At 62.4% G+C, this 115,343-nt stretch carries 98 protein-coding genes, 1 tRNA gene and 1 pseudogene (2 of these 100 cut by a window edge); 43 read left to right on the plus strand and 57 right to left on the minus strand.

The annotated features are described in order from the left end of the window. Nucleotides 1-644, plus strand: partial view of an acyltransferase family protein gene (locus AC0NID_RS03370; protein ID WP_473450800.1) — the 3' portion only. Its footprint begins 436 nt before the window's first position; the window shows 644 of its 1,080 coding nt (coding positions 437-1,080); its start codon lies off the left edge, out of view; it ends in the stop codon at nt 642-644. A gap of 422 nt (nt 645-1,066) precedes the next feature. Here the strand turns inward: AC0NID_RS03370 and AC0NID_RS03375 are convergent, their stop codons facing one another. From AC0NID_RS03375 to AC0NID_RS03400, 6 genes are all read right to left on the minus strand, one after another. Beyond that, entirely contained in the window at nt 1,067-3,451 is a 2,385-nt protein-coding gene (locus tag AC0NID_RS03375; protein ID WP_473450802.1) for a polysaccharide biosynthesis tyrosine autokinase, read from the minus strand. A gap of 268 nt (nt 3,452-3,719) precedes the next feature. After that, the gene (locus AC0NID_RS03380; RefSeq protein ID WP_473450804.1) at nt 3,720-4,616 is read right to left on the minus strand and encodes a UTP--glucose-1-phosphate uridylyltransferase; all 897 of its coding nucleotides are present in this window, start codon (nt 4,614-4,616) and stop codon (nt 3,720-3,722) included. A 56-nt stretch (nt 4,617-4,672) separates the two neighbouring features. Next, a complete protein-coding gene (locus AC0NID_RS03385) occupies nt 4,673-5,638 on the minus strand; it encodes a glycosyltransferase family 2 protein (RefSeq protein WP_473450806.1) in 966 nt (321 codons plus the stop codon). Then, on the minus strand, nt 5,628-6,578 hold the full coding sequence (locus AC0NID_RS03390; protein ID WP_473450808.1) for a glycosyltransferase family 2 protein: 951 nt from the start codon (nt 6,576-6,578) through the stop codon (nt 5,628-5,630). Before AC0NID_RS03390 ends, AC0NID_RS03385 begins: the two co-directional genes overlap by 11 nt. Beyond that, a complete protein-coding gene (locus AC0NID_RS03395; protein ID WP_473450810.1) occupies nt 6,578-7,573 on the minus strand; it encodes a glycosyltransferase family 2 protein in 996 nt (331 codons plus the stop codon). Before AC0NID_RS03395 ends, AC0NID_RS03390 begins: the two co-directional genes overlap by 1 nt. A 25-nt stretch (nt 7,574-7,598) precedes the next feature. Beyond that, on the minus strand, nt 7,599-8,771 hold the full coding sequence (locus tag AC0NID_RS03400) for a glycosyltransferase family protein (RefSeq protein WP_473450812.1): 1,173 nt from the start codon (nt 8,769-8,771) through the stop codon (nt 7,599-7,601). A gap of 201 nt (nt 8,772-8,972) precedes the next feature. Here AC0NID_RS03400 and AC0NID_RS03405 point away from each other — a divergent pair, with 201 nt between their 5' ends. Both AC0NID_RS03405 and AC0NID_RS03410 read left to right on the plus strand, forming a co-directional pair. After that, nucleotides 8,973-10,469: a lipopolysaccharide biosynthesis protein gene (locus tag AC0NID_RS03405; RefSeq protein ID WP_473450814.1), complete on the plus strand. Its 1,497-nt coding sequence runs from the start codon at nt 8,973-8,975 to the stop codon at nt 10,467-10,469. A gap of 38 nt (nt 10,470-10,507) precedes the next feature. Then, entirely contained in the window at nt 10,508-11,530 is a 1,023-nt protein-coding gene (locus tag AC0NID_RS03410) for a phosphoribosyltransferase (protein ID WP_473450816.1), read from the plus strand. 32 nt (nt 11,531-11,562) lie between these two features. Here the strand turns inward: AC0NID_RS03410 and AC0NID_RS03415 are convergent, their stop codons facing one another. The 8 genes from AC0NID_RS03415 to AC0NID_RS03450 form a co-directional block, all read right to left on the minus strand. Further along, nucleotides 11,563-12,642, minus strand: a complete 1,080-nt coding sequence (locus tag AC0NID_RS03415) for a glycosyltransferase (protein ID WP_473450818.1) — start codon at nt 12,640-12,642, stop codon at nt 11,563-11,565. Between the two features lie 78 nt (nt 12,643-12,720). Then, entirely contained in the window at nt 12,721-13,170 is a 450-nt protein-coding gene (locus tag AC0NID_RS03420) for a hypothetical protein (RefSeq protein WP_473450820.1), read from the minus strand. After that, the gene (locus AC0NID_RS03425; RefSeq protein WP_473450822.1) at nt 13,167-14,627 is read right to left on the minus strand and encodes a GMC oxidoreductase; all 1,461 of its coding nucleotides are present in this window, start codon (nt 14,625-14,627) and stop codon (nt 13,167-13,169) included. The genes AC0NID_RS03420 and AC0NID_RS03425 overlap by 4 nt, the downstream gene beginning before the upstream one ends. A 96-nt stretch (nt 14,628-14,723) precedes the next feature. Then, nucleotides 14,724-16,055: a UDP-glucose dehydrogenase family protein gene (locus AC0NID_RS03430; protein WP_473450824.1), complete on the minus strand. Its 1,332-nt coding sequence runs from the start codon at nt 16,053-16,055 to the stop codon at nt 14,724-14,726. Nucleotides 16,056-16,116: 61 nt separating this feature from the next. Beyond that, the gene (exoK, locus tag AC0NID_RS03435; RefSeq protein ID WP_473450826.1) at nt 16,117-17,001 is read right to left on the minus strand and encodes an endo-1,3-1,4-beta-glycanase ExoK; all 885 of its coding nucleotides are present in this window, start codon (nt 16,999-17,001) and stop codon (nt 16,117-16,119) included. Between the two features lie 144 nt (nt 17,002-17,145). Beyond that, nucleotides 17,146-17,547, minus strand: coding sequence for a hypothetical protein (locus AC0NID_RS03440; protein ID WP_473450828.1), 402 nt, complete (start codon nt 17,545-17,547; stop codon nt 17,146-17,148). Nucleotides 17,548-17,829: 282 nt separating this feature from the next. Further along, nucleotides 17,830-18,843: a glycosyltransferase family 2 protein gene (locus tag AC0NID_RS03445; RefSeq protein WP_473450830.1), complete on the minus strand. Its 1,014-nt coding sequence runs from the start codon at nt 18,841-18,843 to the stop codon at nt 17,830-17,832. 529 nt (nt 18,844-19,372) lie between these two features. Next, on the minus strand, nt 19,373-19,786 hold the full coding sequence (locus AC0NID_RS03450) for a hypothetical protein (RefSeq protein WP_473450832.1): 414 nt from the start codon (nt 19,784-19,786) through the stop codon (nt 19,373-19,375). Nucleotides 19,787-20,241: 455 nt separating this feature from the next. Here AC0NID_RS03450 and AC0NID_RS03455 point away from each other — a divergent pair, with 455 nt between their 5' ends. The 5 genes from AC0NID_RS03455 to exoK (AC0NID_RS03475) all read left to right on the plus strand — a co-directional run bounded on the left by AC0NID_RS03455 (nt 20,242) and on the right by exoK (AC0NID_RS03475) (nt 24,367). Then, nucleotides 20,242-20,916: a sugar transferase gene (locus AC0NID_RS03455; RefSeq protein WP_473450834.1), complete on the plus strand. Its 675-nt coding sequence runs from the start codon at nt 20,242-20,244 to the stop codon at nt 20,914-20,916. 161 nt (nt 20,917-21,077) lie between these two features. Further along, complete coding sequence (locus AC0NID_RS03460; protein ID WP_473450836.1) at nt 21,078-22,286, plus strand: polysaccharide biosynthesis/export family protein; 1,209 nt, start codon at nt 21,078-21,080, stop codon at nt 22,284-22,286. 273 nt (nt 22,287-22,559) lie between these two features. Beyond that, on the plus strand, nt 22,560-22,775 hold the full coding sequence (locus tag AC0NID_RS03465) for a hypothetical protein (protein WP_473451487.1): 216 nt from the start codon (nt 22,560-22,562) through the stop codon (nt 22,773-22,775). Then, the gene (locus AC0NID_RS03470; protein WP_473522213.1) at nt 22,768-23,514 is read left to right on the plus strand and encodes a class I SAM-dependent methyltransferase; all 747 of its coding nucleotides are present in this window, start codon (nt 22,768-22,770) and stop codon (nt 23,512-23,514) included. The genes AC0NID_RS03465 and AC0NID_RS03470 overlap by 8 nt, the downstream gene beginning before the upstream one ends. 34 nt (nt 23,515-23,548) lie before the next feature. Next, nucleotides 23,549-24,367 carry an endo-1,3-1,4-beta-glycanase ExoK gene (gene exoK / locus AC0NID_RS03475; protein WP_473450838.1) on the plus strand — a complete coding sequence of 273 codons (819 nt, stop codon included), beginning with the start codon at nt 23,549-23,551 and terminating at the stop codon, nt 24,365-24,367. Between the two features lie 151 nt (nt 24,368-24,518). Here the strand turns inward: exoK (AC0NID_RS03475) and AC0NID_RS03480 are convergent. Continuing rightward, nucleotides 24,519-24,628: pseudogene (locus tag AC0NID_RS03480) on the minus strand (IS5/IS1182 family transposase); the annotation flags it as partial. Between the two features lie 75 nt (nt 24,629-24,703). Here AC0NID_RS03480 and AC0NID_RS03485 point away from each other — a divergent pair. Then, nucleotides 24,704-25,189 carry a class I SAM-dependent methyltransferase gene (locus AC0NID_RS03485; RefSeq protein ID WP_473450840.1) on the plus strand — a complete coding sequence of 162 codons (486 nt, stop codon included), beginning with the start codon at nt 24,704-24,706 and terminating at the stop codon, nt 25,187-25,189. A gap of 213 nt (nt 25,190-25,402) precedes the next feature. On the opposite strand, the gene AC0NID_RS03490 is transcribed toward AC0NID_RS03485, so the two are convergent. Beyond that, a complete protein-coding gene (locus tag AC0NID_RS03490; RefSeq protein WP_473450842.1) occupies nt 25,403-26,668 on the minus strand; it encodes an O-antigen ligase family protein in 1,266 nt (421 codons plus the stop codon). Nucleotides 26,669-27,055: 387 nt separating this feature from the next. On the opposite strand from AC0NID_RS03490, the gene AC0NID_RS03495 reads away from it, so the two are divergent. The 5 genes from AC0NID_RS03495 (at nt 27,056) to AC0NID_RS03515 (ending at nt 33,768) form a co-directional block, all read left to right on the plus strand. Next, nucleotides 27,056-27,808: an SDR family oxidoreductase gene (locus tag AC0NID_RS03495; protein WP_473450844.1), complete on the plus strand. Its 753-nt coding sequence runs from the start codon at nt 27,056-27,058 to the stop codon at nt 27,806-27,808. Between the two features lie 46 nt (nt 27,809-27,854). After that, nucleotides 27,855-29,231, plus strand: a complete 1,377-nt coding sequence (locus AC0NID_RS03500; protein ID WP_473450846.1) for a glucoamylase family protein — start codon at nt 27,855-27,857, stop codon at nt 29,229-29,231. Nucleotides 29,232-29,349: 118 nt separating this feature from the next. Continuing rightward, nucleotides 29,350-30,000, plus strand: coding sequence for a bifunctional DNA primase/polymerase (locus AC0NID_RS03505; protein ID WP_473450848.1), 651 nt, complete (start codon nt 29,350-29,352; stop codon nt 29,998-30,000). A gap of 20 nt (nt 30,001-30,020) precedes the next feature. Then, nucleotides 30,021-32,153 carry a glycosyltransferase gene (locus AC0NID_RS03510; RefSeq protein WP_473450850.1) on the plus strand — a complete coding sequence of 711 codons (2,133 nt, stop codon included), beginning with the start codon at nt 30,021-30,023 and terminating at the stop codon, nt 32,151-32,153. A 40-nt stretch (nt 32,154-32,193) separates the two neighbouring features. Then, nucleotides 32,194-33,768, plus strand: a complete 1,575-nt coding sequence (locus tag AC0NID_RS03515; protein ID WP_473450852.1) for a glycosyltransferase — start codon at nt 32,194-32,196, stop codon at nt 33,766-33,768. Here the strand turns inward: AC0NID_RS03515 and AC0NID_RS03520 are convergent. Together AC0NID_RS03520 and AC0NID_RS03525 are read right to left on the minus strand one after the other, a co-directional pair. Further along, nucleotides 33,719-34,552, minus strand: a complete 834-nt coding sequence (locus AC0NID_RS03520) for a hypothetical protein (protein WP_473450854.1) — start codon at nt 34,550-34,552, stop codon at nt 33,719-33,721. The genes AC0NID_RS03515 and AC0NID_RS03520 overlap by 50 nt on opposite strands. A 356-nt stretch (nt 34,553-34,908) precedes the next feature. After that, nucleotides 34,909-36,345: an aldehyde dehydrogenase family protein gene (locus AC0NID_RS03525; RefSeq protein ID WP_473451490.1), complete on the minus strand. Its 1,437-nt coding sequence runs from the start codon at nt 36,343-36,345 to the stop codon at nt 34,909-34,911. Nucleotides 36,346-36,520: 175 nt separating this feature from the next. On the opposite strand from AC0NID_RS03525, the gene AC0NID_RS03530 reads away from it, so the two are divergent. After that, entirely contained in the window at nt 36,521-37,552 is a 1,032-nt protein-coding gene (locus AC0NID_RS03530) for a hydroxyacid dehydrogenase (protein ID WP_473450856.1), read from the plus strand. Nucleotides 37,553-37,581: 29 nt separating this feature from the next. Here AC0NID_RS03530 and AC0NID_RS03535 read toward each other — a convergent pair whose 3' ends face one another. The 11 genes from AC0NID_RS03535 to AC0NID_RS03585 form a co-directional block, all read right to left on the minus strand. Then, on the minus strand, nt 37,582-38,067 hold the full coding sequence (locus AC0NID_RS03535) for a hypothetical protein (protein ID WP_473450858.1): 486 nt from the start codon (nt 38,065-38,067) through the stop codon (nt 37,582-37,584). A gap of 168 nt (nt 38,068-38,235) precedes the next feature. Next, the gene (locus AC0NID_RS03540; protein ID WP_473450860.1) at nt 38,236-40,944 is read right to left on the minus strand and encodes a nitrate reductase; all 2,709 of its coding nucleotides are present in this window, start codon (nt 40,942-40,944) and stop codon (nt 38,236-38,238) included. 2 nt (nt 40,945-40,946) lie between these two features. Continuing rightward, nucleotides 40,947-41,276 carry a nitrite reductase small subunit NirD gene (gene nirD, locus AC0NID_RS03545; RefSeq protein WP_145718810.1) on the minus strand — a complete coding sequence of 110 codons (330 nt, stop codon included), beginning with the start codon at nt 41,274-41,276 and terminating at the stop codon, nt 40,947-40,949. A gap of 5 nt (nt 41,277-41,281) precedes the next feature. After that, nucleotides 41,282-43,735: a nitrite reductase large subunit NirB gene (gene nirB, locus AC0NID_RS03550; protein ID WP_473451492.1), complete on the minus strand. Its 2,454-nt coding sequence runs from the start codon at nt 43,733-43,735 to the stop codon at nt 41,282-41,284. 44 nt (nt 43,736-43,779) lie between these two features. Further along, entirely contained in the window at nt 43,780-45,531 is a 1,752-nt protein-coding gene (locus AC0NID_RS03555) for an ABC transporter ATP-binding protein (RefSeq protein ID WP_473450862.1), read from the minus strand. Nucleotides 45,532-45,542: 11 nt separating this feature from the next. Continuing rightward, on the minus strand, nt 45,543-46,628 hold the full coding sequence (locus tag AC0NID_RS03560; protein ID WP_473450864.1) for an ABC transporter permease: 1,086 nt from the start codon (nt 46,626-46,628) through the stop codon (nt 45,543-45,545). Nucleotides 46,629-46,702: 74 nt separating this feature from the next. Beyond that, complete coding sequence (locus AC0NID_RS03565; protein WP_473450866.1) at nt 46,703-48,103, minus strand: CmpA/NrtA family ABC transporter substrate-binding protein; 1,401 nt, start codon at nt 48,101-48,103, stop codon at nt 46,703-46,705. 354 nt (nt 48,104-48,457) lie between these two features. Beyond that, on the minus strand, nt 48,458-49,696 hold the full coding sequence (locus AC0NID_RS03570) for a CmpA/NrtA family ABC transporter substrate-binding protein (protein WP_473450870.1): 1,239 nt from the start codon (nt 49,694-49,696) through the stop codon (nt 48,458-48,460). 2 nt (nt 49,697-49,698) lie between these two features. After that, nucleotides 49,699-50,298, minus strand: a complete 600-nt coding sequence (locus AC0NID_RS03575) for an ANTAR domain-containing response regulator (RefSeq protein ID WP_473450872.1) — start codon at nt 50,296-50,298, stop codon at nt 49,699-49,701. Nucleotides 50,299-51,146: 848 nt separating this feature from the next. Beyond that, nucleotides 51,147-51,222, minus strand: a tRNA-Ala gene (locus AC0NID_RS03580). A gap of 172 nt (nt 51,223-51,394) precedes the next feature. Next, the gene (locus AC0NID_RS03585; RefSeq protein ID WP_473450874.1) at nt 51,395-51,784 is read right to left on the minus strand and encodes a TIGR02300 family protein; all 390 of its coding nucleotides are present in this window, start codon (nt 51,782-51,784) and stop codon (nt 51,395-51,397) included. 194 nt (nt 51,785-51,978) lie between these two features. Here AC0NID_RS03585 and aroA point away from each other — a divergent pair, with 194 nt between their 5' ends. From aroA to AC0NID_RS03605, 4 genes are all read left to right on the plus strand, one after another. Then, nucleotides 51,979-53,331: a 3-phosphoshikimate 1-carboxyvinyltransferase gene (aroA, locus tag AC0NID_RS03590; RefSeq protein WP_473450876.1), complete on the plus strand. Its 1,353-nt coding sequence runs from the start codon at nt 51,979-51,981 to the stop codon at nt 53,329-53,331. A gap of 274 nt (nt 53,332-53,605) precedes the next feature. After that, nucleotides 53,606-54,256, plus strand: a complete 651-nt coding sequence (gene cmk, locus AC0NID_RS03595) for a (d)CMP kinase (RefSeq protein ID WP_473450878.1) — start codon at nt 53,606-53,608, stop codon at nt 54,254-54,256. Nucleotides 54,257-54,458: 202 nt separating this feature from the next. Continuing rightward, nucleotides 54,459-56,156, plus strand: a complete 1,698-nt coding sequence (gene rpsA / locus AC0NID_RS03600; protein ID WP_473450880.1) for a 30S ribosomal protein S1 — start codon at nt 54,459-54,461, stop codon at nt 56,154-56,156. 293 nt (nt 56,157-56,449) lie between these two features. Beyond that, nucleotides 56,450-58,318, plus strand: coding sequence for a hypothetical protein (locus AC0NID_RS03605; RefSeq protein ID WP_473450882.1), 1,869 nt, complete (start codon nt 56,450-56,452; stop codon nt 58,316-58,318). Here AC0NID_RS03605 and AC0NID_RS03610 read toward each other — a convergent pair. The 3 genes from AC0NID_RS03610 to AC0NID_RS03620 all read right to left on the minus strand — a co-directional run bounded on the left by AC0NID_RS03610 (nt 58,303) and on the right by AC0NID_RS03620 (nt 61,610). After that, nucleotides 58,303-59,010: an SDR family NAD(P)-dependent oxidoreductase gene (locus tag AC0NID_RS03610; protein ID WP_473450884.1), complete on the minus strand. Its 708-nt coding sequence runs from the start codon at nt 59,008-59,010 to the stop codon at nt 58,303-58,305. The genes AC0NID_RS03605 and AC0NID_RS03610 overlap by 16 nt on opposite strands. Before the next feature lie 174 nt (nt 59,011-59,184). Continuing rightward, entirely contained in the window at nt 59,185-60,765 is a 1,581-nt protein-coding gene (locus AC0NID_RS03615) for a 5-guanidino-2-oxopentanoate decarboxylase (protein ID WP_473450886.1), read from the minus strand. After that, on the minus strand, nt 60,762-61,610 hold the full coding sequence (locus AC0NID_RS03620; protein ID WP_473451494.1) for a dimethylarginine dimethylaminohydrolase family protein: 849 nt from the start codon (nt 61,608-61,610) through the stop codon (nt 60,762-60,764). The genes AC0NID_RS03615 and AC0NID_RS03620 overlap by 4 nt, the downstream gene beginning before the upstream one ends. Before the next feature lie 216 nt (nt 61,611-61,826). Between AC0NID_RS03620 and AC0NID_RS03625 the strand changes: the two genes are divergently transcribed. The 7 genes from AC0NID_RS03625 (at nt 61,827) to AC0NID_RS03655 (ending at nt 68,156) form a co-directional block, all read left to right on the plus strand. Then, entirely contained in the window at nt 61,827-62,642 is an 816-nt protein-coding gene (locus AC0NID_RS03625) for an ABC transporter ATP-binding protein (RefSeq protein ID WP_473450887.1), read from the plus strand. A 53-nt stretch (nt 62,643-62,695) separates the two neighbouring features. After that, a complete protein-coding gene (locus tag AC0NID_RS03630; RefSeq protein ID WP_473450889.1) occupies nt 62,696-63,490 on the plus strand; it encodes a transporter substrate-binding domain-containing protein in 795 nt (264 codons plus the stop codon). A 190-nt stretch (nt 63,491-63,680) separates the two neighbouring features. Further along, on the plus strand, nt 63,681-64,346 hold the full coding sequence (locus tag AC0NID_RS03635; protein ID WP_208760171.1) for an ABC transporter permease: 666 nt from the start codon (nt 63,681-63,683) through the stop codon (nt 64,344-64,346). Continuing rightward, nucleotides 64,346-65,158, plus strand: coding sequence for an ABC transporter permease (locus AC0NID_RS03640; protein WP_473450891.1), 813 nt, complete (start codon nt 64,346-64,348; stop codon nt 65,156-65,158). Before AC0NID_RS03635 ends, AC0NID_RS03640 begins: the two co-directional genes overlap by 1 nt. Nucleotides 65,159-65,194: 36 nt before the next feature. After that, nucleotides 65,195-66,196, plus strand: coding sequence for an Ldh family oxidoreductase (locus AC0NID_RS03645; RefSeq protein WP_473450893.1), 1,002 nt, complete (start codon nt 65,195-65,197; stop codon nt 66,194-66,196). 417 nt (nt 66,197-66,613) lie between these two features. After that, complete coding sequence (locus tag AC0NID_RS03650) at nt 66,614-67,069, plus strand: DoxX family protein (protein WP_473450895.1); 456 nt, start codon at nt 66,614-66,616, stop codon at nt 67,067-67,069. A gap of 112 nt (nt 67,070-67,181) precedes the next feature. Next, a complete protein-coding gene (locus AC0NID_RS03655; RefSeq protein ID WP_473450897.1) occupies nt 67,182-68,156 on the plus strand; it encodes a complex I NDUFA9 subunit family protein in 975 nt (324 codons plus the stop codon). 21 nt (nt 68,157-68,177) lie between these two features. Here the strand turns inward: AC0NID_RS03655 and AC0NID_RS03660 are convergent, their stop codons facing one another. Then, nucleotides 68,178-69,548, minus strand: a complete 1,371-nt coding sequence (locus AC0NID_RS03660; RefSeq protein ID WP_473450899.1) for a cytochrome P450 — start codon at nt 69,546-69,548, stop codon at nt 68,178-68,180. Nucleotides 69,549-69,869: 321 nt separating this feature from the next. On the opposite strand from AC0NID_RS03660, the gene gyrB reads away from it, so the two are divergent. Continuing rightward, nucleotides 69,870-72,341, plus strand: a complete 2,472-nt coding sequence (gene gyrB, locus AC0NID_RS03665) for a DNA topoisomerase (ATP-hydrolyzing) subunit B (protein ID WP_473450901.1) — start codon at nt 69,870-69,872, stop codon at nt 72,339-72,341. A gap of 243 nt (nt 72,342-72,584) precedes the next feature. Further along, the gene (locus tag AC0NID_RS03670; RefSeq protein WP_473450902.1) at nt 72,585-73,502 is read left to right on the plus strand and encodes a hypothetical protein; all 918 of its coding nucleotides are present in this window, start codon (nt 72,585-72,587) and stop codon (nt 73,500-73,502) included. Between the two features lie 149 nt (nt 73,503-73,651). Here the strand turns inward: AC0NID_RS03670 and AC0NID_RS03675 are convergent, their stop codons facing one another. The 11 genes from AC0NID_RS03675 to AC0NID_RS03725 form a co-directional block, all read right to left on the minus strand. Further along, nucleotides 73,652-75,121, minus strand: coding sequence for a hypothetical protein (locus AC0NID_RS03675; RefSeq protein WP_473450904.1), 1,470 nt, complete (start codon nt 75,119-75,121; stop codon nt 73,652-73,654). 172 nt (nt 75,122-75,293) lie between these two features. Further along, nucleotides 75,294-76,691 (minus strand): NAD(P)(+) transhydrogenase (Re/Si-specific) subunit beta, encoded by a 1,398-nt coding sequence (locus AC0NID_RS03680; protein ID WP_473450906.1) that lies wholly within the window; start codon nt 76,689-76,691, stop codon nt 75,294-75,296. 6 nt (nt 76,692-76,697) lie between these two features. Then, nucleotides 76,698-77,123, minus strand: a complete 426-nt coding sequence (locus tag AC0NID_RS03685; protein WP_473450908.1) for an NAD(P) transhydrogenase subunit alpha part 2 — start codon at nt 77,121-77,123, stop codon at nt 76,698-76,700. After that, the gene (locus AC0NID_RS03690; protein ID WP_473450910.1) at nt 77,123-78,376 is read right to left on the minus strand and encodes a Re/Si-specific NAD(P)(+) transhydrogenase subunit alpha; all 1,254 of its coding nucleotides are present in this window, start codon (nt 78,374-78,376) and stop codon (nt 77,123-77,125) included. Before AC0NID_RS03690 ends, AC0NID_RS03685 begins: the two co-directional genes overlap by 1 nt. 85 nt (nt 78,377-78,461) lie before the next feature. Beyond that, a complete protein-coding gene (locus tag AC0NID_RS03695; protein WP_473450912.1) occupies nt 78,462-78,686 on the minus strand; it encodes an aa3-type cytochrome c oxidase subunit IV in 225 nt (74 codons plus the stop codon). A gap of 188 nt (nt 78,687-78,874) precedes the next feature. Then, nucleotides 78,875-79,024 carry a DUF3096 domain-containing protein gene (locus tag AC0NID_RS03700; protein ID WP_065006071.1) on the minus strand — a complete coding sequence of 50 codons (150 nt, stop codon included), beginning with the start codon at nt 79,022-79,024 and terminating at the stop codon, nt 78,875-78,877. Between the two features lie 127 nt (nt 79,025-79,151). Then, nucleotides 79,152-79,931: an N-acyl amino acid synthase FeeM domain-containing protein gene (locus AC0NID_RS03705; RefSeq protein WP_473450917.1), complete on the minus strand. Its 780-nt coding sequence runs from the start codon at nt 79,929-79,931 to the stop codon at nt 79,152-79,154. 149 nt (nt 79,932-80,080) lie between these two features. Next, nucleotides 80,081-82,393, minus strand: coding sequence for a putative bifunctional diguanylate cyclase/phosphodiesterase (locus tag AC0NID_RS03710; protein ID WP_473450919.1), 2,313 nt, complete (start codon nt 82,391-82,393; stop codon nt 80,081-80,083). Between the two features lie 135 nt (nt 82,394-82,528). After that, nucleotides 82,529-86,008: an indolepyruvate ferredoxin oxidoreductase family protein gene (locus AC0NID_RS03715; RefSeq protein WP_473450921.1), complete on the minus strand. Its 3,480-nt coding sequence runs from the start codon at nt 86,006-86,008 to the stop codon at nt 82,529-82,531. A 220-nt stretch (nt 86,009-86,228) separates the two neighbouring features. Continuing rightward, nucleotides 86,229-86,741, minus strand: a complete 513-nt coding sequence (locus AC0NID_RS03720) for a hypothetical protein (protein ID WP_473450923.1) — start codon at nt 86,739-86,741, stop codon at nt 86,229-86,231. A gap of 13 nt (nt 86,742-86,754) precedes the next feature. Then, nucleotides 86,755-87,366: a CGNR zinc finger domain-containing protein gene (locus AC0NID_RS03725; RefSeq protein WP_473450925.1), complete on the minus strand. Its 612-nt coding sequence runs from the start codon at nt 87,364-87,366 to the stop codon at nt 86,755-86,757. Nucleotides 87,367-87,464: 98 nt separating this feature from the next. Between AC0NID_RS03725 and AC0NID_RS03730 the strand changes: the two genes are divergently transcribed. The 4 genes from AC0NID_RS03730 (at nt 87,465) to AC0NID_RS03745 (ending at nt 92,084) form a co-directional block, all read left to right on the plus strand. Next, the gene (locus AC0NID_RS03730; protein ID WP_473450927.1) at nt 87,465-88,370 is read left to right on the plus strand and encodes a branched-chain amino acid ABC transporter permease; all 906 of its coding nucleotides are present in this window, start codon (nt 87,465-87,467) and stop codon (nt 88,368-88,370) included. 303 nt (nt 88,371-88,673) lie between these two features. Further along, nucleotides 88,674-89,258, plus strand: a complete 585-nt coding sequence (locus AC0NID_RS03735; RefSeq protein ID WP_473450929.1) for a TRAP transporter small permease subunit — start codon at nt 88,674-88,676, stop codon at nt 89,256-89,258. Then, the gene (locus AC0NID_RS03740) at nt 89,258-91,042 is read left to right on the plus strand and encodes a TRAP transporter large permease (RefSeq protein ID WP_473451496.1); all 1,785 of its coding nucleotides are present in this window, start codon (nt 89,258-89,260) and stop codon (nt 91,040-91,042) included. Before AC0NID_RS03735 ends, AC0NID_RS03740 begins: the two co-directional genes overlap by 1 nt. 19 nt (nt 91,043-91,061) lie before the next feature. Beyond that, nucleotides 91,062-92,084, plus strand: coding sequence for a zinc-dependent alcohol dehydrogenase family protein (locus AC0NID_RS03745; protein ID WP_473450931.1), 1,023 nt, complete (start codon nt 91,062-91,064; stop codon nt 92,082-92,084). 61 nt (nt 92,085-92,145) lie between these two features. Here AC0NID_RS03745 and AC0NID_RS03750 read toward each other — a convergent pair whose 3' ends face one another. Beyond that, entirely contained in the window at nt 92,146-93,255 is a 1,110-nt protein-coding gene (locus tag AC0NID_RS03750) for a TRAP transporter substrate-binding protein (RefSeq protein ID WP_473450933.1), read from the minus strand. A 253-nt stretch (nt 93,256-93,508) separates the two neighbouring features. On the opposite strand from AC0NID_RS03750, the gene AC0NID_RS03755 reads away from it, so the two are divergent. Next, complete coding sequence (locus AC0NID_RS03755; protein ID WP_473450935.1) at nt 93,509-94,282, plus strand: gamma-glutamyl-gamma-aminobutyrate hydrolase family protein; 774 nt, start codon at nt 93,509-93,511, stop codon at nt 94,280-94,282. A gap of 57 nt (nt 94,283-94,339) precedes the next feature. On the opposite strand, the gene AC0NID_RS03760 is transcribed toward AC0NID_RS03755, so the two are convergent. The 4 genes from AC0NID_RS03760 to AC0NID_RS03775 form a co-directional block, all read right to left on the minus strand. Continuing rightward, the gene (locus AC0NID_RS03760) at nt 94,340-95,323 is read right to left on the minus strand and encodes a 2-hydroxyacid dehydrogenase (RefSeq protein WP_473450937.1); all 984 of its coding nucleotides are present in this window, start codon (nt 95,321-95,323) and stop codon (nt 94,340-94,342) included. After that, entirely contained in the window at nt 95,320-96,342 is a 1,023-nt protein-coding gene (locus tag AC0NID_RS03765) for a LacI family DNA-binding transcriptional regulator (RefSeq protein WP_473451498.1), read from the minus strand. The genes AC0NID_RS03760 and AC0NID_RS03765 overlap by 4 nt, the downstream gene beginning before the upstream one ends. A 123-nt stretch (nt 96,343-96,465) precedes the next feature. Continuing rightward, a complete protein-coding gene (locus AC0NID_RS03770) occupies nt 96,466-97,350 on the minus strand; it encodes a DMT family transporter (protein WP_473450939.1) in 885 nt (294 codons plus the stop codon). Between the two features lie 155 nt (nt 97,351-97,505). Next, nucleotides 97,506-97,913, minus strand: a complete 408-nt coding sequence (locus tag AC0NID_RS03775) for a DUF2000 family protein (protein WP_473450941.1) — start codon at nt 97,911-97,913, stop codon at nt 97,506-97,508. A gap of 35 nt (nt 97,914-97,948) precedes the next feature. Between AC0NID_RS03775 and AC0NID_RS03780 the strand changes: the two genes are divergently transcribed. Then, complete coding sequence (locus AC0NID_RS03780; protein WP_473450943.1) at nt 97,949-98,827, plus strand: AraC family transcriptional regulator; 879 nt, start codon at nt 97,949-97,951, stop codon at nt 98,825-98,827. 16 nt (nt 98,828-98,843) lie between these two features. Here AC0NID_RS03780 and AC0NID_RS03785 read toward each other — a convergent pair whose 3' ends face one another. Both AC0NID_RS03785 and AC0NID_RS03790 read right to left on the minus strand, forming a co-directional pair. Then, nucleotides 98,844-99,314 (minus strand): MarR family winged helix-turn-helix transcriptional regulator, encoded by a 471-nt coding sequence (locus AC0NID_RS03785; RefSeq protein WP_473450945.1) that lies wholly within the window; start codon nt 99,312-99,314, stop codon nt 98,844-98,846. A gap of 180 nt (nt 99,315-99,494) precedes the next feature. Beyond that, the gene (locus AC0NID_RS03790) at nt 99,495-100,226 is read right to left on the minus strand and encodes an intradiol ring-cleavage dioxygenase (RefSeq protein ID WP_473450947.1); all 732 of its coding nucleotides are present in this window, start codon (nt 100,224-100,226) and stop codon (nt 99,495-99,497) included. Nucleotides 100,227-100,414: 188 nt separating this feature from the next. Between AC0NID_RS03790 and AC0NID_RS03795 the strand changes: the two genes are divergently transcribed. Together AC0NID_RS03795 and AC0NID_RS03800 are read left to right on the plus strand one after the other, a co-directional pair. After that, nucleotides 100,415-101,458, plus strand: coding sequence for a CobW family GTP-binding protein (locus AC0NID_RS03795; protein ID WP_473450949.1), 1,044 nt, complete (start codon nt 100,415-100,417; stop codon nt 101,456-101,458). Between the two features lie 257 nt (nt 101,459-101,715). After that, a complete protein-coding gene (locus tag AC0NID_RS03800; RefSeq protein WP_473450951.1) occupies nt 101,716-102,690 on the plus strand; it encodes a WD40 repeat domain-containing protein in 975 nt (324 codons plus the stop codon). 2 nt (nt 102,691-102,692) lie between these two features. On the opposite strand, the gene AC0NID_RS03805 is transcribed toward AC0NID_RS03800, so the two are convergent. Beyond that, on the minus strand, nt 102,693-103,148 hold the full coding sequence (locus AC0NID_RS03805; protein WP_473450953.1) for a hypothetical protein: 456 nt from the start codon (nt 103,146-103,148) through the stop codon (nt 102,693-102,695). 63 nt (nt 103,149-103,211) lie between these two features. On the opposite strand from AC0NID_RS03805, the gene AC0NID_RS03810 reads away from it, so the two are divergent. Continuing rightward, the gene (locus tag AC0NID_RS03810) at nt 103,212-103,643 is read left to right on the plus strand and encodes a MarR family winged helix-turn-helix transcriptional regulator (protein WP_473450955.1); all 432 of its coding nucleotides are present in this window, start codon (nt 103,212-103,214) and stop codon (nt 103,641-103,643) included. A gap of 18 nt (nt 103,644-103,661) precedes the next feature. On the opposite strand, the gene AC0NID_RS03815 is transcribed toward AC0NID_RS03810, so the two are convergent. After that, nucleotides 103,662-104,123 (minus strand): hypothetical protein, encoded by a 462-nt coding sequence (locus AC0NID_RS03815; protein WP_473450957.1) that lies wholly within the window; start codon nt 104,121-104,123, stop codon nt 103,662-103,664. Nucleotides 104,124-104,291: 168 nt separating this feature from the next. Here AC0NID_RS03815 and AC0NID_RS03820 point away from each other — a divergent pair, with 168 nt between their 5' ends. The 3 genes from AC0NID_RS03820 to AC0NID_RS03830 all read left to right on the plus strand — a co-directional run bounded on the left by AC0NID_RS03820 (nt 104,292) and on the right by AC0NID_RS03830 (nt 107,919). Further along, on the plus strand, nt 104,292-105,674 hold the full coding sequence (locus AC0NID_RS03820; RefSeq protein WP_473450959.1) for an aspartate aminotransferase family protein: 1,383 nt from the start codon (nt 104,292-104,294) through the stop codon (nt 105,672-105,674). Between the two features lie 13 nt (nt 105,675-105,687). Next, nucleotides 105,688-107,109 carry a glutamine synthetase family protein gene (locus AC0NID_RS03825; RefSeq protein ID WP_473450961.1) on the plus strand — a complete coding sequence of 474 codons (1,422 nt, stop codon included), beginning with the start codon at nt 105,688-105,690 and terminating at the stop codon, nt 107,107-107,109. A gap of 129 nt (nt 107,110-107,238) precedes the next feature. Next, the gene (locus tag AC0NID_RS03830) at nt 107,239-107,919 is read left to right on the plus strand and encodes a UdgX family uracil-DNA binding protein (RefSeq protein ID WP_474033416.1); all 681 of its coding nucleotides are present in this window, start codon (nt 107,239-107,241) and stop codon (nt 107,917-107,919) included. Between the two features lie 2 nt (nt 107,920-107,921). Here the strand turns inward: AC0NID_RS03830 and AC0NID_RS03835 are convergent, their stop codons facing one another. From AC0NID_RS03835 to AC0NID_RS03850, 4 genes are all read right to left on the minus strand, one after another. After that, nucleotides 107,922-109,187 (minus strand): glycerate kinase type-2 family protein, encoded by a 1,266-nt coding sequence (locus tag AC0NID_RS03835; RefSeq protein WP_473450963.1) that lies wholly within the window; start codon nt 109,185-109,187, stop codon nt 107,922-107,924. Next, a complete protein-coding gene (locus AC0NID_RS03840; protein ID WP_473450965.1) occupies nt 109,184-109,687 on the minus strand; it encodes a heme-degrading domain-containing protein in 504 nt (167 codons plus the stop codon). Before AC0NID_RS03840 ends, AC0NID_RS03835 begins: the two co-directional genes overlap by 4 nt. 75 nt (nt 109,688-109,762) lie before the next feature. Further along, complete coding sequence (guaD, locus tag AC0NID_RS03845; RefSeq protein WP_473450967.1) at nt 109,763-111,076, minus strand: guanine deaminase; 1,314 nt, start codon at nt 111,074-111,076, stop codon at nt 109,763-109,765. A 2-nt stretch (nt 111,077-111,078) separates the two neighbouring features. Then, nucleotides 111,079-112,296: a urate hydroxylase PuuD gene (locus AC0NID_RS03850; RefSeq protein WP_473450969.1), complete on the minus strand. Its 1,218-nt coding sequence runs from the start codon at nt 112,294-112,296 to the stop codon at nt 111,079-111,081. 138 nt (nt 112,297-112,434) lie between these two features. Here AC0NID_RS03850 and AC0NID_RS03855 point away from each other — a divergent pair, with 138 nt between their 5' ends. The 3 genes from AC0NID_RS03855 to AC0NID_RS03865 all read left to right on the plus strand — a co-directional run. Continuing rightward, on the plus strand, nt 112,435-113,355 hold the full coding sequence (locus AC0NID_RS03855; RefSeq protein WP_473450971.1) for a LysR family transcriptional regulator: 921 nt from the start codon (nt 112,435-112,437) through the stop codon (nt 113,353-113,355). Between the two features lie 115 nt (nt 113,356-113,470). Next, complete coding sequence (locus tag AC0NID_RS03860) at nt 113,471-114,430, plus strand: LLM class flavin-dependent oxidoreductase (RefSeq protein ID WP_473450973.1); 960 nt, start codon at nt 113,471-113,473, stop codon at nt 114,428-114,430. After that, a protein-coding gene (locus AC0NID_RS03865) for an LLM class flavin-dependent oxidoreductase (protein ID WP_473450975.1) crosses the window boundary here: on the plus strand, nt 114,427-115,343 show its 5' portion. 349 nt of this gene lie beyond the right edge of the window; only the first 917 of its 1,266 coding nucleotides appear in the window; its start codon is at nt 114,427-114,429; the stop codon falls past the right edge of the window. The genes AC0NID_RS03860 and AC0NID_RS03865 overlap by 4 nt, the downstream gene beginning before the upstream one ends.

Genomic DNA, 115,343 nt, shown 5'->3' on the forward strand with positions numbered 1-115,343 from the left:
AGATTGCCTTTTACGCCGTCGTCTGGACATTGCTGCGGCTGGGGCGCTTTCACATGATGGAGGTCGTGGCCATCGTGATCGGCATGGTCAGCACGCTTTTCTGGTGCCTGTATTATCCGCTCGACTGGTCCGACCTTGCCGAGGCGCGTTGGCTTGCCCTGCTGCTGGTGCATCACGGCTGCTTTTTTGCGGTCGGCGTCATGATCTGGCTGATGCGATTCAAGGCGGTGACACGCGCTCGCCTCGCCCTATGCGCCCTGTTTCTGGCAGGCTGCGTCCTGCAGATCGCCAGCTCGGTCGATGTTCACAGTGTGAAAGTCGAAGAGCAGATGCCATACGCGCCACCGATCATCTTCTTCCTCTTCGCCGTCGCCCTGATGGCGTGGTCGTTGCGGCTCGACCTGTCGTGGCGCGGCTGGCGCCGGATTGGTCTGATGACCTACCCCCTCTATCTGATCCATAATGTCGTCGGTGCGGCCATTCTCGGGGCACTGATGCGCGCGGGGGTGCCCTACCTGCTTTCGGCAGCCGTCGTAGCAGCAACCATGATCGCGGCGAGCTGGCTGATTGCGATTGAGGCCGAGCCACGAATCCGGCTCCTACTCGACCGTACGATCTTCCGCTATCGTCTCAAGGCCGCCTAACCGCGCCAGCGTGTCACCCGCTTGCGGGCTGCAGACTTCCTGCCGCGAAATCCGCGGCGCCAGGCATGCCGCCTTTCGCGCCGCGCAGCTGACTCGGTATCGCCGGCAAACGCGGTGGGCTGACGCGGAATCGATTTTCGGCCCGAACAAAGCGCTTGGGCGGGATACGTTCGGACTGAACTGCGCATCGCGCTCTGGCGCTTTGTTCTAGAGCGGCGGGTTGAAGCGTGCCGCGCTCCATCTTCTTGTTTTGTTTGAGCACCGGATTTTTCCCAGAACCGGCACACCCTCGGTCAAGCGTGGGGCATGCTGTTGAGTCCGATGCTCTCGCCGCGTCTCCGCGGCCGCGAGTCCACTTGGCTGTAAAAGGCTTCAAGCGTCTTTGGTGGTCCAACCAGACGCGCGGCGCGGCAATGCCGGTCTCAGGTGTTTGCCTTCGTCCGCGCTTCCGATTTTTCCAGATAGTAGGTCGAATATCTGTCGAAGAATTTTTCCGAGCCGCCGATCGATGCATACTTCGCCAGCTTCTTCAAATCGACCTTGTTCAGAACCACGCCGACGATCTTGTTGGCGATATAGGTTTCCGAACTCAGTATGGATTGCACCATCGCACGCGGCGTGCGCCCCCACTCGGTTACCAGCACGAAACCATCGACAAGCGGAGCAAAGGCCTTGGCATCGACCACGGGCCCGAGCGGCGGCAGATCGACGATGATGTATTCGAAGGTTTCCTTGGCGTTGTCGATGAAACGCCGCATTCCGGCCGAAGACAGAAGCTCGCTCGTGTGCGAGAAATGACCGCGCGGAACGGCCGGGATGATGGCCAGCTTCGTCTGCCGGTCGATCTTTCCGACGGACTGCCACGTCTGCCCGCTCACCACCGCTTCCATCAGGCCTTGCTCGGTCTCCATGCCAAGGCTGCGGCTGAGGCCGGGGTTGCGCAGGTCACCGTCCACCAGCAGCGTTTTGGAACCGTTGGCGGCTAGCAGTCCTGCCAGATTGGCCGCCACGGTCGACTTGCCCTCGCCGGGAAGGACCGAGACTATGCCAATGACACGGCTGCCTTGCCCTTCCATCACGACGTCGAACGCAATCTTGGTGCTGCGGAGCGTTTCGGAAAACATCGACGCCGGGGCGTCAATGCTCACACGCATGCGCGCGCGCTTTTCGGCGGCCGACGGTGATTGGGCGGTTCTGACATCCGCCTGGCCATCGTCGCGCTTGTCGTCCTTGCCGATCCTGCTGCCAATGATCGGCAGGTAGCCGAGGAACTTGAGGCCGACGCGATCGCGAACGTCCTCGCCTGTCCTGAAGAACCGTTCCCTGAATTCATTCAGACCACCAACCCCGGCCCCCAGCATCACGCCAAGCACAAGCGAAAGTCCCAGCACAATGGACGTGCGTGGGGTTGCGGCGGATTGCGGCAGCTTCGCGTCCGAGATGACGCGGATCTTGCCGACCGGGAACGATTGCTGCTGGGAGGCTTCCTCGTAGCGGCCAAGGAACGTCTGATAGAGGGTCGAGAGCGCCGTTGCCTTCTGCTCCAGTTCACGCAGCTGGACCTGCGTCTGGTTGTCGACGGAACTCTTGCCGGCCGCTAACGCGACATTTGCACGGAGCGCCGTCTCGCGCGCGAGGGCGACTTCGTATTCGTTGCGATAGCTTTCGGTCAGTTGCTTCAGCTCGCCGAATATCTGCGCCGATATGTCGGCCTTTTCCTTGGCAAGCGCGACCGCCTGGGGATGCTCGGCGCCGAAATTGGCTTCTACATCCTGCTGCCGCTTGGCGACAGCGAGATAGCGTGTCTTGAGCGTCGAAATGACCGAGTTGCTCGGCTGGTCGCTTGATATCGCGGCGTCCCTGAACGCGTTGTCCGAGCCGCTTTCGACGATCGACTTGTACTGCTGGTAGCGGGCGCTGGCGCGGGCGGTATCGGCCTGCGCTTCAATGAGCTGCTCATTGAGGTCGGACAGTTGTTTGTCGCTGATCAACTGGCCATTGTTATTGACGGCCAATCCATGTTCCGCCCTAAACTTCTCAACCGCGAGCGCCGCTGCCTGGGAACTTTCGCGAAGCTCGGTCAGCCGGCCTTGCAGCCAGACCGCCGCCCGCTCGGTCGCATCGAAACTCGCATCGAGTTGATCCGCGAGATAGGCGTCGGCGTAGGCCTTGGTGATCGCGGTCGCAAGTACGGGATCCGTCGCCTGATAGGCGATGGAGATCACATAGCTTCGACCGAGGCGCTCGGCTTGCACCTCGTTCTGCAATTTGAGGATTGCGTAATCGCGGCGTGACGAAGCCATCATTGCCTCGCGCGCCGCCTCATCAAGCTGGGTGACGTCGGTGACGCCTACGACCGGGTTGGGACGGAAATACCGGACCATGCCGCGAACGAAACCGGCAGCCTTCGACACGGCCGATGTGGGGGGATCCATGAAAGCGTCGTTCTGATCGAGCTTCTCCTTGTCGACAACCACCGCCGCCAGTCTGGCCGAGTGAAGAATTTCGATCTGGCTCAGAATGGCGGAATCGGTCTGCATGCTGACCGATGCCGCCGAGACCTCGTCGACGACCTTGTTCAACCCTTCGTCGATCAGGACGCGGCTCATCGCCATGTAGGTGGGAGGCGTGGTCTGCAAATAGAGCACACCCAGAAAAAGACCGATGGCGGCGCATGCCGCGACCACCTTTGCCTGCCTTGCTGCCATGCCGAGCAGGCGCTCGACATCGATGAAGTCTTCGGCGCTTACTGCGTCTGAACTCGGCAATGGCTTCCTCTTGTCGAGAGGAAAATTGGCATAATTCATCTTCGATCCAATTCTAGTTTGCGTCTGGAGCGGCGGCCCTTCAAGTCGAACTGTTCCGCCGCTCTATCTTTGTTCGAGCATCGGATTTTCCCAAAATCGGTCTCCCTTTTTGGGTCGATGCTCTCGTTTGCAGGCGCTAGAGCAAGATCAGGAGCACCAGCATATATGGGACGCAAGCTTCATGCCAGATACCGCGAGATCGGGGCGACCAACCGCATCGGCGTGTCTTGCGTCACCCTCATATGCTAATGCTCCCAAAAAATGGGCATTATGCGGCTTCTACCCGGCGCTCATGCGTCCGGACGAACTCCTGAAGCATGTCGAAGACGGCCTCCTTCATGTCGTCGCGGGACAGTGCGAAGGCGACATTGGCCTGGATGAACCCCTCCTTCGAGCCGCAGTCGAACATGCGGCCGTTAAAGGGCTGGGCGAAGAAAGCCTGGTTTTGCGCAAGGCGGACCATGGCGTCGGTCAGCTGGATTTCGTTGCCGGCACCGCGTTGCTGATTGCCGAGCAGCGAGAAGATCTCGGGCTGCAGGATGTAGCGGCCGTTGATGTAGTAGTTCGAGGGCGCATTGGCCGGAGCCGGCTTTTCGACCATGGCGGTCACCTCGAAGCCCGTGCCGACATCCGCGCCGCAGCCGACGATGCCGTATTTGCTGGTTTCGGTCGGCTCGCAGCGCTCGACGGCGATAACGTTTCCGCCGGTATGTGCATATAGGTCAGCGATTTCGGCGAGACATCCGCGCCCGCCGAAGGACACCATGTCCGGCAACAGCAATGCGAAGGGCTCATCGCCGATGACCTCCCGGGCGCACCATACCGCATGGCCGAGACCTTGCGGCGACTGCTGCCGGATGAAGCTCGTCGCACCGGCCACGGGAAGCAGGCTTTCGAGCGCCTGAAGTTGCGCCGTCTTGCCGCTCTGCTCCAAAGTCCCAATCAATTCGGGATGCAGGTCGAAATAATCCTCGATGACCGCCTTGTTGCGGCCCGTCACGAAGACAATGTGCTCGATGCCGGCTTCGAACGCCTCGTCCACCGCATACTGCACGACAGGCCTGTCGACGACCGGCAGCATTTCCTTCGGCATGGATTTGGTCGCCGGCAGGAATCGCGTCCCAAGCCCCGCCACCGGTATGACTGCCTTCCTGACTTTCTTCATTGCATATTCCTTCTGAGGGGATCGACTTCAATTATTGCGGGGCCTGCAAACCATTTTCATTCACCCGCACTCTTCACCTCCCCACCCACGGCAAACTGCGCCGCCACCCTTCGCAGCCGGACAGCGATCGGCATGCTCATATGCCGAACCGCCGCCGGATCGCTGAGCGCCGTCCACACCGCCTTGAGCGGGGACCGCGCCTTGATATGCTGGACCAGCGAGAGGAACGACGCCGCCTTGCGCAGGCTGCGCGTGCGCCTTGCGAAAGCGGCCTGCGCGGCCGCGTCCATCGAATGGGTTCTGGCGAAGACAAGATCGGCTTTGCGCATCGCCTCGACGTGGTGAAGTTCGAGCACGCGGGAAATGGAGCCGGTCCGGATATGGTAGACATAGCCGGTCGTCGGCTCGACCACGCATTTTCCGCCCTTGGCCAGAGCACTGGCCAGCAAGATATAGTCTTCGCCGATGATCAGGCCTTCGTCATAGCGTAGCCCGTTTTCGTTAAGGAATCGGCGTTGGAAGATCGGCTTGAGGTAGCCAAGGTTGAACCTGGATTCGAAGACCACATTGCCGGCGATATAGTCGGCCAGCGAGATTTCACTCAAGCCTTCCAGATAGTCGGCCGGGAACATCGTCTCTTCGGCAACGCCGTCCTCGCGAACGACCTGGAGATTGTCGACCGCGATCTCGGCGCCTGCCTTGTCCGCGCGGTCGATCATGGCGCATATCCGCCCCGGGTAGACCGCATCGTCGGAATCGAGCACCGCGACCCATCTGCCGCGGGCGAGTTCGAGGCCGGCATTCCTGGCGCCGCCGGGACCGCGGTTCTGCGCAAGGGCCACGACACGCACGACATCTTGCGGATAGGATTTCGCCAGATCGAGCGTCCGGTCGCGCGACTGGTCGTCGACGACGATGATTTCGACGCTGACATTGCGCTGGGCGATGGCGCTGGCGATCGCCCGCTCGATGGTCAGTTCCGCATTGTGAGCGGCAATGACAAAGGTGACGTCAGGCTGCACGCTTGCCCCCTTCCTGCGGCGAGGGCAGGCCGTATTGGCGGATTTCACGCACACCGACGAGACCGCTCACGACGCCGACATGCATGATGCCGCGAAGTACGCTGCGGTTCCTGCGCACAGGGTTGATGGCGACCGGGATTGCCAACGCGAAACAATAGAGCGCCTTTGCCGAGGCGAGGCCGACTTGCCGGACCAGCGCGAGACCATGCGCGTCGCGTGCCAGGAGGTGTCCGTGCGTCTGCCCGACACGGAACCGGCGGCGGCGGAGCCAGTCGAATGCGGCCCTGGCGCGCGGCACCACCTCGTCTACCCAGGCATGCGGCGAAAAGGCGATGCGGCCGCCGGCCTTCACCATATGGTCGAAGAACTCCGTGTCCTCGCCGCCGGTCTGGCCGCGCGCGAGGCTGAACCGCCGGCCGCGAAGGCTGCCGGCGGCCATCCTGAGCAGCACGTTGCAGGTGTAGCCGGTGCGGATCTCGCCGTGCACCCAGACGGGCAAGGTGGAGTGGAAATCGCCGCGGCGCATCCAGTCGGGCGCATCGGGCCGATAGCGCGCCCGCACCGGTCCGAGCACGGCGGCGGCGCCGCTCACCTCCGCTGTCGCAACCAGTTCGACAAGCCAGCCGGCGGTAGCCGTTTCGTCGTCGTCGATGAAGGCGACGAAATCCGACGTGCTGGCGTCGAGGCAGGCGTTGCGGGCGATCGAGATGTTGCGTGCCGGACAATGATGGTAGCTGATCGGCAGCTTCAGCGTCTCCGCCAACGTCGCCACCAGCAGTTCGGCCGTCGGGCCGTCATCATTGTCGGCGACGATGATGCGGACTTCGAATCCCGGAGGCACGTCCAGGGCGGCGATGGAGCGAAGCGTATCGGCAAGCTCTGGCCGCCGAAACGTGCAGACGCAGACGTCGATGCTGCGGTTTTCCTCGGCCATACCCATCACGCCACCCTGCGCTGTGACCGCGGTCCAAGCAATTGCAGCCAAAAGCCGACGGACCAGCCGAAATGCATGACCATCGCCGAAATCCCGGCAAGGGCACTGTCCGGATTACGCTGGCTGATGGCGGTCCAGACGCCATATCCGAGGCAGACCGACGCCCATATCAGGAGCGGCACGATCGCCAGCCAATGCACGAAGGAAAAGGCCGCGAGAGCGACGATGGGAACCACCAGAAGCGGCACCATCTGCCGGACCTTCGGTATCATGCGGTGCTTGAGAACGTTCTTTGCCCGGCCGCGGCCATAGCCGAGATACTGGAAATAGAGGCCGGCGAGCGATGAACGCGGGTAATATGTCATTTGCGTCTTACCGGTCATCCAGATCCGGTAACCGGACCGACGGAGCCGGTAGTCGAGTTCGGCATCCTCATTATGACTGAACGTCTCGTCATAGCCGCCCACTGCCTTGAAGGCCGAAATCCGCATCAACGCATGGTGGCCGTGATCGACCCACTCTCCCACTGAGAGATGCCGGTGCTTGGAGCCACCCGTGCCAAGCTTGGAATTCTGCGCAGCCGCCACTGCTTTCTGTACCATGCCGCTGCCGCTGGTCAGCATGGAGACGACGACCGAATCCGCGCCAGTGGCCAGCGCCTCCTCGATCAGCCGATCGCAATAGTCGGAGGGATAGCCGCCATGCGCGTCGATGCGAATGAGGTATTCGGCCCCTTCGCCGTAATTGGCGATCGCAAGATTGATCGCCGCGCTCTGGAGGCGCTTTTCGTTGTCAAGAAGGATGATCCGCGGATCCTCCAAGGCGATCTCCTCGACGATCGCCCTTGTGCCGTCAGTGCTGCCGCCATCGGCCACGACGATCCTGGCGCCAAGCCTCTCGGCCGCCGGTCGAAGCTCATGAACAAGCGCCCCGATGTGAGCCGCTTCATTCAGGCACGGAATCACGATCAGGCTGGACGGAAGCATTCCAGTTTGCGTCATCGATCCATGTCCATCCCTACCCATCCTATGCCAGAGCCTCGGCAGCATATGCGTCGGGCGCAGCCGTCAACCCGCGAAGCTTCTCGACGAGCGCCCGGCAATCGCTGCGGTCATGGCTCCAGGTTCGCGGATTGCGGGCAAGAACACGTGCCCGCAAATTCCCGAAACGATGCTCCTCCATGTCGCCCAAAGCGGCTTCAAGCGCTTCGGGCGTGGCTTGGGGCAAAAGAACGCCGATGCCCTGCCTGTCGAGGAACCTGCCGGTTTCGGTGCGGCCCATGGAAATCGGCACGGCGCCGAAGCGGCAGCCCTCATAGAGGCGGTTAGGCAGCAGCCATTCGGAATTCAACCCCTGCTCGAAAAAATCTATAGCCCAGGAAAAATGAACCTCCCGGTAGATCATAGCCATATCCTCGGGATTCCGATAGGGTCCGCCGAACGAGAGCCAGGGCTCGGATTCGACGAAAGCGTGAAATTCCGGAAATTCGGAAAGCGCCGGACGGCCCCTGAGGACGATTTCGAAGCGACCGTCGAGCCGGCGGGAAAATTCGGCCAGAAGCTCCAGGGAGCGGCGGCACCGGAGTGCGCCGAACCAGCCGATCCGCCAAGGCGGGGCGATGGGATTCTCTGCAGCGATGCGATCATCCAGCGAAACGGCTGCAGCCTCGAAGTATTTGTTTTCGAGCAATTCGACCGGCGCGGCGATCTGCCCGAACCGCTTGAAATAGTTGGCGATGAAGGCGGGCGAACTGGTCACAAGGAGTTTTATATCCCTGGCCAGATAGCGTTCCGCGCCGCGCATCGCCTTGCCCAGAAGGTCGTCGCGAAGCACCAGGCGGTGGATGTCGAGGCACTCGTAGACAATCGGCACCGTCGCCTGGAAGGCTGACCTGGCACGGCGGGCGAGCGCCAGCATTTCAAGATTGCGCGCCATGATGATATCGGGTCTTGGCATCGAACCTAGTTTCGAGCTGATTGAGATAGCCGACTTTGTGACCGCTGCCAGGCGCTGGGCGAATCGGCCGTCGCGCGTCGCGCCAAGATCGATCGGCCGCAAGCCCTCGACGTCGGCGATCGCGCTTGCCGTCCGGCGGAAGCCCGCCAGCGTGACCTGGGCGCCGCCTGCCTTGAGCATTATGATCCGCCGGCGCACTGCCGGGTCGGAGACGTCGTGTACCAAGTACAAGACATGCAGCATGAAAAATCGACCGCTGTTGGCCCGCCCACCAAGAAACCTAGTACAGCTTTTGCTGCATCGCAACATTTTTGGTGCTGCTCTGGTGCAGCATAACAAGGATCCACGTTTTTTGTTGCGCTGCAAAATTATTGCCGTAGTTTGATGATGGCATAGGGCGCGGCTCTGTCATAGGGACCGGTACAAAAATCAGGAAACCTGAATTTGCAAGCCAATGCATTCGATCCGCCTGAGGGATCTCTCCGCAGATCGGTCGGACGCGGCGCTCTCATCACGGCTTTGGCGCAATCGGTACGGGTTGCGACGCAGATCGCCTCCGTCATCGTGCTGTCGCGCCTGCTGTCGCCGCAGGACTTCGGCGTCGTGGCGATGTGTGCGCCGGTGCTTGCCTTCATCGCGCTGTTCCAGGATTTCGGCCTGACCCAGGCGACGATCCAGAAGAGCGGAATCCGCCATGAAGAGATCAACTACCTGTTCTGGGTCAATGTCTCGGTCAGCGTGTTACTGGCCTGCGTGCTTGCCGGCGCGGCACCGCTGGTCGCCGCCTTCTACGGCGAACCGCGGGTGACAGGCCTGGTGGCGGCGTTGGGGCTGCAGATCATAGCCTACGGGCTTGGCGCCCAGCATCTGGCACTGCTGACGCGCCGCATGCAATTCGCCCGCCTAGCCATCATCGATGTCGCAAGTGCCGTCGCCGGTCTCGTCGTATCGATCGCCTGGACGTTCATCGACCGTTCCTACTGGGCGCTTTTTGCCGGTACGCTGACAGCAGCCGTGCTGCCGACGCTTTGCTTCTGGGCGAGCTCGCGATGGCGTCCGGGGCTGCCGCGCAAGGTCGAGGGGATCAGCGCACTGATCAATTTCGGCGCAGGCATCACCGGGTTCAATTTCGCCAACTTCTTTGCCCGCAACCTCGACAATGTGCTGATCGGAAAATATTGGGGCGAAGCGCAGCTCGGGCTTTATGACCGGGCCTACAAACTGCTTCTGTTTCCGTTGAGCCAGATCACCAACCCGCTGACGAAGGTCATGGTGCCGGCTCTTTCCAGGCTGAAGGACGAGCCGGATCGTTACCGCAGCGCCTATCTTCGCGTCATGCCTCTGATCTTGCTGGTCGCACTTCCCGGCGTCGCCTTCGCCACCGCCATGTCCGACGTGCTGATACCGTTCGTGCTCGGCGAGCAGTGGCGGGAGAGTTCAGGCATCTTCCTGGCGCTCGGTTTTGCCGGATTGCTGCAGCCGCTCAACAACCCGGCAGGATGGCTTTTCATCAGTCAGGGCCGCTCGGGCGATTTCATGCGCTGGGGCATCGTAACAGCGCTGACGTCGGTGGTGGCGTTCATCGCCGGCCTGCCTTATGGCGCTTTGGGCGTGGCGATCGCCTATGCGATCAGCGAATATCTCAGAACACCCTTCCTGTGGCTGTATATCGGCAAGACCGGGCCGCTGCGGGCAAGCCATATCCTTCGTGCGGCAACGCCCTTCGTGCTTGGCGCGCATCTGGCGCTTGCCGCCATCTGGTACGCCAAGCCGCTGCTGCCGCAACAGCACGTCGTCGCCATGGCGATTGCGGTGGTGCTGTCCTACATGATCACCATTATAGTCGCGCTGGCGTTTGCTTCCGGCCGCGAGGCGTTGCGGGAGGCCCTGAGGCTTCTGCCGGCACGGCCGCCCACGGCAGCACCAAGCGAGGCGAAGTAACTTGCACGGACATTCATACGAGGACCAGGTCTGATCCCATGCACTACCGATCGATCTCCGACATGAACGACGCGATCGTCAGGAACCTTCACCGGCTGCCGCGCGACATCGACCTGGTGGTCGGCGTTCCCCGAAGCGGCATTCTCGCCGCCACGCTGTTCAGCCTGACAGCGAACATCCCTATGACGGATCTGGACAGTTTCCTCGCCGGAAAGATTTATACGTCGGGGGTTACCAAGCGCCGCGCCGCGCTCGACCGGCAGGCCTCCGACATGCGCAAGGTTCTGGTGCTCGACGACAGCGTCAGCGGCGGCGCCGCCATGCGCGAGGCGCGCAGCCGTGTAGAGGCTTCCGGCATCAAGGCGGACTTCACCTTTGCCGCGGTGTTCGGCCTATTGGCGCAGCACGAGGAAACCGATATCGTCCTGGAAGTCGTGCCGCATCCAAGGATGTTCCAGTGGAACTTCATGCACCACAAATTCCTGGCGCAATGCTGCGTCGACATTGACGGCGTGCTTTGCCTGGACCCGACCGAAGCCGAAAACGACGACGGTCCCGCTTATGAGAAATTCCTCAGCGAAGCGCTGCCCCTGTTTGGCCCGACCCGCAAAATCGGCTGGCTGGTCACCAGTCGGCTCGAGAAATACCGCGCGCTGACCGAAGCATGGCTCGCAAAGCACGGCATCGAATACGACAGACTGATCATGCTTGACATGCCGAGCAAGGCGGAACGGCAACGGCTTGGAGTGCATGGCAGTTTCAAGGCCGACTTCTACCGCAAATCCGATGCCATCCTGTTCATCGAAAGCGAGCACCAGCAGGCGCTCAAGATCGCCGAGCTTTCCGGCAAACCGGTGCTGTGCGTTGAAACGCATCTGATAAGTTACCCCGACGCGCTGTCGCTTCCCTCACTTGGACAGGCGGCCCGCAACCTTCCGGGCAGATTGCGGGAGATCAATTCGCCTGACGGGCGCAAGACGGCGATCAAGACCGTCGCGCGCACACTGCTTGGCGAACGCGGCTACGAAACGCTGAAGAGCCGGGTCAAACGACCGGCCTGAACCCGGCTTCGGAGAAGAGAACTTAACTTAAATTAGGCTGCCTGCCGCGACGGCTGTCGTACCGCCCTCTCGAGCATCGATAGGAAGGTCGCGAACTGACGCCCGGGATCGAGTTCGGGACGCTCGGAGAATGCACGCGCCGCCGCTGAAAGCCGCTCATATTCCTGCCTGTCGGTCCACAGGCGCCTGACCATGGCCACCCAATCGGCGAGCGGGGCGTCGTAGTCCAGCACCACGCCACCGGAGCCGACCGCCTCGGGCAGGCCGCCACGACGCGAGCCGACGACGGGAATGCCGCTGCAATGGGCTTCCGACGCCACCCGGCCCCAGGCCTCTTCCCACTTGCTGGGGGCGAGCAGGATTTTCGTGCGGCCATAGACCGTCTTCATGTCGCTCGTCCGGCTCTCCAGCTTGACGTTGCCAAGCGGCGCGATCGTCTGCTCGATCCGGGCCCGATGGTCGTCGTCGAGCTTCCAGCTTTCGACGAACAGGAACGGGATTTCGGAGCAGGCGGCGGCGATGCGCACTGCGAGTTCGAAGCCTTTTTCCTCATAAGGGTTGATCAGCGTGACAAACTCGCCTGTGGTCGGCGTGCTGTAGAGCGCGGGATTGATGGTCGGCGGTATAATTGTCGAATCGATATCGAATTTTGCCTTGTAGGTGCGCGCCGTGAACTCGGAATTGGCGATGTAGAGCGCCGAATGCAGCTCGCGCAGATCGCCGGCCAATTCGTGAAATTCGACATTCCTGAGATAGACGACCAGCGGCACGCCTTCGTCCTGCAGCGCCTTGCCGATCGGAACCGACTTGTGGCACTGGACCACGGCGACATCCGGCCTCAGCTTTTCGACGGCAAAAGCCGCCGCCTCCCAGGGGAACCAGGCCCGCACCACCGGATAGCCCGGATAGCTGTCGATGACCGCGCGCTGCCTCAGAAGCTTCATCTTGGCGCGCGCCTTGTAGCCGAAGACGCCCTGGCCGAACAGGGCGGCGAGCACCGACGCCTCATGGCCCTGCTCGAGCAACTGCTCGGCAAGATGATGAGTGCTGGACTGGACACCGCCGCTAAACTGGGGCGTGTAACCGTTGCCGCCTGCAAACAGCACTTTCATGGTTCGGCTCCTTGTCACATTCTCACGTTACGGGCGATGACGGATAGCTTGTTTACGGATGATGGCTTGCGCTCCGCCTTAGGCATCCTGTTGCATCTCGATATTAGCGAACGGATTGGTGCATGGCTGCCACCCGGTAAACCGGATCGGATCGGTTGGCGAACTTCGCCGGGCATAGTCGGTCAGCATATGGAACTCGGCAATGACCCAGCGGTCGAACTGCCTCAGATCCTCTTTCTTCTGTTCGGGCAGAAACCGGCGTGCAGCGCCCAGTTTCAGCGTCTCAAGCAGGGTGACCGCATCGCCCAGCTTTTCGTTTGGAAACATCCAGGGATTCCGCTTCTGGAATTCCAGAACGAACTGCTGCAGATGTTCGACGCGCATGTTCAGCCTGCCGAAATATCTTTCGAGCGTGACCCGCATCAGGTCCTCGTCGGAAAGCGAGGAAACGGCGGCGTAGGCGATGCCGGTCGAAGCAACTCCGCTAGCCATGATGGCCAGTGCCGCGCGCCGCGAAATCTTGATCATCCGGCCATTTCCTTTCCCGCTATCCGGCTCGCCGCCCGCAAGGAAAGGGCTGCCGCCGTCAGGCTCGGGTTGGCGCAGGAGCAGCTTGGATATGTGCTCGAGCCGACGACAACCAGATTCCTGAGCTGATGGTGGATCATGTCGCGGTCGACGACCGAATCCGCCGGACTTGAACCCATTCTCAAGGTGCCCTGGACATGCGACTCGGTCCGCCGGATGCCACGATCGAAAATCTCTTCTACCGGCAGCGGAGCCAGAAGCGCCGGCAATTTCTCCTTTGCCCGCGCCATGCCCTCGACAGCATAGTCGGATGCTCCCTTGAAACTGACGAAGGCGTTTTCATCCTCGTCGAGGATCACGAGATTTTCCGGGTCGAGCAGATCTTCTGTGACGATGATCAGGGGAAGCGTCTGACGGACACGCCCCTTTTCGGGGCGCATCCCGTGCTGCCAGCGGTTTTCGAAATAGACCAGCGCCGCCGCATGCTGCGATCGGTGGGCGCCGTCATAGAGGCCGAAATTCAGGCCGGTGGTGATGGTGCTTCCGTCGAAATTGTCGACACCGTCGAGATAGGCCTCGAAACTCCATCCGTAGGATTCGTGCAGGCCGCGCCCGACGAATTCGCCCGACAGGCCGGACCGCAACATGATCGCCGGGCTTTGGATGGCGTTGGCGCCCAGAACGAAGAGGTCGCCGCCGACCGAATATTCCTTGCCGCCATGCACGAAAGTGACCGAACGGACCGAGCCGCCGACATGGTCGAGCCGACGCACTTCAGCGCCAAGGCAGACCGAGACGTCGGGATGCTCGAAGACGTGCATCAAACCATTGTTGACGGTGAATTTCGCGTCGACCGGGCATAGGCCGCATCGCAAGTTGGCGCAGCACGAGGTCCGCTGCGCGGTCGGCACGCGCGCCCTGGCAGTCGGCATGACAAAATGCTGGTCAGGCTGCGCCGCTTTCATCATCCGGTCCGGCGTCGACATGTGATGCGGTGGTTGTGGAAACGGCCTGGAACGCGGCATCGTCGCGGCCATGTCGGGATCGCCTGAAATCGACATGACCTCCTCTGCGTCGCAGTAGAACGGTTCGAGCTCGTCATAGCTGATCGGCCAGTCGTTGCCGACGCCGTAGAGACTTTTCAACCTGAAGTCGTTCGGATGAAAGCGCGGCGTCTGTGCGAACCAGCAATTCGTTCCGCCACCCAATCCGATGGTGTAGTTCCACGGCTTGTCCGAGTTGGTCCTGTAGGTTGTTTCGTCTTTGATGTCGGTGTTGGCGTTCTGCTCGAGCTGCCATTCATGCGTGTTGTGCCGGCCCCATTCCAGAACCAGAACACGGGCCTTTCGCCGCTTGGCGAACGCGTGCAGGAAGAAGGCCGAGCCGAAACCGGAGCCGATGGCGACAAGATCGAAATGGTCGTTTGCGATCTGTTCCGGCCTGATGCCCAGCACCATCACATAACACCCTTTGTTGATACGAGCGCGTTCATCAAAGCCGTCGTGATCGTCCTTGGTGTCCGGGTCGGTTTTGCTAGGCTTTCCCGCATGGTCTCACGCCGCCAATCTGCCAATGCTGTGGTACTCGATGCCGTGGCGAGCGATGACCTTCGGGTCGTAGAGGTTTCGGCCGTCAAAGATGATCGGCGTGGTCAGCGCATCCTTCATCGCGTCGAAAGAAGGCGCGCGGAAGCTCTTCCACTCGGTGGCGATCAGGAGTGCGTCGGCGCCACGCAGCGCTGCCTCCTTGGTTCCGCACAAGAGCAGATCTTCGCGCTGCCCATAGATGGCCTGGCATTCCTGCATCGCCTCGGGATCGTAAGCCTGCACTTTGGCACCGGCGTTCCAGAGCGCTTCCATCAAGACGCGCGCCGGCGCCTCGCGCATGTCGTCGGTATCGGGCTTGAAGGCCAAGCCCCACAGCGCAAAGGTCTTGCCCTTGAGATTGCCCTTGAAATGGCGATTCACCTTGTCGAACAGGACCGACTTCTGCTCGTTGTTGCGCTCCTCGACCGCGCGCAGCAGCTTGGCGTCGAACTTGACGCCTTCCGCCGCCTTGATCAAGGCGCGCACATCCTTGGGGAAGCACGAGCCGCCATAGCCGAGGCCTGGATAGATGAAGTGATAGCCAATGCGGGGATCGCTGCCGATGCCCTTGCGGACCTCCTCGATGTCGGCACCCAACTCCTCGGCCAGATTGGCCATTTCGTTCATGAAGCTGATTTTGGTCGCCAGCATGCAATTGGCCGCGTATTTGGTGAATTCGGCGCTGCGCACATCCATCACGATCATCTTCTCATGATTGCGGTTGAACGGGGCGTAAAGTTCACGCATCACCGCCTCGGTGCTCTCGCTGCTGGTGCCGACAATGATGCGATCGGGCTTCATGCAGTCGGTCACCGCGGAGCCTTCCTTGAGGAATTCCGGATTGGAGGCAACATCGAAGGCCAGATCCTCGCGGCCCCGCGCCTTCAGCGTCGCGGCGATCCTGGCCTTCACCTTTTCGCAGGTGCCGACCGGCACGGTCGATTTGCCGACAACGATCTTGGGCGCGTCCATCTCCCGGCCGATGGCCTCGGCGACGGCCAGCACATATTTGAGATCGGCCGAACCGTCCTCTCCCGGAGGCGTGCCGACAGCGATCATCTGGATCTCGCCATGCCTGACCGCGGCGGCGGCGTCGGTGGTGAACTTGATGCGGCCGGCCGCGTGGTTCTCCCTGACAAGGCTTTCGAGCCCGGGTTCGAAAATCGGGATGAGGCCCTGATTGAGCCGCTCTACCTTTTTAACGTCGACGTCGACGCACACCACCTGGTGGCCGACTTCGGCAAGCACCGCCGCCTGCACGAGACCGACATAGCCAATTCCAAAGACCGTCAAATTCATTCGGTTTCATTCCTGTTCAAGGCTTCGGACCGCTTTCGGTCGAGCCGGTTCAAATTAGCTTTTACTTTATGCCGCATGCCAGCGATTCCGGGAACTGGCATGGCTCGCCGAGCGCAGTGAATGCGAGACGATCCACTTGCAGCGTGAGCTTGCGTCCCGGATCAGAAAACGGGCCGAGCCAGCCGTTCATCGTGTCGCTTCCCCAAAGGCTGAAGAATATCTTTTGCGCATGGCTGGGCAGTTTTGCCGGATCGGTGATTGTGTTCACGAGTTGGCCGTTGACGTACCAGCGCAGCCGGTCCTTGTCCCAGACGAAGGCGTAGTCGTTGAAAGCCTTGTCGGCGCCGCCCGCTACATCCACCAGTTTCTCGTTGTTGCCCTTGCCTGATATGTAGGCGTTGACCTGCACCTTGGAGGCGTCCTTGGTCAGCACCTCGAAATCGATTTCATCCCACGGCTGCTTGTCGGAGGGGCCGATGTAGGAGAAGAAGGCGGCGTTGAGGCCGGAGCCCGTATCGGTTTTCATCCGCGCCTCATAGGTGCCATAGCCGAAGCGATTCTTGGTCTGGATCTCGGCGCAGGCAAAGTCGCGATCCTTCAGCTTCCGCTTTTCAAAACCGAGCGTCAGCACACCGTCGGAAGGCTGAACCAGCTTTTTGGACCAGGTGCAGTTCTGATGACTGCCGTTCGTCCAGCCGTCGGAGACGTACCAGCGCGCTCGATCGAAGCTGGTGAAATCATCGACGAAGGATGGCGCAGTCGGGATATCCTGCGAACGGGAAGGAGTCGGGCCCGCGATCAGGCTGCCGAGTGCGACCAGCAGAGACGCGCTGCCCCAACATAGCTGCCTCAGGTTCCATTGCCTGATCGAGCGCGTGAACGGCCTGCCGCCGGTTGCCGGGGCGCCGGTTGCTGGGGTGGACGTGCTTTTCGGATCCGCGTTCATACCAAACTCACCTTTGTGCTGTGCGCCCCCAACCCAAAGTCGATGTTCGAACCGTGTCGAAACGACCTGATCTTGACCTTCTCCAGTTCCTCCTTGCGTTGCCTCTTGCCCAAGCGCCAAACCTGTTGCCTGCGGGTTTTGCGCTCAATCCGTGTCGGTGCCAGCCGGCTTGGCGCCATCGGCCTTGGCCGCCGTGCCGCGCGGCTCATTCTCGTCGAAGATTGCAGCCAGCGAATGACGGAGTTCCTTCATAAGCTCGTTGTGGCGCGAGAGCGTCGCGATGCGCCGCTCGTAATTCAAGATCGACTTCGTCAGTTCGCTGACCTCGGAGGAGGTGCTGGAGGAGGCCATCCCATTCTCCATAGCCTCGACGAGAAAGGCCGCGTTTGTGGCCTTTGTCCGGTAGCGATACTCAAGTCCGTTTTTCTCCGCCTCGACCTCGGCGGCAATCTGGTCAAGCAGCTTTGCCAGGCGGTCAAGGCGCGAAATGTCGGTCTGCCTGTCGCGAACCGGATCCCTTGATCTGAAGCCGAATATCGAGGCCATACGCTCAGAGTCCTGTAGTGGTCGGGGTCTTGTGGTGGCCGGACCTATGGCCGGCCCCCGCACCCGTGCGGGTCAAAAAGATCTTGTCGCATCGTCCGGCTCCTATGACAGGGAGACTATGGGCCAATTCTATCGGCAAACCAAAATTGCTGCACCGCAACATACATGCCATCCCCAGAGCCGGTAGGCAACCACCTAGTGTGGCGATTCGGAAATTCGCATCGTTTGGAGCGGGGTAAGGACCTGTTGACGTGACCGCCATGGTGCTGGCTGCGGGCAAGCTCAGGTCTCGCCGACCGGGCGGGTTGCGGCCATGAGAAAACGCAGCGGCGGCACTGGTTGCTTCGAAGCAAAGCCGACGCGGCGAAACAGCGCATCCAGCTTGTCGGCGGCCACGCCGCGAACGATGGGGATGAAGTTGGATTGGCTGGCTAGGGCGTAAGCCGCAGCCGATGTCAGTCCCTGCTCGTTCTTCATGTCGAGGAAGTTTCGCAACCGATACTTGTCGCGTACTTGCCGCTCGTGCCTTCTGAGCACGGCCTTCGAGCCCTCCGGCAGACTGTCGATCGCCAGCAGCGCCAGATCCGCGTCGGCAAGACGCTTGAGATCCTGCGTCTTGTGCCGGCCGCTCAACGAATCCGCCCGAACGATCGCGCCATAACCGCACGACCTGATAACCTTGAAGCGCGCCCCGCAGGCGACCGCGCGCGCGTAGAGTTCATAATCTTCGCCCAGACGCAGGTTTTCGTCGTAGCGCAGCCCGTGCCGGTCGAGAAAAGCGCGGCTGATCACCGGCTTGAGGAAGCCCAACTCACCTCTCTGCACACGGCGCCTGGATATGTTGCCTTCGATGAAACCCTCGAAATCGAGGAACTCCGGATCGGCCGAAAACCGCGGAGCGACGATTTTCGAGACATCGGTCACCGCATCGTCCCTGATCAGCATGATGTTGTCGGCAGCGAAATCCCAATCGGCGCTGGCGAACAATTCACGAAATCTGCCCGCTAGAAAAAAATCGTCGGCGTCCAGAATGCTGATGAACGGCGATCTGGACCTGGCGATCGCGGCATTGCGGGCGAAGGAAGGGCCGCGATTGACGTCGTGGCGGATGACGGAAAGCCTGCCGTTGCCGTCATCGGCCGCCCGGGCGACGTTCACAGTGTCGTCGGTGGACGCGTCATCAACCACCACGACTTCCGCCACCTCCGGCTCGCGCAATGCCGATGCAATGGCATTCGGGATTGTACGCGCTGCGTTGCAGGCAGCGATGATCACGCAGACCTGGGATTCTGTCATCAATTCGCCTCTCGACTGCTCACGTAGCTCCGAATTTCCTCGCCGCCTTCAATGTTCGAAGCAGCTCTGCCTAGCTCATCGACTGTCCAGACCGCTAATCGTCGGTATTCAAAAAAGCGTCAGCGGGCGCTTATGCTGCAAGTGCGAAGCAAAGCATCGCCAAAATCACTCGCGCCGTCCAGTCTTTCCTTTCGGTGACGTCACGGCGCAAATCGGCGGGCGGCGAATGCCAGCAGACGCGCTGCTTCGCAAGTCGTCCCTGCTCATTGTGGATGAAGCCGCCTGCGCACCCGAATCGCTGATCGCCAAGGCGGTCGATGGGCTGCGGAGCGATGACGGCTTGAATCGTCGCGCTGGCCGACGGCGATCGCTCCCGCCGACTCGGTCGGTCACGATGAAAACCGCCACGTCGTCAAGGTCGGCAAGCGTGGAGGAAAACCAGGGGCTGAAGGAAAATCGGAAACCGGCTTTTAGACCGCCGTCATGGGCGAGCAGTCCCAGGAATCCGGCTGGTTGCCCCAGCGCCAGGTCAGCGAAGGCTTCTCCTGGCACTGAACTTCTCGCCGTCTTCGCTCGAACCCAGCTTCCGCTCGACTTGGCGAATCCTATCAGCCGAAGTCTGGGCGTTTTTGACAACCATGGCAAAAACCAGCAAAAAATAGCCCAACTGGATGACAATGGCGCCGGCTACAACACGAAAAAACGTCGTGCCGAGCGAAGCGCCGCCCAGAAAAGACCAGGCGACCACGATCGCCAAAGCGAAAATCAAGCCGACAATGAATTTTGGTAGCGACATACCCGACGGCCCGTCAACCTGCTCGGGCAAAGTCGATTGACTGACCCACCCGAGCCTCCCTTCGCCCTGCGAGCTTGTTGAGTCCGCCCGCTTTTTGGCCGGTTGCTTCCGGCCTTTTCCACGCTGTCCATACTCTGACAGAAACAATTCGCAACTCTATTAGGACGTGCAATAGCCGGCAAGGCCAACCACGAATAATTTTGGGCGAGTTTGCGGGATCGACTCTGCCATGCTGCGATGCACACATCGGCATCACGACCAATCGCCCGATATGAGCCTTTCTCAGGTAAAAGCTCTAATATTAATTAGTATTTTACCTTAATTCCTCTCTATATTTCGTGAAATTAAAGCACGATAATGTTCCAGACAGCCGCGCAAAGAGCGATCCGCCCAAAATCAGCCTCAAAAAGGCACTAGATTTTTCAACATTGCCTCTAAACAGTCATAAACTGGCCATCAGGCCAAAATTTGTGCAGGCTCGGTTTATTATTTAGTCAATTCATGACATGATTATTTCAGGCGATCGAGAAATTGTGTGTTGCGATGCAGCATTTTTTTGATATCGTGCGGCAAACCATCCGTTCAACGTATGGAGTTTACGCATGAGGGACGTAGCCAAGCCGGCCAATGCGGATTTTTCGCAGGCCGGCATTGATTTTCCACCGATCGGCGGCCTGCTCAAACGCAGCTTCGACATCGCCGGTTCACTGATCGGCCTGGTTGCTCTCAGTCCGCTGTTTGTGATGGTCGCGCTGCTGGTCAAGTTTTCCGACGGCGGGCCGATTTTCTACGGTCACAGCCGGATCGGTCGGGGAGGACGGATTTTCCCGTGCCTCAAATTTCGCACCATGGTTCAGGATGGCGAACGGGTGCTGGCGGCATATCTTGCCGCCAACCCGGCCGCCAACGCCGAATGGATAGCGACCCGCAAGCTCAAGAACGACCCGCGCGTCACGCGCGTCGGAGCCGTGCTGAGGAAGCTCAGCCTCGATGAACTGCCGCAGATCATAAACATCCTTCAGGGCGACATGAGCCTTGTCGGTCCTCGCCCCGTCGTGCGCGACGAACTCGAGATTTACGGCAGTTCGGCCGTCTATTACCTGAAATCGCGCCCCGGCCTGACCGGGCTTTGGCAGGTCAGCGGCCGCAACGACGTTTCCTACGACAGCCGCGTCGCATTCGATCGCCACTATGTCGAGAACTGGTCGCTCTTTGAAGATATTCGTATTATCATCAAGACCGTGCCTGCCGTCTGGATGTCACGGGGCTGCTACTGACCGGTGGGGAGCCGGCCCTGTGTCGAGGGTTGGCTGTCCAAGCATTCTACAGCAGGCTTCATCGGGTGGGGTCAAGCGGAACGGAAAACGTCGAGTTGAAAACAGACATCTTCGAAATCTCCTGCGCCGGCATTGTTGGCAATAGAATGCGGATGCGGCTTATGACGGCCTGCCTTGCGCTGGCGTTCGCCGTTCCCCAACTCGCCGCCGCCGAGGAGTACCGTCTTGGATCGCAGGACAAGCTGACCATCCGGGTGGCCGAATGGCAGACCGTTGAAGGCACGTTCCGCGACTGGACGGCCGTCAACGGAGAATACACTGTCGGCCCGGCCGGAACATTGTCGGTGCCGTTCGTCGGCGAAATGCCGGCATCCGGCAAGACCACGTCCGAGGTCGCGGCGGCGATCGGCCAGGCGCTCCAGCGCAAGCTCGCTCTGGCGGACCGGCCGGAGGCCTCCGTCGAAATGGCGCAGTACAGGCCGTTCTACATTTCCGGGGAGGTCCAGACCCCCGGCCAGTATCCCTACGTGCCCGAGCTGACCGTCCTGAGGGCGATGAGCATCGCCGGCGGTGTCCGGCGGAGCCCCGAAGGACAGCGGTACGACCGCGACATGATCAATGCGAAGGGTGATTTTGACGTTCTCCAAGACCAAAGGGTCCGACTGATCGTCAGGCGCGCGCGCATCGAAGCGGAGATAGCGGACAAGCCGGCATTCGACGTGCCGAAGGAGGTGGCCGACGATCCGAAGCTGGAGAGCATCGTTGCCGACGAAATGGCGATCCTGACGGCCGATCAACAGAAGCTCAAACTGCGCCTTCAGGCGCTCGACGATTTGAAGAAGCTGTTGCAGAGCGAGATCGATTCGCTGCAGAAAAAGATGGTCAACCAGCAACGGCAGGTCGACCTTGCAAAGGAACAGCTCAGCGGCATCGGTTCGCTGGCGCAGAAAGGCCTTGTCGTCAACACGCGGGTTCTGAATTCGCAACAAACGATCGCCGACCTGGAAGGCAAGATCCTGGATTACGACACGGCCATCCTCACCGCCAAGCAGGCGATCAGCAAGGCCACCCAGGACGCCATCGATCTGGAAAACACCCAGAATGCCAGCCTTGCCGCCGACCGGCAACAGGTCGAATCCGATCTCAGTGAAACGATGCTCAAGATGAACATGCAAACGGGCCTGATGGCTGAAGTCTTGTCGGCGAATCCCGCGTCGCGCCGCTATCGCGACGGCGAAGAGCCACTAATGTCGTTCAGCCTGGTTCGGGTGGTCGACGGCAAGAGCAGCGAAATCAGCGCCAGCGAGGACACGCCCGTGCTGCCCGGAGACGTGATCAAGGTCAAGCTGGCGCCCGTGGCCGTCCAATAGGTCTTCGAGCGATCGGATACAACGTCAGCTGACGCTCAAGGGGAGCGTCATGCCAAGGCCGTCCGCATAGATGCACGCTCCTCGGCGAGGAGTGGCTATCCTTGGGGGAGCATAGTGAATATCTATCGTGCCAGAAGATATATTAAAGGCACAATCGTTACATTCGTTTGGAAAACTAGGGTATCGAAATATTCGATCGAGTTTCGTACTCGGAGTCTCGCCTCATTGTATGAACTGCCATGTGACACCTTGACCATGCGCGAGGCAATGGCCATGCTTGGCACCTCGCGACAAACTGTGTTGCAGCGTGTCAAGCGCGGCGAGCTTGAAGCCATGCACGTCACCAGAGGACAGCAAAAAGGCGTTCGGATCAAAGCGACAGACCGTCAGCCCAACCTCTTCGACCCCGCACCAAGAACCAGGAGGCATTATGACGTACGATCCAAGGATCAACCAAGGTCCTCCTTCGGGGATTCGAATGATGACTAGCGCCTTCTCTTCGGCGAACCGCAAGCTCGCCTTTGCCGTGACACCGGAAAGCTGGAGCTCCATGAAGCTCCATGACACCTTCGACGAGGTCGTCGGCGAGCTGATCAATCGGCCAGCCTGCAAGACGATTCTCGACATCGGTGCAGGCCGGCAGAGTTCCTATGTGCCCCTCATCCGCGACCGCGGCGCGAAATGCCTGATCGGAGTCGACGTCGACGAGGGGGAGCTTTCACTCAACCAGGCGTTGGACCGGGCGATCGTCGCCGACGCCTGCTCGCCGTTCGACCTGCCTGCCTCAAGCGTGGACCTGGCGTTGGCGAAATCTGTGGTCGAGCATTTGCCGAACATTCGGGAGTTCCTGCGGAACGTCAACCAGGTCCTGCGCCCGGGGGGGCACCTCGTGGTCTTCTTCCCGGGCAAGCATGCGCCCTTCGCGATCCTCAACCGCATACTGCCGGAGGGGGTGAAGGAGCGGATTCTCGCCAATCTCGTGCCGGGGCACGAGGGCATCGTCGGCTTCAAAACCTACTATGACAACACGGTCTATTCCGCCTTCACCGCAGCCCTCCTGTCGACGGGGTTCGTCAAGGAGGACGAAAGGGTGAGCTACTTCTCAAGCTCCTATTTCGCTTTCTTCCTGCCAGTCTATGCGCTCAGCCTGCTTCTCGACCTGACGCGGACGGCGTTCGGGATCAAGGAGCTTGCCTCCTACTACATATTCGTCGCGAGGAAGCAGTGAGTAGAGGCGTAGTCAAGCAGAAGTGGAGAGTACAGTGGCTATCAATTCGCGTACTTTGGCGGGAACCGCTCTCCCGGTGGTTTTCTTGGGGTTCGGTTCGTTTGCGGTCCTCGAACTGACGAGCATTTCTCTCTCCCATGCGCAGGAGCCTCAATCCTCCCGCTCGTTCGTGGAGAATTTCGACAAGCTCGACAGGTCACGCTGGTTTGTTTCAGACGGCTGGGTAGCCGGCGAATATCAGAATTGCACCTGGTCCAAGCGTCAGGTGAGCGTGACGGACGGCGTGCTCAAGCTAGGCTTCGCGAAGAGCGAATCTGGCGATAGGGCCTATGCCTGCGGCGAAATCCAGACCAAGCAACGATACGGCCACGGAACCTACGAGGTGCGCATGAAGGCAGCTGCCGGATCGGGTCTCGACCAGGGCTTCTTCACCTATATAGGCCCAGTCGACAAGCAGCCACATGACGAGATCGACTTCGAGGTGCTGGGGAAGGATCCATCGCAAGTGCAGCTCAATTACTATGTTGGTGGCAAAGGTGGTCACGAGAAGCTGGTCCCGGTTCCCGGCGGTGCGGACGCGGGCTTCAACGACTACGCCTTCGTTTGGGAAAAGGACCGCATTCGCTGGTACATAAACGGCGACCTTGTCCGCACCGCCGGCGATCCGGCCGGTCTGCCGAGCCATGCCTCGAAGATCTTCGTGAGCTTGTGGGGTAGCGACACGCTAACCTCCTGGTTGGGACGGTTCGCCGAACCGGACCAGCCACTCGCGCTGGAGATCGACCGCATCGCCTTCACCGTGCTTGGCGACGCTTGCCAGTTTCCAGAGTCGGTTGCCTGCTCCAGCGACTAATCGTCGAATGATTCCAGCAGTTTAGCGTTTTCTGGATGGGTGCCAGTTCGAATTGGATGTGATATGTTTTTCTTTTGCGCCGCAAAAGGAGGTCGTCATGCCGAAAGCACCCGAAATCGACACCTGTGTCTGCACTTTTGGCCGGGCAGAAAAGGCTGCCACGTTGGCGAAGACCCTGCCTCGTAATCTGGCCAGTTCGTCACTCTGATTTTCATCTTCCCGATGCGGTGACGGCCGATAGAATTTGTGTTTGTAGGGCATGGCACAGATCAAGCTGATTGCGATCCCGACTCTCTATCGCCAAACCGTTGACAAAGGATCGATGCACCGACGTTCATGCACAGCGAAAGGGGCGAAATCGTCAAGGGAGAAAGAGAATTTCACAATCTCAGATTTAGTCAGGATGAGGATCCAAGAGGAAGTCTGGAGAAGTGGTATCGAACAATTCGCCATGGTGCTGAACGTCAAGGCGAGGGAAATAAAACGCCTTTCGAAAAACGCGGACGTGCTCGAGTACGGTTGTTCCGATGCGGGTGGTCCCTGCATTCCCTGCACCTGCCCGATCTTTGCCGATCTCTGACGGGGATCGATATTTCGGAAGTAGCAGTAAACAAGGCGAACGAACGGGCGAGCACGCTTGGAAACATGACCGCTACATTCCTGGCGATGAATGCGGAAGCCATGTCCTTCGAGGACAACAGTTCGACCTGGTTTATGGACGCTGGATCATCCATCACTTTGGACGTGGATCGGTGCTTTTCCGAGGTGGTCCCTGTCTTGAAGCCGAACGGCAACGAGCCGATGGACACAATCCTCTCCTGAATGCCTACAGAAGGCGGACACCCCTTCATCCGCACCGCTGATGAACATCCATTGTTAGTTTCGGAATTCGCGTTGGCTCGCCGCTATTTCCGCGATGTCCAGGTGGAATATTTCGGCCTGTGCTCCGTAGGAAGCGCGCTGATGCCGCGAAGCATCTCGGAGACCATGCCCGAATAGTTCGCGAAGCTGCCCAAGATCACAGTCATTTTTTGCTTAGCCCCTTGCGGCTTTTGCTTCCTCGAAATTGTTGACCGTGGTCCACCGGGGAGGGGCGACAGGCACCCTCACCAGCTTGAAATAGCTGTAATACAGAAGGAAGGAGCCCGTGATGTAGGGATTAAATGTATCGATCTCGACGAAGGACCGTATGAACAGAAGCATCATCACGCCGGCGAGAATGACGGACTCGGCTTGCCATGTCCTGAATACCAATGCCGATATGTGGCCCCATAGCGTGCGCAGGATGATCAGCGAAATCAGCGTCGCCCCGACATAACCAAGCTCGACGAGGGCTTCGATGTAGGTGTTGTGGAAGTGGAAGCCGGCTCGGGTCGTGATGTAGAATTCGTTCCAAAGCCGCTCGGCCTCGGCGAAACCCTGCACCCAATAGGCCGCGTAGCCGACACCGAGGATCGGCGCTTGCTGGGCCGCATTCCAGCCCTGATCCCAGATATAGGTCCGTCCGGTGAGTGTGGAATCCTTTCCGAAAGCGCCAAGGACGAAATCCAGAAGTCCCCCGAAGGCAACCACGGTGACCACGACCAGCCCGCCTGCGCCAACCAGGAAAATCACCCGTCGATAGCGGAGCGAAAGCTTCTTGGTCATGGCAAGCAGAGACACCAGAGCAAGAACCGCCGGTACCGAAGTCGTCGAGGTGGCGGAATGCGCAACGAAAAGCATATAGGCCGACAGAATGACGACCGGCGCCGTCAGGAAAAGGCTTACCCGGCCGCGTCTGAGAAAGACAAGGAAGACAATGCAAAAATAGATGCCGAGCGATGCGACAAAGCCGATCTGGTTCTTGGAGCTGAATGCGCCGACGAAATTGTACGTCCCGTCGAGAATATCATAGGAATAGGCCCCGACCTTGAGCGAATAGAGCAGGACGAGGAAAATCCCGATCAGTGAGCCGATCGTTAACGTCCGTACACTGAGGGTGCGCGCTGCAATGTAAGCGCAGGCAATATGAGAGCAATATTGGATCGCCGTCCTCAACGTGATGCCGGGAGCATCCGACCAGAACACCGAGAGGCAGATGTAGATTGCAAACGCCAGCGGGAGCCAGGCGCTGGAGACGTGTCGCAACAGCCGCCGGTAGTCCACCAGGATGAGGGGAAGCCAGACCGCATAATAGGCCAGGATCAGGATTTGGCCGAAAACGGAGGAGTAGGAGAACGCCCAGATCGAAATGGCAACGGCGAACGCGCCGTAGACCGTGTTCTTCTCCGGGTCGACCAACAGAGATTTCGGAATCTTCATCTCGGTAGCGGATTCCCGTCCATCCAGTTCAATGCCGATTCGTCGCCGAGTGTGGGCGCCCTCATTGTGCAGTGCAATATAACCCATCCCCCGCAGCCTGTCACCCAAATGAGGCAAAAACACCTATACGGACACCCCGAAGACGGTGGTAAAAGACCATGAAAGCATGACAGGCGGTGCGGCAAGAACCAACGACTCCTGCCATCCCCTGGCCGGAACCCTCGCTGCGTGTGTCACCGGGAGACTTGGTCTCCCGTCGCCTGCCCGCTGGCCCACGATGAACCTGTTCAGAGTTCCAATCGCGGCTTGAACTTGTCTTCCGTTGACTTCACATTCGCCGCCGGCGGCGCCGCCCACCGCTTGTCTAGATAGCAACAGGGAAACCATATGCCGATGAGTTTTGCGGGACGGTTTGCAGGACGGTCGGCCGTGATCACCGGCGGAGCCTCAGGCATCGGCCTGGCCGTCGCGCAAAGGATCGTCGAAGAGGGCGGGCGCGTTTGCATCTGGGATCGCGATCCCGCCCAGATCGAACAGGCCAAGGCCGTCATTGCCGGCCTGGACGGCGTGACCGTCGATGTCGCCGATGCGGCAGCGGTCGAACACGCCGCCCTTGGCACGGTCGAAGCGCTTGGCGCGGTCGATATCCTGGTCACCAGCGCGGCCATCACCGGACCGAACATGACGACCTGGGACTATTCGGTGGAGGATTGGCGGCGGGTCATCGACATCAACATCAATGGCGTCTTCTACTGCAACAAGGTGCTGGTTCCGCACATGATCGAGCGCAATTACGGCAGGATCGTCAACATCGCCTCGATTGCCGGCAAGGAGGGAAATCCCAACGCGTCGGCCTACAGCACTTCCAAGGCGGCGGTGATCGGCATGACAAAGTCGCTGGGCAAGGAACTGGCCAAGACCAAGGTGACGGTGAACTGCGTCACGCCGGCAGCCGTGCGCACCGCGATCTTCCAGCAGATGAGCCGGGAGCACATCGATTTCATGCTGTCGAAAATTCCGATGGCGCGGTTTGGCGAGGTCGAGGAGGTGGCGGCGCTGATCTCGTGGATCGTTTCCGAGGAATGCTCCTTCACCACCGCGGCCGTCTTCGACGTTTCCGGCGGCCGGGCGACCTATTGAAGCAAGTCGGCGCGATCCGCCGCAGTCGGACGGGAGTTCACTTCGTTTGCTCAGCGCCGAACCGCCACTGTCCGACGAAGACCTGCTCGACCGCTTCCAGCGCGCGGCCTTCGGCTATTTCCTTCAAACCGTGAACCCGCAGAACGGGCTGGTCGCCGACACGTCGCGGCCAAATTGGCCGGCAAGTATCGCGGTCGTCGGCTTCGCCCTGTCCTGCTATCCAATCGGGGTCGAGCGTGGCTGGATGACACGAGACTCGGCCGCGAAGCTGACGCTTGCCGCACTGCGCTTCTTCTGGAACAGCCGGCAAGGCTATGGCGACGACGCCACCGGCCACAGGGGGTTCTACTACCACTTCCTCGATATGCAGACCGGCCAGCGCGTCTGGCGATGCGAATTGTCGATGGTGGACACGGCGCTTTTGATGGCCGGCATACTTGTGGCCGGTGCCTATTTCACAGGCGACAGTGACGAAGAAATCGAAATTCGCGACCTGGCGGAGGTGCTCTACCGACGCGTCGACTGGCGATGGGCGCAGGGCGGCAGTCCGACCTTGCGACAGGGCTGGAAGCCGAAAAGTGGCTTTCTGCGTTATGGCTGGGAAGGCTACAACGAAGCGATGCTGCTCTACATTTTGGCAATGGCCGCCCCGGACACGCCAGCGTCGGACGACAGCTATGCGGGGTGGACGGCGACATATCGGTGGGAAAACATCTACGGTTACGACGTGCTCTATGGCGGCCCGCTGTTCATGCACCAGTTCTCGCATGCCTGGATCGACTTCGACGGCATCCGCGATGCGTTCATGCGGGAGAAGAACTCGGACTATTTCGAAAACAGCCGCCGCTCGACTTTCCTTCACCGGGACTATGCACGGCACAACCCCTCAGGCCACGACGGCTACAGCGAAGAACTTTGGGGGCTTTCGGCGGGTGACGGACCCGGCAATTTTCGCGCGCGGATCGAGCGGCGGCCGCGCAAATTTTCCGGCTACGCAGCGCGCGGCGCACCGTTCGGCCCCGACGACGGAACGATAGCGCCGTGGTCATATCTCGCATCGCTGCCCTTCGCGCCGGAAATCTGCCTGCCGGCGCTGCGCCATCTCGGAGAACGCCACCCCGAGGTGATCGAGAGGTTCAGGATGCCAAGCGGCTTCAACCCGACGCTGGCGAACCGGCGAAAGTTCGGGCCGAGCGGCTGGGTATCGAAAGGGCACTACGGACTGGACCAGGGTATCGTCGTGCTGATGATCGAAAACCACCGCTCGCGCCTGATCTGGAATCTGATGCGGTCAAATCAGCACGTCCGTCATGGCCTGCAAAAGGCCGGGTTCAGCGGCGGTTGGCTGTCGCAGCCGGCGAGCCTCGCGAGACTGCCTGCGTCGGATGACCGATCCATCGAATCGGAAACCACAGCGACCTGATCGAGGATCGACGCGACCTGGCACTTGCACGACCGCCGCGCCGCATCAACGCTTGACGAAAGCCCTATTCGGCTAAAGAAGATTGAAGTGAAATGGCACGGGGGCGGAACACTTCTGGATGTTGCCTAAAATAAAAACGGACTATGCGGTCCGGCTGCTGGGGCGGGGTTACGTATGCCTGCCGCTTCGTGCCGGCGGCAAGCATCTCGACCTCGAGGCCATGGGGTATGATCCGCTGCATTTGCAAACCTGCCGCAAGGACCTGAAGGAGCTCGCCTTCTGTTCCATTGCGTTCCAGCTGTCGCAGAAACCACCGACCGGCGAAGACCTCGAGCGCTGGTTTCACGACTTCGCCGGGAATGTCGGCATATTGGGCGGATTTTCCAACCTGCTGATCCTGGATTTCGACAAGGCCGCCGCATATCGGGACTGGTTTAGCATTCACGGTGAAATTGCAAACCGCACACCGGTCGCAAGGTCCCCGAACGGCTTCCATGTCTATCTGAGGACACGTGAACCGATGGTGTCATCCAGCCTGCATCTCGGCATGCGCCGGGTCGGCCACATCAAGGCGCTTGGCGGTTACGTGGTGGGCAGTCCCTCGGTGCTGAAGGGCGGCTGCTCCTATAGCTGGTTGGAGAACCAGTCGCCGTTCGATGTGGAAGCGCAGCTGGTCGAGAGCCTCGCCGATCTTTCGCTGCGCCCGGTTTCGCCGCTCAAGCATTATTACGATCGTGTGCGAAACCGCGGCTTTTTCGAGCGGCAGTGAGTAAGTCGGGGGAACCGCGATTGGACGTCACGGTCGTCATCCCGGCAAGAAATGCTGCCGCGACGATCGACACCACTCTGCGCAGCCTGATCTCAGGCAGGGATCTGATCGGCGAAATCCTACTGGTCGATGACGGTTCCGACGACCAGACCGCGTCTGCCGCGATCGCAAGCGCGCAGCGATACGGATTGCCGCTGGAGGTCGTGAGCGTCCGCCTCGGCAGCGCTGGCGCCGCGCGCAACGTCGGAATTGCGCGAGCCAGGGGCAAATCCATATTCTTTCTCGATGCTGACGACGAGTTGATGGAGGGGGGCCTGTCGCTTTTACATGACGCCCTCCTGCACAATCCCGAGGCGGGCCTGTCGATCGGGGCCAGCATCCGCCGCACGAACGGACGGCCGGACAAGCTCAAGACCCCGCACGGATACACCAGCGACAGAGCTCAGAACACCAGGCGATATCTTCTCAACGAGCTCTGGCCGATCGCCATGGGAAGCGCGCTGGTCGCGACATCGGCGACGGCCGCAACTCGCTTTCCGGAAGCGATCGGCCTCGACGAAGACACGTGCTACTGGGTGGCCCTGCTCGCGCGCTTCGAGGTGGCAGTCGTCTCGGCTCCGGTGCTGCTCTATCATCACGACGAGCCACGAATGGCGCAGCGCTTCATCGTTGCGCCGCGCAGTACATTTCTTGCCATTGCGCTCGAACTGGACCGGCTGACTGACGTTGGCGTCGAGAGGGAGGCCGTTCAATGGCGAAAGTCGTGGATCGCACAGCGGATTTCACGGCAGCTCATCAAGCACAGAAGATACGCCGACGCGGCAGGCATGATGCGGGCCGTTCGCGCCCATAAAGCCTCCGGCCGGAGCTGGAAGGCCTTACAGTACAGCGCCCGGATCCACGTTGGAGCAATGACTGAAAAGCACGGGCCGGATGCAAAGGTCGCCACCCTCAGCCACGGCAAGGAGCGGCGCACGCTGGTGCTGTCCTACGATCCGGCTTTCCCGCCTGCCTCGGGCGCGGATCTCAGGAATCATCGCAACGCCGTGGCTGCGGCGGGATTCGGGCCGGTCTGCCTTGTCTCGATCCGGCCGCCAGCCGATCCGTCGAAACCGGCCGATCACCGTATTCAAACAGTTGCCTTGACGATAGCGGGGGAAGCCCGCACGGCTTCGGTCGGCTGGTGGAGGATCCGTGCCGAGAACCGAATTCCCCGCATTGCACTGAGACGTCTCGAGGCGATTGTCCGCGAATTCGTCCCGGACAGCATCGTGGTCGAGGGCATCGGGCTGTTCAAACTGCTGCGGCGCCTGCGGCCCTTGGCAGGGCAGCTCATTCTCGACATGCACAATGTCGAGTCCGACCTGGCGGGACAGTTGCATCGCGCCGACGGCACCAGATCGACGCCGCCCATCGCCGCCGCCCTTGGCGTCAGGCGCCTCGAAAGAAAGGCGCTGGCTATCGTCGACAGGGCCTGGGTCTGCTCAAGGCAGGACCACGAAAGGCTGGCGGCTCACTTCCCGCACAACGTGTCGATCGATATCGTGCCGAACGGCATCCCGCGTTTCGAGGACATTCCCGTGGATCTGCCGGCGAAGGCAGCGACGTCCGGCGGCTTTCCGATCATCCTGTTTGCCGGCCATCTCGGATACAAGCCAAACATCGATGCCGCCGAACGATTGGCCGTCATAATCCTGCCCCGCATCCGGCAACGATTGCCGACCGCGAAACTGGTCCTTGCCGGCCGATATCCAAAGCCGGCCGTGAAAGCGTTGACCGGACTGCAAGGCGTGGACCTCGTGGAAAATCCGGACGATATGCGGCCGCTGCTGTCGCGCGCGCATCTCAGCATCATTCCGCTTTCGGCAGGCGGCGGCACGCGCATCAAGGTTCTCGAAGCGATGGCCTGGGGCATTCCGGTGATTGCGACGCCGCTGGCGGTCGAGGGCCTGGACCTGGTCGAAAATGAAGAGGTGCTTCTATCGGATTCGGATGAGCGGCTTGCCGACATGGCCATCGAGCTTTGTCTGGACCGGGCGCGCATGGCGAACCAGCGTGCCCGGGCGCATGAGGCCGTATGGTCCAGGTTCGGTCCTGACGCCATTCGCAATGCCGTCCGCGGCGGCTTCGGGCTGGACAATGCCGGCGCATGATATCAACGCTTTTTCCAAAAAACCGGTCGATGAGCTGCCGATGATCCCGCCCATCCTGCACCAGACGTGGAAGACCGACAGCGTCCCTGTCCGCTTCAAGGAGTATGTCGAAAGCTGGAAACGGCACCATCCCGGCTGGACGACGATGTTCTGGAGCGACCGGATGCTGCTCGAGTTCGTCGCCGAGCATTATCCGGATTTCCTGCCGATCTTTTGCAGCTATTCGAACGGTGTGATGCGCGCCGATGCGGCACGCTACCTGCTGCTCTATCATTTTGGCGGGGTCTACGCCGACATCGATTGCGAATGCGTCGCCCCTTTCGATGCGATCATGAGCGAGGACCGGATCGTGCTCTGCAAGGAGCCGGATACGCACGCGCTCGTCCAGGCAAAGTTTCGCGGCCTGCCCTATTTGCTGTTCAACGGCACGATGGCGAGCCCACCCCGGCATACTTTCTGGCAGGAGGTCCTGTCGCTATTGCCGGGGCTGGTCCATGCCAAGGAAGCGGTCGACGCGACCGGCCCCTGTGTGCTAACCTCGGCGCAACTCGGTTATGGCGACCAAGCCGCCTTCGCGATACACGCTTCCAGCTTGTTTGCGCCTATGGACTCGGCCGGACGCACGGAGATGCCGGTTGGCAACGGGGCGCAGACGCTGTCGATCCATCATTGGGCCGGCACATGGTGGACGCCGCGGCCCGCAGCGCGGTGGCGGGACACGATCCGCAGTCACGCCTATCGGTTCTGGCACCATCTGACACGCGGCGCGCATCTCGACGAGGCCGCGGCGAAGGCGAGCGTCAGCCAGGCAGCGCTTTCTGCAGCGCCGCCGTCAGGCCCGAATGTCGCCATTCTGGTGCCGCTGCGCGATGCGGCCGACCATATCCCGCCGTTCCTCGACGCGTTGCAGACGCTCGACTACCCCAAGGACCGGATCAAACTGGTCTTCTGCGAGGGCGACAGTTCGGACGGGAGCTGGGAAAGGCTGCGGGCGGCAGTTGCGCCGCTTGCCGGCAGCTATCGTGGCGTCGTCCTGCTGCAAAAGCATGTGGGCACACGCCTCGACCGGGCTAAGCGAACGAAACCGCGACAGCAGCGTGAGAGACGGGGCGCCATTGCCAAGGTGCGCAACCACCTGATCGATCACGGGCTGGATGCCGACGATGCCTGGGCGCTGTGGATCGACATCGATGTGTGGCGATTTCCAAGCGATGTCTTGAACCGGCTGATCGGAAGCGGGCATCGCATCGCGGTTCCTAACTGTGTGAAGATCGTCGGCGGCGACAGCTTCGACCTCAACAGCTTCGTCACCACCCAGCCCGAAAAAAACTATCGCTACTATCGTGAAATACGCGGCGGCCTTTACCAGCCGCCTGCCTATTTCATAGGCCGTCTTCACCTCAGCGACGTTCGCCATCTCGAAAGCATCGGTCTCGATGGGGTCGGTGGAACCATGCTTCTCGTCGACGCCGCTTTGCATGCCGGCGGTCTTCGGTTCCCGGAAATTCCCTACCGCGATCTGATCGAAACCGAAGGCTTTGGCGCTCTCGCCAACGATCTGGGCATCAGGCCCGTCGGTCTTCCCAAGCTTGAGATACTTCATGTTCCGTGGTGATTGGGACTGACCGGCGCTGCTCGAGCTCTTGCCGGATGGGTTCCAGATAGGCTTGCGGCCGCAACCGTTGCCAGAGGTAATCGCGATCGGTCAGATGCGCGACCTGGCCGACCCACCGCTCCATCATTTCGGGGTCTCGAACCTGGTGCCAATCATCGACTATGATGACGGGCAACCCTTCATAGAGAGGATCGAGCGGCGACGTCTTTGTCACGACGATGCAGCCCAGATAAAGCAGTTCCCACGTCCTGTGGCAATCGAGGCCGCTTCCAGCCGTCGAAAGGACCAGCGGGTACTGTGCGTAGCGCTCCCAGATCGAGCGTTGCGACAGCCGCTTGCCAAGAAAATCGACATGCGGGCATCCCTTCAGGGCATCGACCAGGTCCCGTCGCCCCCTCGGACCCCTGCTCAAGTTGAGATCGCAGAATATTCTGAGCGGACGGCGCTCCGGCGCGTCCTGCCGACGGCGAATGGCTTCGAGGAGTCTCGCAAGCTGTCCGGGCGTGCTGAAGCTGCGCAGAGTGTGGAGATCGAGCCCGATTGGGAAAGGTTTGAGCTTGGGGTGATCGCCATCGCAATTCTGGGTGTACCAGGACACCAGAAAGGGACTGGCAAGAAGCCGCTCGGCGGTATCCTTCGCAAGATTTGACGGCACCGACGCGTCGCCATCCGTCGTCACCAGCGCAAACGGCGCCTTGATGGCCGGCAGGATCGCTTCGGCGAAAATGTCGAGATCGCAGACACGCGATTCCCTGGCCCGGGTGCTCAGGCGTAGCCAGATCACGCCATGTGCACCGCTATAGTGCTTGCGGAAGAATGCCTCCGTCTGTACCGATTCGGTCGGTGCGTATCGATACCAGCGTGGACCTGCAAAATCGCAGAAGGAGCCGACCCCCTTGGACCATAACAGCGGAGGAACACGGAGAAAGGGCAGCGCGGCGGAATGAACCGCCTTTTTCAAAACCTCTCGCCGACGAAACTTGCCCATCCGCGATGGACTAGCCCAGGCACCGGCGCCATTGCAATGTCGGGCACGAAAATGTTCCGCCGCCGCCGCATTCCCTAAATTGTCACCTCGGGCCGTGGTTTTTCCGCCGGCGATGCAGCCGGCTCCGCTTGGCCCGCTTCGCGTCGACTTGCTTAGCCGGCGAATGTGTAGGCGGTTTTCACCGTCGTGTAGAATTCTGCCGCGTAGCGGCCCTGCTCACGCGGGCCGTAGCTCGATCCCTTGCGCCCGCCGAAAGGCACGTGGAAGTCGACGCCCGCCGTCGGCAGGTTGACCATCACCATGCCGGCCTCCGAATTGCGCTTGAAATGCGTGGCGTGCTTGAGGCTCGACGTGCAGATGCCCGACGTCAGGCCGAAAGGCGTATCGTTGGCCACCGCCAATGCCTCGTCGTAGTCCTTGACGCGGATGACGTTGGCTACAGGCCCGAATATCTCCTCGCGCGAGATGCGCATGGCGTTGGTGGCTTCGGTGAAAAGCGCCGGCTGCAGGTAAAAGCCGCGGGCTTCGCGATCGAGCCGCTCGCCACCGAAGGCGAGATCGGCGCCTTCCTGGCGGCCGATAGCGATATAGTCTTCGTCCTGTTTCAACTGGCTCTGGTCAACGACCGGTCCGATCTGGGTTTTCGCATCGAGAGCGTCGCCGACGACCAGCTTGCCCAGGCGATCTTTCATCGCGTCGACGAAGCGATCATGGATGCCGTCCGTCACAACCAGTCGGGATGACGCCGTGCAGCGCTGGCCGGTCGAGAAGTATGCGCCGTTGATCGCGCAATCGACGGCCGTGCCGAGGTCGGCATCGTCGAGCACGACAAGCGGGTTCTTGCCGCCCATTTCCAGCTGGAACTTGCGCATGTGCTCGACGCTCGCCGCAGCCACGCGCTTGCCAGTGCCCACCGAGCCGGTGAAGGTGATGGCATTGAGGTCGGGGCTGTCGAGCATGGCCTGGCCGACCACCGAACCCTTGCCCATGACGAGATTGAGCACCCCCTTCGGCAGGCCGGCGCGATGCAGGATGTCGACAATGGCCCAGGCGCTCTCCGGAACCAGGTCGGCCGGCTTGAAAACAACGGTGTTGCCGTAAGCCAGAGCCGGGGCGATCTTCCAGGCGGGGATGGCGATCGGGAAGTTCCACGGCGTGATGATGCCGACAACGCCGACCGCCTCCCGCGTGATCTCGACACCGACGCCGGGCCGCACGCTCGGAACCAGTTCGCCCGACAGGCGCAGCGTCTCGCCGGCAAAGAAGTCGAATATCTGGGCGGCCCGCACGGTCTCGCCAACGCCCTCGACCAGCGTCTTGCCTTCCTCGCGTGCCAGATTGCGGCCCAATTCGTCCTTGCGCACCATAATCTCGTCCGACGCCTTCTTCAGTACCGCATGACGCGCCAGCGGACCCGATCGGGACCACGCCGGAAAAGCTTGTTTCGCTGCTGTGATCGCCTGCCGAGCCTGATCCGCGCCTGCCGACGCATACTCGCCAACCACGTCGTCGAGATTGGATGGGTTGATGTTGCGGGAGGCGGCGTCGCCCACCCACTCGCCATCGATGAGGTTCTTTCGAAACGGGATCATGTCGCTGTCTTCCTTGTCGTCGTTCGATTGCCGTCTATCTGGACCACCAGCCGCCACACCGCAAGGCCGCCGGCGGCAAAGTTCTCCTCCTCGACAGGCATGTGCTAGACGTCGAGATGCCAAAGCATGATTCTCGAAGGGCGCGACCCGGGCCGCGCCGGGAGGAGGCCCCATGTCCGACAGCGCCTTACCGCTGGTGATCAGCGCGCCCGAACCGCGCACGCTCGACCTGATCTTCACGCCGCAGGCGCTGGCGAGATTCCGCGCCACATACCGCATCGTCGAAACGACGCCTGAAGGCGTTGCGACCCTCCCAACCGACGTGCTTGCCGAGGCGCGCTACATCGTCGGCCAGCCGCCAATCGCGCCGGAGACGCTGGAAAGGATGACGGCGCTGCGCTGCGTCTTCAATGTCGAGAGCAACCTCATCAACAACATGCCGTATGAGACGCTGTTTTCGCGGGGCATCCATGTCGTCACCACCGGCATGGTCTTCGCCGAGCCCGTTGCCGAGCTCGGCCTTGCCATGGCGCTCAACCTCGCCCGCGACATCGTCGACGCCGATCTCGCCTTCCGGCAGGGCAGGGAACTTTGGGGCGGCGACGGCAACCAGACGGCGCGGCTGCTCTCCGGCGCGGATATCGGCATCATCGGCTTCGGCGATCTCGGCCGCGCGCTCAACCGGCTGCTGTCGGGCTTTCGCACGCAGACCAAGGTCTTCGATCCGTGGCTGCCGCCGTCGATCCTGATCGAGAACGGTGTCGAGCCGGCCTCGCTCGACGCGGTTTTGTCGACCAGCGACTTCGTCTTCGTCGTCGCTTCGGTGACCAGCGAAAACCAGGGTTTTCTCGGCGCCGAGGCCTTTGCCAAGATGCGCAAGGGAGCCGCCTTCATCCTGCTCAGCCGTGCCGGCGTGGTCGATTTTCCGGAATTGATGGACGCCGTTCGGAGCGGCCACATCGTCGCCGCCAGCGACGTGTTTCCGGAAGAACCGCTGGCGCAGGACCATCCCGTGCGTTTGCTGCCCGGCTTCCTGCGCTCCGCCCATCGGGCCGGCGCGCTCGAGGTCGCCTTCAAGCGCATGGGCGATATGGTTTTGGAGGACATGGACCTGATCGACCGCGGCCTGCCGCCGATGCGTTCGAAGCGGGCCGAACGCGAGACTGTTTCGCGCATGCGCTCGAAGCCGGTCGACAAGAACTGAGCCGGCAGAGTCAGCACCTGCGCGGTCTCTCATATGGTGAACCACCAGAACAGGCACGCCAGCGTCGCTGCGGCGAAGACGACGAAGAACAGGCTTCTCAGCAGGATATTGCGGCGCAGTTCGTTCATGAAGAGATGGCATCCGACGACGGCTGCGACAAACAGGAAGCGCCAGTTCAGCAGTGCCGGCAAAATGCCGCCCTGACCGGAAGCCCATCTGGCGACGAGACAACCAATGATGGTCGCGAACAACACGATCATCGCCCAGAAGATGGCATCCGCGGCATGTGTCAGGACGATACCGGCGACCCTGATCGGCAGGATCATCATCAGAAGCGCGCTGAAGAAATAGACTGATGCAAGCGGGATGAACGTCCCGGCATCGGCAATGCCGTCCAGGCGCTTGGCGCCGATCGCGCCGAACGGATAACCATGCCTCGCCACCGCCAGGCTCAGCGCCATCAGCAATGCCGTCAGCACGGCGACCAGTGCGAATGAAGTGAGGGCCTTGCTCATGCCGTTTCCTGTCTCACGTTCCCTGTCCTAGGCGAATCGAACAAGGACGTTGGTAGCCCACGGTTGTAAATTGCTGGTAAGCGTCAAAGCAACGCGGTGACAGCTTTGTCGGACGGCCTTTACGGCAGAACCGTTCCGGCCACATGAAATTCAACAGCGGCCGCGCCCTCACTCCGCCGCTTGAAGGCGTCGCGCATCGATGATGGTTCTGATCTCGGCGCGGCAGGAGCCGCAATTGGTGCCGGCATTCAGGGCGGCGCCGATCGCTTCAACGCTGGTGCAGCCGCCGCTCACCGCTTCCGCGATCTGATTGGCGCCAACCCCGAAACAGGAGCATACGATGGCGCCACGGTCGACGCGATTGCCGCTCGGCCGCCCGGCTACGATCGCCAGCCGCCCGCGCCGATCGGCATGGTCCATGTTCAACTGCTCCACCGCCCAGCTACGCGACACGGCGACCGGCTTGGGCGCAAGATAGAGCGCGCCAGCCAGGTGGCTGCCGGCGAAGCGGGCGAAGCGATAGTGCCCGCCGGCGACGTCATGATAGGCGAGCGTCTCGCCTAGCGCGTCCGCCCCGAGAAGCGAAGCCGCGAAAGCCGGCCAGTCCCGGCCAGCCTTCAATGCAAGCTCAAGGCGCCAGCCGGCGGCGCAGCGGGCGAGGCTCCAATAGTCGGCGTCGATCGAGGCCGGCCGTTCGGCAAGGACCGCGAAGCCGAAAGCGACCGCAGCGAAGCGCTCCACGCGGGCGGCACCGTTCTTCGAGGCCGGCTGGCCTGAAATCGCATCGGTGATGGGCGCCACTAGCGCATCGACGCGAGCGCGCGCGGAAAACTGGTCCGTCCAGTGCATCGGCACGAAGACCGAGCCGGGCCGCTGCCGCGCTGTCACCAGCGCGCGAAGCAGCACATCGCCATGCGCGGTCGAGACGCGCACGATGTCGGCGTCGCCGACACCGAAATGCTGCGCATCCGCCGGGTGGATTTCGACGAAGGGCTCGGCCATGTGCTGGGACAGTCGCGAGCTTTTTCCCGTCCGCGTCATGGTGTGCCAGTGGTCGCGAACCCGCCCGGTGTTGAGGACCAGCGGGAAGTCGGGACTGATGCGGGTTTGCGCCGTTGGGCGGATGGCGATGAAGCGCGCCTTGCGGTCGGGCGTGTAGAAATTGCCGTTGGCGAAGAAGCGCGTGGCAGGTGGGGTGCGTCCAGTTTGGATGCCCTTCTGCGCTTGAACATCCCCCTCCATCAGGCTCGACGCTGGCCACTGGAATGGAGCCAGCACATCGTATCCCGCCGTATCGATCTCGGCATAAGCGCCGATATCGAAATCCCGAACTCCGTCATTCTCGAATGCCGAGAGTGCGGCATGCTCGGCGAAAATCTCCGCCGGCGACGCATGCGAAAACGCCTCGCCAAAACCCATCCGCCTGGCCACTTCCGCGATCATCCGCCAATCCGGCCGCGCCTCGCCGGGCGCCGGCAAAAAAGCGCGCTGGCGCGAGATACGGCGCTCCGAATTGGTGACGGTGCCGTCCTTTTCGCCCCATGCGGTGGCAGGCAGCCGGACATGGGCGTGGCGGACCGTGTCGGTCCTGGCCATTACATCCGACACCACGACAAACGGGCAGGCCTTGATCGCCGCTTCGACGGCATCGGCATCCGGCATCGAATCGACCGGGTTTGTCGCCATGATCCACAGCGCCTTGATGCGCCCGTCGGCCACCGCCTGGAACATCTCGACCGCCTTCAGGCCGGGTTTTTCGGCGACGGCCGGCGCGCTCCAGAATCGCCGTACGCGGTCGCGATGTTCGGGGTTTTCGATCTCCATATGGGCGGCCAGCATGTTGGCCATGCCGCCGACCTCGCGGCCACCCATGGCGTTTGGCTGGCCGGTCACCGAGAACGGCCCAGCGCCGGGCTTGCCGACACGGCCGGTGGCGAGATGACAGTTGATGATGGCGTTGACCTTGTCGGTGCCCCAGGACGACTGGTTCACACCCTGGCTGTAGACCGTCACCGTCTTCGCCGTCGTGACAAACAGGCTGTAGAAGTGGGCAAGCTCATCCTCGCCGAGGCCCGTGGCGGTGGCGATGCCGGCAAGGTCGAACGACGAGGCGGCGGCAGTCGCGTCGTCAAAGCCCGTCGTGTGCCCTGCGATATAGGCGCGATCGATGACACCGTGCCGGTCGAGATAGGCAAGCAGGCCGGTGAACAGCGCGACGTCGCCATCGGGGGCGATCGCCAGATGCATGTCGGCGAGATCTGCGGTCATGGTGCGGCGCGGGTCGATCAGCACCACCTTCATCTCGGGCCGCTTTTCCCGGGCAGCGGCAATGCGCTGGTAAAGCACCGGATGGCACCAGGCGAGATTGGAGCCGACCAGCACGACCAAGTCGGCAAGCTCCAGATCCTCATAACTGCCCGGCACGGTATCGGAGCCGAAGGCGCGGCGATGGCCGGCGACCGACGAGGCCATGCACAGGCGCGAGTTGGTGTCGATATTGGCCGAGCCGATGAAGCCTTTCATCAGCTTGTTGGCGACGTAATAGTCCTCGGTCAGCAGCTGCCCCGAGACGTAGAAGGCGACCGCGTCGGGGCCATGCTCGGCGATGGTTCGCGAAAAGGTCGAGGCGACGAGGTCGAGCGCTTCGTCCCAGCCGGTGCGGCGATTGTGGATCTCCGGATAGAGCAGCCTGCCGTCGAGGTCGAGCGTCTCGGCCAGTGCCGAGCCCTTGGAACAGAGCCGGCCGAAATTGGCCGGATGGTCAGGATCGCCGCGGACGGTCACTTCACCGTCCGCGGCGACCTTCGCCAGCACGCCGCAGCCCACCCCGCAATAGGGGCAGGTGGTCCTCACCTCGCGCGCTTCGTCGATCTTCATGCTCAGGCCGCGCGGCTGGCCAGCGCTTCCAGCGCGATGAACAGACGCTCGCCCTCAATCCGCACCGGAATGGTGCGCACCGCGCCCTCGTCGGCGCCGAGCGCCTTGCCCGTCTCCAGCGAAATCACCCAATTGTGCAGTGGACAGGTCACGGCCGCGCCATGGACGATGCCCTGGCTGAGCGGCCCGCCCTTGTGCGGACAATGGTCGTCGATGGCGAAAACCTGATCGTCCGCCGTGCGGAAGACGGCAATCTTGCCTTGCGGCGTGGCGACGCAGCGCGCGCCGCGGCGAGGGATGTCCGATATGGAGCCGATCGATATCCAGTTCATGACAATCACTCCGCCGCCTGAGCGAAGCCGACCGAGGCCAGCGGCCGGAATTCGTGCTTGTCCTTGCCCGAGACACGTTCCGACCACGGGTCGACCTGCGCGAATTTCTGCGAAAACACGAAGCGATCGAAATAGGCCTTGCGCTTCTCGCTATCGTCCATGATCCGGCGCTTGATCTCGGCTATGCCGATGCGCTTGGCCCATTTGTAGATGCGCTCGAGATAGCGGCCCTGCTCGCGATACATCTGCGTCAGCGCCACGATATGCTCCAGCGCCTCGTCCTCGGTCTTGACTAGGCCAAGCACCTCGGTGCCCTTGATGTCGAGGCCGGCGGCGCCTGCGAAATGGATCTCGTAGCCACTATCGACGCAGATGACGCCGACATCCTTGCAGGTTGCTTCAGCACAGTTCCTCGGACAGCCCGATACCGCCATCTTGACCTTGGCTGGGGTCCACGATCCCCACATGAACTTCTCGATGCGGATGCCCAGCCCCGTCGAATCCTGCGTGCCGAAACGGCACCAATCCGAGCCGACGCAGGTCTTTACCGTGCGCAGTCCCTTGGCGTAGGCTTGGCCAGAGACGAAGCCGGCCTGGCCGAGATCGGCCCACACCGCAGGCAGGTCCTCCTTGCGGATCCCCAGCATGTCGATGCGCTGGCCGCCGGTGACCTTGACCATCGGGATCTCGAACTTGTCGACGACGTCGGCGATAGCGCGCAGTTCGGCGGCATTGGTGACACCACCCCACATGCGCGGCACCACCGAGTAGGTGCCGTCCTTCTGGATGTTGGCGTGGACGCGCTCGTTGATGAAGCGTGACTGGTAGTCGTCGGCATACTCGTCCGGCCAATCGCAGACGAGATAGTAATTGAGAGCCGGCCGGCATTTGGCGCAGCCGCAGGAGGTGGTCCATTCCAGCTCCTGCATGACGGCGGGAATGGTCTTCAGCCCCTTGGCCTTGATCAGCCGGCGGATCTCGTCATGGCCGAGCGTGGTGCAGCCGCACATCGGTTGCACCGCCGCCGGATTGTATTTGTCGCCGATGGTCAGCACCATCAACTTCTCGACCAGCCCGGTGCAGGAGCCGCACGAAGCGGAGGCCTTGGTGTGGGCGCGCACGTCGTCGAGCGAAGTCAGGCCCTTGCCCGTGATCGCACCGGTGATTTTTCCCTTGCAAACGCCGTTGCAGCCGCAGATTTCCGCATCATCCGGCAAGGCTGCAACGGCCGCCATAGGGTCCAGGGAGGCGCCTCCCTGGTAGGACTGGCCGAAGATAAGCGTGTCGCGCATTTGCGATATGTCGGTCTGCTTTTTCTTGAGGTCGTTGAACCAGGCGCCGTCGGCCGTCTCGCCATAGAGCACGGTGCCGATGATGCGGTCATCCCTAAGCACCAGCCGCTTGTAGACGCCGGCGGCGGCATCGCGCAGCACGATCTCCTGGCGATCCTCGCCCTCGGCGAAGTCGCCGAGCGAGAACAGGTCGATACCGGTGACCTTGAGCTTTGTCGGCGTGTCCATGTGTACGAAGGCAGCCGCCTCGTCACCTGCTAGCTGGCTGGCGGCAACGCGCGCCATCTCGTAGAGCGGGGCCACCAGACCATAGACCATGCCGTTGACCTCGGCGCATTCGCCGAGCGCATAGATGTCGGGGTCGTTGCTGCGCATGCCGGCGTCGACGACGATGCCGCGATTGACGGCGATGCCTGCCTCTTTCGCCAGCGCCGCATTCGGCCTGATGCCCACCGCCATGACGACGAGCGTCGCCGGAATGATGGTGCCGTCGGCAAGCTCCACCTGCTCGACCTTGCCCTTGCCTGATATCGCCTGAGTGTTGGCCTTGGTGATGACCTTGATGCCGCGTTGCTCGACGGCGCGCTGCAAGAGATAACCGGCGGCCGGATCGAGCTGGCGCTCCATCAGCGTGGGCATGACATGCAGCACGGTGACGTCCATACCTTGCGCGTTCAAGCCCGCTGCAGCCTCCAGCCCAAGCAGGCCGCCGCCGATGACCACGGCCTTGGCCCGCGACTGGGCGGCAAGCAGCATGGCCTGGACGTCGTCGAGATCGCGATAGGTGAGCACGCCCGGCAGATCGTGGCCGGGCACCGGAATGATGAACGGCACCGAGCCGGTGGCGATGACGAGCTTGTCGTAGGGCTCGGTGACACCGTGGTCGGAGGTGACGGTCTTCGCCGTCCGGTCGATGGCGACTATTCTGTGGCCCTTGTAGAGGGTGATACCATTGGCGATGTACCAGCCGTCGCCGTGGATGATAATCTCCTCGAAGGCCTTCTCGCCGGACAGCACCGGCGACAGCATGATGCGGTCGTAATTAACCCGCGGCTCGGCGTTGAAGATGGTGACCTGGTAGCGACCGGGCGCCTGTTCGAAGAGATGCTCCAGCATCCGCCCGGGCGCCATGCCGTTGCCGATGATGACGAGCTTCTGTTTTTTCATCGATTGAGCCTTTTCAATGTCGCTGGACGTCATCCTTCGGCCTCCTATTCCGCCGCCGCGACGCAAAGCGCGCCGTCGCCGCGGCGCGTGCGGTCCGCGCGTTTTTGTTTGATCTGTTCCAGCAGCGCCGGGTCGGGATTGGCACCGCCCTCATAGGCTTCGAGAAAATCGAGCAACTCTTCCCGGTAGGCGTAGTAATCTGGGTGGGCGAGCAGCGCCTTGCGGGAGCGCGGACGCGGCAAATCCACCTCCATGATATTGCCGATCCGGGCGTTGGGGCCGTTCGACATCATGACCACGCGGTCCGCCAGCAGGATCGCCTCATCGACATCGTGGGTGACGCAGATGGCCGTCACCTGCGTCCGCTTCCATACGTCCATGAGGACGTCCTGGAGTTCCCAGCGGGTCAACGAATCCAGCATCCCGAAGGGCTCGTCTAGCAGCAGCAGCTTGGGCGATAGCGAGAAGGCGCGGGCGATGCCGACGCGCTGCTTCATGCCGTTGGAGAGCTCCGCGGCGAGCCTGTGCATCGAATTGCCGAGCCCGACACGATGCAGGTAGTATTCGATGACGTCCTTGCGCTCGGCCGGCGTCGCATCGGGGTAGACCCGGTCGACCCCAAGCGCGACATTTTCGCGCGCGGTGAGCCACGGCATCAGCGACGGCGCCTGAAAGACGACCGCGCGGTCTGGACCAGCGCCGGTCACCTCCTTGCCGTCTAGAACGATGCCACCGCCGGAAATGCCGTTCAGGCCGGCCGCCATCGACAGCACCGTGGACTTGCCGCAGCCTGAATGACCTATCAGCGTGATAAATTCGCCCTTCTTCATCTTGAGGTCGAACCCGTCGACAACAGTGATCGGGCCCTTCGGCGTCGGATAGACCTTGCGCACCTCGTAGAACTCGACATACCGGCCTTGGGCCGGCGAGGCCGCCGCATCGCGATAGGCTTTTGGCGGCTCGCTCTTGTGCGTGATCGGCACGATTTTCGGCAGATCGATCCCGCTTTCGAGGTCGCCGCCTTCGGCGCCGGCGTCGATGAGATATTGGGTCACCGCGGCACGCAGCCGGATAAATTCCTCGTCGTGGTTCATCGCCGCGCGGTTGCGCGGCCGTTCGATGTTGACACGGAACGACGGTCCGAGCGTCGCTTTCGGCCCCGGCTTCAAGGGGATGATCCGGTCGGCGAGCAGGATCGCTTCATCGACATCGTTGGTGATGAGAATGATGGTTTTCTTCTCCTTGCCGCAGATATCGGCCAGTTCATCCTGCAGCTTCGCGCGGGTCAGGGCGTCGAGCGCCGACAAGGGCTCGTCGAGGAGAAGAATGTCCGGCCGCGTGGCAAGCGCCCGGGCGACCGACACACGCTGTCGCATGCCTCCAGAAAGCTCGGCCGGCTTGCGATCGATGGCGTGCGAAAGGCCAACCAGGTCGATGTATCGTCGCGTGATCGCCCGCCGCTCGGCCTTCGGCTTGGCCTCTAACACGGCGTCGACCGCCAGGGCGACATTGCCGTATACCGAAAGCCACGGCATCAGCGAATAGGACTGGAAGACCACCCCGCGATCAGATCCGGGACCATCGATTTCCTTGCCGCGCACCAGCACGCGGCCGCTGTCGGGCTGGACGAGGCCGGCGATCGCCGAAATCAGCGTCGTCTTGCCGGAACCCGAGAAACCGACGATGGCGATGAATTCGCCTTCCTCGACCTTGAGGTTGATGTCGGACAGGACGTCGGACCGCCTGGCTCCCTCGCCATAGGTTTTCGACAGGCCGGTAACTTCAAGAATAGCCATCGCGCCCGCCTCTACCTGTTGGCCGAGAAGGTCAGCGCCGACTGCAGCGCAAACATGATGCGGTCGAGTGCGAAGCCGATGATGCCGATGGTGAGCACCGCGACCATAATGCGCGCCAGCGACGACGACGAGCCGTTCTGGAACTCGTCCCAGACGAATTTGCCCAGCCCCGGATTCTGGGCCAGCATTTCGGCGGCGATGAGCACCATCCAGCCGACGCCGAGTGACAGGCGGAGCCCGGTGAAGATCAGCGGAAGCGCCGAAGGCAGGACAAGCTTGCGAATCGTGGTGGCCGTCGAAAGCTGAAGCACCTTGCCGACATTGACGAGGTCCTTGTCGATCGAGGCGACGCCGAGCGCGGTGTTGATCAGCGTCGGCCACAGCGAACACAGCGTGACGGTGACGGCGGAAATGACGAGCGATTTCGGCAGCGCAGCGCTCGTGTCGACATAGACCGCCGAAACGATCATCGTCACGATCGGCAGCCACGCCAGCGGCGAGACGGGCTTGAATATCTGGACCAGCGGATTGATGGCGCCGTTGAATGTCTTGGAAAGTCCGGATGCAATGCCGAGCGGCACGGCGATGATCGTGGCGATCACGAATCCCAGGCCGACAGTCTTAAGCGACGTGACGATCTGGTCGAAGTAGGTCGGCTTGCCCGTATAGGCGCGGTGCTTAACCTGGTCTGCCTTGTTCTCGGCCACCAGTTGCGCATTGCGCGCCTCGAGCCGCTGGTAGAATGCTGCTTCCTTTTCGCGTTCGGCCCAATGGTCGGCCCACAGAACGCCGGCCTGCTCCCATACCTGGACCGGGCCGGGTATGGCGCCAAGCGACGTCTGCACGCGTGGTGCGAGCACGCCCCACGCCGTCAGGAAAATTACGATTCCAAGTAACGGGATGACAAGGACACGCTTGAGTTCGCCGAGCTGCTCGGAGAGGCTGTCACCGGCGGCGATCCTGAGTATCGGCGCCAGCCAGGCAAGGCCGAATACCTCAAGCCACTTCGCCGCCCTGTTGATGCGGGCGAGGTGCTGCTCCCTGCGCTTGCCGCGGGCCGTGTCCAGCCGGGTGCTTGTTTCGGTTGCGAATGTCATCGGTAGCGGTTCCTGTCTTCCTGGTATGGCCGGGGATGGCAGTCGGATAGGACCGGCTGCCTGGGTCGACGGGCCTATCCGCCAGCGATTTCGGTGCCTTCGATGATCTGCTCGCCCTTCAGCCCGATCGGCAGACTGTCGATATAGGTGTTGGGCTTCTTGCCGTCGTAGAGGACGCCGTCGATGAACTCCGCCGTCGGCGCACGGTAGCCGTCGCTATCCCAGGGAAAGTCGGCCTTGTCGGCCTTGCCCTCGTCGACCAGCATCTGGGCGGCGTTGAGATAGATGTCGGGCAGGTAGACGGATTTTGCGGTGTCGGCGTACCACTGGTCGCCCTTACCTGCCGGGATCTGGCCCCAGCGCCGCATCTGGGTCAGATACCAGACGGCGTCGGAATAATAGGGATAGGTCGCGAAATGGCGGAAGAAGACGTTGAAGTCGGGAACGTCGCGCTTGTCGCCTTTTTCGTACTCGAACGTCCCGGTCATCGAATTCGCGATGACCGCCTCATCGGCGCCGACATATTCCGGCTTGGCGAGTATCTTCACAGCTTCCAGCCGGTTGGCGTTGTCGTTCTCGTCCAGCCAGATCGCGGCGCGGATGAGCGCCTTGGTGATCGCAAGCGTGGTGTTTGGATATTCTTGCGTGAACTGCTTGGTCATGCCGAACACTTTTTCCGGATTGTTCTTCCAGATTTCGTAGTCGGTGATGACCGGAACACCGATACCCTTGAACACGGCAGCCTGGTTCCATGGCTCGCCAACACTATAGCCGACGATGGTTCCGGCCTCGAGCGTGGCCGGCATCTGCGGCGGGGGGGTGACCGAAAGCAGCGCGTCCGCCTTGATCTGACCGGAAGTGTCGCCCGGCGAATAGTAGCCGGGATTGATGCCGCCCGAGGCCAGCCAGTAGCGCAGCTCGTAATTGTGCGTCGAAACCGGGAAGACCATACCCATGTTGAACGGCTTACCTTCGGCCTTGAACTGATCGACGACGGGCTTCAGGGCGTCGGCCTTGATCGGATGGACGGGCTTGCCGTTCTCAACCGGAATGTTGGCCTTCATCATCTCCCAAACCGCATTGGAAACGGTGATGCCGTTGCCATTCAGATCCATTGAGAACGGCGTCACCAGATCGGCCTTGGTGCCGTAGCCGATGGTCGCGGCAAGCGGCTGGCCAGCCAGCATGTGGGCGCCGTCGAGCTGGCCGGTGATCACGCCGTCAAGCAGCACCTTCCAGTTGGCTTGCGGCTCGAGCGTCACGTAGAGCCCCTCGTCCTCGAAGTAGCCGAGCTCCTTGGCGATGGCGAGCGGCGCCATGTCCGTCAGCTTGATGAAGCCTAACTTCAGCTCATCCTTTTCGACGGCAAGCATTTCAGCGCGGGCGGCCAGCGGCGACAGGTGCAGGCTGAGCGCGGCGACGCCGGCCACCAGCAGCAGCCTGCGCATGGGATTGAAGGCGATCCGTTTCGTCATCGTTATCTCCGGTTGGGCGCGGCTTGGCATCTGCGCCATCGACTGCGTGTTGGACCAAAACAAAAAAGCCGCCGGCCAGGCCGCCGCGTCCGTTGATCCGGATCGCGTATTGACCTGAGCGGCAGCTTTGCCTGTGACGCCCGCCATTGGACGCCGTATTCCATGGCCCGAAGGCCTGTGGGTGACCATGCAGGAACCGTGCCAGTTTGACGGAACTACAGATTCTACAATGAAAACAACAGAGAAGGCGGGCGTGAACGCTGGGGCGCCGGATTACCGATGCTCACGCGGCAGTCACGCCCATTGTGCAGTCGCACAAAAATTGTGCAGTGCACGATGGTGCGCAAGAAATGCTCAGCCTGTCGGCATAGCCCAGTCGCGGATGGCCAGATAGTCGTCGATCCTGTCCGGATCGAAGATGCGGCCGTCGAAGAAACCATCCGGGCCAAGGACGAGGCTGGCGCCGGCCGAGCCGACCGGGGTGGCGGCGGTAAGCGCCCCCTCGACCTTGGCATTGGCGCCCGGCAGGGCGACGCCGAGCGGCTTCAGGGCGAGGCGATAGAGGTCGGGCCGATAGGTGTCCCGCGCGAGCGCCATATTGGCAGCGCTATGCTTGACCTGCCCCCAGCGCACCATTTGCGTGTAGAACCACAGGGCATGGCTTTTCCATGGAAAATTCGCAGCCTTGCCGAAGGGAAGGAAGAAGTCCTCGACTGCCAGTTCCGCGCCGCCGCCCAGCGGAAGGCGCCCGGTCAGGATCGGCATCTGCAGTGCCGGTGAAAGATCTAGGAAGGAAGGCTGAGCCATCAGCGCGGCCAGTTCGCCGCGATTTGCCGGATCCTGGCACCAGCGCGCGGCGTGATGAAGCGCGCGCAGCAGGGCCGAAAGGGCATCCGGGTGTTTCTCGGCCCAGGCCTTGCGCACGCCCACGACTTTCTCGGGGCTGGTCTTCCAGATGGTGGCCTTGACGGTCGCGATATGGCCGGTGCCGGCGACGGCCGAGGCGCTGTTCCAGGGTTCGCCGACGCAGTAGCCGTCGATCCTGCCGGCGGCGAGTGCGTCGGCCATGAGGGGCGGCGGCACGATGACGATTTCTATTTCTCGCGACGGATCGATGCCGCAGGCCGCGAGCCAGTAACGCAGTTCGTAATTGTGTCCCGAGTGCGGATGCACGACCGCGAAGCGCAGCGGATCATGGCCGGCATGCGCCCGTTCATGGATCAGCGCGCCCAAGGCCCTGCCCGTTCGCGCAGGATCGAGGTCCGGCAAGGCACCGTGCGCGGCCATGCCCGCCCAGAGCGCGTTCGAAACCGTCACGCAGTTGCCCCCCAGCCCAAGTGAGAATGGCACGATCGTGTCGGAGGCGAGTGGGGTGAGCCCCAGATTGCAGGCGATCGGCATCGGTCCCAGCATATGCGCCAGGTCGAAATGCCCGATAGCGATGCGGTCGCGGATGTTGGCCCAGGATGTTTCGCGGCTGAGCATCAGGTCGATGCCTTCGCGCGCGGCAAAGCCGATCTCGCTTGCTGCCACAAGAACGGCGCTGTCGAAGAGCGGTATGAAACCCGCATTGATCCGGTGTTCGGCCGCCATGCTCAACTCTCTCCGGGATCCAGAAGGCCTGCCGCCGTCACCAGGCTCTGCGCGATTTCGCTGATCTTGCGGTTCTGGCTCATGGCGGTATTACGCAGAAGCGTATAGGCCGCGTCCTCCGGCAGGCCGCGCGACCTCATCAGGATGCCCTTGGCGCGGTCGATGACCTTGCGGTTCTCCAACTCACTGCGGGCTTCTTCCAGTTCGCGCGCCATGCGCGAGAACGCGTTGAAACGGCTGATCGCCATGTCGAGGATCGGCTTGACGCGCTCCTGGCGCAGCCCGTCGACGACATAGGCGGAGACGCCCGCTTCCACCGCAGCTTCGATCGAAGCTTGGTCCGAGCGGTCCACGAACATGGCGATCGGCCGCTTCACCACGCGCGAAAGCTGGAACATGTTTTCAAGCATGTCGCGGTTGGGGTTTTCGAGATCGATGACGATCACATCCGGCTCGATCTCGGCGATGCGCCGTGCAATTCCAGCAACGTCGTGAACGACCGTGACCTGCTCATGCCCGGCCTCCCGCAACCCCGCCTCGATGATGGAAGCGCGGATGTGGTTTTCATCGATCACCAAGACGGCGAGGGATTTCCGGTTCATGCCGCATTTTGCGCACGCCGCGCGATTGTGCAATGCGGCGCGGCGACAATTGACGCGGTTATCTCTTCGAATTCAGAGGGGTCGCCATCTGTTCGCGAAGCCGACCCGTTAAGGTTCTTTAAATACCGTTACTAGGGACTGACTTTGCTTTTGTATCCGCTGCGCTATCTTCCAATTGCGAACCTTGTGTCGCTGGGTAGAAGATTGGAGGTTTCTATGGATCGGCGATCATTTTTGACAGGAATGTTTGGCATTGCCGGGGCTGCGGCCCTTGCAAGCGCAGTTCGGCCTATCAACGCAGTGGCTGGTGTCCCAGGCGTCAGAGGCGGCATTCTCGATGAACTGGACGCGATGGATACGGAAGCCTTCGAGGATGAAGATACTCAAGCAGAACTGCAACCGGTGCGCCATCGGCATTGGCACCGCAGGCGGCGGCGGAGGCGGCGCGTTTGGAGAAGGGTCTGTCGTCGTTACTGGCGAGACGGCTATCTGCGCACCCGGTGCCGTCGTCGGCGCGTTTGGGTCTGGTACTGGCATTATTAGCAGTTAGCCTGCTGAAAACCCCGGTGGTTCCGGGGTTTTCGCTTCATGTGGCTGTTAGGAATCCCAACATCAATCTGCGGCGGCGTACCGCAAGGTGCCCACTAAAGCGGGTCCGTTCAAACTGAACCGGGCATCCCGCTCTATCTATTTGTTTTAGCCGCATTTCCGCTACGCCGAGCGCTTCCACTTTGGCCGCAAAATACTCCAGCAGAAATGGCGAAATTCATTTCAGGAGAACCGACCGGTTTGTAAGGACCTGCCGGGGACAGGCAGGCCTGCGACAGACTGATTTCCTAGGAGAAAACTGGTGGAGCCAATCGGAATCGAACCGACGACCTCTTGAATGCCATTCAAGCGCTCTCCCAACTGAGCTATGGCCCCACTTCCGGCAGTCGACCGGCGCCGTTCCCGGCGAAGAGATCCGGCGCGGGTTCAAGACCGCGCCGTTAGTGCAGCGGCTTCTAACCCCGCCTTCAGTCAATATCAAGCCTCCAACAACCGCTTTTTCTCAAGACGCCGCGAAATCCGGCAAGCGCTTGCGGCAGAGGCCAGATCAGACTTCGTCGTCGTCGTCGCCAACGCCGATCATGTCGGCGACATCATCGTCTTCTTCCTCTTCGTCGGCGAGGAAAGTATCGTCATCATCGTCGCCGAGGTCCACATCGTCATCATCGTCGCCGAGATCGGGAAGGTCGTCGGACTTGCCGTCGTCGTCCGCCTCTTCGAGCGAGACGACCTCGACGCCCTCTTCGTCCTCTGCGTCGACTTCCTTCTCCGCAACTTCCTCTTCCTCCTCGATAGCGGCGGTCTTGCCCTCCTCGAAATAAGAGCGGGGATAAGTCTTGCCGGTATAGGGCGAGACGATCGGGTCCTTGTTCAGGTCGTAGAATTTCTGACCCGTTTCAGGGTCGATGCGTTTGGTGCCAAGTTCGGGTTTTGCCACGGCAAGCCTCGTCGATAAAAGTTTGGTCCCCATAACCACAGTTTACGGCGCTGTCAAAGCCTAAAGCCAACGTCATAAATCCCTGCGCTGATGGCCTCTTGCAAGGGGATGACCATTTCGGTGCGCCGTGATACGAGACCGCCCAAATCAAAAGAAAAAGGCCGGCCACCGGCGTTTTCACTCAGGGAAAAACTATGTCGCACACTGCCGCCCCGAAACCGGCCACCGCACGCAAATCGCCAGCGCTTTCAGGCGCGGCGCGGGTGCCCGGTGACAAGTCGATCTCGCATCGCTCGTTCATGTTCGGCGGCCTCGCCTCGGGCGAGACCCGTATCACCGGGCTGCTGGAAGGCGAAGATGTGATGCGTACGGGCACCGCCATGAAGGCGATGGGTGCGCATATCGAGAAGCACGGCGCCGAATGGTTGATCCGCGGCACCGGCAACGGCGCCCTGCTGCAGCCGGAAGGTCCGCTCGATTTCGGCAATGCCGGCACCGGCGCGCGCCTCACCATGGGCTTGGTCGGCACCTACGACATGGAGACGACCTTCATCGGCGACGCCTCGCTGTCCGGCCGGCCGATGGGCCGAGTGCTCGAGCCGCTGCGCCAGATGGGCGTACAGGTGCTGAAGGCGACGCCCGGCGACCGCATGCCGATCACGCTGCGCGGCCCCACGCACGCCGCACCTATCACGTATCGCGTGCCGATGGCATCGGCGCAGGTGAAATCGGCAGTGCTGATTGCCGGGCTGAACACGCCGGGCATCACCACCGTGATTGAGCCGGTGATGACCCGCGACCACACCGAAATGATGCTTAGGGGATTTGGCGCCAATCTGTCGGTCGAGACCGACGAGCGCGGCGTGCGCCATATCTTCATTGAAGGCCAAGGCAAGCTCACCGGCCAGACGATCTCCGTGCCGGGCGATCCCTCCTCGGCCGGCTTCCCGCTGGTGGCGGCGCTGATCGTGCCGGGTTCGGACGTTACAATCGAAAACGTGCTGATGAACCCGACCCGCACCGGACTTCTCTTGACGCTGCAGGAAATGGGCGCCCGGATCGACATCGTCAACCCGCGCAAGGAAGGCGGCGAGGATGTCGCCGATCTGCGTGTGCGTCATTCGGAACTGAAAGGCGTGACCGTGCCGCCTGAGCGGGCGCCGACGATGATCGATGAATATCCGGTGCTTGCCGTCGCGGCCAGCTTCGCCGAGGGCGAGACGCTGATGCAGGGGTTGGAGGAGTTGCGCGTGAAAGAATCCGACCGGCTGTCGGCGGTCGCCAATGGACTCAAGCTCAACGGTGTCGACTGCACCGAAGGTGAGGCAACACTGGCCGTTCGCGGAAGACCGGGCGGCAAGGGTCTCGGCGGCCACGGTCAGGACACGACGGTGAAGACGCATCTCGACCACCGCATCGCCATGAGTTTTCTGGTGATGGGGCTGGCCACCGAAAAGCCGGTGACCATCGACGACCAGGCGATGATCGCGACCAGCTTTCCAGAGTTCATGGGATTGATGAAGGGGCTAGGCGCGGAGATCGAGTAAAGCCGATGGCAATCACTGGCGTTGAAGGCTGGGACCGAACTGGAACGTCGGAGGGACAGCGCCCCCCTCTGTCCTGCAGGACATCCCCCCAACTTGGGGGGAGATTTGCTGCTTCGACGCCCCGCTCAATCCTGAAACGTGGGCAATTGACGAAAGCCGCGATGACGGCCAATCTCCCCCCAAGTGGGGGAGATGTCCGGCAGGACAGAGGGGGGCGCGAAAGATCGCCACACCTGTCTGGATCATCGCGCTTGTCGGTCATGGTGGCCGGCAAATGACAACGCCCTTCACCATAGCCATCGACGGCCCAGCGGGCGCGGGCAAAGGGACGCTGGCCCGCCGGCTCGCCGACCATTATCGGCTGAACCTGCTCGACACCGGCCTCAGCTATCGCGCGGTGGCCCATGCGCTGCTACAACTCGGTCTGCCGCTCGACAATGTCTCGGCCGCCGAAACCGCAGCCCGGCAGGTTGACCTGGCCAAGCTCGACCGGTCGGTCCTGTCGGCGCATGCGGTCGGCGAGGCGGCCTCTAAGGTCGCTGTGTTCCCAACCGTGCGGCGCATACTGGTCGAAAAGCAGCGCGATTTCGCCAAGGCGCCACCGGGCGCCGTGCTCGACGGCCGCGACATCGGCACCGTCGTCTGTCCCGACGCCGACATAAAACTCTATGTGACGGCCAGGGCCGAAGTGCGGGCAAAGCGGCGGCTCGATGAAATAGAAAGCATCGGCGGCACCGCCAATTTCAGCGAAATCCTCGCCGATATCGTGCGCCGCGACGAGCGCGATACGGGCCGCGCCGACTCGCCGCTGAAGCCGGCCGCCGACGCGCACTTGCTCGACACGTCGGAAATGTCTATAGAAGCCGCGTTTCTGGCCGCCAAAGCGATCATCGACGACGCAATGGCCAAGAGAAACGAAGCCTGAGCCGGGTTTTGGTCCTGCTGCCGATTGTCGGCGGTGGAAAATAACCCATATCAGGCACGAACCAGCCTGCCAGCATTCTTCATGCGCCGGAATTGCCGCTCAGGCGGCCAAGGGCTTTTGAGCCCGGAACGCCGGCAGGCGAACGCAACGCTAACCCACGGCGCCCGCCCCACAACAGATGTGGGGCATTCCAGGAGAAATTATGTCAGCTGCAAATCCCACTCGCGACGATTTCGCGAGCCTGCTCGAAGAATCATTTTCCGCCGGCCATTCCGGCGAAGGCCAGGTCGTCAAAGGCATCATCACCGCCATTGAAAAGGACATGGCGATCATCGATGTCGGCCTCAAGGTCGAAGGCCGCGTGCCGCTGAAGGAATTCGGCGTCAAGGGCAAGGACTCGACGCTCAAGGTCGGCGACACGGTCGAGGTCTATGTCGAGCGCATCGAGAATGCGCTTGGCGAAGCGATGCTTTCCCGTGAAAAGGCCCGCCGCGAAGAGAGCTGGGTCCGTCTCGAAGAGAAGTTCACCAAGGGCGAACGCGTCGAAGGCGTCATCTTCAACCAGGTCAAGGGCGGCTTCACCGTCGACCTCGACGGCGCCGTGGCCTTCCTGCCGCGCAGCCAGGTCGACATCCGCCCGATCCGCGACGTCTCCCCGCTGATGCACAATCCGCAGCCCTTCGAGATCCTCAAGATGGATCGCCGCCGCGGCAACATCGTGGTGTCGCGCCGCACCGTGCTCGAGGAAAGCCGCGCCGAGCAGCGTTCGGAAATCGTGCAGAACCTCGAAGAAGGTCAGGTGGTCGAAGGCGTCGTCAAGAACATCACCGACTATGGTGCATTCGTCGACCTCGGCGGCATCGACGGCCTGCTGCATGTCACCGACATGGCATGGCGCCGCGTCAACCATCCGACCGAGATCCTCAACATCGGCCAGACGGTCAAGGTGCAGATCATTCGCATCAATCAGGAAACCCACCGCATCTCACTCGGCATGAAGCAGCTCGAGAGCGATCCGTGGTCCGAGATCGGGACGAAATTCCCGATCGGCAAGAAGATCAAGGGTACCGTCACCAACATCACCGACTACGGCGCGTTCGTCGAGCTGGAGCCGGGCATCGAGGGCCTCATCCACGTTTCGGAAATGTCGTGGACGAAAAAGAACGTGCATCCCGGTAAGATCCTGTCGACGACGCAGGAAGTCGACGTGGTGGTGCTCGAGGTCGACCCGACCAAGCGCCGTATTTCGCTCGGCCTCAAGCAGACGCTTGAGAATCCGTGGCAGGCTTTCGCCAGCGAGCATCCGGTCGGCAGCCAGGTCGAGGGCGAGGTCAAAAACAAGACCGAGTTCGGCCTGTTCATCGGCCTCGAAGGCGATGTCGACGGCATGGTCCATCTTTCCGACCTCGACTGGACCCGTCCGGGCGAGCAGGTGATCGAGGAGTACAATCGCGGCGACATGGTCAAGGCGCAGGTGCTCGACGTCGACATCGAAAAGGAGCGCATCTCGCTCGGCATCAAGCAGCTGGCCAAGGACACGGTCGGCGAGGCGGCGACTTCAGGCGAACTGCGCAAGAACGCGGTCGTCACCTGCGAGGTCACCGGCGTCAAGGATGGCGGTCTGGAAGTGCGGCTGGTCGACAGCGGCATCGAGACCTTCATCAAGCGCTCCGACCTCAGCCGTGACCGCGACGAGCAGCGCCCCGAGCGCTTCACGGTCGGCCAGAAGGTCGACGCCCGCGTCATCGCCTTCGACAAGAAGACCCGCAAGCTGCAGGTCTCGATCAAGGCGCTGGAAATCGCCGAGGAGAAGGAAGCGGTCGCCCAGTACGGCTCGACCGACTCCGGCGCTTCGCTGGGCGACATCCTGGGTGCCGCGCTGAAGAAGCAGGGCAGCTAAGCATCGGCTGTCGCGCATCGGCGGCATAAAAACAAACCCGCGGGCCGCAAGGCTCGCGGGTTTTTCACGCTCGGTGAGAGCCACGCGGAGAGCGAGACATTCGAGCGTGTTATCGACTATTATGCCCGCTTGCGGCCACCGGCTGGATAGTCGCCGCTTACGAGGGGTTCAAGAAATCGGCTGGTTGAGCCAATCCGTGGCGCGACAGCGACAACTCAGGCCCGGCCGGCGGGGTTTTTACGCTAAAACAATCTTCTTTGCGTATGTCTCGACCGCACGGGGAGAGATTTCGCATGAACTCTGGCGGCGACCGGCTCGCTTCGCAACGTTCATCCCTGCGAGGCGTCTATGCAACGTCGCCGGCGTTTTTCTGCTTTCTGGGCATAGCGGCGTTGCTGGTTCTCCTCTGGTCGTTAGGCCTACAGCTCAATGGCGATGCTGACGATCTCGTCAAGCTGCATGAGATCCGCACTTTTCTTGAAACGGGGCGCATTTTCGATCGAACCTTGCCCGGCATTCTCCAGCCTGAGCCCTACGTTACGCATTGGCCGTGGATCGTGGACCTGCCATATGCGGCCTTCGCCAGCATCATCAAACCATTCATCGGCTTTGAGCCGTCGGTGATGACGGCAAGCTTTGTCGTCCCGCTGCTGCTGCTTGCGCCTGCGCTCCACTGCTACAGCCGATTGGTGATCGCTGTGGGATTTACCAGTCCGGTTCTCGCATTGCCCTTGGCTTCGATCTTCGCCATGCGTGCATTCTTCGAGTTCGCGCCCGGACGGATCGACTATCACAATCTGCAAGTTCTGCTGCTTCTGATCACACTGGTGCTGACCTTGTCGCAAAAGCGCCTCGCTGCCTTCGCCAACGGCGTGATGGCGGCCATGGCACTCGCGATCAGTGTGGAGTTCGCGCCATTCTACGCACTCGTCATGGCAATCTATGCCTTCGATTTTGTCTTTTCCCGACAAGATGGTGCGAGGAGAATATTCGCATTCGGCCTGGCGCTGGCGATCGGCGCCGCCGCCCTGTTCGCTGTCATCGTGCCGCCTTCAGCCTACGCCACGGCCAAATGCGACACCTATTCTGCACCTCATGTGCTGGCGCTGGTAGCGGCTGGATTGTCGTTCGTCATCACACCAACGCTGGCGGGGAGGCGCAGCAAGTGGGCGATGCGGGCGACAATTCTTCTGGCCTTTGCGACGGCAAGCGTTGCGACGCTGCTGATGCTGTTTCCGCAATGCGTGGCCGGCCCTTATGCAACGCTTGATTTCTATGTTCGCGACAACATCCTCGACAGTATCCCTCAGGAACTGAGCCTGTTTCGGCGCCCCGATTTCGTTCTGTCGGCGAGCTTTCCGGGCATGATGCTGATGTTTGTAGGCGCGCTTGCCCCGGCCGTCGTTTGCCTCAATCCGCAGTGTCGAAGCCGGCCCCTGGTCATCATGGCTTTGTTTTCGGTGCTCGCGCTGGGCCTGGCGATCGGCTATTTCCGCTACTTTCGCTATCTTCCCGTTTTTTCCAGCGTCGGTCTGAGCTTCGTTCTGGCAAGTTTCCTGCCGCCAGGCACGAGATTGGCCGCCTATTTGACGCCACACGTGCCGGTCGGCTCGCGGAGATACAGGCTGATCGTTCCCGGCCTAGTTTTGTCCGTGGCGATGGCGCTGTACCAGCTATCGGCGCGGACATCCCAGGCAGCCATTCCCGCCGCCGAGTTTGCCGACAGTTGCGATCTCAGCCATTTTGAGCTGCAATGGGGTTGGCCGGCAGGCGCCATCGTCCTTACGCCACCGCTGATCGGAGCGCACTTTCTCGCCCTTGCCGAAGGCCCCAGGGTGGTGACAGTCCCCAACCATCCGTCAGCCCTGGGTCTCGGACGGAGCTATCGCTTTCTTGATCCCTCGACCGTCGACCCGCGCATGTTTCTCGATGCGTCCAAGGCAACGCATGTTGCGCTTTGCGCGTGGAGAAGCTCGCCTTCGCAAAACCTCGAAACCGCCTATCCATTCGCCGCAACGCTGATGGAAGGCCACCCGCCGTCATGGCTCAGGGAGTGTCCTACGGATGCCTCTTCGCCGCTGCGTCTCTACAGTTATCGCAATGCCGATGCATCGGACGCCACCTGCCCCGCATCGACAGCTTCTGCTCAGGCCCTGCCGTAGAGCGGCACCAGTGTGCCGCTCATCGCCAGATTGGCCGGCGACGCGAGATAGGCAATGGCCTCCGCGGCCGCTTCGAGGCTGACCCATTTGCCGAAATCGGCGGCCGGCATGCCAGCCCGGTTGGCCGGCGTATCGAGGGTCGAGGGCGCGACCGCATTGACCAGGATGCCGTTGCCCTTGAGTTCCTCCGCCATCGCCACCGTCATTGCCGCGACCGCCGCCTTGCTGGCGGCATAGGCGACCATGCCGGAACCGCGCCGCAGGTCGAGCCCGGCGCGCGCCGTGACATTGACGATGCGACCAGCCGTGCCCGATGCCAGCATCGAGCGTATCGCCGCACGGCAGCACAGGAAGGTGGTACGGGCATTGGTGTCCATCATTTCGGCAAAAGAAGCTGACTCGATCTTCTCCACCGGCGCGGCGGTGAAGCCACCGGCCAGTTGGATGGACGCCCACAAATCCGGAACGCTGGCGTAGAATGCCTCGACCTTGGCGGAATCGGCGAGGTCGACATTGTGCGCCAGCCTGACGCGCTCATCCGCCGGGAAGGGAAAAAGCGCAGGCGCGGCGGCATGGGCATTGGGCACATGGCAGATCGCGCCCTTACCCAGCAGTTTGCCGACAACCGCGCCACCGAGCGCTCCGGTGCCGCCGGTCACCACAATATGCCTGCCGTCCAGTGTGTCCGTCATCTTCGACCGCTCCAGTCACTCATATGCCGCGCCGCCGCCGAAGGTCGCGCCTTTCGCCCGATCACTCAACCGAAATCTCGACATGACAGGGTCGCGTCTTTGCATCGCTCCAGGCCGTCGGCCAGCCAGTATCCTTGCCAACCCGAGGCAGGAAGCACGTGGCGCTGCCAAAATTCAATCGACAGTGATTTCGATGACGCGCGGCAGTCCGGTCGCCCGCGCGCGCTTGAGTGCACCGGCTAACTCACCGATGTCGGCGAGCCGCTCGGCGGCAATGCCATAAGCCTCGGCCAGCTTGCAGAAATCCGGCGGGGCGGGTGAGACGCCGACCGGCTCGACGCCGACATTGAGCATCGAGGTCTCGATTTCGCGATAACCGCGATTGTTCCAGATGACGAAGATCACCGGCACCGCCGCATCGAGGGCTGCGCCCAACTCCGGCAGCGTGAACTGGAAACCACCGTCGCCGGTGAGACAAACGACCGGCGCATCAGGCACAGCAAGGGCCGCGCCGATCGCCGCCGGCGGACCAAAACCCAGCGCGCCGAAGCCGGTGGCGGCGTTGAACCATCCGCCCGGGCGATCATGATCGTAGCAGAGGTTGGCGGCGTAGACCGGCTGCGTCGAATCGCCGACGATGATCGAGCCCGGCAATGCATCGCGGATCGCCTCGACGGCGCGCGTCTGCGCCTGGAGGGCCGGGCCGATCTCGGCAAGGGCCGCCTGCCTTGTCGCGGCAGCGCGAGCCGGACCGTCGTCCGATAGGGCCTGGCCCGTACCGATCTCCGAAAGCAGCGCCTCGAGTGCTACGGAGCAATCGGCATGGATCGTAATCCTGGCCGGCCGGCGGGCAAGCTGGTCGGCGCCGATGTCGATGCGGATGAGATTGGTCGGCAAGACAAAGCCATCGTCGCCATATCCGTCATAGTCTGTTGGGCCGAACTCGGTGCCGGCGGCGATGACCAGGTCGGCGTCGGTTATAAGCGTGCGCACCGCCTTCAGACTGGGACTCGCCGGCACGCCAAGTGGATGACGATGCAGCAGGCCGCGGGCATTGGTCGTCTGGACAACCGGCGCTCCCAGTCTTTCGGCCAGGTGCTGCAACGGCACTTCGGCTCCCTTGGCGCCGCCGCCGGCAAGGATAAGCGGTCGGCGGGCAGCCGTGCAAAGTCTTGCCGCCTCCGCTATCGCCGCCGCATCCGGCTCGGGCGGCGCGATATTCGTCAGCAACGCCGCGATGGCGCCCGCAGGCTTGACCATGATGTCGGTCGGGATCTCGATATGGACCGGACCCGGACGCGACGACGAAAACAACGCAAAGGCACGGGCGAGCACGCCTGGCAGCTCGTCGGAGTCGGTGACACGGTGGGAGAACAGCGCGACCTTCTCCATCATGCCGCGCTGGTCGGGCAGTTCGTGCAGATGGCCGAGGCCCTTGCCGAGTGTCGGTGTGGCGTTGACGCCTGAGATCACCAGCATCGGAACCGAATCGGCACGGGCCTGGCCCATCGCGGTGATGGTGTTGGTCAGTCCCGGTCCGGTGATGACGAAAGCGACGCCGGGCCTGCCGCTGGCACGCGCATAACCGTCGGCCATGAAGCCGGCGCCCTGCTCATGGCGCGGCGTGACGTGGCGGATCTTCGAACGCGCCAGTCCACGATAGAGTTCGACAGTATGCACACCCGGAATGCCGAAGACCGTATCGACATCATGGGCTTCGAGCAAAGTGATGAGCGCTTCGCCGACTGTCGTCATTGTCTGAGCACCGGACGTGTGAGGCAAGTCGGGCCGCACTCGCAGGCGATGCATAGCGCGTCCGCCTCGAAGGTGGAAACCTTGCAGCCGACAGCCGCCATGGCCGCAGCCGTCTTCGGGAAGCCGGCGACGGCGATCACGTCGCGCGGCGCAGTCGGCAGAACGTTCAGGCTGAGGCCGTTTGAGACGAAGAACTCCTCGGCGTCGCCCTCGACCAGGCGAATGCCTCGCGCCCGCAGCATCTGGTAGAATGAAGCCGGCAAAAGCGGTGCATAAACCAACGCCAGATCATCGGCGAGCGGACTGATCACCGACATCAGATGCAGGCAGGCTTCCTCGCCATGCCAGAGCGGCAGGTCGTAACCATAGACCTGGACGCCCTTGGGCGTGAGCAGGTTCGCGAGCTGCTGGATGCCGTCCTGGTTGGTGCGCACGCCGCGACCGACGGCCAGCGTCCTTGCATCCACCCACACGCAATCGCCGCCCTCGACCTGGCCGGGATGCTCGATGCGACCGAGGATGGGCACGCCCATGCGCCTATAGGCCATCTCGTGCAGGCCGGGCTCGGCACGGCGCAACGCCTTGCCCATGGCAAGGATGATGGCGCCGTGGTCGGTCATCAGCGAAGGATCGTGGGTGAAGACGGAGTCGGCAAGCCCGTCATCGACGTCGATCAGCCATTCGATCTCGGCGCCGGACGCCGAAACCAGCGTCGTCAGAACCTCATGCTGGGCAGCGGCCTTTTGCGCATCGAAGCCTGGACCATAGTGCCATTCCGACGCGTCGGCGCGGCGCATGGCGCTGGCGGCGGAGCGCATCAGCACGCGCTGCAGCGGCCCGGCCATGGACTGCGACCCGTATGCTTTGCCCAACAAACTCTCCTGAAACATCTCCTCTTGCCAATAACCACTCGGCAAGCCGCGATCAATGGTCCAAAAACCATGGTTGACGGAGGCAAGCGGAACGGTCCATCTTGAGAATCGGAACGCTGTCCAGTGATGGGTAATGAGTAAAAAATTCCAGCAACGACGGGCTCGACCGCTCCGTGGAGTCCTGTGAGGATGACGGTGTCAAGCACCGCACCCGTCCTGAAACATACGGTGCAGAACGGCGCCGCCGAAGCCATCCATGTCGAGAACCTGCACAAGAGATTCGGCGAACTGCATGTGCTGAAGGGCGTTTCGCTGTCGGCGCGCGACGGCGAGGTCATCGCCATCATCGGCGGCAGCGGCTCCGGCAAGTCGACGCTGCTGCGCTGCATCAATTGCCTGGAGAACCCGACCAGCGGCATCGTCCGCGTCAATGGCGAGGAGATCCGGATGAAGGCCGACAGCCACGGCCACACCGTTCCCGCCGACCGCAAGCAGATAGAGCGCATCCGCTCCAAGCTCGGCATGGTGTTCCAGAACTTCAATCTGTGGAGCCACATGACGCTGATCGAGAACGTCATCGAGGTTCCGGTGCATGTCTTGGGCGTCAAGCGCGAGACGGCGATTGCCGAGGCTGAAAAACTGCTCGCCCGCGTCGGACTGTCCGAAAAGCGCGACGTCTATCCGGCCTATCTGTCGGGCGGCCAGCAGCAACGCGCCGCGATTGCAAGGGCGCTGGCCATCAACCCGCGCGTCATGCTGTTCGACGAACCGACCTCGGCGCTCGACCCGGAACTGGTCGGCGAGGTGCTGAAGGTGATCGGCGATCTGGCGCGGGAAGGCCGCACCATGGTGCTGGTCACCCACGAGATGAAATTCGCCCGCGAGGTCGCGTCACATGTCGTCTACCTCTATAACGGGCTGGTCGAGGAAGAGGGGCCGCCGGAACAGATCTTCGGCGCACCCAAATCCGAAAGGCTGAAGCAGTTTCTGCGCAATGTAGGATGACTTGCGAGAAAAACAGACGGGAACGTCAAACAAAAAAACTGGGAGACCTGAAAATGAAACCTCTTCTCAAAACGGCCCTCGCGGCTACGCTGATCGCGTTGTCGGGCGCATTTTCGGCAAGCGCCGAGCAGATCAAGGTCGGTTTTTCGCCTGAAGCCTATCCGCCGTTTTACTCGCAGGATTCGTCCGGCAACTGGGGTGGCTGGGAAGTCGACATCGCCAACGCCATCTGCAGCGAAGCCAAGCTGGATTGCGTATTGACGCCGATCCCGTGGGACGGGCTCATCCCCGCGCTCAAGACCAAGAAGATCGACGCGATCATGAATTCGATGTCCATTACCGACGAACGCAAGAAGGAAATCGACTTCTCCGATAAATACTACAACACGCCGACCGCGGTGATCGGGGCCAAGGATCAGAAATTCGATGCGACGCCGGAGGGTGTGAAAGACAAGACGATGGGCGTTCAAGCCTCAACGGTGCACGCTGCCTACGCCAAGAAGCACTTCACCGGCGCCGCCGAGATCAAGGAATACCAGACGCAGGACGAGGCAAATCAGGACCTCGCCGCCGGCCGGATCGATGCCACGCAGGCCGACTCTATCGCGCTCGACGCATTCTTGAAGTCGGATCAAGGCAAGGCGTGCTGCGACCTCAAAGGTTATGTGGAGCCGGACCTTGAAGTCCTGGGGCCTGGCGTCGGCGCCGGCGTACGCCAAGGCGATACCGAGCTCAAGGACAAGATCAATGCCGCCATCAAGGCCATCAGGGCCAATGGCAAATATGCCGAAATCACCAAGAAGTATTTCGACTTCGACATCTTTGGCGACGAGTCGCAGTCCAACTGAGGGCAGCGGCATCGAGCAAGGCATGCCTTGCGGCCATCGCCGCGTGGCATGTCCGGCTTGATACACGATCGGCGCCTCAACCCGGAAGTCGAGGGGACATAAGCTGAGCGACATTCTCGTCACGGTCTTCGGGGCCAGTTCGCTGGAATTGCTGTCCTTCGAACCGCCGAACGGCAGAGGTCTCAGCCTTTTGCATGGGCTGGCAAACTCCGTCGGAATTGCTTTCGGTTCCTTTGGAGTGGGTCTCGTGATCGGCGTCGGCGGCGCTTATGGCAAGCTCTATGGCGGGCCGGTGGTCCGTGACCTGCTGGAAGTCTATACCACCGTGGTCCGCGCCGTGCCCGAACTGGTGCTGATCCTGCTGCTATATTTCGCTGGTACCGACCTCATCAATCAGTTGCTCACCGCGCTCGGCCATGCCGCAATCGATATCAACGGCGTTGTCGCCGGCATAGGCGTACTCGGCGTCGTGCAGGGCGCCTACTCCACCGAAGTCTTGCGCGGCGCGATTCTCGGCATTCCGCAGGGCCAGATCGAAGCCGCGCGGGCCTATGGAATGCCCCCCGGCCTGCTTCTCAGGCGTATCACGCTACCGGCGATGCTGCCCTTCGCCATCCCGGGGCTGGCGAACCTGTGGCTGATCGCCACCAAGGACACCGCACTTCTCGCAATCGTAGGCGTCAATGAGCTGACGCAAACCACACGGACGGCGGCTGGCGCCACGAAGGCCTATTTCACCTTCTTCATGGCGGCGGGCGCGCTCTATCTTGTCCTGACCCTCGTCTCCAACGTGGTCATCGGGCGCATTGAGCGCTGGGCGCGCCGCGGCATGCCTTCGATCGCGGGGGCGCACTGATGGCGGCTACCGAAAACCCGGTCATTCACGCCGCCGCCCGGGCCTCGCTCTGGATGCGGCCACATCGGATAGCGCTGATCCTGATCGCGCTCGCTATCGTCGTGGCGTCGATTTTCCTGATGCGCTGGGATTGGCTGCCCACCTATCTGCCGCTGGCTTTGCAAGGCATATGGCGGACCATATGGCTGCTGGTGATAACGTCGGTTCTGGGCATCTCGCTCGCTATCCCCCTTGGCCTGGCGCAGGTGATCGGGCCGCCTATCTTGAACGTTCCGGCCAAGGCGTTCTGCACGGTTATTCGCGGCACGCCGCTGCTGCTCCAGCTCTGGCTGCTCTATTTCGGACTCGGTTCGCTGTTTCCGCAATTTCCGTGGATACGAGAGTCGTTCCTCTGGCCCATTCTCAGGCAGGCATGGCCCTATGCCGTTCTTTCGCTGACGATTTCGTATGCCGGCTACGAAGGCGAAGTGATGCGTGGTGCCTTCGCCGGCGTACCGCGCGGTCAACTCGAGGCGGCCCGCGCTTTCGGCATGAGCCGTTGGAAAATGTTCAGGCGAATATGGCTGCCGCAGGCGATCCAGCGGGCGCTGCCGACGCTGGCCGGCGAAACCGTTCTCCAACTGAAGGCAACACCGCTGGTGGCGACCATAACCATGGTTGATGTCTATGCCGTAGCCTCGCGGGTGCGCCAGGACCTGTTCGTCACCTACGAACCCTTGCTGCTTCTGGCGTTGGTCTATATGGCCATCACCGGTATCCTGGTCTTCGGCTTCCGCCGGCTCGAGGCGCGGATTCCGAACCGGCTCGGCTGATATCGGGACAGTTTCACGAAGTCAGGACTAACGAAAATGCAACTCAGTCTCGATCAGGCGACAGGGCTGTGCCGGATGGCGGCGCTCGGCGCCGGCGCCAATGAAGAAACGGCGCAGTCGCTCGCAGCCTCCATCGTCGCTGCCGAGGCGGAAGGACTATCCACGGTCGGGCTGTCGCATTTCATCGACTATCTCGAAGCGCTGGAGGCCGGCCGCATCGACGGCAAGGCCGAGCCGGTCATCACCAGGCCGGCATTGGCGGTCTATCTCTCCGACGCGCGCGGCGGTCTGGCGCATACCGGCTTCGACCGCACGATCGACGATCTCGCCAAGGCCGCGCGCCTGTTCGGCGTCGCCATCTTTTCGCAGAAGAACGCCTATACATGCGGGGCGCTCGGCTATTTTACCGGGCGGCTGGCAGCACTTGGGCTGGTATCCTTCGCCGCGACCAACGGGCCGGCCGTGCTTGCCGGCTCGGGCTCGGTCAAGCCGGTCTACTGCACCAACCCGATGTCCTTCGCCGCGCCCGCCGCCGATGGAGCGCCGCTGGTGATCGACCAGTCGTCGAGCGCTACCGCTTTCGTCAACATCCGCAAGGCGGCCGAGGACGGCAAGAAGATCCCGGAGGGCTGGGCGCTGGATGCAAGCGGCAATCCTACCACCGACCCGGCGGCGGCCATGAAAGGCGCCATGCTTGCCTTCGGCGGCCAGCGCGGCGCCAACATCGCGCTGATGGTCGAAGTGCTGGCAGCGGGCCTGTCGGGCGCCAATTGGTCGCTCGACGCGCCGTGGTTCAGCGGCGGGCCGGACAGTCCGGGAACCGGCCTCTTCGTGCTGGCCGTCGAGCCCAAGCTGCTCGATCCGGATTTCGAGAAACGCATGAAGGACCAGCTCGAACGGTTGCGCCGCCGTTTCGGCGTCCATGTGCCCGGCCGCGCCCGGGCCGAAGCGGCGGAGAAGGCAGCGGCGCGCGGCATTACCGCGCCCAAAGCCGTGGTGCAGCGCATTTCCGAATTCGCCGAGCGCTATTCGGCGTGAATGATCGGTCGCGTTCGGGCTCTCCGCCTACCTCAGGCGAACCTTCGCGCCCCCTTCTGCCCTGCCTCGTCCCGCCAACACCTCGCAAGACCCCACATCGGCGAAGTGCTTGCTGAACCTTTTTGCGCGATGGTGCGACCAATGTCTGCCGGGGTGGGGTTTGCCCGGCCGGTGACATCCGGTCGAATGTATCCAGGGCTGGGGCGGGCATTTGACGCCGTCCTGATACCGTCTCAGGTCAGGTCGCCTCGCAGGACCCTGATCGACCAGGGCGTCGCCCGGAAAACCCCGCTTTGGCGGGGTTTTCTGCGTCTCGCCCACAGCGGATAGAATATGCCTTTTCCAGTCAACTTTTGTTCATTTGACTTCAACCGACAAGGTCGGGTGTTTGCTCGGAGCAGCAATACAGGAGCCCCAATGTCCGCAAGTACCGGCAATTCTTCCAGCAGAAGCCTTTTCGTCCCAGCCCTTGGCGGCCTCTATTCGGTGCTGAACACCGCCGTGGAAACCATCCTGCGTGCCGTGGCCGGCATCTTGCTCGCCATCCACGGCTCGGGCAAGATCACCGATCCTTTCGGCGCCGCCGAGATGGTCGAGGGCCTCGGCTTCTATCCCGGCGCCTTCTGGTCGCTGCTTTTGGCCTGCACCGAATTCTTCGGCGGCATTTTCATCGCCATCGGCCTCTTGACCCGCCCAGCCGCCTTCGCCGGGATGTTCGTGCTTCTGGTCACCGTCTGGTTCCATTGGGTCACCATGGGCCAGGGTTTTTCCGGCGCCGAAAAATCGCTGCTGTGGGCGGCGATCCTGTTCTTCTTCGTCGTTCGCGGTGGCAACCACCATTCGGTCGACGCACGCATCGGCAGGGCGTTCTGACGCGGTCGGAACAGGGGCTCCGGCGACTTATCGTCGCCCTTTGCGTTTGGCGCGAAACGGACTATGAAACGGCTCAGCCAAGCCCATCTGGAAAGCGCGCCCGGAGCCAGCCATGACCGAAATCCTGCAGACCCCAAAGCTCGTCGTCGTGTTCGGCGGCTCCGGCTTTGTCGGCCGCCACGTCGTGCGGGCGCTGGCCAGGCGCGGCTACCGCATCAGGGTCGCCTGCCGCCGACCCGATCTCGCCGGTCATCTGCAGCCGCTCGGCAATGTCGGCCAGATCCAGTCGGTGCAGGGCAACGTTCGGGTGCGCTGGTCGGTCGACCGCGCCGTGCAGGGCGCCGACCATGTCGTCAACCTGGTGGCCATCCTGCATGAGGGTGGCCGCCAGAAATTCACGTCTGTTCATGAGTTCGGTGCGCGCGCCATCGCCGAAGCGGCGCGTGCCGTCGGCGCTGGCTTCACCCATATCTCGGCGCTGGGCGCCGATCTGAACGCGCAATCGGACTACGCGCGCACCAAGGCGCTCGGCGAAAAGGCGGTTTTCGAGACGATCGAGGATGCCGTCATCTTCCGGCCATCGATCATTTTCGGACCGGAGGACAGTTTCTTCAACCGCTTCGCCGGCATGGCGCGCCTTTCGCCGGTGCTGCCGCTGATCGGCGGCGGGCAGACCAAATTCCAGCCGGTCTATGTCGGCGATGTCGCCGAGGCGGTGGCACGCTCGGTCGAGGGCAAGGTTAAGGGCGGCGAGATCTACGAACTCGGCGGGCCGAAGGTGCTCACTTTCAAGGAATGCATGGAAGAAATGCTGGCCGTCATCAACCGCAAGCGGCTTCTGCTGCCGGTTCCGTGGTGGCTGGCCAACATGCAGGCATCGATCCTCGGCCTTTTGCCCAATCCGTTGCTGACCAAGGACCAGGTCCTGCAGTTGCGCGCGCACAATATCGTGTCGGACGCGGCCACCAGGGACGACAGGACGCTCGCCGGCCTCGGCATCCAGCCGAGGTCGATCGGCAGCATCCTGCCGAGCTATCTCTGGAGCTACCGCCCCGCGGGCCAGTTCCAGCGCAAGACGGCGGCCTGATACCAGCCAGTCAGGCGCTTGCTAAAGGCGCCGCGTGACCTGCATCGGCAGGCCGCCCTGCGGTTGCGTCGTCAGTTTCTGCACCGGCCATGGCCTGGTCTCGGCGGTGGTATCGAAGCGGAAACGCGACAGCATGACGGCCAGCGCGATGATCGCCTCCTGCATGGCAAAGCTGGCGCCGATGCAGACGCGAGGCCCGGCGCCGAACGGCAAATACTGGAAGCGGTCGATCTTTTCGCGATTCCCCGGCTGGAAGCGTTCCGGCATGAAGGCGTCGGGCCTGTCCCACAGCTTGCGATGGCGGTGGACGACCCACGGCATGACCAGCACCGCGGCGCGCCTCGGTATGTACAGGCCGTTCCAGGTTTCGGGCTCGATCGGCTCGCGGTTGATCGAAGGCGCCGGCGGGTAAAGCCTGAGGGCCTCGTCGAAGGCGGCGCGGGTGAACGGCATGGCGTCGAGCCATTTTGTCGGGTCTGGCTCTCGCGCCAGCACGGCGTCGATCTCGCGCTCCATTTTTTCGCGCTCCCAAGGCGCTTCGGCCAGGCAATAGAGCGTCCAGCCGAGCGCACGCGCCGTGGTTTCATGGCCGGCCCCGATGAAGGTGATGATGTTGTCCTCGACCTCGGCCCGCGTCAGCCCATCCGGTCCCTCCGCCTTGAGCAGAAGCGTAAGAAAATCCTGTGGCACCTTGTCCGGATCGCGCTTGACCCGCTCTTCGCGCATCTTGACGGTGTCGGTGACGATCTTGCGGAAATAGGCCATGGTCTTGCGGCCGCGGATGCGGGTCAGGCGTGGCAGCCAGTCGGGCGCCCGCAACAGGTCGAGCGGATCGACCCGGCCCATGGTCTCGAACAGGTGGTCGATCTCCTTGGCAAAGCTGCCCGGTTCGCCTGATATTTCACCGGTAAACAACGTCTCTGCCAGGATGTCGTAGGTGAGCAGCGTCATGTCGTGGGCGATATCCGACGTGCCGCCATTCTCATAGCGCTTGACGAATTCTTGCGTGCGCCTCAGCATCGGCTCGGCAAAGCCGAAGATGTGGCGCGGCGTGAACACCGGCGCCATCGCCTTGCGCGAACGCCTCCACACCTCGCCCTCGGCGGTCAGAAGGCCGTCACGCAGGATCGGGCGCAGTATCTTCTGGCGCACCGTCGCCATCTTGTAGTTCCTGGCGTTGTCGACCAGCACGTGGCGGATGAGGCCGGGATCATTGGCGATGACCAGCGGCCCGCCGATGCCGTTCACCGATAGCCAGGGTTCATTGTAGGTCGGCTCGCCCCACAGTTCGAGTGGGTTGCGATAGACGATACGGATCATCTCCAACGTCGAAGGCGGTGATGTACGCGGCTTCGGCGCCGGCGGGACGAAGGGGGCGGGCTGACTGTCCATGGCATGCTCCGCTGGAAATCTCAATGTAGTGACTGGCAAGGCAGGCGTCCATGTGGGAACCGAACGGCGAAGGCGACACCCTCCCCGACCTTGCCCTTGTTGCCGCCGCTTCGGCTTTTGTTTGAGCGTCGGATGGTGCCAATACCGGTTCCATTTTTTTGGCCCGATGGTCTGGCCGGCCAGCCGTGTTCCTCTTCCATGCGGAAATGGCTGCAAACCTTGGAAAAACCGCCTTTTGCGCCTATATCTAGGGCATCAAGGACGCGCGATTCGGAGCCGGTTTTTCGCGCTGAATATGCGGCATCAATCAGACAGGTTTTCATGAGCGATCAGATCGACAACGCCAACGGCGCTGAGGCCGAATACGGCGCCGATTCCATCAAGGTTTTGAAGGGGTTGGACGCCGTCCGCAAGCGGCCGGGTATGTATATCGGCGATACCGACGACGGTTCGGGCCTGCATCACATGGTCTACGAGGTGGTCGACAACGCCATCGACGAGGCGCTGGCCGGCCATGCCGACCTTGTCACGGTGACCCTCAATCCCGACGGTTCGGTGACGGTCATCGACAATGGCCGCGGCATTCCGACCGATATCCACACCGGCGAAGGCATTTCGGCGGCCGAAGTGATCATGACGCAGCTGCATGCCGGCGGCAAGTTCGACCAGAACTCATACAAGGTGTCAGGTGGCCTGCACGGCGTCGGCGTCTCGGTGGTCAACGCGCTGTCGGCCTGGCTGAAGCTGAAAATCCGCCGCAACGGCCAGATCTTCGAGATGAGCTTCACGCATGGCAACGCCGACGCGCCGCTGAAAGTCACCGGCAGTTATGAACAGCACAAGGTTGCCGGCACCTATGAGGGGCGCAGCGGCAGCGAGATCACCTTTTTCCCATCGACCGAGACGTTCACCATGGTCGAGTTCGACTTCGGCACGCTGGAGCACCGGCTGCGCGAACTTGCCTTCCTGAATTCCGGCGTGCGCATTCTTTTGACCGATGCCCGCCATGCCGACGTCGTGCGCCATGAGCTGCACTATGATGGCGGGCTCGAGGAATTCGTCAAATATCTCGACCGCGTCAAGAAACCCCTGATCGACAAGCCGATTGCCATCAAGGCCGAGCGCGACGGCATCACCGTCGAAGTCGCCATGTGGTGGAACGACAGCTACCACGAGAACGTGCTGGCCTTCACCAACAACATTCCGCAGCGCGACGGCGGCACGCATCTTGCCGGTTTCCGCGGCGCTCTGACGCGCCAGGTAACCGGCTATGGCGACTCCTCGGGCCTCACCAAGAAGGAGAAGGTTGCGCTGATCGGCGACGATTGCCGCGAAGGGCTGACGGCGGTGCTGTCGGTCAAGGTTCCCGACCCGAAATTCTCTTCGCAGACCAAGGACAAGCTGGTCTCGTCCGAAGTTCGTCCAGTGGTGGAAGGGCTCGTCAACGAGGCGCTCGGCACCTGGCTCGAGGAGCATCCCGCCGAGGGCAAGGTGGTCATCGACAAGGTCATCCAGGCGGCAGCGGCGCGCGAGGCCGCGCGCAAGGCGCGCGACATCACACGCAAGAGCTCGCTCGGCGTCACCTCGCTGCCCGGCAAGCTGGCAGACTGCCAGGAACGCGATCCGGCCAAGTCCGAGATCTTCATCGTCGAGGGCGACAGCGCCGGCGGCTCGGCCAAGGGCGGCCGTTCGCGTCAGAACCAGGCCATCCTTCCCCTGCGCGGCAAGATCCTCAATGTCGAGCGGGCTCGCTTCGACCGCATGCTCGGCTCCGACATGATCGGCACGCTGATCACCGCGCTCGGCACGTCGATCGGCAAGGACGAGTTCAACGCGGACAAGCTGCGCTACCACAAGATCATCCTGATGACGGACGCCGACGTCGACGGCGCCCACATCCGCACTTTGCTGCTCACCTTCTTCTTCCGGCAGATGCCGGAGCTGATCGAGCGCGGCCATCTCTATATCGCCCAGCCGCCGCTCTACAAGGTGACGCGTGGCAAGAGCTCGCAATACCTTAAGGACGAAAGCGCCTTCGAGGAGTTCCTGATCGGCTCGGGGCTGGAGGAGGCGTCGCTTGCGCTGAGCACCGGCGAGGTGCGGGCCGGACAGGACCTGCGCGGCGCCATCGACGATGCGCTGGCGGTGCGCCAGCTCATCAACGGGCTGCATACGCGCTACAACCGCGGGGTGGTCGAGCAGGCGGCGATCGCAGGCGCCCTCAATCCGGACGTTTTCACCGATCTCGGCCAGGCCAACGCCATGGCCGAGCGTGTCGCCCGGCGCCTCGACATCATCGCCGAGGACACCGAACGCGGCTGGACCGGCCGCATGTCGACCTCCAACGAGGGAATCGGCGGCTATGTGTTCGAGCGCACGGTGCGTAGCGTCAAGGAATTCGCGCATCTCGACCTTGCGCTGATCAATTCGGCCGACGCCCGGCAGCTCGACCGCTATGCGCCGCGCCTCGCGGAGGTCTATGGTGAGCCGCCGGTGCTGCGTCGCAAGGATGTGTCCGAAACCATCTCGGGACCGCTGGCTCTGCTCACCGCCGTGTTTGCCACCGGCCGCAAGGGCCTGACCATGCAGCGCTACAAGGGCCTTGGCGAGATGAATGCCGAGCAGCTCTGGGAGACCACACTCGATCCGAATGTGCGCTCGCTCTTACAGGTCAAGGTCACCGATGCCACCGATGCGGACAGCCTGTTCTCGCGGCTGATGGGTGACGAGGTCGAGCCCAGGCGCGAATTCATCCAGGACAACGCGCTGTCGGTGGCCAATCTGGATATCTGAGTCCATAGGAGCACTCATTTCGGATGTTTGAGCATTGGTAGGCCCAGGCCTACCAATGCCGCCTGCTGCATCGCAACAAAAGTCACCGACGACCGGCCGGAACGGAATGGCTTCCAAGGGCATTGTAGTCGATCACAATCGCCGCAGGAGGCACTCATGGGACGTGGCATTTTGCTCTGGCTTCTCGGAGTCCCGATTCCGATCATTATTCTCATCATGCTTTTCGCACGGTAGGGGGCTGACATGCAGTCCACCCTAACGGCTGTCGATGTTTCCGCACCGACGGAATCCTCTTCCACCGCAGTCAGCTGGGGGCCGATCGTGGCCGGCGCCTTTGCTGCCTCAACGTTGACCCTGATCCTTATGCTGCTCGGCTCCGGGCTCGGGCTGACCATGGTTTCGCCGTGGTCCGGCTTGGGCACCTCGGTCACAACTTTCGCGGCCTCCACCGCCGCGTGGCTGATTGTCGTGCAGTGGCTGTCGTCAGCTGTCGGCGGTTATCTTGCCGGGCGCCTGCGCACCAAATGGGTCGGCGTCCACACCGATGAAGTCTTTTTCCGCGATACCGCCCACGGCTTCCTCGCCTGGGCGCTGGCGACGTTGCTCGTCGCCGGCGTGCTCGGCTCGGCGCTTTCCGCGGCTGTCGGAAGCGGTGTTCAGGCCGCTTCGACGGTCGTATCGGGGGCGGCAATGGGCGCTTCGGCAGGGGCTACCGCAAACGCCGGAGGCGGATCGACCGACAACGCGACGTCGTACTTCGTCGATGCGCTGTTCCGCCCGGCCGATGCGGCCAGGCTTGCAACCACCAATCCCGAAAGCGATGCGGCGGCAACGGCGCAGGCTTCGCGCATTCTGATCGCCAGCGCAGCAGCAGGCGAAGTGTCGGCCGACGACAAGACCTATCTATCGCAGCTGGTGGCTGCCCGCAGCGGGCTGTCGGAACCGGATGCAAGGGTTCGCGTCGATGCCGTAATCGCCAGAGTCGAGGAGGCGAAGGTTCAGGCTCAGCAGGCTGCTGACACCGCCAGAAAAGCCGGTGCCACCTTCGCGCTTCTCGGCGCACTGTCGCTGGTCGTCGGCGCTTTCATCGCAAGCGCCGCGGCAGCACTTGGCGGCAGGCAGCGCGACGACGAGGAAGCGGTGTTCCTGACCAACCGTTGATCGGTGCTTGGCGGGGTTCAACGATGCCGGGACTGCACCCCGGCATCGTTGGTTTTGAAAGCATAATCGTGGTGGACTGCGGCGCGCCGGTTCGCCGAGAGGAGCGGGCTCCATTTTCCAGCAACAATCGTCGGCACCGCCTAGCTAGACTAGCTTGGCTCCAGTCTGCGGCCGAGATCGACTGCGTCGCGCAACACGGCAAGATGCGAGCGCGGCGGCGTGCCGGCGGCGGCGGCGACCTCGACGCCGGCCGCCTTCAGCGACCAGTAGAGCCTGTGCGTGAAGATGCGGCCAAGCGAACCGCGCAGATCGACCTGGATGTTCTCTATGCCGGGGCCGAAATTTTCCGCCATAGACCCGGAGATCGGGTCGCCCGTCAGCCAGCCGTTGCCCCGATCGAAGATGTTGGTCCATCGCGTCGCGGCAAACACCGCACCATGATGCACCGCCCGCTGCGGTTTGTCCGAACGGCTGCGCCCTTCCTGATAGAGGATGGTTCCTCCGGCCACCGTCTCGGTGATCGGCGGGCATGCCGAGAACAGCCCCTCAGCGATGCCGCGCCTGAATTCGGCGAGATTGTAGGTCACCAGAAACTCGCTGTGGGTCAGCGGGCTGCCAAGCGTGACGAAATCGCTGATCTTCCATGGCAACGGATGATCGGCGTCCCTGGCGCGAAGCTGCCGATAGAGCTCCCATTGGGCGCGCCGGAATCCGGAAAAATCATCCAGCCTGTCGGGCCACGCAGACCCATCGGAGCCGAGCGAAGCCTTGTCGACGGCGCGGATCGCTTTCAGCCTTGCCTTGTCGCGCGCGGCTTCCAGCTTTCGAGGCCGGAAGTCGGCCCACAATATCTGAAGCAGATCATAGGCGATGATTGATCCCAGGCTGTGCGAGACCAGCACGATGCGGTCGTAGGTATCGTCCATCATAAGACGCTTCAGCAGCGTCAGGCCACGGTCACGGACAAGGGCGCGCTTCTCGACCGTTGCCGCTTCGGCACGCACATAGGCAGCCACATCGCCGAAATAAGGAAGGCCAAACCGGTCCACCAACCAGATGACGAACGAAGCCAGGATCGTGACGAGCACCCCCGTGGTCCAGGAAATATACGCTTGCGAGGCCGATGTCGCCACCACGAGCGCTGCGCACAGGACTGTTATGACGGCCAGAAGCGTGACGACATACAGCCCACGGGCATCGCGCGGAATATCGGCGGGCTTGCGCCAAAGCAGATTTGTCACCCAGGCCGCGAGCCGGCACCGCGTCGTCCCTTGCGTGATGTCGGCCCAGTAAAGCTCGTAGAAATCGGTGCGGCGGCCGTCGACATCGTAAGGGGTAGTGATCCGGCGAAGCTCGTGCGAATTCGTCCGGGTGTCGGGCGTGATCCAGCTCTGGTTGATCTTCTTGCCGGCAGGGTCGGCCGGATCGGCCACATGGGCATAAAACGGCGCGCGAGCGGGGTCACGGCTCCAAACAGCCTGAACAAATCCCCTCAGCGTGTCCATGGGCCGCTGTTCACCCATGCCGTGCACGATCACCACCGCTTGGCTTGGCTTGCGCGGCGCCTTCCCGGAACCTGGCGATATTGTCTTGGCCGGCGACGCAACAGGGTCTGACACCAGTGCCTCCGTTGGTGATAAATCCCGTCCCTCGAAACAGAATTTGCCTATCGTAGCTCTGAAACCTGCATAAGGGCAAAGATGCTCAAGGCGGATGCTCAGCGGCAAGAAAAAGCCCGGCGCGGAGCCGGGCTTGTTTCGAGCGACTGGCGATGTATTGGGGGAAACCGGATCAGTGATCCATGGCCTTGACGATCTCTTCGGTCATCTTCTTGGCATCACCGAGCAGCATCATGGTGCCGTCCTTGTAGAACAGCGTGTTGTCGATGCCGGCATAGCCGGAGCCGAGCGAGCGCTTGACGAACAGGCAGGTGCGCGCCTTGTCGACGTCGAGGATCGGCATGCCGAAGATCGGCGACGACTTGTCGTCGCGGGCGGACGGGTTGGTGACGTCATTGGCGCCGATGACGTAGGCGACGTCGGCCTGCGCGAATTCGGAGTTGATGTCCTCGAGCTCGAACACCTCGTCATAGGGCACGTTGGCTTCGGCGAGCAGCACGTTCATGTGGCCGGGCATGCGACCGGCGACCGGGTGAATGGCGTACTTCACGTCGACACCGGCGGCCTTGAGCTTGTCGGCCATTTCGCGCAGCGCATGTTGCGCCTGGGCGACCGCCATGCCGTAACCCGGCACGATGATGACCTTCTGCGCATTCATCATCAGATAGGCGGCATCGTCGGCCGAACCCTGCTTGACCGTGCGCTCGATGCCGTCGTCGGCAGCCGCCGAAGTCTCGCCGCCGAAGCCGCCGAGGATGACCGAGATGAACGACCGGTTCATGCCCTTGCACATGATGTAGGACAGGATCGCGCCGGACGAACCGACCAGCGCGCCAGTGATGATCAGCGCCAGATTGCCGAGCGTGAAGCCGAGTGCCGCCGCAGCCCAGCCCGAATAGGAATTCAGCATCGAAACGACCACCGGCATGTCGGCGCCGCCGATGGGGATGATGAGAAGGACGCCAAGAACAAGCGATGCCGCCACAATCAGCCAGAACACCAGCTTGGACTCGCTGGTGACCAGCAGCACGATCAGCACGATGAGCGCGATGCCGAGGGCGGCGTTGATGACATGGCGGCCGCCGATCATGATCGGCTTGCCCGACATGCGGCCGTCGAGCTTGAGGAAGGCGATGACCGAGCCGGTGAAGGTGATGGCGCCGATGGCGACACCGAGGCTCATCTCGATCAGTGCCTGGGCATGGATGTCGGCGACCGTGCCGATGCCGAAGCTTTCCGGCGCATAGATGGCGGCGGCTGCCACCATGACGGCGGCAAGACCGACCAGCGAGTGGAAGGCGGCGACCAACTGCGGCATCGAGGTCATGGCGATGCGCCGTGCGGTGACCGCACCGACGGAACCGCCGATCAGCAGGCCGAGCACGATGAGGGCGAACCCTCCCGCCGAAGGGGTCGCCAGCGCCAGCGTGGTGGCAATAGCGATGGCCATGCCGATCATGCCGTACATATTGCCCTGGCGGCTGGTGGTCGGATGCGACAGGCCGCGCAATGCCAGGATGAACAGGATGCCGGAGACCAGATAGAGGAAGGAGGCGAAGTTGGCGTTCATGTCGCTCTACTTGTCCTTCTTCTTGTACATGGCCAGCATGCGCTGGGTGACGAGGAAGCCGCCGAAGATGTTTACCGAGACCAGCATCAACGCGACGAAGCCGAAGCCGGTGGCGATGCCGGACGCCGAGATGCCGACGGCAAGCAGCGCGCCGACGACGATGACCGAGGAAATGGCGTTGGTGACGGCCATCAGCGGCGTATGCAGCGCCGGCGTGACCGACCAGACGACGTAATAGCCGACGAAGATCGCCAGGACAAAAATGGCGAAGCGGAAGACGAAGGGATCGATCGCCCCGCCCGACAGCGCGTGCGCGGCGTCGCCGACCGCCTCAGTCCCGCCGGGAGCGGTGGCAAGATCCTGCACCGCGAGCCGGACGGCGGCGGTCGCCTGGTCGAGCTGGTCGAGGGCTTTCTGCAAGGTCTGGTCCATCACGCGATCCCTTTCGACTTAGACGAGGGCGACCTGGGGCCGGCAGGTTTCTTTGCAACAGCGGACTTCTTTGCAGCGGCTGGCTTCGCAGGCTTAGCCGAGGCGATCATCACCGCCGGCTTGCCGGCGAAGGCCGGATGCACGACGTGACCGCCATCGGTCAGCATCGTCGCCTTGACCAGATCATCGTCACGGTTGATGGCAAGCGTCTTGGTGGTCTTGTCGACCAGCGTCTCGAGGAACGCAAAGAGGTTCCTGGCATAGAGCAGCGAGGCGGATGCCGCGACGCGGCCCGGCACGTTGAGATGGCCGACGATCTTCACGCCGTTGGCCGTGGTCATCACCTGACCCGGCACAGCGCCCTCGACATTGCCGCCGCGCTCGACCGCAAGGTCGACGATCACCGAACCCGGCTTCATCGAGGCGACCATGGCCGCCGATACCAGTTTTGGTGCCGACCGGCCGGGGATCAGAGCCGTAGTGATGACGATGTCCTGCTTGGCAATGTGCTCGGCGGTCAGCGCCGCCTGCTTGGCCTGGTATTCCCTGGACATTTCCTTGGCATAGCCGCCCGCCGTCTCGGCCGCCTTGAACTCCTCGTCCTCGACCGCCAGGAACTTTGCTCCGAGCGAAGCAACCTGTTCCTTGGCGGCGGGGCGCACGTCGGTGGCGGTGACCACTGCGCCGAGCCGCCTTGCCGTTGCAATCGCCTGCAGGCCGGCGACGCCGACGCCCATGATGAAGACTTTCGCCGCCGGCACGGTGCCGGCCGCCGTCATCATCATCGGCAGTGCCCGGTCATATTCGGCAGCCGCGTCGATCACCGCCTGGTAGCCGGCGAGGTTCGCCTGGCTGGACAGGACGTCCATGGATTGGGCGCGGGTGATGCGCGGCATGAACTCCATCGAGAAGGCGGTGACACCGGCCCTGGCCAGAGCGTCGACGCCGGCGTCGTTGCCGTAAGGGTCCATGATGGCGATGACGGCAGTGCCCGGCCGATAGGCTTTCAGCTCCGCTTCATCAGGCCGGCGCACCTTCAGCACCACATCGGCCTTGGCGACATCGCCGACCCTGCCGATCGCGGCACCGGCTTTGGCGAACTCCTCGTCGGGAATGCGCGACGCGGTGCCGGCGCCGCTTTCGACGATCACGTCGAACCCCAGCCCCGCAAGCCGTTTCACCGTGTCGGGCGAGGCCGCAACGCGCGGCTCGTTCGCGTCGAGCTCACGAGGGATGAAAACCGTCTGTCCCACCGCATGATCCTTTCGGCTGGAAACTGTCTGCGCAAGACGCCGGCCGGATTTCCGGCTACGCCTCGGGGCAAAGGGTCTGAGAATTCTATCGGAGAATGAAGGCGCCGACGGCGAGGATCAGAACGAACAGGATGAACGCCGAGAAGAAGCCGCCCGCGAAGAAGCCGAAAGCCATTGCCAAGAGCACGGCGGCGCAAAAGAGCGATCCGTATTTGGCGAGCATGACAAAGCCGGCATAGGTGCGGTCGTGCTCGGCATAGTCCATCTTCGCGCCCAGCTCGACAGGACCGGTCGGCGTGTGATCAGCCATAGGAATACCCCTTCGAAGACATCTTTCAGGCACATAGCGAAAAGCCGGGCCGAGGGCAATGGCGCTATTGCCGCATCGCTGCCGACAACAGCCTCAAGGGAAAGTTGAAGCTGCCGGATGCAGGAGGATGTTGCGAAGGCGATCGTGGCTGGCGCCTTGCGCTTCCTTGTCGCCTGAGGCTTGTCACATCAGCCGGCGAGCTGCGGAAACAGCCCAAGCAGACCGACGACGATCAGATAGAGCGCGACGATATAGTTGAGGAGCCGCGGCATCACCAGGATCAGCACGCCGGCAATCAGCGAGATCAGCGGCGTGAGCGCGAGCGTTGAAATGGTCATGTCGGTTCCTTTCGATGGGATTGCCTTCAAGGCGAAGCAGATCGATGTCGTTCAAACGCCACCTGCGCTCTTGCCGGAACGCCGAACCGACCAGAAAGCTCCGGCAGCGCTTTAAAATCGCGATCCGTCAAGCGGCTTCGCGGTAGTATTTGGCAGTAGGCAGGATGGTCAGCGGCGCGAGTTCACCGGCGCTGGGCGTCTCGAACAGCATACGCTGCTCCATTGGCGTCGACCGGAAGAACGGAAAACGGGAGAAAGACCGTTCGCGGATGGCGCTGACGTTGGCGCGGTAGAGCACGACCTTGTAGTTTAGGCCCGGATAATCGCGCAACTCGCCAATCTGCTCGGAACAGTAAATGCGACGGTAGAAGCCTGCATGTTCCGGGCGGATGGTGGAGAGGCAGTAGGGCGCGTCGAAGTAGAAGCATGCCATGCCAGCGAGGCGTAGCGTCAGATAAGGAATCTGCGGATAGACCCGCGACCAGTCGGGATCGGCGGCAAAGCGGCTGGGGTCGGCAAAATTCGCACCAGATGCCAGCATGGGGCGCAATATGTCGCCATAGACTGTCGTGGAAGGCGACTGCGGCGTAGCGCTGCAGGCATGGTGAATGCGCAGCGTGCTGACCAGAACGCCGTCGATATAGATTCCGAACTTGGAGCAATTGGCCGCTTCGTCGAGCTCGTCATGCACAATATGGTCGGAATTCTCCGGGACCATATCGCTCAGACGATAAGATTTGTAGCGCAACCTGTAAATATCTTCGAGGTCTTCGCCCTTGTCGCAGCGACGATATTCCGTCCGTTCGAGCATTGCCGAGACATTCCTGGCAAAGCTGGACATCGTATCGGACGCGTCAATCCCGTCCGCACTCGCCGCCTGACGAGGCGAAATCAACTCAACACCCATGAACTCAATCCCCGTAAACTGCCGCCGCGATCGACACTTACGGCAGGGTCGTGAGATGTAAAGATGAAAATAAGATAGAGGTTATTTACCAGGTGTTAAGGTTAATAATCGGTAAATTTATACTAAAATGCGCGACATTTTCGCGCAAATCAACGACGCCCCGCCTTCCCGACCGTCTTGATGTCCTTGGCGAAAGGCCAAACTGTGCTCGACATGGTCTCGATGCCGGACGCGCTGAGCGCTGAGCCGAACAGAAACCCCTGAACCAGGTCCGGCTTGACCTGCAAGGCCAGGATCTTGAGTTGTTCGAAGGTCTCGACGCCCTCGACGGTCACCGAGAGCCCCAGCGGCCGAGACAGATTGACGATGCCCTTGAGCAGTTCGAGCGAGCGGCTGCTTTGGGTGACGTCCATCAAGAACGAACGATCGATCTTGATCTTGTCGAGCGGTAGTTTGTGAAGATAGCTCAAGCTCGAATAGCCGGTGCCGAAATCGTCGAGCGCGATGCGCACGCCAAGCTGCTTCAATTCCTCGATATACTGACGCGTCAGCGACTTGTCGTCGAGCAGCGCCGTCTCGGTGACCTCAATCTCCAGGCGGCTGGCGGCGAGACCGGAACTGGCGAGCGCATCGCTAACCTTTTGGACGACGTCGCGATTGCGGAAGTCCTTGGCCGAGAGATTGACCGAGACACTAGTCTGTACGGGCCATTTGGCGCATTCAGTGCACGCCGCATGCAGGACAAAGGTGCTGATCTCGGAAATGATACCCATTTCTTCAGCCAGCGGAATGAAGATGCCGGGCGAAATCGGCCCGAGGTCGGGGTGATCCCACCGGCAAAGCGCCTCGCAACTGGCGATGCGCATCGTGCTCATCGACACGATCGGCTGATAGACCACCCGCAAGCCCTTGCTTTCTACAGCGGTGCGCAGATCCGCCTTCATCAGCTGGCGGTTGCGGAAAGCGGCATCCATCGATGCCTCGAACAGCCGCCACGTGTTCTTGCCGAGTTCCTTGGCCTTATAGAGCGCGAGATCCGCCTTGACGATCATGGCATCGACATCGGTATCCTTGACCCGCGACAGCACGGCGCCGCCACTGGCCTGGATGCGCAATCCGTGGCCGGCGACGTCGACCTCGCCCTGCAGATCGACGAAAATCTCGTCGAGCTGGCTCATCAGATGGCTTTCGTCCTCGACGCGGTCGAAGAAGATCATGAACTCGTCGCCGCCGAAACGGCTGACGGTGATGCCTGGGCCAGCGACCGCCGCCAGCCGCTCCGCGACGGCGTAGATCAACCCGTCGCCGACCGGATGGCCAAGCGTGTCGTTGACGCTCTTGAAATCATCGAGGTCGAGCACGGCGAGCCCGCAAAGACGCTCGAGATCGCCGGAGGCCATGGCCTCTCCGATCAGCTCGTGGAAATAGGCCCGATTGGGCAGGCCGGTGAGGCTGTCGTAACGCGCCATGAAGCGGATCTTGTCTTCCGCCTCGACGCGGGCCGTCACATCCTCGAAAGTTATGACGCCCAGTTCCTGGCTGCCCTCACGCGCCGAAAACTCATAGTGCTGGCCATTGGCGAGCGAGACGAGGACCTTGCGGTCGCGGCCCTCGCGCAAAGCACGCGTAAGCTGGGCTTCGATATAGCGGCAGTCCTTGGGCGCCAGCATGCCGCCGGCAACGCCACGCATCAGCAGACCGTGGATCGACCGCCCGAGCAGCGCGTCGCCCGACTTGAGCGACATCAGATGCGCGGCTTCGGCATTGGCCACCGCGACCCGGCCGTCGGGACCGAGCATGACGAGGCCGTGCGACATGGTGTTCAGCGCCCGGTTGAAACGCTGGGCGATGCGGTTCGCCTTCTTTTCCTCGGACAATGCGGTGAAGAGCACCTCCCTGACCAGATCGGCGAAGCGTTTGATCGCGAACAGAAAGGGAGCCGACATCAGGCCGAGTATCACATGGTAGACATCACCACGCAGGATGAAGCCCAGCGAGATCGGCCACGTCATCGTCATGATGAAGATCACGACCATCCTCGGGGAGCCGTAATTGCGACCGGCGATCGAAGTGGCGGACGCCAGCGTAACACAGACGGCGGCTATTTCGGCATAGTTGTCATGCGCCAGATAGATGCCGGCGAAACAGAAGGCGCCCAGCATGAAACCATGCATGGAGCCGTAGAGAATGTAATCATTTTCGCGGCGGCGGGCCTCCGCCCAATTTCTGGGTGATGGAGCGTTGCGATATTTCCTGATGTTGCGCAGGCGAAGGAAGGCGACGATCAGCAGTCCGACGGCCACCGCAATGTAGGCCGGATCCCTGGTCTTCCAGTAGACCAGCATGACCAGCAGGGTTTGGGCAAAGAATCCAATCGAAAGCGTCAGGCCGTCGCGAAACAAGGTTTCCACGAACGGGATATAGACGTCGACCGGGATCTCGTTTTTTCTTTTTAGACTCAACGCCTGAATCCCAACCCTGGGGAGCCAAGCTGTGTCACATTCGCCTTAAGAAAGGTTTAGAGAGGCCGTTTCGGGCCTCACCGTCAAGCCGGTTGACGCAAGGGAACTCTTCTTCAGGTAAACAAGGCGTATCGATCACTCAGCGGCCTGGAGATCCGGTCGCACCGGCGTCTTTGCCAGGCGATCGAGCAGCCTCTGGCGTTCGCCGGCGGCCTTTTCGGCACTGGCCTGCCTGACATGACCATAGCCGCGAATGAGCGCCGGCACCGAGACAAGCGCTGCCGCGGCCTCGACCCTACCCGGCGCCAGCGCACCGGCGACAAGCTCCAGATCGGCTTCGTACTGCGCAAGAAGTCGCCGTTCCATACGCCTTTCAGCGTTGTAGCCGAACACATCGAAGACCGTACCGCGCAAGCCTTTCATCGCCGCCAGTAGGCGGAACCCCTTCATCATCCAGGGACCGAAGCTCGATTTCCTTGGCTTGCCGTCCCTGCCGCGCCTGCCCATGATCGGCGGCGCGAGATGGAATTCGAGTTTGTCGTAGCTCTGAAACTGCTTCCCCAGTTCGGCGGTGAAGGAGCCGTCGGTGTAGAGCCTTGCCACCTCGTATTCGTCCTTGATCGCCATCAGCTTGAACAGGTTCCTCGCGGCAACCTCGGTCACATCAGTCGAACCGGGCACCGCCCTGGCTTCGGCCTTGCGCAGCGCGGCCAGTCTGTCGGCGTAGCGCTTGCCATAGGCGGCGTTCTGATAAGCGGCAAGGAAAGCGACGCGGCGGGCGATGATGTCGTCCAGCGTTTCGGCGACAGCGGCAGTCGGTGCAACCTTGCCCGGCTGGGCGACGAGGCCGCGCACGAACTCCGGCTGGTGAGCGGCGCGGCGGCCCCAGCGGAACGCGGCGACGTTCATTGCCACGGTCTGGCCGTTGAGCTCGATCGCCCTTTCCACCGCCTCGGCCGACAGCGGCAAGCCGCCATGCTGGAAGGCGAAGCCGAGCATGAACATGTTGGCGCCGAGCGAACTGCCAAACAGCGCGGTGGCGGTGCGGGTGGCGTCGAAGAAATGCGCCTTGTCGTCGCCGGCGGCGGTGCGGATCGCCTTTTTCAGCCGTTCGACAGGCAGCGAGAAGTCCGCCGAACGGGTAAACTCGCCGGGCATGATCTCGGCGGTGTTGGCGAGGAAGATCGTGTGGCCTTCGCGCACCGCGGCAAGCACCTTTTGGGCCCCAGAAACGACGAGGTCGCAGCCAAGCACGAGGTCGGCCTTGCCGGCCGAAACGCGGATGGCATGGATATCGTCCGGGCTGCGGGCGATGCGGACATGGGTGAACACCGAGCCGCCCTTTTGTGCAAGGCCGGCCATGTCGATCATGCCGCAGCCCTTGTCTTCGAGGTGGGCGGCCATGCCGAGCACCGCGCCGATGGTGACGACGCCGGTGCCGCCGACACCGTCGATGATCGCCGCCCAGCCTTGCTCGCGAAGCGGGAATTCGGCGGGCGCGGGCACGCCGTCGAGCGGATCGGTCGTGCCGGCAATACCCTCGATCTTCCTGATCTTGGCGCCATGCACGGTGACGAAGGACGGGCAGAAGCCGTTGATGCAGGAGAAATCCTTGTTGCAGCTCGACTGGTCGATCCTGCGCTTGCGGCCGAATTCGGTCTCGACCGGCTGAATCGACACACAGTTAGACTGTACCCCGCAATCGCCGCAACCTTCGCAGACCAGTTCGTTGATGAAGACGCGCTTGTCGGGGTCGGGGAAAGTGCCGCGCTTGCGGCGGCGACGCTTTTCGGCGGCGCAGGTCTGGTCGTAAAGCAGCACGGATACACCCTTGACCGCGCGCAATTCGCGTTGGACGAGGTCGAGGTCGTCGCGGTGATGAATGGTGGCGCCGGCGGGGAATTCGACCTTGGCGGCATATTTGCGCGGTTCGTCGGTGACGATGGCTATACGCTCGACGCCCTCGGCCCGCACCTGCCTGGCGATCATGTCCACGGTCAGGCCGCCCTCATGCGGCTGGCCGCCGGTCATGGCGACGGCGTCGTTGTAAAGGATCTTGTAGGTGATGTTGGCGTCCGTAGACAGCGCAAAGCGGATCGCCAGCGCCCCGGAGTGGTTGTAGGTGCCGTCGCCGAGATTCTGGAAGATGTGGTCGCGCTTCGAGAACGGCGCCTGGCCGACCCATTGCGCACCCTCACCGCCCATGGCGGTGAAGCCAACGGTGTTGCGATCCATCCACAGCGCCATGAAATGGCAGCCGATGCCGGCGGCGGCGAGCGAACCGTCCGGCACCTTGGTCGAGGAATTGTGCGGGCAGCCGGAGCAGAAGAAGGGCGTGCGCGAGGCGATGTCCGACGTGTCGGCGAGCATCGCCTGGAACTGGCGCAGTTTCGCCACCCGCGCGGCAATCTCGTCCGACGGTCCGATCGTTCGCAAGATCCTCTCGCCGAGCGCGATGGCGATGTCGTTGGGATCGAGCGCGCCCTTGGCCAGGAACAGTCCGTCGCCGCGCTCGTCCTTCTTGCCGACGATGACCGGCTGCGTGGCGGTGCCGTAAAGGTTCTCGCGCAGCTGCACCTCGATCAGCGAGCGTTTCTCCTCGACGACGACGATGGTTTCGAGGCCGCGCGCGAAGTCGGCGATGTGCTGCAGGTCGAGCGGCCACGGGCAGCCGACCTTGAACAGCCTGATGCCGATGCGGTTGGCGGCGGCCTCGTCGACGCCGATGTCTTCCAGCGCCTGGCGAACATCGAGATAGCTCTTGCCGATGGTGACGATGCCAAGCTTCGGGCTGCTGCCACCGGAATAGACGATCCGGTTCAGCCCGTTGGCATGGATGAAGGCCGAAGCGGCGGCGCGCTTGTATTCATGCAGCCGCTCCTCCTGACCGAGCATGTCGATCTCGTTGCGGATGTTGAGGCCGCCGGGCGGCATGTCGAAGTCCGGGACGACGATATCAAGTCGTTCGAGCGCGGCATCGACCGAAGCCGTCGATTCGATGTTGTCCTTGACGCATTTGATCGCCGCCCAGGTGCCGGCGAAACGCGACATGGCAAAGCCGTAGAGCCCGTAATCGATGATCTCCTGGACACCGGCCGGATTGAGGATCGGGATCATGGTGTCGACGAACAGGAATTCGGTGGCGTGCGCGTTTGTCGAGGATTCGGCCATGTGGTCGTCGCCCATCAGGGCAAGCACGCCGCCATATCTAGACGAGCCGGCGAGATTGGCATGGCGAAACACGTCGCCGGAGCGATCGACGCCCGGCCCCTTGCCGTACCAGACCGAAAAGACGCCGTCATGCGTGCCTTCACCCAGCAATTCGGCCTGCTGCGACCCCCAGCAGGCGGTGGCCGCGAGTTCCTCGTTTAGGCCGGGCTGGAAGACGATGTCCGACTGGGCGAGCTGCTTCTTGGCCTTCCAAAGCTGCATGTCGAGCCCGCCGAGCGGCGAGCCGCGATAGCCGGAGACGAAGCCGGCGGTGTTCAGGCCAGCCCGGCGGTCGCGCTCGCGCTGCATCAAAAGCATGCGGATGACCGCCTGCGCGCCGGAAAGGAAGATGCGCTCCTTTCCCAAGTCGAACTTGTCGTCGAGCGCGACATCATGCAGCGTCATCAGGCATTTCCTCTGCGGAGGCCGCAACTTCGCGCGCAGCCAACGTCGGAGTCAGATGCTCCCAGTGTTTCTCCCCTTGCCGGGCACGTCAAACAAAATCGAAGACGTCAGGCGAAGCGCAACAAACGATCCGCTCCGCGTCCGATGGCGTAAGAAACCGTACATTGGCTGCGCCTTCAGCGCACGAAAATTCAGGCCGCAGCCATACCGGCGGTAATGTTCAGGTAGCCTTTGAACAGGCGGGCTTGGGCGCGCCCGGCAATTTGCCGTCCGGATGACCGACAAGGTCGGGATTGGGCGTATAAAGCTGATCGATGACCAGCGGCCGGTCGGGCAGGACCGATTGGTCCTGCGTCGACATCAGCGTGGTGTCGATCGTCTGGAGGACCGCACCCTCGGCATCCTTGATGCTGATCGCAATCGCATAGGGCTTGTCCTTGACGATGCAGAAAAGCGCCGGGCTCTCCAGCGACACCTTGCCGAGCTTCGGCCAGATTTTCTGTTCAACGACCAGCGGCTCGCCGCCGGCCGGATCCTGGAAGCTGGCGACCGCGACCTGCCCTTCCTGGATCGGCTGCAAGGGTCTCAGCGTGACGACATAGGTCGCCCTTGCGAGCCGGTAGTTGAAGACGAAGAGCTTGCCGGAGATCTCGAACAACCCGTCTTCGCCGTCCGTACCGGTATCGCGGCAGGCGCCGAGCGTTGCCGCTGCCAAAAGCGCGACAACGATCAAGCATAAGGGTTTCCTAGACATTGGTGGTTCCTCCGGCGGCCGCTCGACGGCGGCGATAATGACGGCTTGCCTTCTGGCGGTTGCCGCACACCGCCATGTCGCACCAAAGACGGCTGGAGTTGCGGCTTCTGTCGAGGAACAGCCAAGTGCAATTGGGGCAGATCCTCAGCCTTGCGATCGCATCGCCCTGCAGCAGAGACAGTGCGGAAACCGCCAATGCCGCCTCGAAGGCGATGGGCGTCGCCGAATCGCCGAACGGCCGTCCCGGCACACCGATCTCGGTGTGGCTGTGCGCTAGACCCCCGGCGCAGGCTTTCAAAAACGGGGGTAGATCGCCTGTGGCGACCGCGCCTTTCGCCACCGCGCAGCGAAACAGCCGGTCGGTCGTCTCGCGGATCGCCAGCACGACCGGCGCGATTTTATCCGGCAACGGCGCTTCGAGCCGCCGGCCGCCAAGCTCAGCGGCGCGAAACCCGCTTGCCGCGTCGGCAAAACGGGCGATCTCCGCCGGATTGTCGAAACGGTCGAAGGTTTTTTGGGGATCGCCACGCAGCACGACGGTGTTCGCCGTATCGAGCGCTAGAAGGCCGCCGGCGAAGCGATGCGGGGTCCAGGAAACCGTCATGAACGCCATTTCTAACCGATAACTGGCATTTGACAAGTTAGATTGCCGGATGCAAATCTGCGCGTGGACTCGGTTTTCCGCAGTCCAGGGAAATTCGCATGCTCTATTTCTTCCAGCAGGTCCTCAACGGGCTGCATTCCGGCGCTCTCTATGCGCTGCTCGCCTTCGGCTATGTGCTGACCAACGGCATCCTGCACCGGACGAACCTCGCCTACGGCGCGCTGTTCGCCTTTTGCGGACAGACGATGATCCTCACCGCGGCCTTCGGCTATCAGGCTCTGTGGCTGACCCTGTTCGCGGCCGTCGCGCTCGGCATTGTCGCGGCGTTCGCGTATGCGGCGCTGATCAGCCATGTCCTGTCGCGCAGCATCTTCGAGCCGCTGGCCGACCGCACGCCCAACGCGATCGTCGTGACGACGCTGGGCGTATTGCTGCTCCTGTCGGAGGCAAGCCGCGTCGCCGCCGACACCCACGACCTGTGGCTGCCGCCGATGCTGGCCGAGCCCGTCGTCTTCGCGCAGGACGCCCGTTTCAAGGTGACGCTGACGCTCATTCAGTTGCTCGACTGCGCGATCGTCGCAGCAACCGTCGCGCTCGCCGGTTGGACGCTCGCCCGCTCGAACTTCGGCCGGCGCTGGCGCGCCGTGTCCGACGACCCCAAAGCCGCAGCCATGTGCGGCGTCGACGTGCGCGCGATGTTTCGGCATGCGGTGCTCGCCGGAGGTCTTTGCGCGGCGCTGGCCGGTGTGCTCGCCGGCCTTTACTATGGCAATATCAGCTTCGGCTCCGGCCTCGTCTATGGGCTGAAAATCCTGTTCGTGACGGCAGTGGGCGGCTATCTCTCGCCGTTGCGGGCGGCACTTGGCGCCGCCGCCTTCGGTATGGCCGAATCACTGTGGGCCGGCTATTTCCCGGTCGAGTGGCGCGACGCCTGGATGTATCTGTTCCTCGTCGCCACGCTGGTGCTGATCGGCGCCGGCCGCGACCAGGGCAAGATTGCCTGACCCGCATCAGGCTTGGGTAGACTTTGGTTGCATGACGTCCACAGCGTCGCGCGCCCTCTCGGAGGCGCAAGGACGTTGCAGCGCTTTGATTTTGCGCATGAACCTTTTCCCAAATCGATTCCGATTTTCGGGGTCATGCGCTGCGTCAGGCGGCTGTTTCGACTCTTCCTAACCTCGCAAGATTGTTTTACTCGGTCTGCACCGTGTTGACCCGCCGAGCCACGCACGGCATACCGTTGGGCCACAGCGAGGCGACGGAAAACACGCGGGAAACGGCGCGCCTCGGACATTAGGGAGGAATGCATGGCAGGGCTTCTCGCTCTATCCAGAACCATCGATCGTGTGAACGAATTCATCGGCAAATGGGTATCGTGGCTGATCCTGCTGGCAATCCTGGTCAGCGCCGCCAACGCGGTCATCCGCAAGACGTTCGACATGTCGTCGAACGCCTGGCTGGAGCTGCAGTGGTATTTGTTCGGCGCCGCCTTCATGCTGGCCGCCGCCTACACGCTGAGGCAGAACGACCATATCCGCATCGACATCGTCTACGGCATGTTCTCGCGCCGCGTGCAGCACTGGATCGACCTGTTCGGCCATGTCTTCTTCCTGATGCCGTTCGTAACACTGATGGTGATCTATTTCGTTCCCTATGTGTCGCTGTCGTTTCGCAGCGGCGAAATGTCGAACAATTCCGGCGGGCTGATCATCTGGCCGGCAAAGGCGATCCTGCTGGCCGGCTTTTTCCTGCTCGCGCTCCAAGGCATCTCCGAGATCATCAAGAAGATCGCCATCATGCGCGGCGACATGGAAGATCCCACCCCGTTCATATCGGTGCATGAGCAGGCCGAACTCGAAGCGAAGGCGCTCGCCGAAGAGGTGCGCTCGTGATGGAGTTCATCGCCCAGAACATGGCGCCGATCATGTTCGCCTCGCTGGTCCTCTTCCTGCTGATCGGCTATCCGGTCGCCTTTTCGCTCGCTGCCAACGGCCTGCTGTTCTTCTTCATCGGCGTCCTCCTGTCGCCCTATTCGGGCGGCTCGATCAATCTTGCCTGGCCGCTGCTGCACGCGCTGCCGGACAATTTCTACGGCAGCCGGGTGATGTCCAACGACACGCTGCTGGCAATCCCGTTCTTCACCTTCATGGGTATCGTGCTCGAACGATCGGGCATGGCCGAGGACCTTCTCGACACGATCGGCCAATTGTTCGGGCCGATCCGCGGCGGCCTCGCCTATGCCGTGATCTTCGTCGGCGCGCTGCTTGCCGCAACCACCGGTGTGGTCGCTGCTTCCGTCATCGCCATGGGCCTGATCTCGCTGCCGATCATGCTGCGCTACGGCTACGACCGCCGTGTGGCCTCCGGCGTGATTGCCGCATCGGGCACGCTCGCCCAGATCATTCCGCCCTCGCTGGTGCTGATCGTTCTAGCCGACCAGCTGGGCCGATCGGTCGGCGACATGTATGCAGGCGCGCTGATCCCGGGGCTGATTCTGACCAGCCTTTACACGATGTATATCGTGATCATGTCGATCGTCCGGCCGAAGTCGATGCCGGCCCTGCCGCTGGAGGCCCGCACACTCGGCCACGGCGTCCTGTCGCTCCTGGTCGCGGTGCTGGCGGCAGTGGTGATTTCCTACGCGGCGTATCGCTATCTTGCGCCCTCGCAGGGCCAAAACGCCGACATCCTCGGCGCCACCATCGGCGTGATCTTCATCTACGTCCTGGCAATCGCCGACCAGCGCCTGAACATCAACATGATGTCGCGGCTGGCGCAGCAGGTGATCATCGTGCTGATCCCGCCGCTGGCGCTGATCTTCCTGGTTTTGGGCACCATCTTCCTCGGCATCGCCACACCGACAGAGGGCGGCGCCATGGGCGCGGTCGGCGCGCTGATCATGGCGGCGATGAAGGGGCGGCTGTCGCTGGATGTGATCAAGCAGGCGCTGGCGTCGACGACGCGGCTGTCGTCCTTCGTGCTGTTCATATTGATCGGCGCGCGGGTGTTTTCACTCACCTTCTACGGCGTCAACGGCCATATCTGGGTCGAGCATCTCTTGACATCGCTGCCAGGTGGCGAGGTCGGTTTCCTGATCGGCGTCAACATCCTCGTCTTCTTGCTCGCCTTCTTCCTCGACTTCTTCGAGCTCGCCTTCATCATTGTGCCGCTTTTGGCGCCGGCCGCCGACAAGCTCGGCATCGACCTGATCTGGTTCGGCGTGCTGCTCGGCGTCAACATGCAGACCAGCTTCATGCATCCACCCTTCGGCTTCGCGCTGTTCTACCTGCGCTCGGTCGCCGCCCGGGTGCCCTATCTGGATCGCCTCACCGGCAAGCAGATCGCGCCGGTGACCACCGGCCAGATCTATTGGGGCGCGGTTCCCTTCGTCTGCATCCAGGTCATCATGATCGGGTTGACCATCGCCTTCCCGCAGATGGTGATGCACTACAAGGGCACGGCGGTCGACCCGGGCACGATCGATTACCAGGTGCCGGAAGCGCCCGGTTTCGGCCTGCCACCGCTCGGCGCACCACCAGCCGACGGCACTGCACCGGCCGCGCCTGCAGCACCCGGACCCCAGGACCTGTCGCAGCCGCCGAATTTCGGCGAAACACCGCCTGCGAAGCCTGCAGCCCCAGCGACCGATCTGTCTCAACCGCCGAGTTTCAATTGATACCGAAGGCTCAACAGTCATGAAAGCGGTGCGGCTGGAGGGCGTGGGCAGCATCGCCCTGCGCGAGGTCGGCAAACCGTCCGCCGGGCCGGGCGATCTCCTGGTGCGGATCGAGGCATGCGGCGTCTGCGGCACCGACCGGCATCTTTTCCATGGCGAATTTCCCTGTACGCCACCGGTGACGCTCGGGCATGAATTCTCCGGGATCGTGGAGGCGATTGGAACCGCTGTCGCCGGCTTTTCGGTCGGCGATCGCGTCACCGGCGACCCCAACATCGCCTGTGGGCGCTGTCCGCACTGCCATGCCGGTCGCATCAATCTCTGCCATAATCTGATTGCCATCGGCATCCGTCGCGACGGCGGCTTCGCCGAATATGTCGTGCTGCCCCAGAAGCAGGCCTTTCTCCTTCCGAAAGACCTGAAGCCGACGCATGGCGCGTTCTGCGAGCCGCTTGGCTGTTGCCTGCATGGCTTGGATCTGGCGCAGATCAGGCCCGGCTCCTCGGTCGCAGTGCTTGGCGGCGGCGTGATCGGCCTGCTCACCGTGCAACTGGCAAGGCTTGCCGGCGCGACCACAATTATCCTGTCGACCCGCCAGGCCTCGCGGCGTGCCCTCGCCGAAGAATTGGGCGCGACGGCGACGGTCGACCCCAGCGCTCACGATATCATCGACGCGATTGTCGGTCCGTCGGGTCTGCTGCCGGGCGGTGTCGATGTGGTGTTCGAATGTGCTGGCGTAAGGGAGACGGTCGAGCAATCGATGCGGCTCGCCAAGGCCGGCGGCACGATCGTCGTCGTCGGCGTAACACCTCAAAGTATGAAGGCAGAATTCGAACCCTTCAACCTGTTGTTTCGGGAATTGAAGGTTCTGGGCTCGTTCCTCAATCCGTTTACGCACCGCCGGGCCGCCGATCTCATTGCCTCGGGTGCGATCGAGATCGACAAGCTCATCTCACGGCAGGTCACGCTTGAAGGCGCGGCCGCAGTGATCGCCAATCCGCCTGCGCCAGGTGAAGTCAAGGTGCTGGTGATGCCGCGCTGATCGGTAAATCGAAATATTACCGCGCCGCGCGTCCGAAGAACGCGCGGCGCAGTAACTGGTGTCAGAGTTTACCGTTGCGCTGCTGGACCATCATGAAGGTGTCGTAATTGTATTCGGCTACCTGCGCCCAGAGATAGTGCTCCTTGCGGAAGGCCTTGATCGAGTCCCAGATCTTCTTGAACGGTGCGTTCGAGGCTTCCATCTCGGCATAGACTTCGTTTGCCTTTTCGAAGCAGGCCGCCAGGATCTCCTGGCTGAACGGGCGCAGTTTCGCACCGCCGGCCACCAGCCGTCTCACCGCCGCCGGATTCAAGAAGTCGTATTTCTGCAGCATGTTGGCGTCGGCCGCCTGCGCGGCGGTATGCACCAGCGACTTGTAGGCCGGCGGCAGTTCCTCGTATTTCGCCTTATTGAACATCAGATGGACGGTCGGCCCGCCTTCCCACCAGCCGGGGTAATAATAATTCGGCGCGACCTTGTAGAAACCGAGCTTCTCGTCGTCATAGGGCCCGACCCATTCGGCGGCGTCGATGGTACCTTTCTCCAGCGCCGGGTAGATGTCGCCGCCGGCGATCTGCTGCGGCACGACGCCGAGCCTTTCCACCACTTTGCCGGCAAAGCCACCGATGCGCATCTTGAGGCCGGAAAGGTCGGCGACGGTGTTGATCTCCTTGCGGAACCAGCCGCCCATCTGCACGCCGGTATTGCCGCCCGGCAAGCCAAAAAGGCCCTGCGTGGCGAGAAACTCGTTGAACAGGTCAATGCCGCCGCCGTGGTAATGCCAGGCATTGATGCCGCGCGCGTTGAGCGAGAAGGGGACTGCGGCTCCCAATGCCCATGTGGGGTCCTTGCCCCAATAATAGTATGCCACCGTATGGCAGGCCTCGACGGTGCCGGCGGTGGTGGCGTCGGCGGCCTGCAGGCCGGGCACCAGTTCACCGGCAGCGAAGACCTGGACCTGGAAGTTGCCGTCGGTTGCATCCGAAAGCATCTTGGAAAAGACCTCGGCGCCGCCATAGATCGTGTCGAGCGATTTCGGGAAGGACGACGCCAGACGCCATGTCACTTTCGGATTGGATTGGGCAATAGCCGGCGCGGCAAGCGTTGCGGCAGCGGCCGCGGCGCCCACACCGGTCATGCCGGCCTTGCGGATGAATGATCGACGATCCATGAAGTCCTCCCTATTGGATCAACAGACCGACGTTCGGGAATCCTCGCTGCCCGGCCGGCTCGGGGGGAACAATACACAGGCAAGAAGTCGAGTCCAGCACGGCAGCCGGATCAAGCGCGCGTCATGCAACTATAGTCTAATGCGGATTTCGTGGCCCACACGACACGCTGAAACTTGTCATGGAAAGTTGTCTTCGGATCGCCTATTTTGTAAGCAGAATAATTCCTTAGCACCAATGGAACCCGTATCCAAAATGCAGCAGCCGCTCGTCGCCATCTCAACCGACGTCCGCCAGTTCGACAACTACACCTGGCATGCCGCCCCACAGCAATATCTGGAAGCGGCGCTTTCGGGCGCCGGCGTGTTCCCTGTGCTGGTGCCGTCCTTTGGCGATCGGCTCGATTTCGACGAACTGCTTTCCTCCGTCGACGGCGTCATGGTCACCGGGTCGAAGTCCAATGTGCATCCCTCGCTCTATGGTGGCGATGCCAGCGAAGCCAACGGTCCCTACGACCCTGCCCGCGACGCCACCACGCTGCCGCTGATCCGCAAGGCGGTGGAGCGCGGCGTGCCGTTGCTTGCCATCTGCCGCGGCATCCAGGAGATGAATGTGGCGCTTGGCGGCACGCTGGCCACGGAAATCCAGGAGCGCGAGGGGTCGCTGGACCATCGCGCACCGGCGAGCGACAATCAGGACGAACGTTTCGCCATCCGCCAGACCATTTCGATCAAGCCCGGAAGCTGCCTCGCCGGCGTGTTCGGGGCGGGTGACATCATGGTCAACTCGGTGCATCGCCAGGCTATCGACCGGCTCGGTCCGAAGCTGCAGATAGAGGCGGTCGCCGCCGACGGCACGGTCGAGGCTGTTTCAGTACGGGACGCCCGCGCCTTCGCCGTCGGCGTCCAGTGGCATCCCGAATACTGGGTCAAGTCGGACAGCGTCTCGGCAAGGATATTCCGCGCCTTCGGCGATGCGGTGCGCCTGCACGCAGCCGCGAAATCCAGCGCGCGCGCCGCCGCTGAGTAAGCGGCAGGATTATTCCACGCGTTGAAGTCGACATTGATGGATGTGCCAGATCGCCGCTCAGCTCCGCGCCTTGATCTTTTCCGTCTCCGGCACCGGCGTCAGCGCCTTTCCCTGCGAAAACCAGGAAACCAGATTGTCGACACACAGATCGGCCATGGCGCGGCGGGTGTGCTCCGAAGCCGAGCCGACATGCGGCAAAAGCGAGGTGTTGGGAGCGGCAAGCATCGCCGCCGGCACGTTCGGCTCGTTGGCGAAGACGTCGAGCCCGGCAGCGGCGATGGTGCCGTTGGCGAGTGCCGCCGCAAGTGCTGCCTCGTCCACCGTACTGCCGCGGCCGATGTTGACGAAGACGCCGTTCGAGCCGAGAGCCGACAGGATCTCGGCATTGACCGCCTTTTCCGTCGAGGCGCCGCCGGGCGCTACTGAGATCAGTGTATCGACCGCCTCGGCAAGGCCCTTCAGTGTCTGGTGATATCCGTAGGACAGGCCTTCGATCCGGCGCCGGTTGTGATAGGCGATCGGCAGGCCGAAGGCCTCCAGCCGCCGGGCAATGGCGAGACCGATGCGGCCCATGCCGAAAATGCCGACGCTGCGGCCGCGCAAGGTCAGCCGGCTTAGCGGATAATTGCCGTTGCGCACCCAACTGCCGTCGCGCAGCCAGGTCTCGGCGCGCGGCAACTCGCGGATAGTGTTGATCAGCAAGCCAATCGCCGTGTCGGCGACCTCCTCGGTCAGCACGTCGGGCGTGTTGGTGACCATGACGCCGCGCTGCGCCGCGTGGCGGGCATCGACCGAATCGTAGCCGACGCCGAAATTGGCGATGATCTCAAGGTTCGGCAGTGCATTGATGAGCGCCGCGCCGACACCTCCGAAGGCGGCAATGCCGCGCACCGTCCTGCGCAGTTCGTCGGTAACCTGCGACGCATCAGGCCGTTCGATCCAAACGCGGTTGAACGTCCGGTCGATGCGGCTGATCGCATGATCGTTGAACTGGCCCGCCACCAGAATGGCGACGGCTTGCTGCTGTTCGGCTTTCGTCATGCACGTTCCACCGGCTTGCCGGTCGACTGACGCACATGCAGTTCCGGCTTGATAAGTTCCTGCGACGGCCGCACCATCTGGCCGTTGAGCTTGTCGAGCAGTGCGCTGGCGGCCCGGCGGCCGACCTCGCGCTGGCCGTTCCAGACTGTGGTCAGCGCCGGCGTCGCGATCGCGGCCTCCTCGAGATCGTCATAGCCGGTGACGGAGATGTCAATACCCGGCACCAGGCCGGCGCGCGCAATGCCGTTCATCAGGCCGATGGCGACGAGGTCGTTCCAGCAGCAGGCCGCGGTCGGTTTGTCCTTCAGCGCCAGGAACTGCCCGGCGGCCTCGAAACCCGCCTGCTTGGTGCGCGGGCCGGCAATGCGCCAGGACGGCCTAACCTCCAGCCCGGCCGTCTCCATGGCATTGACGTAGCCCTGGTAGCGGTCGCGGCCCGTCGAGGTCTGGTCAGTGCCGCCGATCATGGCGATGCGCTTGTGGCCGAGCGAGATCAGGTGGTTGGTGGCCAGCCCGGTGCCATAGGCGTCGTCGCCGCGAAAAACGGGGACGTCAGCCCCTTCGACCGTGCGCGCGATCAGCACCGCCGGCAGGCCGTTTTCCTCGGCCATGATGATGTCTTCGGGCGGCGTGCCGATGGCCGGCGACATGATGACGCCGTCGGCGCCGAGCTGCAAAAGCGTGTCGATGAAGGTCCGCTGCTTTTCGAGCTGGTCGTAATGGTTCGACAGGATAAAGGTCTGCCGGCTGCGGTCGAGCTCGCTTTCGATCGAACGCAATATCTCGGCGAAGAAGGGATTCATGATGTCGTGGACAACGACGCCGACGATGCCTGAGCGCGAGGTGCGCAGGCTGGCGGCGCGGCGGTTGTAGATATAGCCGATGGTGCGGGCGTGTTCCTTGATGCGGTCGCGGGTGGCTCCAGCGACCAGCGGGCTGTCGCGCAGGGCCAGCGAAACCGTGGCCGTGGACACACCGAGAGCATCCGCGATCGTCGAAAGCTTGATCTTCTGTGCCAGCGCCTTGCGCTCCCCCGACGATCTAGAGCTGATCCATGATCTCCAGCGAAAACCGGAGTCCGCATTTTGGGATCATGATCTAAACAGTTTAAACGCGGCCTTATGCCACCCTTCCAGGACAAATCAAAGTTTTTTTGCCACCGCTTCCATCTCGACATCGAGGGCCGCGCGGTTGCGCACGCGAAGCCGGTGCTCGCGATGGACGATATAAAGGCCGCTGGCGACGATGACGGCCGCGCCGACGAGCGTCCAGCGGTCGGGAAACTGGTTGAAGACCAGCCACCCGGCAATGATCATCCAGATCATCTGCGAGTAGGGATAGGGAGCCAGCGCCGTGGTGGTCGCAAGCCGATAAGCCTGCACCAGGAGCCAGTGGCCGATGGCGCCGAAGACGCCAAGCATCAGCAGGATGAACCACTGCCAGCCATCCTGCGGCAGGGAAAGCGAAAACGGCAGCATGGGCAGGAGCAGCACCGCCGGCGCGAGCGCCGAAAAGAGGATAAGGCTCTCGGAGGTTTCGGTCGCCGACATGCGCCGCGTCATGATGACGTAGAGACAATTCGACAGCATCGAGCCGAGCGCGAAAAGGTGGCCGACGCCAAAGGCGCCGACCCCCGGCCGGGTGATGATGAGGACGCCGACGAAGCCGCTCAGGATCGCCAGCCAGCGCCGCCAGCCCGCCCATTCACCGAGCAGAGGGCCGGCGAGTGCCGTGATCACCATCGGCGCGAAGAAATAGATCGAAGTGGTTTCGGCCAGTTGCAAGGTCCGCAGCGCCATGACGTTGCAAATGGTCGATCCGAACAGGAAGGCGCCGCGCAGGATATGCGCTGGAAGATTGCTGGCGCGAAAGCGCGCCGGCTCGCGCCAGCCACGCAGGAAGATTCCGACGAGCACGACATGGACGGCAAAGCGAGCCCAAGCGACGATCAGGGCCGAGACGCCGGCCAGGACAAGATATTTGCTGCTGGTATCGAGGAACGTGAAAAACACATAGACGGCAAGCATGCAAAGCATTGCCGCCGGAGGCGTGGCGCTTTCGTCGTGTCTTGGGGGAGCAGTCAAATTTCAGGCCGCATGCAAAGGTCTAGCCCTACCTTTTTGCGGGAATTGTCGCCCGCCGGCAAGCCAAAGAGACTGGACACCAAGAGCCGCCAACAGGCTCAGGGATGCATGCGGGCGCCCTTGGTGATCGTGTCGACGAGCTTCTTTTCAGCGCGCAGCCCGATGCCGACGACCTTGGCGTCATCGGGTGCGAATTCGGCAAAGACGGCGCGGTTCGCCGCGTCGTGGCCGGTCGAAAACATTTCGTCGACGTAGAGCGAGGTTGTCACACCGCGCTCCAGCGCCCGCCGGTGGATCGCACTGAGCGTCGGGCGGTCGGCCGAAAGCACAATGACCGGCTGGATCGAGAGCGGATTGTAGATGTTGCCGGCACGGTCGCGATAGGGTTCGCCGATGATGTCGGCATACTGTGCTACGATGCCACTGGTCAGGAAGGCGGTGACATTGAGCTTTTGCCAGACGGGAAGGTCGTCCTGCAGCACGATTGCAAATTTCGTGTCGAACATGAGACATTTACCATTCGAGGTTTGTGAATGAAGCGATGTCACACGGTCTAGATGGCGAGGCCTTTCAGGGTCGTGGACGTTTGTGCGCTGACGTGGCCGAAAACTGCGTCGTCTCGGCTCCCGAATCCGTCGGCATGGAGCGTATCGAGGCACGGTTCCGCGGCAGCGCCTTCGATCTCCATCGCCACGACACCTACGCCATCGGCGTGACACTGCATGGCGTGCAGAGTTTCCGTTATCGCGGCGCGAGGCATCACAGCCTGCCCGGTCAGATTATCGTGCTCCATCCCGACGAATTGCATGACGGGGGCGCCGGAACCGAAGACGGCCTGCGTTACAGGATGCTCTATCTGGAGCCGTCGCTTGTGCTCGACTGCCTCGGCACCGTCAGCGCATCGCTGCCCTTCGTCAGGGACGCCGTGGTGACGGACCCCGTCTTTCGCACGAAGCTGCTTTCGGCGCTGGGGCCATTGGACCAGAAGCTGGACGATCTCTTTGTCGCCGACTTCATTGCGCAACTGATGCAAAGCCTGGTGCGGCACGCCAGCCTGCCGGCGAGACCGATCCCAAGGACAGCATGGCGGGCAGCCAGCCTGGCACGCGACTATCTCCAAGAAAATGCTTTCCGTATCGTCCGTTCCGAGGAGTTGGAGGCGGTCACCGGGCTGGATCGCTACGCCCTATCGCGGCATTTCCGCGCCGCCTTCTCCACCAGCCCGCATCGCTTTCTCCTGATGCGCCGGCTTCAACGGGCTCGCCGGATGATTGAGACGAACGAACCACTGGCGCAGATCGCGATAGCGGCCGGCTTCAGCGACCAAAGCCATTTTATCAGGCACTTCAAAAAGGCGTTCGGTGTCACGCCGGGCCGCTGGTCGGCATTGGTCCATGCGCCGTCAGCAGCAGTTGCCTGATGTCGTCAGCCACGGGTCACTCGTCGGCATCGATCTCATCATCGATGACAACCATCTCCCCGTTCGAGAGGTTCGCCTCGACGCGGGCGAGCAGCTTGAACAGCGCTTTCTGGTCCTTTTTGTCGAGACCCTTCAGCGCCTGCTTCTCGGTCTTCTTCACCGATTTCTCGATGGCGTGAATGATGTCGCGGCCAGTGTCGGTGAGGAAGATATGGGCCTGTCGGGCATCGGCCGCCGAGGCGCGCTTTTCCAGGAAGCCCTGCGCCTGCAGCCGGTTGATGGTCTTGGTGATGGTCGGCGGGCGAACACCGAGGCGGCCGGCAAGATTGCCGGGGGTCTGGCCGTCCTCACGGTCGAGCGCCAGCATGATCTGGTCCTGACCGGCGTAGAAGCCGTGCGCCAGAAGCCGCGCCGCGAGTGCCGTGCGTGCCAGCCGCGCCGCCGAATGCAGCCGGCTTATTGTCGCAGTCTTGTCCGCCTTGGCCATGGTCATTCCTTCTCGGCCGAACCGGTGCGGACAGCATAGAGGCAGCCGCCCGATTCGCAATCGACGATCAAAAAGATCCGGCTTTGCAAAACAGCTTTGCCGGCAAGCAATGCGATGTCCGCCGTGGCTAATGCCAGATGTTTATTTCAGTTAGATGACAAAGGACTTTTTCAATGCGGCTCAATCGGCCTTCACAGCGATGATCATCAAGGCCTGGTAGGCGTCCGCCACCTCGCGCAGCGCCGCCTGGGACAATGGCCCGGCCCGCCGCGCGATACCGTCCCTGGCGTTCGATGTGTCACGCCTGCCGGACCGGTCGGTGTAGGGCGCGACAGTGGTGAATATCTGCTCGCTGAGGCTGTCGGGGAAAAACATCTGGCCGGTCATCACGGAATTGTCATTGGGGAAGACCTTGAAGTGGATATGCGTGGTGCGGCCGCGATACCAGCCGGGATAGATGGTGGCGAAGGAGACGATGCCGGTGTCGTCCGCCCTCTGCCAGCCGCGCAGAAAACTCTCGCCGGAGGTGTCGACGTCCTGGCCGTCGCCTTGTCCCGGATAGCCCGAATAATGCCCTTGCGCGTCGCAATGCCAGATGTCGACGCGCGCGCCGGCAAGCGGCCGGCAGGCCGCGTCAACCACCTGCAGCCGCACATTGAGGGCAATGCCCGCTCTGCCTTCGGTGACATCGGCACGTTCGAGCTTCGGATCGAAATAGAACGGCCCCTCGGTCACTTCCGGCGTGATGGCGCAGACACCGGCGCCATCGTCGAACAGGACAAGCCCCGCATAGGGCGAAGCCTGCTGAGCCAGCGCGATGCCCGGCAGAAAGACGCCGCCGCCCGCGGTTACGGCGATGAAGCCGAGCGCCTGACGCCGGCTCAACGGCAAGGAGGACGGTTTGTCGGACATCGGGCGCCTCTTCTGGTTCTTTCGAGCAAGCTGCCTTGTTCCTATCTAGGCAGTGAGACCAGCCAGCGCCAATGAAAGTCGGCAATGCTGGCGACCTGTAGGCGACCTGTTTTGGCCCATCGGGTTTGCCGCGTGCAAAAGCACGGCGCGCATCCTATATGGAGGGACAATCCTTTTCGAGGCCAAACATGAGCAATGCTACAAGCGACGCACTGACGCAGATTCCCGTAACCGTTCTCACCGGCTATCTCGGCGCCGGCAAAACGACGCTGCTCAACCGCATCCTTTCGGAAAATCACGGCAAGCGCTATGCCGTCATTGTCAATGAGTTCGGCGAGATCGGCATCGACAACGAGCTGATCGTGGAATCCGACGAGGAAATTTACGAGATGAACAATGGTTGCGTCTGCTGCACGGTGCGCGGCGACCTGATCCGCGTCGTCGAAGGCCTGATGCGCCGACCGGGCCGCTTCGATGCCATCGTGGTCGAGACGACCGGCCTGGCAGATCCAGTGCCGGTGGCGCAGACCTTCTTCATGGACGACGACGTGCGTTCCAAGACCAAGCTCGACTCGGTGGTGGCGCTGGTCGACGCCAAGCACCTGCCGTTGCGGCTGAAGGACTCGCGCGAGGCCGAGGACCAAATCGCATTCGCCGATGTCGTCGTGCTCAACAAGGCCGATCTTGTCACGCCGGAGGAGCTGAACAAGGTCGAGGCGACGATTCGCGCGATCAACCCGGCGGCCAGAATCCACCGCACCACACGCGCCGGCCTGGCGCTGTCGGAGGTGCTGGACCGCGGCGCCTTCGATCTTTCCCGGGCGCTAGAGAACGATCCGCATTTCCTTGAGGCGCATGACGATCATGATCATGACCATCATGATCATGACGAGCATGACCACCATCATCACGCGCACTCTTCCGATATCCATGACGTGACGGTGCAGTCGGTGTCGCTGCGCGGTGGCGAGATGGACCCGAAAAAGTTCTTCCCGTGGATCGAGAAGATCACCCAGATAGAAGGCCCGAACATCCTCCGTCTTAAGGGCATCATCGCCTTCAAGGGCGATGCCGAGCGCTACGTCATCCAGGGCGTGCACATGATCGTCGAGGGCGACCACCAGCGCGCCTGGAAGGACGGCGAGAAGCACGAGAGCCGGTTGGTCTTCATCGGCCGGGACCTCGACGCCGAGCGGCTGAAGAAGAGTTTCGACGCCTGCCAGGCAGCTTGATTTCCAAACCTTATAACGTTAGCGCTGCCCCTTCTTTCCTTCTCCCCTTGTGGGAGAAGGTGGCCGAGCGACGCTCGGTCGGATGAGGTGTTCCAGCTTGGCACCGGCCGCGCTCCGTCCAGCACCCCTCAACCGTCTTGGCCACGCGCCAATCCACCTTCTCCGACAAGAGGAGAAGGCCGCGTCGCACCTACCACGCTAATGATTCCTCTGCGGCGGCAAGGCGACCACAACGATCTCGAATGGAATAGCCTCTCATGCCGACCGTCGCCCCGCTTGATCTCGATGGACATTGCATCGCCGCCATCTTCCTCGACGACGTGCCGCACTTCGCGCTGGCCGATGGCGCCGTCCACCGACTCGATGATGGCCACAAGACGGTGCAAGCCAATGACGGGCTACTTGCCGCCTTCTACGATGCGGCAAACGACCGGCTGATCACCGGCGGCGAGGATGGCAAGATTTTTTCCGTTACCGCCGGCGGCAATGCAGCGGAACTGGCAAGCGCCGGCAAGAAATGGATCACCAGCGTTGCCGCCGGGCCGCAAGGCGCCATCGCCTATGCCTCGGGCAAAACCGCCTTCGTGCGTTTCGCCGACGGCAAGATCAGGGAATTCTCGCATCCGCGTTCGGTCGAGGGGCTGGCGTTCTCGCCCAAGGGCATGCGCTTCGGCGTCGCCCGCTACAATGGCGCGACGCTGCATTTCCCGGCGGCCGACGGCAAGCCGGTCGAGCTCGAATGGGCCGGCGCCCACACCGGCATCACCTTCTCGCCGGATGGCGCCTTTGTCGTCACCACCATGCAGGAGAACGCGCTGCACGGCTGGAAGCTCGCCGACGGCAAGCACATGCGCATGACCGGCTATCCCGGCAAAGTCAAAAGCCTGTCGTGGGCGCCCAAGGGAAAATGGCTGGCGAGTTCCGGCGCGCCGGCGGCGATCGTCTGGCCGTTTTCGGGCAAGGACGGGCCGATGGGCAAGGCGCCGCTGGAGCTCGGCACGCGCGGCAACGCCATGGTGACTGCGGTCGCCTGCCATCCAAGCCAGGATGTCGTGGCCGTCGGCTATGACGACGGCATGGTGATGGCGATGCGCTTCACCGACGCCAAGGAAGTGCTGTTGCGCCGACCGGGCAAGGGCGCCATCACCTCGATGATGTGGGACAGGCAAGAGCGGCGCGTCGCCTTCGGCAGCGCGGCAGGCGACTGCGGCGTCATCGATATTTCAGCCTGAGCTCACCTCGCCGGCGCGGCGACGGGAGTGGCCTTTCGCCGCAGCGACAGCCCATCGCGCATGTTGAGCGACAGGAGCGCGATGTTCGCGGCGCCGGCCGCCAGTTCGATCGCCTGGACGATCATGAACATCGCGTCGAAGCGTCCGGAATCGGCAAAGCTGCTAAGCAGGAACGCCGAGGGCACGAGCACCAGCAGCCCGTTCGCCGCGATGATGCGCATACGCCGCTTCTTGCGGGCGACGACCGGGCTCTTCCAGCCCTTGCCGAGCGAGAAACCGGACGCCCCGGCACCGATCATTGCCGGAATGAGCACAGCCATTCCGGCCAGCACACAGGTCTTGACCGTAGCGATCGTTGCCGCGTCGCCGAACAGCTCGGCCGCTACCGTGGACAGCCAGAAGGCCGATACCGTGATGAGCGCAATGGCGCCGGCGGCCGCGTGAATCCTTGTTTTCATCTTCATCTCCATAGCAAGCTATGTATCATTGCATAGCATGCTATTCAACTGCTATTTCGGGCCATGAAATTTCAGAAGGAACGGTCCGCCGGATTTTTGGCAAACCACATGGCGCGGCTGTTCGCCAACGGGCTGCAACAGCGAATCCGGCCACTTGGACTGGCGCCGGCCCAGTTCATGACGCTGCTCGCTTTATGGGAGGAAGACGGCCTGACCCAGCGCGAACTCGTGCGGCGGCTCGACGTGGAACAGGCGACCATGGCCAACACGCTGATCCGCATGGAGCGGGACGGGCTTATCGAAAGGCGCTCGCATCCCGAAGACGGACGCTCCCAGTCGATCCATCTCACCGCGAAAGCCATCGCTCTGCGCGAGCCGGCGACACAGGCGGCGCGTTCTCAGAACGAGACTGCGCTGGCCGGTTTCAGTGAGGATGAACGGCTGGTGTTTCTCGACCTGATGCGGCGCGCCATCGCCTCGATGCAGGCGGACTGACCTACCAAGTCGAAAGGTCTACTCGGCTCCGCAAGATACTTTGCCGGTCAACGCGGGAGGCGTGCCATCGCCACCCGTGTCAGCCGTGCCCTCATAGATGGCGAGCGAATAGCGCCCGTCATAGGCCCCTTCGTCGCCTTCCTCGACGGCCTCGGTCAATATCGTCAGCTCGACAGAGCTGTAGGTGTTTGCGACATCGTGCTCGCGATAGACGAGCAGCCGCAGTTCCTTGTCGTCGAGCCAGTATTGCGTGAGGTTGGTTTCCTCGAATCCTGTCTTGCGCATATCGTCGCCAACGGGCCTGCCAAGAATTTCAAGGTCGCCGCGGAAATTGAAAGTTGGACCGCCCATGCCCCTGGTGACGCCCGCTTCGACCTGGAATTTCACCGCCGCATCCTCCGCCGAGCACCAGATGCCGCCGCTCGCAGAGACCGAGCCGGCCGACAACAGCAGCGTTGCTGAACAAATAATCGCCCGCATCTTTCTTCCCTTCAAGCCGCGAACCCTATCCGCATTGATGCTGGATGACGCCCTCAGGTCAAGCGCCAGACCTCTTCACCGCGACCGCTGAGCCAATGCGGGGCAGCCGCCCGGCCAATTGCGGTTCCGGATGCCGATGGGTTAGAGTGACGCACGCGAGGGGCCTTCGTGCAAACAATCGACCATTCAAAGACGTCCATCGGTGGCGTCAGCACCACCCGCATCGCCGACTTGCGCGAGAGCGAGGGCGAAGCCTTCTGCAAGGCGCGGCCGAAATCGGCCGCAAGGGTCGGCAATGGCCTGCCCGGCTTCTTCGGCGGCGTGCCGATGCACTGGATGAACGACTGGCCGACGCCCTTTCCGATCCTAGTCGACAGCGCAATGGGCGCCACCATCGCCGACATCGATGGCAACCGGCTCGACGATTTCTGCCTGGGCGATACCGGCTCGATGTTCGGCCACTCGCCGCCGCCTGTGGCCCGCGCCGTCCGCAGGCAGGCCGGACGCGGGCTGACCTATATGCTGCCTTCCGAAGATGCGCTTGCCATCGGCCCGCTGCTGCAACAGCGCTTTGGCCTGCCATATTGGCAGATCGCTACGACGGCGACCGATGCAAACCGCTTTGCGCTGCGCGTCGCCCGCGCAATCACCGGCCGGGAAAAGATCCTGGTCTTCAACGGCTGCTATCACGGCTCGGTCGACGAGACGATGGTGCGGCTCGTCGACGGCAGACCGGCCAACCGATTGGGACTGGCCGGCGAATTCCGCGACCTGACGCAGGCAACCAAGATCGTCGAATTCAATGACTTACCGGCGCTCGAGGCGGCACTACGAGACAAGGATGTCGCCTGTGTCATCACCGAGCCGGTGCTGACCAATTCCTGCATGGTGCTGCCCGACCCTGGCTTTCACGACGCGCTGCGCGGCCTTACCCGCGCGGCCGGCGCCCTGCTTCTGATCGACGAGACGCATACGATCTCGACCGGCCCCGGCGGCTATACGAAGACATACGGGCTGGAGCCGGACCTGTTCGTGCTCGGCAAGCCGATTGCCGGCGGTGTGCCGGCCAGTGTCTGGGGCATGAGCGAAGACACCGCCATGCGCTATGCCGCCTACAACAGCGGCAAAGAGCCCGGCTATTCCGGCATGGGCACGACGCTCTCGGCCAACCCGCTACAGTTCGCGGCGATGCGCGCCACGCTCGAAGAGGTGATGACCGATGAGAACTATGTGCGAATGGATCATCTGGCGCGACGGCTCGATGCCGGACTGACCGCCGTCATCCACCGTTACCGCCTGCCCTGGCATGTTGCCCGGGTCGGCGCGCGCGTCGAGTTCATCTGCGCGCCCGGCCCGCTGAGGAATGGCGGCGAGGCGGAAGCAGCGCATGCGCCGGAGCTAGAAGCGGCGATCCATGTCGCGCTGGTCAATCGTGGCGTGCTGATTGCCCCCTTCCACAACATGATGCTGATCTCGCCGGCGACCCGTGCGGCCCAGGTCAACCGGCTGATCACCGCCTTCGGCGCGGTTGCGGCAAGGCTCGCGGCATGAGACAAGCTTGCGCATGAGAGAAGCGCCCAAGCACACTTTGAACGCCATCATCACCTCCCCTTCCGGCTCGACGCCTGCCGAGGCGCAAGCCTTTCTCGACGCCCATCCCGAAATCGAGGCCTTCGACATCGTGCTGACCGACGCCAACGGCGTCGGGCGCGGCAAGATCGTGCGCCGGCACGAATTGATGAGCATCTTCGAGGGCGGCCGGCATATGCCGATCTCGATCCTCGGCCTCGACATCACGGGCGAGGACGTGCACGAAACCGGGCTGATCTGGACGACCGGCGACGGCGACCTCAGGGCATGGCCGATACCCGGTACGCTGGTGCCGCTGTTCGGCACGCAGCCGCCGCGCGGCCAGGTGCTGATGGCGATGTACCATCTCGACGGCCAGGCGATGTCCTCCGATCCGCGGCTGGCGCTGGCCCGCCAGGTCGAAATACTTGCGGCCAAGGGCCTGCATCCGGCCGGCGCCTTCGAACTCGAGTTCTTCCTGCTCGCCAACGAGCGCGACGCGGATGGCAAGGTTCAGCCCGCCAACGCCGTGCTCGACGGTCGCCGCTCGGCCAAAACCGAGGTCTATTCCGTCGACCATCTGCACGGCATGGAGCCGCTGTTTTCCGACATCTACGCCGCGGCCAAGATGCAGGGGATTCCGGCCGAGACGGTCATTTCCGAATATGCGCCCGGCCAGTACGAACTGACGCTGAACTACCGCAAGGATGTGATGCGGGCGGCCGACGATCTCGTCATGCTGAAGCGGCTGGTGCGGGCGCAGGCGCGCCGCCATGGCGTCACCGCTTGCTTCATGGCCAAGCCGATCGAGAGATATGCCGGCTCCGGCATGCATTTCCATGTCTCGTTGCTGGACGATGCCGGCAAGAACGTCTTCGCCGAGGCCGGCGGCGAGACCTGGTCCTTGCCGTTGCTGCGCGGTCTCGGTGGCCTGATCCAGACCATGGCGGAATCGATGCTGGTGTTTGCCCCGCATGCCAATTCGTGGCGGCGCTTCGTCTCGCAATCCTATGCGCCTGTGGCGCCGACCTGGGGCGTCAACAACCGCTCGGTGGCGCTGCGCGTGCCGGCGGGCGATGCGAAAAACCGGCGCATCGAGCACCGGCCCTCGGGCGTCGACGCCAACCCCTATCTGGTCGCGGCGACGGTGCTGGCCGGCATCACCAGGGGCCTCGACGAAGGTCTAGACCCCGGGCCCGAGACCACCGGCAACGGCTACGAATCGGCAATCACGCGCACGACGATGCCGGTGGACTGGCGCGCCGCGATCGAGGCGGCAAGGGCGTCGACGTTCCTCAAGGAAGCACTGGGCGAAGACCTGCACCGGACATTCGTGGCGATCAAGCAATCTGAATATCTGCGGGTGGCGCGCACGGTCGGCGAGTTGGATTACCACCTCTATCTGCACGAGGTGTGAAACATCGCCCGCCGGTCATTCTCCCGGAAAGCCTGGTCCGAGGCTATTTGAAGGAACCTTTCCGGGGCTTCGCTCATTGCGCATCTGATCGCAGCAGCGGACAAGGCCGCATCAGCCATGATCGCCAGGATGACGACAGATCGCGCGCCACGCCACGCCAAGGTGCAGGCAAGACGCTGGCCCGCGCGTGAATCGCCTGAGACGGCGGAAGGTGACGACGCAAGCTCCATTTCCGAACTCACCGACGTGGCGAAAGCCTGCCGCCGCTGTCCGCTGTGGCGCAATGCGACGCAAACCGTGTTCGGCGAAGGGCCCGATAGCGCCAAGGTGATCTTCGTCGGCGAACAGCCGGGCGACCAGGAGGATCTGGCGGGCAAGCCTTTCGTCGGTCCGGCCGGCAAGGTCTTCGACGCCATCCTTGACGATGCCGGCGTCGACCGGCTGAAAGTCTATGTCACCAACGCGGTCAAACATTTCAAGTTCGAGCCGCGCGGCAAGCGGCGAATCCACTCCAAGCCGAATGCCGGCGAGGTGCGGGCCTGCCGCTGGTGGCTCGACAAGGAGTTCGACCTGATCAAGCCCAACCTCGCGGTGGCGCTCGGCGCAACGGCGGCGCTGTCGCTGCTCGGCAAGGTGGTGCCGATCATGAAGATGCGCGGCCAGGTCGTGGAGCGGGACGATGGCTTGCGTGTGTTCGTTACCATCCACCCGTCCTTCATCCTGCGCATTCGCGAGCCGGCGGACAAGCAGGCCGAACGCGAGCGCTTCCTGCAGGACATGAAGGCGGTGAAGACGCTGATGGCAGCCTGAATCTATCTGATCAGGATCGCTCTCAAATCATTGACATTCGTTCCGGTCGGGCCGGGCACGAAAAGATCACCGACGGCATTGAACGCCGTCCAGGCATTGTTGCCGGCAAGCATCGCCTTGGCATCGACGCCCGCCGCCCGCAAACGCGAAACCGTCGAGCCGTCGGCAAAGGCGCCGGCATTGTCTTGCGAACCGTCGATGCCGTCGGTGTCGGCGGCCAGCGCATGGATGCCTTGCGCGCCGCTGATGCCGATGGCGAAGGCAAGCAGGAATTCCGAGTTGCGGCCGCCCTTGCCTTTGGCCCGCAAGGTCACCGTGGTCTCGCCGCCCGACAGGATCAGCACCGGCTTTGGGAAAGGCCGGTTGCGCGCGGCCACTTCGCGGGCGATCGCGGCGTGGATGCCGCCGACCTCGCGTGCTTCGCCCTCGATGGAATCGGAGAGGATGACCGCCTCGATGCCATGGCGCCTGGCTTCGGCTGCAGCGGCTTCCAGCGATACGCCGGCCGAGGCGATCAGATGCACCTCGTTGCGCGAAAAACGCGGGTCGTCGGCGCCCGGCGCATCTGCGGCCGGCGAATTGATGTGCCTCATCACCGAAGCCGGCAATTCCACGCGATAAGCGGCAATCGACGCCAGCGCCTCTTGGCGGCTGCCCGAATCGGGAACGGTCGGGCCGGAGGCAACCAGCGCCGGATTGTCGCCCGGTATGTCCGACACAACCAGCGAGACCACCTTGGCGGGATAGGCGGCTGCCGCCAGCCTGCCGCCCTTGATGGTGGAAACATGCTTGCGGATGGTGTTCATGGCGGCGATCGGCGCGCCGGAGGCAAGCAGCGCCTCATTGACGGCGATCTCGTCGGCCAGCGTCAGGCCTTTGGCAGGCGACGGCAGCAGCGCCGAGCCACCGCCGGAGATGAGCGCCACGACCAGGTCGTCCGCGGTCAGCCCTTGCACCTTTTCGAGCAACCGGCGCGAAGCTTCGAGACCGGCGGCATCCGGAACCGGATGCGCGGCTTCAATGATCTCAATGCGCTCACACTTCGCGCCATAGCCGTAGCGGGTGACGACCAGCCCTTCGATCGGCCCGTTCCACGCCTTTTCGAAAGCCGCCGCCATCTGCGCCGAGCCCTTGCCGGCGCCGATGACGACGGTGCGGCCCTTTGGCTTTGCCGGCAAATGATCCCTGATGGTCCTGTCCGGATCGGCGACGGCGACTGCGGCATTGAAGATGGCGGTGAGGAAGGTCTTGGGATCGAGCACGGTCATTTTGCTTCCGGCGGCAACGCCAGCTCATGCGCGTCGACACCCAGATGCTCACAAAGCGCACCGACGACGACGCCGTGATCCTCGCGCTCCGGCAGGCCTGAAACCGCGATCGCGCCGATCACACCGGCGCCCTTGACCGTCACGGGAAAACCGCCACCGGCCAGCACATAATCTGATATGTCGAGCCCCTCGCCCGGCTTGAAGCTGCGCTCGGGGCGCTGCTGCTCCAGCACCATGCGATAGGTGCTTTTTAGGAACCGCCGCACCACATTGATCTTGCGCCGCGCCCAGTCCGGGTTGGAGGCGTTGGAGTCCGGCATCGCAACGTAAAACAGCGGCCGGTCGAAGGTCCTGATATCGACGACGATCGGCAGGTTCTCGGCCAAAGCCCGGTCGCGGATCGCCGAGCCGATCTTGAACGCGACAGCCTCGTCGAAGGTCGGGAAGACAAGCGTGGCTTCCTGTTTCCTGATCAGAGCAATATCATCCGCAACGGCCATGTCGTTCCCCTGTCAAAACGTCGGCACGCTTTGGCCCATGGCTGCCGCGCGGTCAAGCCGGGACATGCGGGATAGCTAAACCGCCATATCCGTCTTGGCAGCCCAGCCGGCGACATAGACCTCGCGCACGGCGCGGTCGTCGCCGAGCGTCTGCAGTAGAAACAATTCCTCCGCCAGCGTGTCGGCTGTCTCCATCCTGAGCCGCATCGCCGGCGTGGCGCGGGCGTCGAGCACGACGATGTCGGCATCGCTGCCCTCGTCCAGCGTGCCGATCTTTTCCACGACCGACAGCGCCTCGGCATTTCCGCGGGTGAGCTGCCAGAACGACTGAAACGGGTTCAGCTTCTCGCCGTTCAGCGCGATCACCTTGTAGCCCTCATCCATGGTCCTCAGCATCGAATAATTCGTGCCGCCGCCGACATCGGTGGCGGTGGCGATGCGGAGGGGTTTGTCACGCCTGCGGTAGCGCTGATAATCGAGCAGACCCGAACCGAGGAACAGGTTCGAGGTCGGGCAGAACACCGCCACCGAGCCTGAGTCCGAAAGCGCATCCGCCTCGCGTTCCGACAGATGGATGCAATGGCCGAATAGGCTTTTGCGTCCCAGCAGCCCATAGTGCTCGTAGACGTCGGTATAGTCGCGCGCCTGCGGGTAGAGTTGGAGCGTGAAGGCGATCTCGGCGTGGTTTTCCGACAGATGCGTCTGCATGTGCAGATCAGGATATTCGCGGCAGAGCGCGCCCGCCATCTCCAACTGCTCGGGCGACGAGGTGATGGCGAAGCGCGGCGTGATGGCATAGTGCTGGCGCCCCTTTCCGTGCCACTCCCTAATCAGCGCCTTGCTGTCGTCATAGGCCGATTGGGCCGTGTCGAGCACGCCCTCCGGTGCGTTGCGGTCCATCATCACCTTGCCGGCGATGTTGAGCATGTCGCGGTCATGCGACTCGGCGAAGAACGCTTCGGCCGATTCCTTGTGGACCGAGCAATAGGCGGCGACGGTAGTCGTGCCATGGCGCACCATCTCGTCGAGGAACAGCCTGGCGATGCGGCGGCCATGCTGCGCGTTGTGGAATTTTGTTTCCTCGGGAAAAGTGTAAGTGTTCAGCCAGTCGAGCAGTTCCGCGCCATAGGACGCGATAACCTGCATCTGCGGAAAATGCGCATGCGCGTCGATGAAACCAGGTAGCAGCAGATGCGGCCGATGGTCGATCTTTTTCGCGCCTTCATCAGCCTTTCTCTCGACATCGGCATAGGCGCCAGCTGCGACGATCCTGCCATCGCGGAGCAGCAGGCCGCCATCGTCCTCGTAACGCCAGGCGGAAAGATCGTCGAGTGTTTGTGGCCAGCGCAGGAAGGACAGCGTACGGCCGCGCAGGAGTGTGCTGGTCATGCTTATTTTCCCGCCTCCTCGAACCAAGCCACCAGCAGCGCCCGTTCCTCGTCGGTAATCTCCGTGACGTTGGCGGGCGGCATTGCGTGGCTGCGGCCGGCCTGCAGATAGATCTCGCGGGCTTGCTCGGCGATACCAGCGTCCGTGTCGAGCATCACACCTTTCGGCGCGTGGTAGATCCCTTCGTAGGACGGCTCCTGCGCATGGCACATCGAGCAGCGGCCAAGCACCGTGTCGCGTACAGCGGGAAAATGCGCCGAGGCGACGTAGATCTGTGCCGCCGAGGACGCTCTGACCTCCCCGATCAGCACCTTAGGCACGGTCGACAGCCAGATGATGACGACGAACAGGACGGCTGCGGCCAGCCAGGCCCAGGTGGGATTGCCCTTGCGCGCATGAACGGTGTTGAAATAATGCCGGATCAGCACACCGATGATGAACACCAGCGAGGCGATCACCCAGCTGAACTGGGTAGCAAACGCCAGCGGATAGTGGTTCGACAGCATCAGGAACAGAACGGGCAGCGTCAGATAGTTGTTGTGCAGCGAGCGCTGCTTGGCAATCTTGCCGTATTTGGGATCGGGCTTGCGGCCGGCGATCAGATCGGCGACGACGATCTTCTGGTTGGGGATGATGACCATGAAGACATTGGCCGACATGATCGTTGCGGTGATGGCGCCAAGATGCAGGAAGGCGGCGCGGCCGGTGAACAGATGGGTAAGCCCCCAAGCGATGAACACCAGCACGCCGTAGAGCACCAGCATCAGGCCGGTGTCGCTTTTTCCCAACGGCGAACGGCATAAGAGATCGTAGACCACCCAGCCGACGCCGATCGTGGCCAGCGACAGCAGGATGCCGACCGGCACCGACATTGGCAGCACATTGGGATCGATCAGGAACAGATCCGCGCCGGCATAGTAGACGACCCACAGCATGGCAAAGCCTGACAGCCAGGTGGCGTAGGACTCCCATTTGAACCAGGTCAGGTGCTCGGGCATTTCGGCCGGCGCCACCAGATATTTCTGGATGTGGTAGAAGCCGCCGCCATGCACCTGCCACTCCTCGCCGAAAGCGCCGGCGGGCATGCCCGGGCGTTGGCGCAGGCCGAGATCGAGCGCGACGAAATAGAAAGATGAGCCGATCCAGGCGATGCCGGTGACGACATGCAGCCAGCGCACGGCGAAACTCAGCCAGTCCCAGAAAATCGCGAAATCCATCATTGAAAGTCGTCCCTGCCGATCGGTTGACTTTACGGGCTGGCGCGCAAACGGAAAGGGCCGAGGCGCACGATGACTTTCAAAAAAAAATGGAAAATACTAGGCTCTTCATACGCAGCCGCATGAGAGCCACGAACCCGCATGGCCTATCTCGACAACATCGCCGTCTTCGTCCGCGTCGTCGAGCTTGGCAATCTGTCGGCGGCGGGCCGCGATATGCGCATCTCGCCGGCGGTCGCCTCCAACCGCATCAAGGAGCTCGAGAAACACCTCGGTGTCAGGCTGTTCAACCGCACGACGCGGCAATTGATGCCGACCGAGCACGGCACCGTCTTCTATTCCGGCGCCAAGCAGGTGCTTGAGGCGGTCACCGAGGCGGAAGCCGCGGTCAGCGCTTTGTCCGGCCAGCCGCGCGGCACCATCAAGGTGACGGCGCCGCTTGGCCTCGGTCGGCGGCTGGTGGCATCCGGCATTCCCGATTTTCACGACAAGTATCCTGATATCGAAGTGCGGCTGAGGCTTTCAGACCACAATGTCGACATCATGAAGGAAGGCATCGACGTCGCCTTCCGGCTGGGCATCATCGAGGATTCCAGCCTCAGAATGCGCGGCATCATGGAATGCGAACGGGTGCTGGTGGCGGCGCCGAAATATCTGGAGACGCGCGGCGAGCCGAGCGAACCGCAGGAACTGATCGACAAGAAGCACGACTGCCTGATGCTGCGCTATTCCGGCGCTCGCGAATACGTCTGGACGCTGCAGACGGCAGACGGCCCGCGCAAGTTCGAGGTGCACGGCCCCTACGACACCGACGACGGCGATGTGCTGACCGGCTGGGCGCTGTCGGGCCGCGGCATCATCAACAAGCCGCGCTTCGAGGTCGAGCCGTTCATCCGCGACCAGCGGCTGAAAGTGATCTTGCCCGACACGCCGCCGACGCCGGTGCAGTTGGCCGCCGTCTACCCGCACAAGAAGTTGCAGGATCCAAAGGTGCGGCTGCTGCTCGACTTCATGGCCGAGCGTTGCCAACGGCTGATCAAGGATATTCTGGCGGGCAAATGATGCGTTGCTGGCCCACTCAAGGGGGTTGCCTTACACGGAGGCGAACTTAGGTTCGCATACACCGTCTATGGTCGATGGTTGCGCGGACCATCCCATCCCTACGAGCAAAACTAAAATGCATCTCGCCGTTTCGCTCAACATTGCTTCCGCAGCCGGGCAGACCACCGAGCTAACTTTCAGCGGCATAGCCAGCTTTGTCCGGCAGCTGGAAGCGGCAGGGCTGGACATGGTTGTCCTTGCTGACTCCATGCCTGGGAGCGTCAGGTCGGGCAGCCCGTTCGAAGCGACGACCCTGGTCGCGTCGTTGGCGACAGTGACCAAAAGGATCGGGCTGGTTGCCTCAGCCTCGACAGTCGCCCACCAGCCCTACAATCTGGCGCGCCGTTTTGCTTCGCTCGACATCATAAGCCACGGGCGGGCCGGCTGGAGCGCAACCATGGCTCAAGATCTGCGCGAGGCGGCCAATTTCAGCCGGCCGGAAGCGTTTTCCCCTGGCGATTTTCACCGCCGCGCGGAGGAATATATCGGCATCGTTCAAGGCTTGTGGAATGGCTGGGATGCTGAAGCGCTGTTGTTCGACAAAAGCGGCGGCCGCTTCCACGCTCCCGAAAAGATGCATCTGCTCGACCACAAGGGCGAGTATTTTTCCGTGCGAGGACCGCTCAATGTCGCGCGCTCACCGCAGGATATCCCGGTGCTCGTCCTGTCCGGCCTGTCGGAATCCGATATGGATTTCGCCGCCCGCACCGCCGATGTCATCCTGCTGGACGAAGGGCCGGGTGAGGACGCCGAGCTGAACTATCACGATCTGAAGCGCCGCGTCGCCGCGTGCGGACGTGAGCCGGAGGCGGTCAAGGTGCTGATGAACGTCGAGTACGATGTCGTCGTCGACAGGCTCGATACATTTTTTCGGTCGGAAAGCTGCGACGGGTTCAACATCCTGATGCCGCCTCTGGCACTCGATGATTTTGTCGACCGCATGCTGCCGGGACTGCGCCGGCGCGGCCTGTCTCACCAGGATTACCGTGGCGCGACGCTGCGTTCGCATCTCGGACTTGCCGGAGGCGACCAATGACCGGCACCTCCCGTCAGATGAAGCTCGGCGCGTTTTTGTGGGCGACAGGCCACCACATCGCCGCCTGGCGGCATCCACAGGCGCATGTGACGGCGGGCGTCGACATCGACCATTACGTCCAGCTGGCGCGCACGGCGGAGGCAGCGAAGTTCGACATGATCTTCTGCGAGGATGCAGCCGGCGTGCGCGAGGCGAATGTCAACATCGCCAGCCAGACGTCGCGTTCGATCGGCTTCGAGCCGATCAGCCTGCTGGCCGCGCTCGCAATCCAGACCAGCCGCATTGGCCTCGTCTCCACGGCGTCGACGAGCTACAACCAGCCTTGCGGGCTGGCACGAACCTTCTTGTCGCTAGACCATCTGAGCGGCGGGCGCGCCGGCTGGAATCTGGTCACCTCCGCCAGCCCCATTGAAGCCGCCAATTTCGGCTCGACCGGCCTGCGTCCGCATGCCGACCGCTACGAGCGAGCGCGCGAATTCGCCGCCGTGGTCGCCGGCCTCTGGCGCGGCGTGGATAATGGCGACCTCAACCATGACGGCCAGAGCTTCTCGGTACGTGACGCCCTCGACCTGCCGCGCTCGCCCCAGGGCGCGCCGGCGATGGTCCAAGCCGGAGCCTCCGAGGACGGCAAGGACCTTGCAGCAAGAACGGCCGATGTCGTGTTCACGGCGGCGCAGACATTCGAGGAGGCAAAGGCCTTCTATGACGATCTCAAGGGGCGGCTGGCGACCTATGGGCGTGAGCCGGACGACATCAAGATCATGCCCGGAGTCGCGCCGGTGGTAGCCGTGACGGAATCGGAAGCTCGCGAGAAATATGAGGAGCTGCAGGAGCTGATCCCCGACGACGTCGGCGTCGCGCTGCTCTCCAGCTATCTCAGCATCTCCGATTTGTGGCGCTACCCCATCGACGG

This window comes from Mesorhizobium sp. WSM4821 (assembly GCF_055901555.1).

Coding starts and splice junctions, on each gene's coding strand:
- AC0NID_RS03565 (WP_473450866.1), bottom strand. CDS start 48,103: ATGACGAAACGGATCGCCTTCAATCCCATGCGCAGGCTGCTGCTGGTG.
- AC0NID_RS03775 (WP_473450941.1), bottom strand. CDS start 97,913: ATGTTCGACACGAAATTTGCAATCGTGCTGCAGGACGACCTTCCCGTC.
- AC0NID_RS03460 (WP_473450836.1), top strand. CDS start 21,078: ATGACGGCCTGCCTTGCGCTGGCGTTCGCCGTTCCCCAACTCGCCGCC.
- AC0NID_RS03835 (WP_473450963.1), bottom strand. CDS start 109,187: ATGACCGTGCTCGATCCCAAGACCTTCCTCACCGCCATCTTCAATGCC.
- exoK (WP_473450826.1), bottom strand. CDS start 17,001: ATGAACGCGGATCCGAAAAGCACGTCCACCCCAGCAACCGGCGCCCCG.
- AC0NID_RS03465 (WP_473451487.1), top strand. CDS start 22,560: ATGCTTGGCACCTCGCGACAAACTGTGTTGCAGCGTGTCAAGCGCGGC.
- AC0NID_RS03610 (WP_473450884.1), bottom strand. CDS start 59,010: ATGACGGACACACTGGACGGCAGGCATATTGTGGTGACCGGCGGCACC.
- AC0NID_RS03780 (WP_473450943.1), top strand. CDS start 97,949: ATGTCACACGGTCTAGATGGCGAGGCCTTTCAGGGTCGTGGACGTTTG.
- AC0NID_RS03505 (WP_473450848.1), top strand. CDS start 29,350: ATGTTGCCTAAAATAAAAACGGACTATGCGGTCCGGCTGCTGGGGCGG.
- AC0NID_RS03640 (WP_473450891.1), top strand. CDS start 64,346: ATGGCGGCTACCGAAAACCCGGTCATTCACGCCGCCGCCCGGGCCTCG.
- AC0NID_RS03530 (WP_473450856.1), top strand. CDS start 36,521: ATGTCCGACAGCGCCTTACCGCTGGTGATCAGCGCGCCCGAACCGCGC.
- AC0NID_RS03725 (WP_473450925.1), bottom strand. CDS start 87,366: ATGACGGTTTCCTGGACCCCGCATCGCTTCGCCGGCGGCCTTCTAGCG.
- AC0NID_RS03660 (WP_473450899.1), bottom strand. CDS start 69,548: ATGGACAGTCAGCCCGCCCCCTTCGTCCCGCCGGCGCCGAAGCCGCGT.
- rpsA (WP_473450880.1), top strand. CDS start 54,459: ATGTCAGCTGCAAATCCCACTCGCGACGATTTCGCGAGCCTGCTCGAA.
- AC0NID_RS03615 (WP_473450886.1), bottom strand. CDS start 60,765: ATGACGACAGTCGGCGAAGCGCTCATCACTTTGCTCGAAGCCCATGAT.
- AC0NID_RS03810 (WP_473450955.1), top strand. CDS start 103,212: ATGAAATTTCAGAAGGAACGGTCCGCCGGATTTTTGGCAAACCACATG.
- AC0NID_RS03790 (WP_473450947.1), bottom strand. CDS start 100,226: ATGTCCGACAAACCGTCCTCCTTGCCGTTGAGCCGGCGTCAGGCGCTC.
- AC0NID_RS03630 (WP_473450889.1), top strand. CDS start 62,696: ATGAAACCTCTTCTCAAAACGGCCCTCGCGGCTACGCTGATCGCGTTG.
- AC0NID_RS03495 (WP_473450844.1), top strand. CDS start 27,056: ATGCCGATGAGTTTTGCGGGACGGTTTGCAGGACGGTCGGCCGTGATC.
- AC0NID_RS03745 (WP_473450931.1), top strand. CDS start 91,062: ATGAAAGCGGTGCGGCTGGAGGGCGTGGGCAGCATCGCCCTGCGCGAG.
- AC0NID_RS03750 (WP_473450933.1), bottom strand. CDS start 93,255: ATGGATCGTCGATCATTCATCCGCAAGGCCGGCATGACCGGTGTGGGC.
- AC0NID_RS03850 (WP_473450969.1), bottom strand. CDS start 112,296: ATGATGGATTTCGCGATTTTCTGGGACTGGCTGAGTTTCGCCGTGCGC.
- AC0NID_RS03855 (WP_473450971.1), top strand. CDS start 112,435: ATGGCCTATCTCGACAACATCGCCGTCTTCGTCCGCGTCGTCGAGCTT.
- nirB (WP_473451492.1), bottom strand. CDS start 43,735: ATGAAAAAACAGAAGCTCGTCATCATCGGCAACGGCATGGCGCCCGGG.
- AC0NID_RS03440 (WP_473450828.1), bottom strand. CDS start 17,547: ATGGCCTCGATATTCGGCTTCAGATCAAGGGATCCGGTTCGCGACAGG.
- AC0NID_RS03815 (WP_473450957.1), bottom strand. CDS start 104,123: ATGCGGGCGATTATTTGTTCAGCAACGCTGCTGTTGTCGGCCGGCTCG.
- AC0NID_RS03540 (WP_473450860.1), bottom strand. CDS start 40,944: ATGAAGATCGACGAAGCGCGCGAGGTGAGGACCACCTGCCCCTATTGC.
- AC0NID_RS03670 (WP_473450902.1), top strand. CDS start 72,585: ATGCAGTCCACCCTAACGGCTGTCGATGTTTCCGCACCGACGGAATCC.
- AC0NID_RS03785 (WP_473450945.1), bottom strand. CDS start 99,314: ATGGCCAAGGCGGACAAGACTGCGACAATAAGCCGGCTGCATTCGGCG.
- AC0NID_RS03490 (WP_473450842.1), bottom strand. CDS start 26,668: ATGAAGATTCCGAAATCTCTGTTGGTCGACCCGGAGAAGAACACGGTC.
- AC0NID_RS03755 (WP_473450935.1), top strand. CDS start 93,509: ATGCAGCAGCCGCTCGTCGCCATCTCAACCGACGTCCGCCAGTTCGAC.
- AC0NID_RS03860 (WP_473450973.1), top strand. CDS start 113,471: ATGCATCTCGCCGTTTCGCTCAACATTGCTTCCGCAGCCGGGCAGACC.
- AC0NID_RS03485 (WP_473450840.1), top strand. CDS start 24,704: ATGCACAGCGAAAGGGGCGAAATCGTCAAGGGAGAAAGAGAATTTCAC.
- AC0NID_RS03390 (WP_473450808.1), bottom strand. CDS start 6,578: ATGGGTATGGCCGAGGAAAACCGCAGCATCGACGTCTGCGTCTGCACG.
- AC0NID_RS03695 (WP_473450912.1), bottom strand. CDS start 78,686: ATGGCTGATCACACGCCGACCGGTCCTGTCGAGCTGGGCGCGAAGATG.
- AC0NID_RS03430 (WP_473450824.1), bottom strand. CDS start 16,055: ATGAATTTGACGGTCTTTGGAATTGGCTATGTCGGTCTCGTGCAGGCG.
- AC0NID_RS03400 (WP_473450812.1), bottom strand. CDS start 8,771: ATGCTGCATGTCTTGTACTTGGTACACGACGTCTCCGACCCGGCAGTG.
- AC0NID_RS03805 (WP_473450953.1), bottom strand. CDS start 103,148: ATGAAAACAAGGATTCACGCGGCCGCCGGCGCCATTGCGCTCATCACG.
- gyrB (WP_473450901.1), top strand. CDS start 69,870: ATGAGCGATCAGATCGACAACGCCAACGGCGCTGAGGCCGAATACGGC.
- AC0NID_RS03840 (WP_473450965.1), bottom strand. CDS start 109,687: ATGGCCGTTGCGGATGATATTGCTCTGATCAGGAAACAGGAAGCCACG.
- AC0NID_RS03420 (WP_473450820.1), bottom strand. CDS start 13,170: ATGATCAAGATTTCGCGGCGCGCGGCACTGGCCATCATGGCTAGCGGA.
- AC0NID_RS03680 (WP_473450906.1), bottom strand. CDS start 76,691: ATGAACGCCAACTTCGCCTCCTTCCTCTATCTGGTCTCCGGCATCCTG.
- AC0NID_RS03570 (WP_473450870.1), bottom strand. CDS start 49,696: ATGGCGGCCGAACACCGGATCAATGCGGGTTTCATACCGCTCTTCGAC.
- AC0NID_RS03380 (WP_473450804.1), bottom strand. CDS start 4,616: ATGAAGAAAGTCAGGAAGGCAGTCATACCGGTGGCGGGGCTTGGGACG.
- AC0NID_RS03650 (WP_473450895.1), top strand. CDS start 66,614: ATGTCCGCAAGTACCGGCAATTCTTCCAGCAGAAGCCTTTTCGTCCCA.
- AC0NID_RS03740 (WP_473451496.1), top strand. CDS start 89,258: ATGGAGTTCATCGCCCAGAACATGGCGCCGATCATGTTCGCCTCGCTG.
- AC0NID_RS03700 (WP_065006071.1), bottom strand. CDS start 79,024: ATGACCATTTCAACGCTCGCGCTCACGCCGCTGATCTCGCTGATTGCC.
- AC0NID_RS03730 (WP_473450927.1), top strand. CDS start 87,465: ATGCTCTATTTCTTCCAGCAGGTCCTCAACGGGCTGCATTCCGGCGCT.
- aroA (WP_473450876.1), top strand. CDS start 51,979: ATGTCGCACACTGCCGCCCCGAAACCGGCCACCGCACGCAAATCGCCA.
- AC0NID_RS03470 (WP_473522213.1), top strand. CDS start 22,768: ATGACTAGCGCCTTCTCTTCGGCGAACCGCAAGCTCGCCTTTGCCGTG.
- AC0NID_RS03685 (WP_473450908.1), bottom strand. CDS start 77,123: ATGGACCAGACCTTGCAGAAAGCCCTCGACCAGCTCGACCAGGCGACC.
- AC0NID_RS03555 (WP_473450862.1), bottom strand. CDS start 45,531: ATGGCTATTCTTGAAGTTACCGGCCTGTCGAAAACCTATGGCGAGGGA.
- AC0NID_RS03620 (WP_473451494.1), bottom strand. CDS start 61,610: ATGGCCGGGCCGCTGCAGCGCGTGCTGATGCGCTCCGCCGCCAGCGCC.
- AC0NID_RS03455 (WP_473450834.1), top strand. CDS start 20,242: ATGAGGGACGTAGCCAAGCCGGCCAATGCGGATTTTTCGCAGGCCGGC.
- AC0NID_RS03655 (WP_473450897.1), top strand. CDS start 67,182: ATGACCGAAATCCTGCAGACCCCAAAGCTCGTCGTCGTGTTCGGCGGC.
- AC0NID_RS03715 (WP_473450921.1), bottom strand. CDS start 86,008: ATGACGCTGCATGATGTCGCGCTCGACGACAAGTTCGACTTGGGAAAG.
- AC0NID_RS03770 (WP_473450939.1), bottom strand. CDS start 97,350: ATGCTTGCCGTCTATGTGTTTTTCACGTTCCTCGATACCAGCAGCAAA.
- cmk (WP_473450878.1), top strand. CDS start 53,606: ATGACAACGCCCTTCACCATAGCCATCGACGGCCCAGCGGGCGCGGGC.
- AC0NID_RS03830 (WP_474033416.1), top strand. CDS start 107,239: ATGACGACAGATCGCGCGCCACGCCACGCCAAGGTGCAGGCAAGACGC.
- nirD (WP_145718810.1), bottom strand. CDS start 41,276: ATGAACTGGATATCGATCGGCTCCATATCGGACATCCCTCGCCGCGGC.
- AC0NID_RS03605 (WP_473450882.1), top strand. CDS start 56,450: ATGAACTCTGGCGGCGACCGGCTCGCTTCGCAACGTTCATCCCTGCGA.
- AC0NID_RS03415 (WP_473450818.1), bottom strand. CDS start 12,642: ATGAAAGTGCTGTTTGCAGGCGGCAACGGTTACACGCCCCAGTTTAGC.
- AC0NID_RS03825 (WP_473450961.1), top strand. CDS start 105,688: ATGAGAGAAGCGCCCAAGCACACTTTGAACGCCATCATCACCTCCCCT.
- AC0NID_RS03375 (WP_473450802.1), bottom strand. CDS start 3,451: ATGAATTATGCCAATTTTCCTCTCGACAAGAGGAAGCCATTGCCGAGT.
- guaD (WP_473450967.1), bottom strand. CDS start 111,076: ATGACCAGCACACTCCTGCGCGGCCGTACGCTGTCCTTCCTGCGCTGG.
- AC0NID_RS03445 (WP_473450830.1), bottom strand. CDS start 18,843: ATGACAGAATCCCAGGTCTGCGTGATCATCGCTGCCTGCAACGCAGCG.
- AC0NID_RS03705 (WP_473450917.1), bottom strand. CDS start 79,931: ATGGGTGTTGAGTTGATTTCGCCTCGTCAGGCGGCGAGTGCGGACGGG.
- AC0NID_RS03575 (WP_473450872.1), bottom strand. CDS start 50,298: ATGAACCGGAAATCCCTCGCCGTCTTGGTGATCGATGAAAACCACATC.
- AC0NID_RS03795 (WP_473450949.1), top strand. CDS start 100,415: ATGAGCAATGCTACAAGCGACGCACTGACGCAGATTCCCGTAACCGTT.
- AC0NID_RS03800 (WP_473450951.1), top strand. CDS start 101,716: ATGCCGACCGTCGCCCCGCTTGATCTCGATGGACATTGCATCGCCGCC.
- AC0NID_RS03735 (WP_473450929.1), top strand. CDS start 88,674: ATGGCAGGGCTTCTCGCTCTATCCAGAACCATCGATCGTGTGAACGAA.
- AC0NID_RS03760 (WP_473450937.1), bottom strand. CDS start 95,323: ATGACGAAAGCCGAACAGCAGCAAGCCGTCGCCATTCTGGTGGCGGGC.
- AC0NID_RS03625 (WP_473450887.1), top strand. CDS start 61,827: ATGACGGTGTCAAGCACCGCACCCGTCCTGAAACATACGGTGCAGAAC.
- AC0NID_RS03515 (WP_473450852.1), top strand. CDS start 32,194: ATGATCCCGCCCATCCTGCACCAGACGTGGAAGACCGACAGCGTCCCT.
- AC0NID_RS03395 (WP_473450810.1), bottom strand. CDS start 7,573: ATGACGCAAACTGGAATGCTTCCGTCCAGCCTGATCGTGATTCCGTGC.
- AC0NID_RS03425 (WP_473450822.1), bottom strand. CDS start 14,627: ATGGTGCTGGGCATCAGGCCGGAACAGATCGCAAACGACCATTTCGAT.
- AC0NID_RS03560 (WP_473450864.1), bottom strand. CDS start 46,628: ATGACATTCGCAACCGAAACAAGCACCCGGCTGGACACGGCCCGCGGC.
- AC0NID_RS03410 (WP_473450816.1), top strand. CDS start 10,508: ATGCACTACCGATCGATCTCCGACATGAACGACGCGATCGTCAGGAAC.
- AC0NID_RS03645 (WP_473450893.1), top strand. CDS start 65,195: ATGCAACTCAGTCTCGATCAGGCGACAGGGCTGTGCCGGATGGCGGCG.
- AC0NID_RS03535 (WP_473450858.1), bottom strand. CDS start 38,067: ATGAGCAAGGCCCTCACTTCATTCGCACTGGTCGCCGTGCTGACGGCA.